Here is a 115,343-nt window from a genome sequence, read left to right on the forward strand (position 1 = left end):
AACGTGCGTGCCTGAACTGCACGTGCAGCGGCAGGGCGCACACCGGGTAATCCCGCGATGCGCAGTTTCATCTCGGCAGCTGCCTTGCTGGTGAAGGTCACCAGCAGAATGGACGATGCAGGAACATCCCGCATCGCCATCAGGTAGCCTGCGCGGGCAGCCAGCACTGTGGTTTTGCCGCAGCCAGCCCCTGCAAGGGTCAGTAGGGGGCCTTTGCCGTGGCGGACGGCCTGGATCTGCGGGCGGTTCAGGTGAATGCCGGCGTTCTCTAAAGCACGAAAATAGGCCGAGTCTTGGTCGGTATCGGGTACCAGCGTCATACTGGTATCCATGGAAGCACGACGTGCCTGAGGGCTCGACGTTGAATAAGGAACCCCGATGGGTCGAGGGTAAAAAGAAGGATTTGGGTCCATAATCCTGAAACCCCTTTCGTTCTTAAAATCTTCCATTTTCACAAATGGGGGTAGTTTTTGGTATGATAGAGTTCTAGTCAGCTTTAGCTGACGATAAGAACAAGGCGATGGACTAAAATAATGCTGAAATTCATGCGGATCTTGCCGAAGCGTCAGAACGTCAATACGTTGACGCCAATGCCTATAGCCTTCAAACAGGCGATATGACCGCATTCCATTATACAGGAGTTCGAGGTTTGCCAACAGAAAAAAACTTTGGGATATACGGACGGTACAGTGAAATCCGGCTGGATATGGGGAGGAAATAACGATGAAGCTGATTCAACGTATAAAGGAAGGCGCTAATCGCGCAACAGAAAAGGCGCAGCATGCTGTCGAGATTAGTAAGATCAATTCACAAATTACAACGATCCAGCAGGAAATGGATGTTCATTTCTTGCGAATGGGTCAAATCTTTTACGAAGGTTATCGCGCATCCGACATGTCGGTGGCAGAAACCGAGATGACACAGCTATCCACTGCTTGTGATGAGCTTCAGGATGAAATTGACGAGCTTCGCAGTAGAATTGCAGAATTGAAGAACGCTCATTTATGCATCTGTGGAGCGGTTGTGCCTCTGGATGCGAACTTTTGCCCTAAATGCGGACGCAAGCTCAATGAAGGACAGGCTGCTTCCAAACAAGTAGCTGCTGTGCGTGAAGAGGTGCCAACGGACGTCTATTCTTTTGATCTGCGCAAGCCAGAGGTAGCGAAGGATGCTGCGCCTGCTTACACGGAGTATGCAGAACATGAAGTAGTCGATCGACATGAACAGGAACAGGATGAGCGGTATGAAACACACGAACCAGCGGGACTAGACCGCGATTATACAGTGTCTGATTTTACACCGGAGGAAAAAGCGGCATTCGACGCTGAGTGGGAGCGCCGTCGTCAGGAAGATCTGGAAAAAGAACACCGTCGTCTTGAAGAACTGGCACGTGAGCGTGAGCGTCAGGAGGAGCTGGACGAGCGGATTCGATATTGGAAGGCCAACAACTCCGGGGCTGAGAAACCGGCAACGCCGTCTGCACAAGTACGTGAAAATGTAAAATGCCAAATCTGCACCGCAGAACTACCCAAAGGGTCCAAGTGGTGCCCGCGTTGCGGAGCTGAACAGATTTAACGCAGCCGAACAGGCTGCTGCAGGACACAGACATAACGCCGGGCAGCATAGGGGGAACAGAATATATGGAGCGTTTGCTGCATCATCTGCGGAATCTGGGTTTTACGGAAATGGAAGCCAAGGTTATGGTCGAGCTTTCGAGGCAAAATGCGGCTTCCGGCTATGAAGTGGCTAAGCGTCTGGGTGCATCACGCTCCAACGTGTACGCGGCTTTACAGCGTTTGGCCGGGCAGGGATACCTCAGAACCAGTGCGGGAGAGCCTGTACGTTACAGCATGCTGCCACCGGCTGAATTGACCCGGATGATCGAAGGACAAATGCAGGAGTCTCTACGTGCAGTGGAGAAAGAAATGCCACGAACAGAACCAACCAAGCCGACCTTTTATAATGCTGAAGGCGATCGGAAGGTACTGGAAAGTCTGACCCGTGAGTTGGAACGGGCAGAGCATGAGATTGTGTTGGACTTGTGGCGCGAGGAAGCCGAACTGCTGCGGACAGAGTTGGAGAAAGCCGAGAGTCGAGGTGTGCGTCTGCTCTGGTCCTGCGATAACGGGGAAAGCATGATGGGACCGTGGTTACCGCTTAGGTCTGGTACAGACGGACAGGAACCAGCAGGGCGCAAGTTTTCTTTTGTTATTGATCGGCGTTGGTGCATGTTGGGTATGCGGGGAGAGAATTGCCCGACACAGGCGCTTATTACCGAGCATCCGGTAATGACAGGCCTGCTGCTTAATCATTTTGCTCAGGATCTTATTCTGTATGAGCTGGAGCATGATATGGGCAGAGAGCTGTCGACCCGGTATGGCTGGCGGTATGAAGGCATTATCGGCAAATATATGTCAGCTGGAGAATAGCTAAAGATTACCGGGTAGGAAGTTCCATCAGTGCCCGGCATATAGATGTAATATAGCCCGCTTTATGAGGCACGAATTGATTCGATGTGATCAGGCGGCGAGTTTTTTCTGGGTTCGGCCCTGACGTAATGCCTTGGGCTTCGATAAAGGGAATATAGCCTTCAAAAAGGGCCAGTGCTTGGTCAAGATCTGCTTCGTACAGTCCGGCTACTTCTTCTTGCTGGAGATGATAAGCTTCCAATGGCTGGTTCGATAGCAGTCCAAACACCGAGCTAACCTCCCGATCCCAAAAAGAGGTGCCCTGGGCGGTACCTTTGCTTTCATACCGAACGGTCATCAGCGGTGTTAATGAGGTAAAGGGAACATGAATGCCCAGTTCTTCCTCCAGCTCGCGAGCCGCCTGAGACATATCTTCGCCTGCCGTCAAATGACCGGCTGCTGTAATATCGTAGCATCCGGGGAAGGTATCCTTCGTATCCTGACGCTGTTGGAATAGCAAGCGACGGCCTGTAGAAGTGTCTCGTGCTAGCCAGCAGTGAAAGGTATGGTGCCAGTATCCCTTGGCATGTGCGTCTCGTCGGGAGGCTGTGCCAAGGGGGTTGTCTTCATCGTCGTAGATATCCAGAAGCTCGCTATTCATCGTGGTTCCTCCTATAGTAAGCAGAAATCAAAGGTCTACTTTACAGTATAACGTGTTTTCTGTCCTAACGATATGAAGGCGGGTGTGGAATGTGGAGTGGCATTTGGGGTATGCTGGGAACATAAGGATTTGAAACATCACATAGATTTATGATTGAAAGGAGCGATTTTACATGGAATGTATAGTACATTTTCGAGTCATGCATCCGGAGGAACCCAAGGAACTTCGCGGGTTGATTATGCTGGAAAGCGGGGGCAAGCCGGGGATTGATCAAATCACGGATATGTTCAAAAATATGGGCTATGATGTCCGCCCAGACAATCCCGAGGAATTGATTTTTAAACCAGTCGATGTCAGAGCCAATTATACATATATCCGGGTTATTGAGCTGGATACGGGTGAGGAAGTCTACCAGGAAGATAGGGATTTACGCGCGATTTTGGAAACTTTGCTGAATAAACGTTAAACGTTAAAGACCAGGAGAACTAATCGATGAAATGAGATAAAGCGATCCTGTCGCCATTCATAGGAACGGAGAACAATGATGAGATTGTATATTATCCGACACGCAGACCCCGATTACCCCAACAACACCATCACGCCGGAGGGGCATTTGGAAGCCCAGGCACTAGCCAAGCGGCTTTCCAGTCACGGACTGGATCGAATTTATGCCTCTCCTTTGGGGAGGGCTTTGGATACGATGCGCTACACCGCCGACTCTCTGGGTATGACTCATGAAGTAGAACACTGGACGCAGGAGCTGGCTCTAAAGCTGGAGGAAACCCCATACGGCCGTCTTTCCCATTGGGATTTGCCTGGTGAAGTGATCCGTTCCGAGTTGCCCCTGCCGACTCATGACTCTTGGCAGGAGATTTCCTATTATCAGGGAACGAAAAGCCCTGAAACCTTCGAGCGGCTGAAGCTTCATTCCGATGAGTTCCTGAAACGGCAAGGCTTTGAGCGGGTGGAGGGCAGGTACCGGATTCTGAAGCACACTGAAGATCAGGTGGCGGTATTTTGTCATGGCGGCTTCGGGCTGACCTGGCTTGCTCATCTGTTGGAGTTGCCATTGTCCTTGGTCTGGTCCGGTTTTTGGATGCCGCCTAGCTCCGTAACCACGATCTTGTTTGATGAGCGCTCCCAAGAATGGGCAGTTCCCCGTTGCATCGGCTTCGGTGATGTTTCCCATCTGTACGCTGAGGGCTTGCCCGTCAGACCCCGTGGCATTATCACCAATTTCAACTAATTGAATTTTCTATACATGCCAAAACGGCTTAAGACGATAGACCGTCTTAAGCCGTTTATTGTAGTCATATAAGTGGGTTGAGTCAGCGTGCTTCCACGTACCCTTCCAGCTTGGAAGTGCAATGTGCGCAACGGGTAGCGGCTACAGGAATTTCGGATAGGCAATGTGGACATTCCTTGATCGTTTTTTCCTGAGGAGGTTTTTCTTCCTCTTTGCGTTTCAGCATGTTAATCCCTTTGACCAGCATGAACACACAAAAGGCCACGATCAGAAAGTCCAGCAGGACGTTAATGAACTGACCATAGGCGAGGACCGCGATCCCTGCTTCTTTGGCCTGTGCCAAAGTCTTGCGTGTACCGTCACCATTTAAAGGATCAGCAGCTTGTAAAGCTACATACAAATCTGGAAAATTCATACCTCCCAGAAGCTTACCAATCGGAGGCATAATAATATCGTTTACCACAGAAGTGACAATTTTGCCAAACGCTCCACCGATGATAACACCGACCGCAAGGTCAATCACGTTACCCCGTACAGCGAATTCCTTAAATTCTTTTATAATACCTTTTCCGCTCATGTGAGTGCTCACCTTCTTTGCATAAAATCATTTATCTATAATACATGCTATGTCAATTGAGGGCAATTCCAAATTGATGTATTGCACTTTGTCACAAAATCACATGTTCATTTGTCTTCTATATGTAAACCAATAATGGAGGCGATGTATCGTGAGTTTAAGATTCAATCACAGAACAGTGAGTCCTAGTACGTTCAAGGCGATGATGGAGATGGAGAAATATATTTCCGGTCGTTTTACAGACAAAGTATTGTACGAACTACTGAAAATTAGAGTATCCCAAATCAATGGATGTTCCTATTGTCTGGATATGCATGCGAAGGATCTACTCAAGCTGGGGGATTATGCTGACCACATTTTGCAGCTAGCCTTATGGCGGGAGGTTCCTTTGTTCACGGAAAAAGAACGTGTTATGCTTGAATTAGCTGAAGCAGTCACCCGTATCTCTGAACAAGGGGTACCTACAGATTTGTATAATCGGGTCAGAGAGCATTTTACCGAGGAAGAATACGTAGATTTGATTACCGCAGTTAACGTGATTAACAGTTGGAACCGGATTGCAATTGCAACGGGCATGTATCCGGGCATTCTTTAATGAACAGGGGGCTATGCTTTGTCTGGCAAAGAACATAGAATTGAACAAGAATCGGTGGATGTAAGTCTGGAAGAGCTGTATCAGAAATATCGCAAATATTCTTTTGCCATTGCTTATCGCATGCTTGGAACGGTTACAGATGCCGAGGATGTCGTTCAAGACTGCTTTGTCGAGCTGAAGGATAAGCCCCTGGATAATATACACAATCCCAAAGCCTATGTGGCCAAAATGACGATGAATCGGTGCCTGAATCTGTTGAACTCTGCACGCAAGCAAAGAGAGACATATGTAGGACAGTGGCTGCCGGAGCCGTTGGGTGAAAGCGCAGATCTCCCTGCGGATTGGTTAGAGCGTAAAGATATGATATCTTACGCTTTTCTGGTTTTGCTGGAGCAGCTAAAGCCGATAGAGCGGGCTGTTTTTGTACTGAGGGAAGCTTTTCAATATGATTACAAAGATATTGCGGAATTGCTGGGGAAGACGGAGAGCAACTGTCGTCAGTTGTTCAGTCGCTCCCGTCGTATTCTATCTTCCGGAGAATCTGCTCTTGAGGCTCAGTCCAGTCGCAATGTGAATAACTCATCCCGAATAAAACTACTAGAACGTTTTACAACAGCTTTTCTTGCCTACGATGTGACTGCTATGCTGGAACTACTGGCTGAACAACCTGTATTTGTGTCAGATGGCGGAGGTAATGTGCATACGGTGATGAGGCCGATGGTTGTACGCAAAGGTGTTCTTGCCCTGTTGACTTCTCGTCGGGTATTAACCGTTTTACGAGAAAGAGATGTGTGCCATACCGTCATCAATGGCGAGGTCCAGCTTGCATTTCTGGAAGACGGAAAAGTGAGAGAAACCTTATGTCTCATACTGACACCGGACGGGGAGCATATTCAGAATTTTTATTTAATGGTTAATCCAGATAAGCTGGGACACATCCATATAGGACAGAAGAAGCTAGTGTAAAAAAATGAACTGCCCAAACATAAAAAACCTTGATTCCTTGCTTAGGATCAAGGTTTTTTGCTGTTTTCATAACTGCCGGGATTGATGAAGAGCCAGATCGCCTATCCAGGGAAGCTTGAGCCACTTTCCTTGTCCCGCACGAATTAACAAGATAATCCACAAGGCAAGGCCTGCCAGCGTTAGCAGGGAAGCGAGGAAAGGACCGAGTAGGGGGATGAATCCTACCAGCACATGTCCGATCATGAGGGCTACAAAAAGAAGTATGGATTGCAGTGCGTGAAATAATACGAATCGGCTTTTCTTTTCCAGCATGACAAAGGCCAGCGCGCCAATAAAGGCGAACAAATAGCACAGGACAGCTGCTATATTTTCATCCAATCCTGTGGAAGACTTATAGACTGACATGTCAGGCATATCCTCCTTTATAAAAGATTCAAGCTAAGTCTCCGTACTATACAAGCTATGAGGACAGGATTGAAGGATATGCCCGATCTCGGTAAAAAATTGGCTCTACACAAAGGATAAGCGGTCAAGCGAATGGATATACTCGAATTTGGCGATAACCTTTGGACTGCGCTTCTGTCGCATCGCCCACAAGCTTCGCAGATTCGATGTTCGACTGCAGCCAGACGAGCTTGCAGACTCATTGAACCACTTCCACCTTACGAATTGCCTGATAGTCTTTCCCGAGAATCCGTTTCGGTTCCCGCCAAACGTTTTAGAAACGTATTTCTCCAGTTTAAGGACAATTCTTCAACTTCAAGAATTTGCTTAATACCCTCGATATGATTCTTCTCTTGATGCATAATTCGATTGGCAAATGAAACCGTAATTGCTTTCGGATGGCGATGAAGGAGGGATAGTCCGTCGGCTTTAGAGGCAACTCCCTCTTCCAGAACGCGGAAGTAGAATCCTGTGTGGCCTGTTTGCTGTACCTTCAAGGGCATGTCCGGTACGCCGTACTTGATGGACAACTTGTAGCAAGGCTGTCTCGGTTGGCTAACTTGAACGATAGCTTTGCCAAGCTTAAAGACGTCTCCAATGCAAACGTCGGATTCTAGCAAACCCTTTATCGTTAAATTTTCCCCGAACGCGCCGTAATCGAGCGGTCTCCGCAATTCATTTTCCCAGAACGGATAGTGCTCGTAGGGATAGACGCATACAGCTTTCTCTTTACCCCCGTGATGAACTAGATCGCCCTGCCCATCCCCTTCGAAGTTTAGATAAGATAAATACAAATATTCATCTGTGGCCGACTTGAATATCCCCGTAGAAACGTCCTTCTGATTAAACTGGATCTGCTTGGGCATGCCGACATTAAGTGAAAGGATTTTAATAGATGCCATTCGGATCACCCCTACTCCAAATTTTGGTCAACGAGTTTTGCTAGATGCTTCTATATACCGCGTTCCTGCATATGTTCGCCCGCCTGAAGCGAGAATTTCTATGATGACTACGCCTTATGACATTTCGGTAATTCCTCTTTTGACTCTGTTCGTCCCCGTTTCCATTTTACACTCCTCTATGCGCTATTTGCGAATTTTCGATGAGTCTCCGTTAATGGGATAGAGTCCTTTTTGGGCAACTCATCGTTCCGGGAGCGATTTCTCGTTCGAACATACCCGATCTCGGTAAAAAAATGAATTAGAGAATGTGTATAAAAATACGAAAAAGGCTGAACGAAAAGAATTCGTTCAGCCTTTTAAACGGTTATGCACATGTTTTGCACATGTTGTATACACTTTATCCACCGCATATTAATGTTTATCCACAGAAATAACATGATTTATACACAAATTGCGCACAATCTGTAGATAATATTACGATAATTCATACTTTGCACACAGTTTGTCCACAAACTATCAACATATTGGGTGTAATTGTGGATATACTTCCGTAATTATCGGTCACCAGTTTTTAAATGGCGGCGTGGGTGTGTGATTTTACCCATTTTATTCTTGTCATCCTCTTTGGGGATAAGTCGTTCATCGGTACGTCCTTCGTGATGGTTATCAAAGGCATATTCGGTCATTTTCCACTCGGAAGTACCCAAAACTACATCAGCGGGAAAATGCTGGCCTCTGTGCAAATGCTGCTCATGTCCATCCTCATCAATATAAACACCGTCCACTTCTACCTTATCACCCGTTAGTGGGAGTAAATCCTTTCCTTTGCGTTCCATTGGTATCCCTCCGTCTGGCTTATTCTCCGTTAATTTGTCCGGACGGAGGTTCTTTTATCCATAAGCTGATGCAAAATATCCTCGGCAATTTGGTCTGCGGGATGAGGTTTGCGAAGTAGCTTAATCGCCTGCGTCATCTCTTCAGCAAGAGAGGGGATGGAAATCAGGTCGAGACAATGCTGAATCAGCTCCTCCGTAGTGCGAGCAATCCGGGCAGCTCCTTTTTGCTGCAAATATAGAGCATTATTTAGCTCCTGACCGGGTACGGGCTTGAACACAAGAATAGGCAAACCGGATGCAATGCTTTCTGAGAGTGTAATGCCGCCCGGCTTCGTAATCACCAGATTGCTCGCACGCATAAGTGCTGGAACAAAGTCCACGAATCCATAGGTGTAAATGTCCGGGTAGTCTGCATACAGCGCATCCAATTCTGCCTTCAGTTGCTGGTTACGTCCGCAGACGATGAGTAGCCGCAACTGAGGAAGCTGGCTTAATTGCTGACAGATATCCAGTATGCCGGATAGCACACCATAGGCCCCAGCCATAATGAGTAGCGTAGTAGTCTCAGCCTGTAACGGTGGGATTAGCTGTTCTTGAACAGGCACTCCGTCGGCAGACATGTTATAAAAAGAAGCGTGGATCGGAATGCCCGTCGCGGCAATGCGTTCGATCGGTATTCCCCGCTGGGCAGCTTCCTGCTGCATATCCTCAGTGGCTACATAGTAGCGGTCAATATCGGGATGCAGCCAGCGCCCATGCAGATCGAAATCCGTAACCACGTTGACAATCGGCAAATGCATTCCCATTTTGCGACGTAACGCCGGAAGCGCGAGCTGCGGGAATGTATGTACTACGAGGTCGGGCAACTCCTTTTTCAGTGTGAGCGTAAGTTGACGCATTCCGAATGAATGCAACACATGGCCGAAGGCCGATGTAGCCTGCATACCGCGCGTGATGTTATAGACCCATCCGTAAAGCTGTGGAATGGTTTTGAAGCTTTGCATATATACAAATTTGGTCAGACTGTTCAACCAGGGATGAGATTCAGCCATTAGGTCAAGTAGTCGTACCTCGCAGTGTCCGAGTCTTCGCAAACTGTCCTTAATTGATCGGGCGGCCTGTACATGGCCTTCCCCGTAACTGGCGTACAATATTAGAATTTTTGGTGGTGAGACTTCCATGATTGTTTAGCCCCCTATATTCAATAAGCACATTGAAGCTCATTTCAGGAACGTTCCAAGTTGAGGGAGGATACGGCTGGCAAAACGTAACGCTCCAGTAGTGTTCGCGGATTTTTCCAACGGCTCACCTTGCTGTCTGCTGTAAATACCGCGACTGCGTTCGCTTCTGGCACAAGATAAATTTGCTGTCCTCCATGTCCGTGTGCACACGCGTAGTTGATGCCGTGGAGTCGTCCTGTCCACCATTGGAATCCGTAATCCCCGAATTCTGGATAGCCTTCGACCTGTCGCTGTGTCGCCTGATGCAGCCAATCGGCCGGTATCAATTCTTTTCCGTTCCAGCTGCCTTGATGAAGGCAGCAGTCGCCGAATTTAGCCATGTCACGCGATGTCAGATATAGCCCGATATGTCCCATGGTGTAGCCCTCTGGATCTTGTGCCCAACCACTTTTCCCAAAACCTAAGGGTTCGAACAGATGCTGGAGAGCGTACGTATAGGCGTCAATCCCACAACAATGGGTCAGTAGCACGGACAACAAGTGCGAATCAACACTGCGATATTGGAATACACCGAGTTGATCCTCCTGTACAGGTAAGCGCAGGGCAAAGGACGGCCAGCTTTTGCTGCGATGAAAACGGTGGATAAAAGCTTCTCCGAGCTTTTTGCCTGTCTGCCAATACAAGCCGGATGTCATGGTCAACAGATGGCGAATCGTAATCTGCTCTAGCAGTGTTTCCTTCCGCCTAGGCAAATACTCAGGCAACAGCTTATGCACAGCCGTCTCTGGCCCGGGCATATCACCGCGAGCCATAGCTATGCCGATGAGCGTGGAAGTGAAGCTTTTGGTCGCGGATCGCAAATCGTTCAGAGAGCTTGCTTCATGACCGTTGTAATAGCGTTCCCAGATCAGTTTACCGTGGCGCAGCAGCAGGAAGCTGTGCATTTTAGGAAACTTGGCTTGAACTTCACGGTCTGCCTGATCAAGTAAGGAGACATTGATGCCCTCCTCTTCACAAGTTCCTATGTTCAGGGCAGACATACGGGCAACAGGTGCAGTGAACAGCGGAGCATAGCGGCTCATCCTTTTCCCTCCTTGTTATGTTTATTTATTTTACCCCAAACACATACACTCCAAAAACCGATAAATAAGGTATACCCTCTGTGCAACAGCTGATGGAGTACCCCAAATGACATGATGCGTAAAAGATAGGTAAAATCAATGTAAATTTACTGGAAAGCTGAAAGCTGTATCTGAATATGTTATAATGGGGTAGTGATTCAGCCAAAAGAAAATCGGTTAATACAAGTGTCAGGTACATGCCTGCCTAAGGCGTTCCCGACCTAAGCTGCAATTAGACATACTACTTCACTGCATAAGGACATCAATACTTTTCGGCATTCTCTTCAACGGAGCACTTATTTTCAACGTTTTGGGAGGGAGTTACATGGCAACGAAAGGTCACAATGAAGTAAAGGAAAGTCTGCGGGAAATGACTCGAATTTTCCGGCCTAAGGATCCCAAAAAATTTGTAAAGGAATATGTGCGAAAATACCGGATTACAGGAGGGTATGAGGAAGAGTTGACCATGGTGGTGGAAAACGAACTCGGTCGCATAAATTCTTCAGTATCTTAAAGGGTTCGATTACCCGAAAAACTAGAAATACGACTTTTATAAACCGTCTATCCACAGAGGAGACGGTTTTTTTGTGTCTGCCCTGCATACAATGGGATAGGTTTAGTGTATTTGTATGCTCAAAGGAGGCGGATTCCAATAGAGATAGCGATACGAACACCGGAGGAAATCGGCTACATGAGGGAGGCCGGGCGTATTTTGGCAGATTGTCATCGTACGCTGGAAAGTCGTATTCTTCCGGGAATCACAACGCTTGAAATCGATGCTTGGGTGGAGCAGTTTTTAAACAAGCGCGGAGCTACGCCTGAACAAAAGGGCTATAAAGGTTTCCCTTATGCCACCTGCGCTTCGGTCAATGAGGTGGTGTGCCATGGTTTTCCCTCGGAGCGGGTGCTTCATGATGGGGATATTGTGACCATCGACATTGTGGTTAACAAGGACGGTTGGCTGGCTGACCGAGGATGGACCTATGCGGTAGGTAACATTAGCCGCCCGGTAGCGAGACTGTTGCGGCAGACCCATAAGGCACTGATGCGCGGTATAGAGGTTGCCCGCCCGGGGAGGACATTGGGGGATATCGGGCATGCTGTGGAAAAAGCGGCAGGCTGGCGGCGGTTCGGCAACGTCAAGCCTCTGATCGGGCATGGCATTGGCCGCCAAATGCATGAGCCGCCAGAGGTTCTGCACTACGGTCGTCCCAAAACGGGATTACCCCTGCGCGAAGGTATGGTGATTACCATTGAGCCGGTATTTACCCTCGGAACCGAGGGGGCCGTGCTCTGGGGGGACGATGGCTGGACCATCAGCACAGCAGACGGCAGTTGGGGAGCCCAATACGAGCACACGATTGCGATTACAAAGAACGGCCCTTATATTTTGACCTCGTAAAAGCGAGTTGTGCCATAGGGAGTCAATGTGCGGGTCCTTTGCATAAGGCTCTCTAGGTAAGTTTTTTTCAGGATGATGCATTCATCGGAAACAGCCATCACAATTCCCGCCACTTTGCCGTCTAGTCCTGGAAAAAAGCAGATACACAGAATAAGCGCGAGAATTGCAAAGCTACAGAAAACAGCCTACCGATAAAGATAGGTTTGGTAACATCACGATAATACGTATGGACGAGCTGAATGTCATCCATGCCGTTCGGTGCTTGTTAATAATAAGTCCCTGATATATGTTACGGACAGCTACCCATATGTATAGTAAAGTAAGAACCTGAAATACGTTCTTGGTAGGTTCGATCAATTCCGGGGACACACCAAATACATATTGAAAGACCAGATTGCCTACGGGCGTCAACCCGATACTCCAGCCTATGATCAATACAGCTACAGCCACGAACGTACATAAAATGAAACAATTTTATTCAAGTCGAATCCTCCAGGAATGAATAGCAATGAACATTCTTATTATAGATCTAGATTCGGATCGTCGGTATATATAAAGTATAATATTGGAAACTAGGAGTGGAACTCACATGATCATCAGGGAAGCAACGATATCAGATGCCGAGGGCATCGCCAAGGTGCACGTAGATTGCTGGAGGACGACGTACAAAGAAATAATGCCTGCCCAGGTTCTGGAACAGATTTCCTATGAGCAAAGAACAGAACTGTGGAATGTGAATCTATCCAGTGAAGACGGTCATCGGGTATATGTTGCTGAAAATGAGAAGGGGGAAATCATCGGATTTGTGAGTGGGGGTCCGGAAAAGTCAGGTGAATATCCCCCGTATGGGGGAGAAATAACGGCAATTTACGTTTTGAGTGAATACCATAGTTTAGGCTTGGGGAAGAGACTATATTTACGTCTGCTTCAACATTTCAATAGTATGGATATTCACTCTGTGATCGTATGGGTGCTAGCAGATAATCCAGCATGTACCTTTTATGAAAGGTTGGGAGCCAAACTTATAGTAGAACAACATATTATAAATATGGATGGCAAAAATCTGAACATGGTGGCTTACGGTTGGATACTATTCGGATAGAATACGCTTTTGTCCTTCCAAGGCACGAATGGGTGCGATATTTTGCGTAAATTCCAACGTTCCCAGATAGCGGCCCTCTGCATCACGGATGGCAAAATAACGGATGTAGACAAATTTATCCTTGATTGGAATCCAAAAATCTTCAACATCCTTGCGGCCTGCCTTAAAATCTTCCAGCAGCTTCTCAACAACATGCACGCTTTGGGGTGGGTGGCAATTCTGAACGGTACGACCAATGACGGCTTTCGTGCGCGCGAAGATTCGTTCCTTACCATGGGAAAAATAGCGAACAACATCATTTTCATCGATAAAGGTCAGGTCAACAGGTAGATGGTTCAACAGCAGTTCCAATTGTTGTACGGATACAATCCCTGTCTCGAATCGCACGAAGCCTTGCGGTGTTCCTGATGTGCCTTCCGTTTGCTCAAGGGCTTCTGCAGGCTCCTCTGCCCGTTCGGGTATCCATTCGCGCTCGGGGGCGGTCAGGCAGAATCCAATTTCCTCGCTTTCCCGGGCTATTTTCAGCCACTCATCCTCTGTCAGCTTACTGAGTGCCATCGGCAGCAAAATATTCTCTTCCTTGAATATCATTTCATTCACTTCGCTCATGATATGGGCAAGTGCCTTCCCAATCTGTTCACGATCTCCGTTATATTCGGTGAGCAGACTCTTCGCTTCCTTGATTGCGGCACGAATGCTGTCGTCCACACCCCACATGACTTTGGTTGGACCAAAAATTCCATAGCGTTCTAGATAAGGAAAGACCAGATTTTCTTTGCGGCTATAGTGCTTATCGAGATCGAGCAGCAGACTTAAATCTTCCAGTAGCTTGTAGATAATTTTGGGACTGTCGTCCTTTTGAAATTGGTCCGCATGCAATGCCAGCTTAAAATTGACCAGCCGTTCGATCTCTCGATTTTCCAGCTTGAAGGTATGAACAGGATGTCCCGGTTGTTCCTCTGGTCCTGAAGGACGATGAATATCCTCAATGGAACCCTTGAATATCGATGTATGCACAGAACAAAGACGCTGCACTTCCGATACGGGAATTCCCTCCTCAGTCATCAATGCATGCTCCATAGCTGAAATCTCCGCCACGCTTACTCCGCCAACAGCCTCTGCGAAACGTGCCTTGACTTCCTCCACGCTTTTCCCGGCATGTAATTCTTTTATAATTTCCTTTAGCGTTTGTTGGCGTTCCGTTAATTCCTGTGCTGTATGTTCACGGTTGTTAATTAGCTCGCTCATGATCGTTAGCTCCTTTATTTTTGAATGGTAAAACCATGTTGCAAAAACGTGCGTTCCACGGTTTCCATAGCTAATTTTTTCAATGCAATACCTTTGGACAATGTCATAAAACGACCTGCGGTTTGGAGCATACCGGGCTTGGCGATATCATGAAAACCCAGCTCTACCATAATGTCCTTCACTTCGGGATAACGGTTAACAAGGTTAAAAATCGGCTCATTCCAGTGCAGTATCTTATCCATTTGTTCATCCCCTTGATTGAGAACGTTTATCATTTACAGAGTAGCATAGGTCCTGACGAGCTATTGTGATTGTACGCACAATTTACATTCAGGTATTGACAGTTGTAATTCATGGTTTATATACTGTGTATAAAGATATATACAGTAATAACACTGATTACTTTAATAATAACTTCGTATGAAGAGAGAACGAGGTCGTCATTACAGGCAGTGCAGAAGGGATCAGGATAAGAAAATGACAATCATCAAGCAGGCATGGAAGATTACCCGGCAGGATTTTCGCAACAATCCATATGTTATGCTGTGGACATTGCTGTTTATTGCGTATTTGGGATTTACCATGAGTTTTGCTGTAAGTGTGCATTGGGATGAACGTGGAAACTTGAGTCCGGTAGCCGATTTTATCATGCTGGTGTTGATTCCGTTTCTCGGATACATTTATAACCGCCGTGCATTTAAATATCTTCAGGAAGATTCCTATACGCATATGCTAGCCTTTTTCCGCACCTTGCCTATACCGATGAATGCGGTGATTATGAGTCGAATTCAACAGGCGCTTTTGGCGTTTGTTGTGAATAGTGTGATATTTTTCACTCTCTTGTTTACGTTGTCAGCTACGTTTCGGGTATATGCCAGTACAGGTTTCTTTGTATCGTTTGCACTTACCTGGATAGGCTACGGAATGCTGATTCAAGCCATTTATATTCATTTGGAATTTCTTAAAAAAGGTAAATCCTACTTTTGGCTATCCATTGTCATCATGCTAATTTGTGGGATAGTTACGATTATAGTTCGAGTATGTGGGGCCAATCTGGTATCGATAACGGCATTTTACAGCAAGGAATGGCAGCTGTTGTCTCCGGTGATGTGGGGAGCGCTGCTGGCAGGAGCTCTGGGTATGTGGATGTCCTACAGGGTGACACAGCGTAAGCTTATGAAACGGGATTTAACTTAGCGGTATGTGTACAAAGATAGATAAAAAGGGGGGAGAAGCAGGTGAATATACCAGTGCAAATTGATGAGAATAGCGCGGAACCGCTGTATGCGCAGATTGAAAAGCAACTTCGTTCACTCATCGTAACCGGACAGATTGCAGCGGGAACGCTGCTTCCCTCCATTCGGGAGTTCGCAGGGACGCTCCGCTGCAGCGTCATCACCGTCCGGCGGGTCTATCAGGATTTGGAGAACGAAGGCTTGCTTCGTACCCGGCAGGGAACGGGCACCTTCGTAGCTCTGGTCGAAGACGATAAGCGCTCAGGTTACCGCCTTAAAGCAGTGACCGAGGCGTTGGAAACGGCGATTGACACAGGCATCGCTGTACAGATGACAGAACAGGAATTGTTGGAGCTTTTCGCAGAAATGGTGAAGAGAAGGTATGAAGTCCAAGTGAAGGAGTGACGCCCGTGAAGATACAGATAAAAACACCCATTATTGAGATGAGCCAAGTCTATAAAACTCGAGGTAACCGGGTAATTGGACCGATTAATCTGACCGTTGAACCGGGGTATGTGGTCGCTTTGACTGGACATAACGGATCAGGCAAAAGTACATTGATTCATCTGCTGACTCAGCTTATCCACCCGGATTCCGGTGAAATTCGTTGGTTCGGTCAAGCGTATCCAGACGGCATGCCGGCAGATACACGACAATGGGTTGGGTATCTGTCAGAGCAGCCGATCCGTGAGGAAGATCGGCTCACGGCAGAAGCAGCAGCGGCTTTTCGAGCCTTGTGGTATCCCGGCTGGGATGAAACACGTTTTCAGCGTCTGATGGAACGATTTCAGGTTCCTCAGCATACGAAATTATCCCGCATGTCCAAGGGAGAACGTCGTAAGTTTGAGTTAGCAGCTGCCTTGGCGCCTCATCCTCGATTGTTGTTGTTGGATGAACCTTCGTCGGGTTTGGACCCTTTTGCCTGGAAAATCATGCTGGAGGAACTGCGGGATTGTATGGAGAACGGCAAAACGACGGTCATTATTGCTACTCATATCATAGACGAGATCAAGCGTTTGGCGGATTATATTGTCCTGATGCATGATGGCAGGCTGCTCGGCAAGCTGGAAAAAGACCATTTGCTCGAAAATAGCAAAGAAATGTGGTTTGAAGGCACACCGGAGGAGGCATCGGAACTTCCGGGAGTGGTAGAGATGGAGAGCGAAGGCGGATTGCAGCGAATTGTAACGTTGGCAGCCGGAAAGACCAGCGCCATATTGGAACAAGCGGGCATTCGGCCCATCCGTGTGCGGCGTTTGGAACTGGATGATATTTTAGTATATTGGTCTGCGGGACAACTATCAGAAGATGCAGAGACATACACGCATAAAAAAGGAGCGGAGTAATCATGAGCATGCTGCAATTGAAAGAGGTCGTGAAGCAATATGGGAACCACACGGCAGTGAACGGAATTTCGCTGAATGTGAACGGTGGGGAGATTTACGGACTACTGGGAGGCAATGGAGCAGGCAAAACGACAACGATGCGCATGGTGCTCGGTCTGATTTACCCTGATGGAGGTAACATTCAATATGAGGGCAAGCCCTACAGCAAGGAGCTTCAGCGGACGATGGGCTATTTGCCCGAGGAGCGCGGGTTGTACCCCAAGGTGAAGGTGAGCGAGCAAATTAACTATTTGGGCAGGCTGCGCGGAATGTCGGCCAAGGAGGCGGACAAAAGTCTACGCTACTGGCTGGAGCGCTTTGGAGTGCCCGAATATTACGACAAGCGGATTGAGGAGCTATCCAAGGGGAATCAGCAGAAAATGGGCTTTATTGCCGCCGTTGTGCATCGCCCGACGCTGCTCATTTTGGATGAGGCCTTTAGTGGGCTTGATCCGGTAAACGTTGAATTGCTTAAGGATACGGTGAAAGAGCTGCGGGACGATGGGGCTGCGATTTTATTCTCGACCCACCGCATGGAGCATGTGGAGGAACTGTGCCGCCATATTACGATTTTGCATCGCTCCAATACAGTTGTGCAGGGAATTGTGCAGGAGATTAAGGGCCGTTACCCGCGTGAAAAAGTTCGTCTCATCACTACAGGTGAAGTGAACGGACTGGAACAGCTGCCCGGCGTGCACCGTGTAGAGCCTATGGATCGCGGCTGGATGCTGCATATTGAGCAGCCGAATGCGGCGAAGTTGGTATTACAAACGGCGTTGGAGCAAACGGATGTAGAGCATTTTGAGATCAAGGAACCTACGCTGAACGAGATTTTCATAAGAGAGGTGGGTGATTCCCATGAATAGACTGGGTACGGTAATCGGTTTTACGTTTCGTCAGAAGGCGAGAACCAAATCTTTTATCATTACAACGCTGGTACTGGCCTTGCTCATTACGCTTGGTATGAATCTGCCATATTTGATTTCTTTGTTTAAAGCAGATGGGACAGGAGGTTCGAGCACGACGGCAGCCGAGCATCATCGCTTGGGACTGATTGCCGGGAGCCGGATAGAAGTGGCGAATCAACTGGAGAAATTCACCAAGGAGCAATCCAACCCGGCAGCCGTCTGGGTGCGTTATGACAACGTACAAACACAGGCCATGCAGCAAGCCTTGAAAAACGGAGAGCTGCAAGGTTACGTGCAGTTCACGGAGTCTGCCAGTAAGGGAGACACGTTTCCTAAAGTAGAGTACGTCTCTGTAGAAAAAGAGCCATCTCCTGCTGTAATTACATTGTTGCAGACGGGACTTCAGGAAGCTAAAGTCAAAGCCATTATGGGCGGCAATGCATTGACCAGCGATCAAATTCGCGAAATTAGCACACCTGTAATGGTGGATAGCAGGGAAGTAGACGGTCCGTCTGAGGCAGGGGGAGCCGTGGGGACAGAGAAAAAAGAGACCTCTATGATTAACTATGGTTTGGTCTATGTACTGATGATCTTATTCTTCACCTCCTCCATGATGACGGGGAATATGATTGCTGCAGAGGTGACATCGGAAAAAAGCTCACGTATCATGGAGATTCTCATCACAAGCGTCTCACCGTTGACCCAGATGTTCGGAAAAATTATCGGCATTTTCCTGGTCGGCCTGCTGCAAATTGCTGTCTTTGCAGCCGTTGTATGTGCCAACCTTATGCTGCCGCATAATAATGTCATTCTTAGCTCAGCCGGGCTGGATCTGTCGCAACTGAATATCGCGGTGTTGGGTTATGGTCTGGTATTCTACATCCTCGGCTACTTTCTCTACGCAGTACTGTTCGCCGCGGTGGGCTCCATTGTTAGCCGTACCGAGGAGTTGGGACAGGCGATCATGCCGATTACCGTGCTGTCACTAGCAGCCTTTTATATCGGTATCTTCAATATCGCCGCATCTGATACGATTTTCGTAAAGGTTGCCGGGTACATCCCATTTTTCTCGCCAACCGTCATGCTGCTGCGGATTGGTCTGGAACGGGCGAGCCTGCTGGAAATCTGGCTGTCACTTGGTATTCTGGTCGCCTCCATTTTGCTGTTCGGTTGGCTGGCCGCCAAGATCTACCGTACGGGTGTCTTAATGTATGGTAAACGTCCTTCGTTCAAAGAGCTAAGAAAAGCTATGAAGGCTTACAAGATTTAAATTTTTAGCAATACATGTGATTAATGGTAATAATTGAGACTAATTTGGTTGATAACTGAGACATTTTTTGGTATATGTTTGAGACATTTTTAAACCAGTAGAAACAAAACCCCTTGTTTCTATTGGTTTTTTGTGTTTCTATTTACTATATCTATCCTATATATGAGAACATACGGTATTATTGATATCAAATTCGATTCAAATTACGGATCATAATTGATACTTTTCGTAAAGGTGGTTTGGTTATGGATTGGAGAAGTTGGACGTGGAGTTTGGAAGATGAGTTAATAAAATCCCCAAGTGCTGTACAAATCTCTTCAACTGCAATTTTGGAATACATAAGATGAAAACCTGCTTGTTCTCCATGGATTCTCAGGCTACTAAGCCTGCTGCTACGAAGCCTACAGGAAGTAGACGAAAGAGCGCTGCTGATGATAAGAAGACCGAATAAGGAGAGCGTCCCATGGAAGTCCGATCCGGACAATTCGTATAGCAGCCATTGGCAGAAAAAAAAGGGTTGTCCCATAAGTCATAAAAATGACTAGGGACGTCCTGTTCTCCAATTGTAAAATAATAAGAAACCGTTCCTGGGTAAAATGGAGGTACCACCCGACCATTTGAAAGGATATGGTTTCTTTGTACATTCAATATACCATTATGAGATAAAAAGAGGAGTTACGCAGGACTATCCCTCATCCATGTTATGTGGCTTTGTGGCCAGCCCCTCAATTAATGTCTATTAGCTCTTAAACCTTCAATAAATATGCGGTGTAATCCATCAAGAACTCGTTGGCTTGTAAAGCCTTCATCTTGGAGATGGTAATCGATATTGTGAAGCACGGCCAGCAGGGCTTCAATAGTATATGAAATGTCCACCCCGGATACGTCTCCCTGTTCAACGGCCTCATTTAGCATATTTCTGCTTATATTGCGCATCCATTGACATAACGGAGATTGTAACGGACGATGCCCGGTTGAGGCCCGGCTGACCTCACAGAGCCAAGGAACTTTCGCCTCTAAAAAAGAGACATATCTTACGATTACATGGTAAAGCCGGTCCAAGGCAGCGGTTTCTGGGGATTGATCAAGAAATGCTTGAACTTCATCAAACAAAGGTTGGTATTCTTCATACGCGATCTCCTGACATATGTCGCCCTTATCCGAGTAGCGGCGGTATAGGCTTGCTTGTCCTACTCCAGCAGTCTTCGCAATCTGATGCATATTGACATTGTCAACACCTTTTTTGATGAAAAGTTCTCTAGCCGCCGCCAAAATTCGTCTTCGGTTTAACTCCTCTCTGGGAATTTTCAGAGAGACAGATTGCGATTCTGAATTCACCATAAACATCTTCCTTCATCATTAATTTAACTGTTATTTAACACGAAAAACGGACATGTTGTCCGTCTTCATAATTATAATACATTTCGTGAAAAATTAAAAATACATTCATTTGGGTGACCGATGAGCTTTTTTTTATTTCTTGGTATAGTGCTTTTTGTAAATTGGAGGCAAATGCGGTTCAATGCCCGATAGGTCCAGTTCCTTTAAACTTGCGATCGTATGAATAAACTGCTCGTATGCTTTTTTCTTGTCGCTCGTCGTATCTGTTCCGGTTTCGGTTGATGCTTTCCTGCCAACTTCAGAGTTAAGTTGCTTTTGATCCATAGATTACCCTCCATCAAATATAGTCAGGCTTACAAATCCGGATGTCTCTTGTGCCAGTCTGTATTCATTTCATAAGTATTGCCGATACCTAGTACTGTCGCTTCTTCGAAGGGGCGGCCAATCAATTGCATATTAATCGGCAGACCGGAAGGTGAGAAGCCGCAAGGCATGCTCAGGCTAGGCAAGCCAGTCAAATTGGTCGGAACCGTAAATGAGTTCAATCTGAATACACTAGCATCATCATCTGCACGCGGCGCAGTGATCGGTGTTGCCGGCGTCAACAAGATGTCGATTCCGGACAATGCATTCAAAAAATCATTGACAATTAGTTGCCGGGCCCGCTGAGACTGAAGGTAAATGGAAGCCGGAATATCTCTACTGCTTTCAAGAAACATTCGGACGTCCGGTCCATACTGTTCCAATTCTGTCTCAAGCCACTTCTCGTGGTACGAGTACATTTCCGTCATCATAATGGCCATCGTCGCACTTCTAACATGTTTGATCAGGGGCAGGCTAACTTCGATGATTTCTGCTCCCAGTTCTCGGAATTTATTGATAGCGGCCTTCATCGCAGCTTCCACTTCCGGCATCAAATCCTCGTAATAGTAGCTTGTCGGCAATCCGATACGCACACCCCTGAGACCATTCGGATACATCTTGATACCTGGCGCAGGCAGATCGACAGTCGATTCATCCTTTGGATCGAAGCCAGACATCACATCCAAGCACAGGGACGCATCCATGACACAGCGGGTCAACGGACCCGAGTGGTCCAATGACCAAGCCATTGGAATGATACCATACCGACTGACCCGACCGTACGTCGGCTTCATCCCTACGACACCGCACAAAGCAGCGGGTATGCGGATCGAACCTCCGGTATCCGAGCCTGTGCCCAGATAAGTAAGTCCAGCTGCTAAAGCAGAAGCCGAGCCGCCGCTTGAACCTCCCGTTACAAGTTCAGTGTTCCACGGATTGAGGCAAGGACCGAAGTGCGGGCTAGTTGTTGTCAATCCCGCAGCGAACTCGTGAGTCTGTACTTTGCCTAGCAGAACTGTTCCAGCCTCATGTAGCTTAGCTGCAACCGTCGAATCGTAATCGGGGACGAAGCTGTTCAATATTTTTGAACCGGCAGTTGTTCGGATCCCTTTAGTGTAATATAGATCCTTATGAACGATGGGAATCCCGTGAAGGGGCCCTTTGTACCGACCATGCATAATATCGCGTTCCGATTGCTTCGCTTGTTCAATCGCCAGTTCGGACGTTTGGGTAACGAAAACGTTCAGTTTCGGATTCAAACGTTCGATGCGGTGAAGCGCATGTTCTGTAATCTCTACCGGGGATATTTTCCTTGTTCGGATCCCCTCGGCCAGCTCATGAATAGCAGCAAAGGACAGTTGGAAATTTAATTTACTCATCTATTCATCCTCCGTATCTTTCGGACATGTCGTAAGTCTACCAAACTAATTTCCATAGCTTCCGCTAGGATTTGCTTTTCTTGCGAATAAGTATGTCAGGATTGCCAACAGGGAAATGGTAAAATAAACAACAAAAAAAGGCATCTTTAGATCAATCAGTCGGCCGACCAGCGCAGGGCCGAATGCTCCGCCTAGGAGATAGGCCAGTGTGAAAATACCCATCCCCACACCCAGCTCAGCCGAACGGAGTGTCGTCGAAACTAAATTGCTGCTAGAGGTGAGGACACCGTTGAATCCAATCATAAGGATAATGATCAATAAAGCGTCGATCCATGGCGGCAAATGTACGGATACCCCCAGTAGTATAAATCCGCTGATGACGAGACTTTGCGATATGACAAGCACACGGGAGCTTCCGAAACGATCTGTCCAACTTCCGATCCGGGATCCGAGCAAGGCTGCACAGGCGGCACCGGGAAGCATCAGCAGACCGATTTTACTAGTTGGTAAATGAAAGGAATTCTTCATCATGACAGGAAGAGTAAAGGTTAACCCCGTGTTGCATACGAAGGTAAGGAATCCAATCCCTAGAATTCGTCGGTAAGGAGCATTTTTCATGAAAGATGCATCGATAAATGGATGTTCTTTTTTCTGAATATGAGTACCGAACCATAGAAGAACTGCTGCTCCTGCAATGAGCATAAACCAATAGTTCGTAACCCCTAGCAATACCAACGCCAGTCCCGCGGAGAACAAAACAGCTCCGAGAAAATCGAATGAACCGCGGTCGTGTTTCTTGTCAGGAACATACTTGAATATCAAAGGGATAACAAATAGGCTCAGACTGGACACGATGAACAAAGCACGCCAGCCAAAGTATTGCTCTACGAAACCGCCGAACACAGGCCCGAAGCCGGAAGCAAAGGCAATTGTGGCGGATAAGGTTCCCAGCACCCGTCCCTTGACTGTAGGCTTAAAATACAGGGTTACTGCCGCATAAGACAGGGGAGAGATGGATGAGGCCCCTGCTGCCTGCAGTAGTCTTCCAATGATGACTTGCAAGTATGAAGCTGCAAAAAAGCCGATCATAGAGCCGAAAGCTAAAAGGATTAAACCAATGACATACAGCTGGCGAAAGGAAAAGGACTCCGTTAACTTGCCGTAAGTACCGGCGCCGATAGCCATCAAAATGCTGTAACCGACCATAACCCAGCTCACCTGCGAGGAGGTCAGGGCAAAGTCAGCGGAAATCGAAGGTATAGACAAATTAAACATGGTCATATTGATGTTTCCGAAAATAATGAGCAAGCAAAGTGTCCCCATTAATTTCCGCTCATTGCCGGATAAAGCCATTGATTGAGTATCCATAGCCTGTCCCTCCATTACAGGAAGTCAGGAAAGGTGCGGCATTTTTGCGCCTGATCTCTATCGTGTCCCAAGAAAACATAGGACGGCCGAACATCCTGAATTAACTCCTGCATGCGAGTAATCGATTTGGCAGCCATCTCTTGATCGAATGTCAAGAACGGTACGCTATTCTCGAAGTTCTCCCGAGTATAAGCAACATCAATTGTCAGTAGCACTGGACCCGACTTTTCCGTTGTGACAAGGACTGATTGATGGCCAGGGGAATGACCCGGAGTGAATAAAATTTGAACCCCCGGAATCAATTCATGGTCACCCTCAATGATTTGATATTGTAAATCGGGCAGCCTGCACTCTAATGGAGAGTAATCCTCATTGTTTATGGCCGCATCATACTCTGCCCTTTGAATAAGGATCGGCGTATTGCGGAAATGCCCGTTTCCCCCAGAATGATCCAAGTGTAAATGGGAGCTAATGACCATTTGAATATCGTCAGGTCGATAACCGACACGCTTTAACACATTTACGATCGAGTCGCCGTCAGACATGTTGGGGACGACGCGCCCTTCACGTCTAGTCCCCTTGTAGTAATCGGGATTGTTGATAAAAGCATCGGGCATTCCCGTATCGATGAGTATCGGCCCGTTGGTCGTTTCCAATAGAAAAGACCACACAGGCATTCCGACTAATTTCCCGGGGGCAAGGGTTCGATTAACTGCCGATTGATCTAGGAAACATTCACCTACAGGTAAAAAATACAACTTTTTGATATGCATCCCAGTTTCACCTTTCATATTATAAATTCGGACAGTTTGTCCGTTTTGTTTTGATTGTATCGGACAAATTGTCCGATGTCAATTGTCATCGGCGGTTGGGTATCGGCAAAAGCCTTACACCTGCAACAATACGCCAAGCTAAAGAATGTCGCCTAGGTGGAGTCCAAAGAAACAACGGGGCTGCGTTTGTACCAAATGCTAACGAGAGCACGACAGGAGATTACTGTTGTAATCTATAAAAACAAGGATATGCTGAATGCCTGTTTGAAGATAATGGGCTTAAAATGATTGATTGTAGTCAGGAGATAACAATGTTTCGGTTCAGCCATCAATCCAGCGGGAGAAAATTTTTAGAGGTAAAGATTGATTGAATAACTGCTACGGGCTGTGGAGTCGATCAGTTGGACTTAATTAATAAGGAAAGGATGAGTTTTATGAAACTAAGCCTAAGTCGAAAAGCTAATCTTGAAGGTATGCTGATAGGAGATCAGGTTACAATTGGAGGGCCGGCGGTAGAGGAGAACATCCGGTTTGAAGTGTTGAGAAATGAATCGGGATTTGAAATTAAGGTTTTTGATCGATTGGTAAAGTTAGATAAAGAACCTTTTTCGACTGTAGATCAAGGGGACTGACCCCATAACGTGAGACAAATCAAAACACCTTCAAGAGAATCAAGCCATGTCGTAAGATATGGAGATAACCTTGGAGGTGTTTTTACGTTGGCAACGAGAGTGAGTTACCCCCTAGAAAAATGCAAGCGATTGAATTGAGATTGGCAAGAGTTCCGGTAAGAGAGGTTATGGAGCAACTGGGAATACGAATAAGACACAGCCAAATCACCAGCTTCACTGACAGCGACATCTGGATTGAGATATTCACTCCGAATAATATTAGGATTTTTAATAGTGTGACATTTTGACACTACCGTATGTGACAGAAAAATACTTAGAATCATAGAGGCAGTTTAACACATTAACAATAAACGAGGAGGGGAGATTTTCATTGTGTATGATAAAAAATAAAGAGGCGTGAAAGGGGAAACAGGTATGACCTATTTATGAAAAACAAACCAGTAACAAGAGTGTTTTAAGGAAAAGAAGTAATTTCTAGGGTTAACATACATGTGGAAAAAGAGGAATTACCGTTTGTTAGGACACAATAGCGTTTGTGAAAATAATAATGAGTAAGATAATTGTAAATCCACTCTTGCCCTAAAACAGCAAATAACTGCCTATACAATATGAATAGAGGAGAAGAATATCTTTATGAAAAAGCATTGTCAAATTGCATCTACAGGTTTAGTCCTTTTAATGGCTGGAAGTTCTCTGTTATACACAACACCAACCTCAATTGTAAAAGCGGAGTCCATTCAAAATGTATCTAGTCCGTTACAAACAAGCACTCAAAGTGAACGTAATTCCGTCAAAGAGGCAATGCGGGATACATTGCAACTTGGATATCCTGGGATACTTGCTAAAACTTCTGAGGGTGGAAAAACATGGAGTTATGCCGCTGGGTTAGCGGACCTGAGCACCAAGAAACCAATGAAAACAGATTTTCGCTTTCGCATTGGTAGTGTAACGAAGACATTCATTGCAACAGTTCTACTTCAATTATCTGAAGAGAACCGCTTGAATCTAGACGACTCCATTGAAAAATGGTTGCCTGGTGTCATTCAAGGAAACGGATATGATGGTAACCAAATTACTATCCGGCAGATATTGAATCATACAAGTGGTATCGCTGACTATGTAAATTCAAAAGACTTTGATTATACGGATACAAAAAAATCGTATACGGCTGAAGAATTCGTAAAGATGGGGATTTCTCTTCCCCCAGACTTTGCCCCAGGAAAGGGTTGGTCTTATTCAAACACAGGATACGTAATACTGGGGATCCTTATTGAAAAAGTAACTGGAAACAGCTATGCGGAAGAGGTTGAAAATCGGATTATTGAACCGCTTGATTTGTCAAATACATTCCTACCTGGCAATTCAAGCGTGATTCCAGGCACCAAGCATGCCCGTGGCTATTTCCAACTAGACGGAGCAAGTGAGCTAAAAGACGTTACTTATATTAACCCAGGTAGCTCGGATGGAGATATGATTTCTACTGCTGACGATTTAAACAAATTCTTCTCTTACTTACTCAGTGGTAAATTACTGAAGGAACAGCAACTAAAACAAATGCTTACTACAGTTCCTACAGATAGAGAAGGAACCGGATATGGTCTTGGGATCTTTGAAACTAAGCTTCCAAACGGTGTCTCGATATGGGGACACAAAGGTAGAGTTCTAGGGTTTACCACTTTTGCTGGTGGCACACTTGGAGGCAAGCATACATTGGCCGTCAATTTGAACAGCTTTAAAGCTGATAGTCCTGATCCATTTAAAAATATTTTACTTGCTGAATTTAGCAAGTAGGCAAAAAGGAAAACAATGGTTTAAACTGGGCTCCTTAGAGCATGTCAAAAAACTAACAAGTAAGTATTTTAGGAGGGTATTATGAAAAAGAAAATGATTATTGCACTTGGTGTTTTTGCTATAATACTGACTAATTTTGTAGGAAGTACTTATGCAGACTCGAAAACAGGAGTTTCTGTTACAGCTCCCTACAATACAAATCAAATAACGGAATGGTTAGAAATGCATGCAAAGCCTTTAAAAACAACTAATCCAACTGCATCTTTTAATGATTTAAAACCACTTAAGAATATGGTAGGTTCAGCTTCAATTGTAGGTTTAGGTGAAGCTACGCATGGGGCTCATGAAGTTTTTACAATGAAACAACGCATTGTTAATTATTTAGTATCTGAAAAGGGATTCATCAACTTAGTTTTAGAAGAGGGATGGGACAGAGCTCTGGAGCTTGATCGATATGTTCTTACTGGTAAGGGAAACCCAAGCCAACATCTATCACCTGTATTTAACACAAAAGAAATGTTAGATCTACTTAGTTGGATTCGACAATATAATGCTAATCCAGAACATAAATCTAAAGTGCGTATCATTGGGATGGACATTCAATCAGTAAACGAGAATGTTTATAATAATATAATAGAATATATAAAAAGAAACAATTCAGATCTTGTGCCTAGAGTAGAAGAGAAGATAAAAGGTCTCATTCCTGTAACAAAGGATATGACTACTTTTGAGGGCCTTACAAAAGAAGAAAAAGAAAAGTATATTTCAGATGCTAAACAAATCAGTGCTTTATTAGAACAAAATAAAAGTTATCTGAACGGAAAATCCAAAGAGTTCGCATGGATAAAACAAAATGCTCGTATTATTGAACAGTTTACTACAATGTTAGGAGGAACATCCCCTGATAAACCATCGGATTTTTATTTGAAACATGATATTGCAATGTATGAAAATGCGAAGTGGACTGAAGAACATTTAGGGAAAACCATAGTTTGGGGACATAATGGACACGTTTTGAAAACAAATATGATTCCATTTATATACCCTAAAGTAGCTGGGCAGCATTTAGCAGAATATTATGGAAAACGGTATGTATCTATTGGAACATCTGTTTATAAAGGACAATATAATGTCTATAATAATGATGGTGAATTTGGCCCATATGGAATATTAAAATTAGATGATCCAAACAGTTATAATTACATTTTTGGACAGGTCAAAAAAGATCAATTTTTTATTGATTTACGTAAGGCGAACGGAGTGACAAAAACTTGGTTAAACGAACAACATCAAATTTTCGCTGGAATAACTAAAGAAGGCCCTGCTATACCAAAAACTGTTGATATATCATTAGGTAAAACGTTTGATATACTTGTTCAAATTCAAAAAGTGAGTCCATCTCAACTACATCAATAAATTTGTAATAATGTGGCTTAACGAAGTGTTGTATTGATGATAGTGTTTAGTGTCAATAGAGGTGTTTAAAAATGTCAGCTAGGTTATTCCATTAAAAGATCATTAGATGGAATAAATGTTTTCGAATTAGAGACGATGTTGGGTAGAAGCACATTATCATCAAGTTAACAAAATAAATCCGAATTGAAACAGCCTCTATCCTGCAGGTTCAATCTGACTGAGCACAACTTGCACGAGTCTGTTCATTTGTATCGGGTCTGCCCAAGGGCAGACTCTTTTTTGTACAAGAAAAAGTCCATCTTATAATCGTAAGCTTGGTTTTTTTGTGAAAATAAGAGAAACAACTAGCAGCAATACAAAAAGCTCGAACTGTTCAGTTGGCCAAGCGAACATGTAAACGATGTGAAGAAACTGTTCCAAAACAGGAATTATTAAGACAAGGTTTATGCGAATTTTGCCGAGAACAGGTGTATCTTGACCAGTGTAGTGATACGGCCCTCACATTATTCAACAGCTGGATCGAGAGAAAATCGGAATATATCATTTTAGATGTGAAAACCACCGGTTTAGATGGCGACTCTGAGATCGTAGAGATTGGAATTATTGATCTGACGAAAATCCTCTTTTTGAAACGTTAATCAAGCCGGTATCCCTCATTCCAGAAGAAGCGACCGCCATCCACGGAATCACAAACGAAATGGTTAAAAATGCTCCAAGTTGGCCCGAGGCCTGGAACTTGATCCAAGATATCCTTTGTGCCTGCAAGATTGTTCTCATCTATAGCGCCGATTTCTAATCTCGAATGATCTATGGTAACTGTGAGCCCACCATCTGCCTTTCACCCCATTTAAAAGCTTTTGCGTTATGCAGACCTATGCCAAATATGTCCGCAGCTACTCCAGTTATCACCGAGATTTCACTTGGATCAGCCTCAGTGATGCCGTCTACGAGCAGGACACTCCAATGGCGGGTACTGGGAGTCATAGGGCTAAAGCAGATTGTATCGCATGCGCACGGCATATTCATCAGCTCATCGCTAAAAGAAGAGTTGTAAAAGAGGATGCTAAAAATATGGGTTGAAGGAATACCTGAAGAGATTGATCAGTTTTTGGAGCACTTCGAGGACTACTACAGAGTGCTGAAGCGTTCAAAGGCTTATCAGAACAGAAACAGTGAATATGTTCGTGTTTATGTTGATGTAAGCAGTCCAAACGATCAGCCTCTAAAAGCTTAGAGGAAACAAATAGCCACGCCTTAGAGAAAGACCATTATTACTCCACACACTTTGCGGTTTGTATCAATTTCGCTGGTATTACCCCATTTTAACGTACATATTTTTATATATTGATAAAAGAATCAAAATTACAAATATTGGATTTTTGTATACAACTTTATTGTCCGAAGAAAATAAAGTTTTAGACTGATCCGACAAATGCAACAGCGGCAGATAAGGACGCGAAAATAAATTCCTAGACTGGCCGCTGTTGTGGTCAACATTCAACTACCGTGTCCTGTTAGCCTAATAACTCTGCAGTTTGTAAGAAAGCGTCCAGTCGCTCCTTTTGAAGAAGATGATGACGGTAATGCATCTCCACCATCGTGAACCATTCGACCGCGTTTAACGCGCCGAAGGCTACAGCCGGATGAGTCGCCTTTCGCTGCAGCCGCTCTGGGTCTATGTTCTGTAGCGACGCCCCAATCTCATGCATGCGGCGCCTTGCTTCCTCCAGCTTGGCGACAAGCTGCTTCTTGCTTTCTGGCTGTGGGGGCGTATATTGCAAGTCGGCCGGTACCTGAATGCGAACCGGTGGGAAGCTCCCTTGCTCAAACACGGCATGGCCGGCCTCCGTCTTCCCGTCACCCTCCTCGTTGCCGCCACCCAGCGCCATGCACTGCTCCGCAAGACGGAGCTGCAAGTTCATCGTGGAATGGGGCAGATGCAGGTACATTTGCCCAAGCGACCATTCGTTCTCGCTTGGCTTGCGACACAGTTCCGCCAGATTATACTTGTCCAGCTCCCGAACATAATGCTTCGAAATCTCGTCGAACCTTACCAAAGTATCCTTAATCCCTATGTTCTTGTTCATCAAGATCATCTCCTCGAATACTGAATTACTCTCATCATATGAGAGGGTTCAAGAAAAAAGCATATTCGTAGTTTATACCTTTAATACTTTATTTTCCAGTCTAAGACTATATTTTCTAATTACACGGGCGCAGTCGCTAGCGCGCCGATCGCAAAGCTGGACTTCATTCCGGAAGAGATGGGGAGCGCAACTGCAGTCGCGCATGCGGGCCACGCGTCGCCAGTCTATAACTTATCTCAGTCTAGTTCTTTATTGTTTAGTCTAAAACATTATTATTCGCTAACAATTGACAATGAAGAAGTAGTATAACTTCGAGTCAATGAGTTCTCACTAATTATGAAGATGATCGTTGAATTATCATCTGACATGCATCTGAGGAAATGAGACTGCTTAGACTTTAGTTTACCATTATCATTAAAATTGAAATGAATTTACGACAGAGCCTATTAAGCAGTGGCACGATTCGACGAAATGGTTACAGCCGCAGGCAATACGGTGTAAGCTTCTTCAGGAGGATTTTTGCTCATTTCTATGATGTAATAATCAACAAATTCGCTATCATATCCTTGTTTTTTAGCGTCTTCTTTGACCAGTTCTTCTGTCGCCAAGGAGATTCTTAGAGGGAGACAAATCTGAAGAATAATCCATAAGAATGCTCAAGCATGTTTTTTAACATTTAACCATGTTAAAATGAAAAAAATTAGAGATATGGCATGGAGAGAAGGCAGGGAGAATCAATGAAACCAAAACTTAACGATGTTGCACAATTAGCTGGAGTTTCACCGACTACGGTTTCTCGCGTACTTAATAATCGTGGCTATATCAGTCAAGAAACGAAGGATCAAGTTCATAAAGCGATGCAAGAGCTAAATTACTTTCCAAATGATGTGGCTCGGTCATTATTTAGTAAACGAACAAATCTGATTGGATTAATCATTCCAACTACAAGCAACCCATTTTTCGGAGAGCTGACTTTTCATATAGAGAATATTTGTGCGTCATTAGGCTATAAGCTGTTGCTTTGTAACAGTTTGAATCAGCTGGATAAAGAGGAATCATATGTGGATATGCTTATGCGAAATCAAGTTGACGGTATTATCGTTGGTACACACAATCGGGGTATCGTAAATTATGAACAGAAGAACATTGCCGTCATTGCGATCGATCGCTTCCTATCCGATTCAATCCCAGTTGTAGGATCGGATAATTATATGGGTGGAAAACTGGCGTCAGAACTACTTATTGAAAAAGGGTGCAAGCATATCTTACACATAAATGGCCCTGTTGAATTGGAAACACCAGCAAGCTTAAGAAGAAAAGCATATGAAGATGTGATGGAGCAGTATGGTCGAAAGGCAATTACCTATGAAGTACATGATCCCTTCCACCAACAGAATCACGACGAACCGATTAAACGCTTGCTCGATGAACATCCTGAAGTAGATGGATTGTTTGCGAGTAATGACTTGGTGGCTGCGTCTTTTATTGCTAAAGCAAGAAGAAGAGGAAAACGTGTTCCTGAAGATATTCGCGTAATTGGATATGACGGAACAGAAACAACCCGCAATCTTCTTCCTGAATTAACGACAATTCAGCAACCAATACAGGAGATTGCGAGATCTTCCATAGAGTTACTTATTAAAGAAATTGAAGGTGGATTCAGTGATGTCCCGCGAGAAACCTATCTACCAGTGAAACTGATTGAAGCTAGTACGGCTTAATACAATTTCCATAGTTTTCAGCATTGTGATAGAAGGTGGAGCTATCCTTATTAGAGTAATTGAAATCAAAGAGGAAAGCTCTTTTTCTTTCGAAAATATGTCAAGCGGTTGACATATGAAAGCGGTTGACATATAATCGATCTGTAAATACGAAAGTGCTTTCATTTACATTAAATGTTCAACTTGAGGAGCGTTCGATATGAGAAAGTCAAAGAGCATGTACTGGAAACTAAGTGCCTATTTCTTCTTTTTCTTCTTTACTTGGTCAGCAAGTTATTCATTGTTCTCCATCTGGCTAGGGCAAGAAATCAGTCTGAATGGTGCTGAAACAGGTGTTATCTTTACTGTAAACGCTATCTTTGCGCTATGTATGCAACCGCTTTATGGCTATATATCTGATAAAATCGGATTAAAGAAGCATATTTTATTTCTAATCAGTTCTTTGCTCTTATTTGTTGGTCCTTTCTATATCTTTATCTATGGGCCGTTACTTCAATACAATGTATTTCTCGGTGCCATTGCAGGTGGATTATACTTGGGTATTTCTTTTTTGGCAGGGATTGGAGCCATCGAATCTTATGTCGAGAAAGTTAGCCGAAAATATGACTTTGAATACGGAAAATCTCGTATGTGGGGCTCGCTAGGTTGGGCAGCAGCAACGTTTTTCGCTGGTCAGCTCTTTAATATCAACCCTAACATTAACTTCTGGATTGCATCAGTATCTGCTGTCGTTCTGTTTATCATTATGATGACAATTAAAGTTGAAATGACAGATTCCGAGATGGAGCGAGCAGAATCCGTTAACTTTAAGCAAATCGGCCATTTGTTTGCAAATAAGCATTTGTGGTTCTTCATTTTATATGTTCTTGGTGTTACCTGTATTTACAATGTGTATGACCAGCAGTTCCCGAATTACTTTTCATCGACGTTCTCAACGGTTGCATTAGGCAATCAAGTTTACGGTTACTTAAATTCCCTACAAGTGTTCTTGGAAGCAGGCATGATGTTCTTAGCGCCTTTCATTGTCAACAAAATTGGAGCAAAAAAGGGTCTGATATTGGCAGGGTTCTTGATGGCGTTCCGGATCATGGGTTCAGGCTTAGTTATTGGACCTTATGGAATCTCAGCTATGAAATTGATTCACGCATTGGAACTGCCAATCATGCTGATCTCCGTATTTAAGTACTTGGCTGCTAATTTCGATACGCGTCTGTCTTCGATCTTGTATCTGGTGGGATTCCAGTTTATGAGTCAGGTAGGAGCTTCGATCTTCTCGCCAATCGCCGGTATGTCTTATGACATTAGAGGTTTTGCAAATACGTACGTGATTATGGGTGTTTTCGTATTTGCCTTTACAACAATCTCAATCTTTACCTTAAAGAAAGAACCGAAAAAGCTGGATCCCAAGCCTAACAAGCATATTGAAACAGCATAGGAGGAAGAAAGATGAACACATATAATAACAATACGAAGCAAGCTGAGGAAGCATTGAAACAGGCAGAAGCGAAAATGAACAAGCGGTACCGATTAGGTTATCATATTATGGCACCAGCAAACTGGATTAACGACCCAAATGGATTAATTCAATTCAAAGGTGAATATCACGCCTTCTATCAGCATCATCCTTATGATGAGAACTGGGGCCCAATGCATTGGGGCCACGTGAAGAGTAAAGACCTTGTACATTGGGAGCATTGTCCGATTGCATTAGCGCCTGGAGATGCGTGTGACCTTGATGGTTGCTTCTCAGGAAGCGCAGTAGATAATAACGGCGAACTGACATTGATCTATACTGGTCATCACTATATTGATCAACCCAACAATATCTTTTTCCAAAATCAAAATGTGGCAGTAAGCACAGATGGCATTCATTTTACAAAACTAAGGCAGAATCCCGTAATCGCTGAACCTCCGACTGATAGCTCACAGCATTTCCGTGATCCGAAGGTATGGAAGCATGAGGATACATGGTACATGATCCTAGGTAACAGCACGAAAGAAGATCTGCCGCGTGTTATTCTATATACATCTCCTGATCTTAGGACTTGGACCTATCATGGTGTGCTTCTGCAGGGAGATAAGAATATGGGCTTCATGTGGGAGTGCCCTGATTTCTTTGAACTGAACGGTAAGCATATATTTATGTTCTCCCCACAAGGTATTGATGCGCAAGGAGATAAGTACAATAACTTGTTCCAGACGGGATATTATGTTGGCGAATATAATTATGATAGTAATGAATATAAGCATGGAGAGTTCATCGAGTTGGATACTGGTCATGACTTCTATGCAGTTCAAACTTTTCTAGATGATCAAGGTCGCCGCATTGCGATTGGTTGGATGGATATGTGGGAATCGGATATGCCGACGAAAGCAGACGGCTGGTGTGGAGCAATGACGATCCCACGTTTAATTACGTTGGGTGACAATAATAGAGTACTGATGACTCCAGTTGAAGAAATGAAGTTACTTCGCCAAAGTAAACATGTTTTGTATCAATATGGCGCTATTTCTGGAAGTTACTTCAAGGAAGTTGAAGAAGACTTGCTTGAAGTTAAGGTAGTGTTCGACCTCACGAAGTCAAGTGCAGACCTGGTAGGCTTGAAGTTTCGTGGAACAGGTCGAGAAGAAACGGTTATCACATATTCTATTCTGGAGCAGAAACTAATGCTTAATTGTTCTAAATCAGGTAAAAAGACAGATGGAGTACGTCAAACAGCCTTCAATGCTGAGGGACAGCTGACATTGCATGTATATCTGGATCGTTCATCCATTGAAATGTTTGCGAATGAAGGGCAAGCTACGATGACAAGTCGCATCTATCCGAGTGAGAAATTGCTAGGCATAGAAATCATAACAGAGGGTGGAGAGGCGCTAGTAAATGGGCTGACATATTGGAAATTGAAAGATATATGGCAAGCTGAATAACTCAATGAAAAGATTTATACAGTAAAGGATATGGAATCTATATATATCTTGATCGATGCTGCAAAAGGAAAGATCATGGCCTTTTTTAATGCCGTGCCTGGCAAATCCTGAGTGAATTTTAATGATATTGAAAACAACTTTATTCCAGTGATCAACTGCGAATAAGGTTGTTTTTTTGTGATAAACCAGTTTCGTCCGTTGTGACATTTTGTTTGCAACTTGATCAAACTTTAGCGACAGCATAATTCAAGTAGTGAAGAGGTTATTGGTTGGTCAAATAATAATAATAATCTCAAAGTAAAAACACTTCCAAGGTTGTGTCCATATCTTACGACATGCCTTTCATGCCCCCGGAAAGTTAAGGATATCATCCGGTGGTTAAAGGGAATGATGCTCGAATATAAGTTGTCGGAGCTATTTTTTGATGAACAGGCAACAACCGGTCATGTATACTCTTCTGGGATAACGATTTATAAAGTATAGATATAGCTGCGGCGGCTATTTTCTCGGATGGTATATCAATGGCTGTAATGGGCGGTGTAGAATATTGGGTAGCATCCGGTCCAGTCATCCCGATCGATATAATAGCAACTTCCTCAGGAATTCTAATTTTCAGACGGTTAAATTCATGGATCATTCCCATAACGATGGTATCCGATTCACAAAATATAGTTTTAGGTCTATCCGTCATTTGGAGATATCTCCCGGCTGCGGTTACTCCACCGGCAAGCGAATTCGGTGCCGTTATAATGTGTGGATGATCAACTAAAATATGCTGCTTCCCGCACTCTTCAAGAAAAGCGTTTATACGCTGGTTGGAAGCAACATAAGGACTTTCTACTGCTACTACTCCGATTTTTTGTACCGATTGTTTGGTAAGCAAAGAAACCGCCTCTATTGCAACTTCGCCAGAGTCAACATAAACAGTAGAGAATTTTTTAGACTGGCGATTAATCAAAACGATTGGCATGCGGGGCGACAATGACTCCAAATACGCAAGATCCGCCTCGGAAGTAGCACCTATAATAATTCCATTATACATATTATTCATGATCTCTTTAGCATCTTTGGCGATTCGATCATTCGTATAAATACGTATAACAAGCTCAAAATCAAATTGTTTTTTTTCTATTTCGGATTGAATCCCCGCTAACAGTGCCGTCAACATGTTCGTCCGGGCATCTAATGTCCAATATAAGGCAATAATCGGCTTGGCCCGATCTAAATTGCGTAAACGTCTTGCACTGACATTCGGCTGATACCCCAATTCATCTATGGCCTTCATGACTTTATTGTAGGTTTTCGAGGGAATATTTCGTTCCTTAGTTTTACCGTTAATAACAATGGAAACCGTCGAAACAGATACCTCAGCTAATTTAGCAACATCCTTCAGTGTAACCATCTTAAGGTCTCCAGTCTAATAAATAATTGGTCATACTTTCCTTAAATATAATCCTAATCTAATTTTCTGTAAATGTGAACAATTGTGAAAAATAGAACATGTCCTTGATTTGTTCATTTTATTGATATAAAATGAGCTTGTCAATAAGTACAACGTTATACTAAAACGTTGTACTTAAACTTAATTCCAAAATGCGGCCGAAACTTTAAAAAGGAGGATAGTGTATGCCTTGTGTGCATTGGAGAGTTAATGATGTTGATTATTTTTAGTACAACGTTGTACTAAAGCGTAATCGTAATTATTTATATGTTTCGGCAAATCCATGGAATATAACGGTAATCTCCTTGGATGCTTAAAAATATTATTCCGTAATATTAAAAAGAGAAGATGAGGTAGATGGCATACAATATCTCGGTTATTTATGGAGATGGTATCGGTAAAGAAATCGTTGACCAAGCGATCAAAGTGATGAATGAAGTCGGCAACGTATTTCAACATACCTTTCATTTTGAAAGATGTGAAGCCGGAACTGAGGCCGTTCAAAAGTACGGCGAACCCCTTCCTGATAAGAGCCTACAGCAATGTCAAGAAAGCGACGCAATATTATTGGGAAGCCTCTGGCTCGATAAGTATCCGGAATTGCCACAAGAAAAGCGTCCAAGCTATGTTCTTTCTCTACTTAGGAAAAAGCTACAGCTTACGATAAACCTTCGGCCGATCTCCGTATATAAATCATTGGCAGATTTGAGCCCTCTGAAGAACGGTATCATTGGCGAGGGTTTTAATATTCTTTTGCTTCGTGATCTGGCCGGCGGCATGCTCATGTCCAAAAGATACCGGGGAATCGGGGATTATGGCAGAGAAGCACTTGATAAAGAATATTATAATGAAGAAATTATCAAAGCGAATGCATGTGCCGCGTTTGAAATTGCTCGTGGGCGTAGCAGGAAGGTCACAAGTTTGGATAAGGCGGTTATCTTGGAGAGTTCGAAATTGTGGCGTGAGGTTGTCCAAGAGGTTAGTGCAGATTATCGGGATGTAGCTCTGGTGAATCAGTACATTGATGATGCCGCTGCGCAGGTCATTACTAATCCTCATAACTATGACGTCATTCTAACGTCTGGTATGTTCGGAGATATCCTTTCGGATGAAATATCCGCATTGGCAGGAACACCGAATGTACTTCCGTCAGCGGAGCTCAATCGCCAAGGGAAAGGTTTGTTTACACCTAACCAAATACACAATAAGGATTATTCCATTGTAGGTAGAGATATCGCCAATCCCATCGGTTCTATTTTATCTGGTGCGATGATGTTGCGGTTTGCTTTCGGTTTGGAAAAAGAGAGCCAGACCATTGAGGAAGCAGTTAGACAGGTACTAAATGAAAAATACGCGACAATGGACATCTGCTTACCGGAAAGTAAACGGATTGGGACAAGCGAAATGGGGTCTATCATATCCGAAAAGATAAGAGAAATAGGGAAGGAGCTAGTTTGATATGACGATGATCGAATCTATTTTAAACGAAAAGTCTGGAGTAACTACAGTTATTGAACCGAACTACATCGTTTTAAGTGACAGTTTACCATTGGAAATTGTTAATGAATTAGAAAATATAAAGCGGCTTGAAGCGCCTGAGCGGGTGATCGTGATGCTATATTTCGATACTCCTGCTGGGAATTTCATATCGGCTGAAATACAGAAGAAGCTCATTCAGTTTGCTCGCAAGCACGAACTGAAATTTGTCCAATCCCAAGGCATTGGATATCACATTCTGCTGGATCAATATGTAAAACCTGGTGACATCATTGTTTCGCCAGGCAAGCACAACAGCATTTTCGGTGTAGAGCAGGCTCTTGGTTTACATGTGAATCCATCCGAATTGCTTCATGTGTGTGCCAGCGGCAAGATGAATCTAGTGGTTCCGGAAACTGTGCACATTGAACTTAAGGGTCAACTCAAACCAGAAGTGTCCATTAAAGATTTCTTAATCTCTTTTTTAGCATCAGAAGAGCTTAAATACGACGGCAAAGCCATCGAATTTTATGGTAAGGGCTTAAATTCCTTATCCCGGAAAGAAACAACAGATCTATGCCAATTGGCTTCGAGAAGCGGTGCTGTGACAGCTTTTCTTCATATGGATTATCAAGAACCGGGCCAAGAAAGCTATGATCTAGGAGATGTGCAACCAATGGTTGCTCTGCCGGGGTCGATCCATCAATCGCAACCTGCAGTTGAATTGGAAGGCACTCTGCTGTCGGCTTGTTTCATCGGCGGATGCACAGGAGGCAGTATTGAGGATTTAAGAACAGCTGCAGCGATTCTGAAAGAAAAACGGATTCCCATTACTATGCGGTTATCGATTGGACCACAAACTAATGAAGTTTACAAACAGGCTATTTCTGAAGGGCTAATTCAAACCTTTATCGATAGCGGTGCGCAAATCTTGAGCACAGGCTGTGCCAGCTGTGTGACAACTTCAAAAGGTGTTATCGCTGAAGGCGAAACGATGCTATCGGCTAGTTGCTGGAATTATAAGGGATGCAACGGCTCAAAGGACTCGCTGGTTTACCTGGCTTCCGCAGAATCCGTTGCCAACTCCGCGTTGAAGGGCTGTATTACATTAAATTCGAAGGGATGAGAAGATTTTTATGGAAAAGAAATTTAGCGGTAAGATATGGAAACTCCCGGACGATGTTGATACAGATACTATTATTGCAGGCCGACACGGAGTTATTCTCGATAAAAAGGAAATGGGCTCGCACTGTCTTGAAACACTTCGCCCCGAATTTGCATCCCAGGTACAACCGGGAGACATTATTGTAGCTGGTAAAAATTTTGGCTGCGGATCATCTCGGGAAATGGCCGCCGAAGCGATTAATGTACATGGTGTTTATTGCATCATCGCTAAATCTTTTGCCCGCATTTTCTTTAGAAATGCGATCAATAACGGGATGCTGCTGGTTGAAAATGCAGAAATACCTGAGCACTGTGAAGAAGGAGACATCCTGACTGTTGAAGTGAACCAGTCAGTTACAGTCAACGGCAAGAGCTTCAGCATTCCCAAGGTGCCCGATAACATGTTTGAAATTATTCAAGATGGTGGACTAATTCCTAATATCATTAAACGAATGGAAAAAGCTGAGGCAGAAGGGAGATAACAAAACAATGGGATATACACTGGCTGAAAAACTATTAATGAAAAATACGGGCGAACAAAGTCTGGCTCCTGGTGACATTGTAATCGCTCGGCCTGATCGATATATGATCCATGATATTTACACTTCGTTCCTAAAGCGCGCTTTAAAGGATATGCATGTGACCAAAGCGATCTATCCGGATCGCGGAGTAATCATCTTTGACCATCTGATGCCAACCAACCAAGCTGATACTGACCCTGCTCATTTTGTAGATGGACTTGAGTTGGCTGAAAAATTTCAAATTAAAAACGTTCATAAGGGCGAAGGAATTTGCCATTCTCTGATGCATGAACTGAGATACGCAAGACCAGGTGAAATCGTCGTAGCGACAGATAGCCATACAACGACCTATGGCGGGGCGGGCTGTTTCTGTACTGGCATTGGGCATACCGAAATGGCAGCAGTTGTGGCAACGGGCGAGATCTGGCTCAAGGTTCCCTCGGCCATCAAGATTGTGCTTGAAGGCGAATTTCCGAAAGGTGTCGGAGCAAAAGACATTATCTTAAGAATCCTTGGTGACATCAAATCGGACGGCGGTCAGTACAAGTCGATGGAATTCACAGGAACTGCTGTGCGCAGCATGAGTATGCAGTCACGATTCACCATAGCCAACATGGCTTTGGAAGCTGGTGCAAAGGTAGGATTATTCGAAGCAGATGAAAAAACAGCCGAGTATTATGACATGGATTATAATGATATTTCCTGGCTGAAAGTGGACGAAGACGCCGAGTATGAACAAGTTCTTCGTTACGATGTCAGCAAGCTCGAGCCCCAATTGTCATGTCCACAAGGGGTTGATAATGTCCATCCTATATCCGAAATCGAAGGAACAAAACTGAATCAGGTTTATATCGGTTCTTGCACCAACGGTAGTATTGAAGATATGGAGATGGCAGCGACAATTCTTGAAGGTAAAAAAATAGCTCCTTTCCTGAAAATGATCGTGATTCCGGCAACCATCAACGTTTACAAAGAAGCGATGGAACGCGGTTATATTCAAACCTTCATCGATGCTGGTGCCAGTGTCTCGCACCCTTGCTGCGGATTATGCTGCGGCCAACCATATGGTTTAATGAGTGACGACGAGGTGGTACTTGGCACTAACAATCGCAACTTTATCGGTAGAATGGGAACCAAGAAGTCGCTGATTTATTTGTCTTCCCCGGCAGTGGCCGCGGCATCCGCGTTAACGGGGGTCATCACTCATCCAGCTAAACAATTTGCGCTATAACAATAATCAGATGGGAGTTTACTATGGATAAGCAAATTGGGGTTACCGCTATTCCGCCGAAGCCAAATTTCATAACCCAATTAAAAAGAATAAAGATTTCAGGGTTGCCGTTAAAATACTATATTCCTTTCTCTATCATCATTTTGCTTGCGGTCTATACGGGGAATTTGAATAAAGATATTATCGGTTCGATTGCATTTCTCTTGATGGCTGGTGGTTTGTTCTCATATATTGGAGGCATCATCCCCATTTTTGGAAGTTGGATGGGAGGAGCAATCCTCCTGCCATTGTTCGCTGGCTCCGCACTCGTGTATTTTGGCCTGATCCCGGATTACGTGCAGACAAATGTTTCTGGTTTGATTGGATCGGGCTTTGTCAACTTATTTTTGGCGGCAATTATCATCGGTTCGATTCTCAGTATGGATCGGAAGGTGCTCGTCTCCATCACATTACGGCTATTACCGTGTATTATTGGTGCTCTGGTCTTTGTGTTCATCTTCTTATTTCTAGGATCTCTCCTAACAGGTTCGACGCTGCTGGAGGGTCTATTTATGATCGGTTTGCCGAATTATACCGGAGGCTCTTCTGGTGCAATCGCTGTTGTTCCGTCCATTTACAGCTCAATTTTTCACAAGCCGGCAGGAACTTTTTCTGGGCAATTCCTTGTATACATGAACATTTCGAACCTGATTTGCGTCATTTTCGCCGGCTTGCTGCATAAACTTGGAAAGCGTTATCCTTCGCTAACAGGTAATGGCGAATTACTGAAGAATGTGCGTAAAAATGCAGACCAACCCGCTGAAGAAAAAGCTAAAGTCTCGAGTGATTTGAAAAAAGATATTACGAAGTTAGGTACAGGCTTGTTTGTTTCGGTTGTTTTTATAATTGCCGGTAACATTTTGCAGAGTCTCATACCACAGCTTAACTTTATAGCTTGGGCTGTAATTTTGGTCATTATCGTGAAAGCAACTGGATTCTTGGATGATAGCTTGTGCCAATCTAGCGACTACTGGCAAGGGTTTATGGTTCGAAACTTTTTACCGTTCCTAATCACGGGGATTGGGATTGCATCACTTGATTTGAGCCAAGTGTCCTCCTATTTTTCAGTTTCGAATTTTATCATTATCATCTTTGGGGTTATCGGCTCTGTCATAGGTTCGTTAATTGTCGGCAAGCTTATGAAATTTCACCCTATTGATTCGATGATCGCCGTGGGTCTTAATTTAGGAAACCTGGGAGGAACCGGTGCTATCGGGGTATTGTCAACTTCGGAGCGGATGGGGATGATGCCATTTGCAACTATCGCCAACCGGATCGGCGGAGCCATAATGGTTGTTGTTATCAGCTTGCTGTTGCCATACTTCTTATAATACGACGATTTAAAATGTTTACACTATTCGGCCGACGATGGACGATATACGGGCAGCAAGATGTGAATATTTTCACATCTTGCTGCCCGGTAGCGTTTTTCCATTTTCCATGATGAAGCCATATCACCGAAAGGAGTTTTTTACCTTGAATAAAATCGTAGTTTATCAAGCACGTCCTGATGAAGCGGTATACTTTGAAAAATTTAGGAATGAGTTTGATTTGGATATCAAATACGTGGCTCACGAGTTAAATGCGGAGACTGCAAGCCAAGCGCAAGGCGCTGAGGCTGTAACGATACAAGGGAGCAATAAGGCGGACCGAGCAACTTTGCAAGCCTTAAGCAAGGTTGGGGTCAAGTATCTCGCACTAAGAAGCGCCGGATACAATTATGTAGATAGAGCTGCAGCTGAAGAGTATGGCATTCGCTTTTCCAATGTTACCTACTCGCCCAATAGTGTCGCGGATTTTACCACGATGTTAATTCTAATGTGTGAACGTAAAGCACAACAGATTTTAGCGCGAGGCACCGTACAGGATTACACTTTGGCAGGTATTCAAGGTAGAGAAATCAGAAACTTAACTGTGGGGATCATAGGTACCGGCCAGATCGGAGCTACTGTTGCCAAAAATCTTTCCGGATTCGGATGTAACCTTATAGGCTATGATATTTACGAAAATGATAATCTAAGGGATTTGCTAGAGTATGTTTCGCTGGAAAAGCTAATCTCTACCAGTGATGTGATCACCCTGCATGCACCCTTATTCGATAGCAACTACCATATGATTAATCGGGATAGCATCGCTAAAATGAAGGATGGCGTCTGCATCGTGAATTGTGGACGGGGAGCACTGATCGATACCGAAGCTCTGATTTATGGCATCGAGACGGGCAAGGTAGGGGCTGCAGGATTGGATGTACTTGAAGATGAACTGGGCATCTTTCATGAGGATCACCGTTTGAATGTTCTGAACAATCACCAACTGGCCATCTTAAAGGCATTTCCCAATGTCATTGTAACGCCACATACAGCATTTTATACTGATCAAGCGGTGAGTGATATGGTAGAAATTGCGCTAAAATCGCTCAAATCTTTTATGAATAATGGCACTAGTCAGTGGGAAATACAATCTTAGATAAACGTCGTATTTCCATTCCAACCGTAGTTATCAGACAAAATACTGGCGATGTGTAGCCGATTCGGGTGATCGGTGACGCCACTGGCTACTATGTTCAATGGGATCAGAAATCCCGCACTGTGCTTCTGTTCTCCCAAACAACCAACGAAAATGCTCGTGGTTTCATGTGGGGAGTGGGGGATAGTGGGAATACGGTTTATCTCGTAGGATTGATCCACCTTGCGGATGACAGTTTCTATCCACTGCGTTCAGAGTTTGAGGAGGTTTTTGCTGAAGCCGATTATCTGGGTGTAGAGATCGAAATCAGCAAAGCATCAGATGAAGAACAGCAGCAATTGATTATGAAAATGGGCATGTTCAATAACTTCTCCCCAGGAACTACAGGAGAAGAAGCTGAATGCTGCAATATCGGTATGGCCAATAAAATCGAGAGCTATCTTAACAGTGATGAGAAAGCAGAGTATTTCATCGTTGTTGGTGCAGGACACTATCTGGATTAGCATGGAGTCATCCAACTGCTGAAGGATAAGGCTACGACGTCGTACGTAAATAAGCAGTCGCAAAAAAGATGGGCCGATAGGCCCGTCTTTTTTTTGCTTAGAAGACGATCAATCAGTAGCTAGAATCCCTAAAAAAGAATTCAGAGATTGCTGAACTTTTCTTGTAACTCCCGTTCTGATTGGTTCCATTATCATCGTGGAAGATCAATTTTGAAGCACAAGATTGTAACGCCTTTACATTTAGGACTGGGACTTTGTTCAAGTTAATGCATTGTTATGGTTCTTTCCGTAAACAGAATCACTTTCATATTGTTATTATTGTATGGGTTTTGACCATTCCATTTAAGCTTGTTACAATAGGATAAACTTAGTGGAAATACTTCAATATAGAATGGTGTGGTCTAAACTTGCAACATGAAAATGAACTTTTGGATGTATGGTTGTCTTTGTCTCACATCCATTCCACTTTAAATGAAAAGTTAGAACAAGCTCTGCTACAAAATTATGATTTATCCTTGAAGGAGTTTTATGTTTTGGGTTTTATATCCAATTCTGAGGAAAAAAAATTACGACTGCAGCAACTTCAAGAATTGGTGGGATTAAGTCAAAGTGCGACATCGAGACTCGTAGTGAGAATGGAAGCCAAAAACTGCGGGGCTTTACAAAGACATACATGCGAGGATGATCGACGAGGTGTGTATACTCGGATTACGGAATTTGGTGAAAATAAATTCCAGCATGCACTTCAAACCTTTAATCAGGTGTTACAATCAGAACTTCAGAAAGATGGAGTGAAGTCACAATTTCAAAATCTTACGCAAAAGCTGTTTTAGACTTTGCGACCTGTGTATATCGTTCTTAGTTTCCTTAGGGTAATATATGGCTTGAACGTTGTGCCGCGAAAGGCTCTTTACGGAAGCTAAGTTTATTACCCTACACGATTCAATAGTAATGCTATGAAGTGGAAAATGACCATTTACATGATTGTGCATGCATATTTAAATTAGACTTTCAACCATGTACGTATAGAAACGCCCTTCCGAAACTCCTCCTCATAAGGAGGAGTTTTATCATCTGAAATCACCGACCGCTAGCTCCCTTTGCTTAGGAAACAGAGGCCGTATTGCGCTTTTCCTTGGCGTTGCCACGGTCGCGACGACTCAGCAGAAACCCGACCAGAGATGCTGTGGATTGTTGGAAAATCATCCCCAGTACAACGGGCAATGCTACCGGGGCCGGGAAATAGGTGATGGCAAGCACGGCTCCCGCGCTAATATTGCGCATGCCGCCGTTAAAGACAAGCGCCGTACGGTCTGCATTATTCCACCGCATCAGTCCTGATATCAGATAACCGATCGCATATCCAGTGGAAGCAAGGACGATTATGGATAGGCATACTCCGACAAGCTTAAGATTAAAATCGACCAGATAAGGCGCAATGACAGATCCGTTAATCATGACGACAAGAGCCATAGCCAGCTTGGAGAACGGTCCTAGCTGTGGTCCCCATACCTGCTTGATCTTCCCTTTGGTCCATTCGTTCAACACCATGCCGATTAGCGAAGGAACGACAATCATCCAGAATAGGCTCTGCATCATCGCCCAGGTATCGAGCTGCACATCCGCTCCGATCAGTAGGGACATGATGCCCGGCACGGCAAATGGGGCCAAAATCGTATCAATTAAAATGATCGCCAATGTCAGCGCTGTATTGCCTTTATAGATGTTGACCCACACGAAGCTGGAAATGCCCGTAGGGATAGCTGCACCAAGAATAAGTCCAGTAATCGTGTAAGGATCATCACTGAAGGCCAGATGTCCCAGCATCATGGCGAGAAGCGGCATGGCCAGGTGAAGAATAAACAGACAGGCGATCAGCGGACCAGGATGCTTGATCACATGGACAAAATCCTTAAACCCCATACTGATGCTGCCCGCGAAGGTCATGAATGCAAACAGCCAGGGAGAGAGTTCGGTATATTCTGACAACGGCGTACCGATTAGGACGCCAATTAGAATGCTGATTGGTGTAATTAGCGGCATAGCTGCATTTAGTCTACGATTCAACGTGAGGAGCATACAAAACTTCCTTTTTTAACCTTAAGTATAGACCTTGCACCCGTGATTCGTAAATGATCTGTGACCTTGCGGTAGCCCGATAGAAGCAAATTTGAACGCTCCTGATGAACATAGATTAACCCTTCAAATTATTTCGATATTCCAAAGGAGAGCAGCCCATTATTTTTTTGAATAGTCTGGAGAAGTAGTAAGGGTCCCTAAAACCGAGTTGTATGCTAACTTCTTTAATAGAGGCATTCGTCAAATCCAAAAGCTGACTGGCCCTCTGTATCTTCATTCTTAAATAGTAATCGACAGGAGAGTAGCCGGTGGATTGCTTGAATATCAGGTTCAGATGCTGCTTGGATACCTGAACATGCCGACTAAGCTGCTCAAGCGAAACGGTGGATTCCAATTGTTCACTCATATAGCGTGTTGCCTTATCCACATGACTCTGGTACGTACTGTCTTCCTTGCGAAATGCAACCGATACAACAAAACTCAGCAGATAACGGACAGTTTGCGATACTTGAACTAAATGTATAATGGAGTATGATTTATTCAATAAAAGGTCGTAACACTGATGAAATAGCTCCAGTAGTTTGACTCCATCACTGGCAGATATCGAAATATACGTTTTAAAAGGCTCAAACAATGCTATAAAATCATCCATTTGGTCCCCTTTAAGATGAAACCAGTAAATTGTCCAAGGATCTCTATCGTCAGCCCCATAAGCATGCGGCATGTTTCTGGGAATGTACGCAAAGCCTCGCTCTGTCATGTCAATCGTTAGGCCATCCTTTGTTCGTATCCAACCTTTTCCGCTGGTACAGTAGATGAATATATGAGAGTCACATCCGTGCATTCTTTCACGAAAATGATGGCGGGCATGGCTGAAGCAGCCTATATCCGTAATATATAGATTTTTTGTAAGCGGATTCATATTTAATTTATCCAGTATATAGGGTGGAACGATATATAACTTTTCACCCTCAAATCCATCAGCTTTCTTATTCATAATCTATCCATCTCCTAGCCTTAGGCGGCTCTAATGATGAAATACGTATATAGTCCATCATAAACAGTGGATTGTCAATTGTCTGTAATGTCGCTTACTTGTAAGCTCTGAATATAAGAGCGACTATGAGGGAGTGATGGAATTGAGCATTTTCGACGCTAGGGCACGCGTGTGGGAGCAAACCGTGCAGATCCCCACCTATGGAATTGGCAAACCCGACAAAAATCCAATGTTTCTGGAGAAACGTGTCTATCAGGGAAGTTCCGGTCGAGTGTATCCGCATCCGGTCATTGATAAAATTGAGGATGAGAAGAAACTTGAAAATTACCAAATGGTTTTTCTGGAAAATAAATATTTGCGCATTGAGATCATGCCAGAGCTGGGAGGCCGCATTTATCGTGCGGTCGACAAGACCAACGGTTATGATTTTGTTTATTATAACAGGGTCATCAAACCAGCGCTTGTGGGCTTATTGGGGCCGTGGATATCTGGAGGGATTGAGTTCAACTGGCCGCAGCATCACCGTCCCAACACTTACGGACCCGTTGAATACAAGTTGGAAGAACATGACGACGGAAGCGCAACGGTATGGGTGAGCGAAATTGATCGTATGTTCGGCACGAAAGTAACAGCTGGTTTTACACTTCAACCGGATAAAGCATACCTTAAAGTTGGGGCCCAGCTTTACAACCGAACTGCCGAGCCTCAAACATTTCTATGGTGGGCCAATCCAGCCATAGCGGTACATGATCACACGCAATCTGTTTTTCCTCCAGACGTATCAGCCGTGTTCGACCATGGAAAGCGAGATGTATCCCGTTTCCCGATTGCTACAGGCACTTATTATAAAATGGATTATTCTGAAGGCGTAGATATCTCCCGATACAAAAATATTCCTGTCCCCACTTCATATATGGCCTATAAATCGGATTACAATTTCATAGGTGGTTACGACCATATGAAACAAGCCGGGCTTTTGCATGTGGCCAACCATCACATCTCTCCCGGAAAAAAGCAATGGACATGGGGAAATGGCGAATTCGGCCAAGCATGGGACCGGAATCTAACAGACGAAGACGGCCCCTACATCGAGCTGATGACGGGGGTCTATAGCGATAACCAACCAGATTTCACTTGGCTTCAGCCGTATGAAGAAAAATCGTTTTCGCAGTATTTTATGCCTTACAAACATATTGGTATGGTCAAAAACGCTTCAATTGACGCAGCCGTTAATTTGGAATTAAATCGCAGCGAAGGGACAGCACAGATTGGAGTCTATGTGACTTCGTCATTTCGTGAGGCTGTTGTGGAATTAAGCAGCCAGCGGGAAGTTTATATTCAAGAAACCTTGGATCTGACACCTAATAAGGCCTTGATACAGAAGACAGTTATTTTGGCTGAGGATGAGGATTATGATCTATGCTTAAGCGTCAAAGACGCGACCGGAAGGGAGCTGATTAGCTACCAGCCTAAGCAAAAGGAAGTTGAGCAGATGCCGGCTGCTGCTGCCCCCTTGCCGGAACCGGAGGAATTAAGAACGAACGAAGAATTGTATTTAGCAGGACAACACTTGGAGCAATACCGTCATGCTACCTTTGAACCTGAGGCGTATTACCTTGAGGGCCTGAAAAGAGATAAAAATGACAGCCGCATAAATGTGGCATATGGTACGTTGCTTCTTCGTAGAGGATTGTATTCAGAAAGTGAAGAGTGCTTTCGTAAAGCCATCTCGCGGGTAACTTGGCGTAACTCTAATCCCTATGATGGTGAGGCCTACTACCAGCTTGGTTTGTCGCTAAAGCACCAAGAGCGGATGGATGAGGCGTTCGCTGCATTTTATAAATCAGTATGGAGTGCGGCATGGCAAGACAGCGGGTATTTCTCACTGGCACAGATTGCAACAGAACAAGGGAACTATGAAGAAGCCCTGGAACTCGTGGAGCGCTCAATAATCCGAAATGCTCGCAATTACAAGGCACGCAACCTGAAGTCGGCTATTCTTCGTAAGCTTGGCAGCTACGAAGCGGCAATAGCCTTTTCCAAGGAAACGATGAAGCTCGATATCGCCGATTTTGGAGCTTACCGTGAGCAAGCATTATCTTTAGAGGCTCTCGGGTTACGAGATGATGCTAAAACGGTCTTTGAAGAGCTGGAAAAATGGATGCGTGGAGATGTGCACAACTATATAGCGGTAGCATCGGACTATGCGGCGGCAGGACTCTATGAGGATGCAGCATGTGTGCTGGAAGAAGCTCCAGAGCAGGCAAAAACATACCCTATGCTGTATTACGTTCAGGCCTTCTGCTATGCTAAAATCGGCAAGCCTGAGCAGGTGAACAATGCTCTCGCTCAGGCCGCAGATGCAGTACCCGATTACTGCTTTCCTAACCGTCTGTTTGAGTTGGATGTGTTACAATTTGCAATTCGAACGAAACCGGGGGACGGAAAGGCGCATTATTACTTAGGTAATTTACTCTATGATAAGAAACGGCATCTGGATGCCATTTCCAGCTGGGAAATGTCTCGTTCCATTGACGATACTTACCCCGTTGTTCACCGTAATCTTGCTCTTGGATATTTTAACAAACAAGGCCAAGTAGAGAAGGCCCGCCAGTCGTTAGAGCAGGCCTTTGCGTGCAATACTTCAGACGCACGTATTCTTTGTGAGCTTGACCAGCTGTATAGGAAGCTGAACATCAAGCCCAACGACAGATTGAATCTAATGGAGAGTTATCCGGGAATCATAGAGCTTCGCGATGATCTGTTTTTGGAATATGTAACCGTTCACAATACGATGAAGCAGCATAAGATAGCGTTGTCCTTGCTGACAGGGAGAATATTTCATCCATGGGAAGGAGGAGAGGGGAAGGTGACTGGACAGTATAGGCTGGCCAAGGTAGAGCTTGCCAAGTCCGACCTGAGGTCTGGGCGGATTGAACAGGCTGTAAAAGAGCTACGGGAGGCTTTAGTTTATCCAGAGAATCTTGGCGAAGGTAAGCTAGAGGGTTCCCAAGATAACGATATCTACTATTATTTGGGTTGCGCTTATGAGCTATTGAAATTAACAGATGAGGCAAGACAGGCCTTTTCCACGGCCTCTCAAGGACTGGGGGAACCCATTAACGCCATGTATTATAACGATCAACAGCCGGATATGGTATTTTACCAAGGATTGGCCTGGCAGAAACTTGGTAATGTGAAGGAAGGCATGCGTCGATTCAACAAGCTTATTGATTACGCCGAAAGATACTTATTCGAACCCGTGAAAATGGATTATTTCGCGGTCTCGTTACCCGACTTTCTCATCTTTGAAGATGACCTGAATATTCGTAATCAGGTTCATTGTACTTATATGAAAGCACTTGGTTTGCTTGGATTAGGACGACAGGACGAAGCCATCTTGCATTTTGAATCGGTGCTTAAGCTGGAAGCTAACCATCAAGGAGCGTTGAACCATATGGACTGGAGCTGGGAGGGGGAAATCAATTGAGTAATCTCATGAGAAATGTACCGCGCAAATTGACGATCACCATGTGGGACTTTTCTTGGTATACCATGACACAGGAAGGTGAGCCCTACAGCGATCTGGAAGCCCGTTTTAAAGAAGCGGTCGAAAGAGGCTACAATACGATCCGAATATGTGCTATGCCATTCATGTTGTTTACAGCGGATGGCAAACGCCCCGGACCCTTGGAGTTTGCTAACCTTGGGGAAGTAGGCCAGCGTACGCGTTGGTATAACTGTCGTGGAGGCGCAGTACTGGACGGGCATGCTCATTTGCTCGAACTGTTCAAACAAGCAAAGGCTCATAACTGTTACATTATGTTATCCTCTTGGGAATATCAGCAGAGTCCCAGCTTTCTGGCTCATGCTGAGCTTAGAGATAAATTAGCTGCAATTCCTCCTAAGGAGAGATTCATGGCCATTGCAAAATCAATGGATCAGTTGATCCGTTTCGTCACAGCAGAAGGCTACAGGAGTCAGATCATCTATACAGAGCTGCATAATGAATTGGAATTTGGGCAGTTAAACGCCGTCGGAACGTCTGAAGGCATAGCCGAAACGAATGTGCCGGCGCTTATTGAAGCCATGCAGCCCTACGTAGAAGAAGCGATAGAATATCTTCGCCAATGTCATCCCGATATCATGATGACGGCCAGTTATACGTTAAATGAAGCCTACCCTAAAGCTTACGTCGCGCGCAATATGCAGGTGGCCCATTTTCACCTCTATATTAAAGGGGTGCTCAATGAGCTTATGGAAGCGGCAGCGCTTGATGATGAGTTGGCGCCGTTCCCCAATCCATTCGTACAATCCCTATTAAGAGAAGACGCTCCTCCATTTACAAAATGGACCCTGCCTCCGGGGCAGAATTGGCGGATGGAAGGCAATCCAGTCGGCATGAGACTTATTTATTTGCACGACTGGGTAGATCCCGATCAATGGGATTTATTTTTGTACGATCGGTATGGAGACCATAAAATGGCCATGTTGCAGAAGGCCGACACCCGATTAGAAGAGATTCATGAATGGACTCGTCATTCCGGCATTCCAATTGTCATAGGAGAAGGTTATGTAGGCTACACGCCGCTGCATGCCCAATTTGAAGAAGGTCCAGTCGGCAAATTTATCGCTGAATATGTGTTGCGAAAAGGAATGGCACTTGGGTTCTGGGGAATGACCCTCTGTTCTAACTGCGCTCCCCATCATCCATTCTGGAATGATATCGCTTGGCAGCGCAAGTGGAACCAATTTATCCTGAATTCAGATTAACGAGTGAGGGGAGTGAACTCCATGAGAAACTATCGGGTTGCGGTTAAAGACGATCAGAAGCATATTGTTAAAGGACATATTAAACTTGGCGGCACCAATCCAAAAGGAGAGGAGATCGGATTCACCAACTATTTTATGGAGAAGGACGGAGAGCCCTTTTTCGGTATTTGTGGTGAATTCCATTATGCCCGTTATGATGAACGCTATTGGGAAGACGAAATTATTAAAATAAAAATGGGCGGCGTAAACATCATTGCCACTTATATTTTTTGGAACCTACATGAAGAAGTTGAAGGTGTTTTTAATTGGAGTGGAAACAAGAATCTTCGTCGATTCATCGAGTTGTGCGGCAAACATCAGGTATACTCCATTATTCGAATCGGACCCTTTGATCATGGGGAAATTCGAAACGGCGGTATGCCAGATTGGTTATTCGGTCGACCATTTGAGGTTCGTTCTAATGATGAGGGGTATCTGTTCTATACAAGAAGATTGTATAACGAAATCGGTACCCAGGTTAAAGGGCTGTTATATAAGGAGGGGGGACCGATTATCGGCACCCAAATCGAAAACGAGCATCATCATTCATCTGCCCAGTGGGCATTGACTGTAGGAATTAATGATATGTGGCTAAACAGTGGAAGTGACGGTAACTCGCATATGTTAAAACTTAAAGAAATAGCTCTGGAAGCGGGGATTGATACTCCGATCTATACGTGCACAGGATGGGGAGGAGCAACAACTCCTGTACCTGATATGCTGCCGTTATGGGGCGGGTATGCCTATTGGCCATGGATCTACTACGAAGAGGGACGTTTGGAGGGGATGGATGAGCATCCTGCGACACCGGAATACATTTTCCGCGACAAGCATAATAACAAGATTCCAGTGAGCTACAATTTCGAGCCTCAATACGCGCCTGAAGACTATCCGTACGCTTGCTGTGAAATGGGTGGCGGCATGGTTCAGTTTTATAAATATCGGTTCGCATTTCCCTACCGCAGTGTTCCAGCAATGACTGTCATGAAGGTTGCAGAAGGCTGTAATCTGATCGGATATTACATGTATCATGGGGGTTCCAATCCTCGGGGTAAGGTTAACCCGTTCACCAATGATCTAGCCATACCTAAAATATCCTATGATTTCAACGCCATGATCGGCGAATTCGGTCAAGTAAGGGAATCGTACCATAGAACAAAGCTGCAGCATTACTTTTTTTCAACGTTCCAAAAGCAATTCTCAGTAACCAAGACTATTCTGCCAGGGGATACGTCCCAGATGGACCCTTATGATGTGGATACGTTACGATATGCAGTGCGATCCAGTAACGGATCGGGTTATCTGTTTCTTAATAATTTTCAAGACCATGTCGAAAATGACGACCTGTGCGATTTTAATGTGAGCATTGAGCTACCCGAGGAAACGATTGTAATTCCTAGTCAAGGTGAGCTGACGTTAGGACGTGAAAGTTTCGCTATATTGCCATTTAACTTTAATTTAGATGGAATGAAGCTCAAATATGCTACGGCACAGCTGATAACAAGGATAGAAGAAGATGGAGAAGCATATTATTTTTTCTTTGTACCAGAGGGCATGAGAGGAAGGTATGAAATTGAGTCAAAAGATATCATCAGTGCCACAATCGACAAAGGCTCGATAGAGCAATTGGATGGGAACACGATCATTAAGGTTGCTGAAGAGGACGATAGTCTTATCCATCTGGTATCAGAAAGTGGCAAAAAAGTTGCCATCTACACGATGACTGATGAGCAAAGTCTTACATTTTGGAAGGTAAACATGCAAGGCCGGGACAGAGTCATTTTGACCAATGCCAATGTACTTGTATCTGAGGGCGATCTAAGGCTGGAATCGACGGACCAAGAAATGGTAATCCTGAGTGTATTCCCTGATTTCGACGCCTCAATCACATCTATTTCCGGTGGAGAGCTGCTAGACATAACAGAAAACAATGTATTTAAAACGTATCGTTTAAAGGCTCCTAAGCGAGAAATTCATTTCAATTTGAAAAGAATAAATGACGATAAACTTACTATTGATTTTGAGATAGATGCCTTTCACGGAATTAAGGAAGCTCTGTTGCGTATCGATTATACTGGAGATATCGGTTATGCTTTTATGGATGGCGAGCTGATCAACGATAATTTTTGCAACCATACGACCTGGGAAATAGGCTTGAAAGCATTTGAGCATCGGCTCATCGAGCAAGGGTTGTACGTATATGTTTCCCCGATACGAAAAGGTAAGGTTCTCAACAGCAATACGACTATGGCTGGCTGGAAAGAGACGGCAAAGGAACGTATCGTAGATATCGGCGCAGTCAGCATCGTGCCTGTGTATGAAATCCGACTCACCGTATAACCCAGGAAGTATAAGTTCAGAGACGCACAGTGGGTACTTTTAGTATAAAGTATAAAAATGTAAAAGCTCATGGTCGTTCAACCATGAGCCTTTTTTACTTTCTGATAGTACGTTTAGTAGATACCAGCCTTTTTCGATGTTTCTTTGATCCCGTTGCTTCCGTTAACTACAGTTTTCCCCCAATCCGTCAGATTGCCATTAGGTCCTGTTACAAGATCAAGGTAGGAAAGATTGGAACTATTACCATACCAGGACCAGGCTAACCAGCCTACTCCTTTGGATTGACCGTATCTCATGATTTCTGTCTCGTCGACGTCTGCTCCCTGGTGGTAACCGCCAAATTCGCCAATAATCAGAGAGAGTCCTTGATTCAGAACGTTATCAATATTGGTTCGAACAGTTTGAACATCTTTACCAGCGAACTCATACATATGGATGGAGAATACCGTATTCTTCAAAGAATCAGCCGCAAATAGAGATTTACCAAAGTCATTGATAGATTGAGGATATTGTCCCCATCCGGCACAATCGACGATGAGCGTATTTTTAATACCTGCGTTTCTCAGCTTGGGAATCGCTTGCTTGTATCCATCAGCCCAACCACTTCCATTCCAAGAACCATACCATTCGTTCGCTATGTTTACGATAACCCGGTCTTCCTTGCCGATTAGAGCATCCTTTATGCTAATCCAGTAGTTCACAGCTGCATCCAAAGAAGCGTAATCGTCTTTGCCCGTAGCGTCATGAACTTCAAGTACAGCAATCATTTTATGGTTGGAGACGAGAGAAATAATATTTTTCACGGAATTAATATCATCCTTGGTGTACTGGTTTCCGTTAGAAAGGACAATTCGGACGGTATTAGCACCTGTCTGGGCAATTGCCGGGATCGCTGTATAAAGATCGTTTTTGTACCATGTGTGAGCATGATTGACGCCTCTCATAACAAATGGCTTGCCTGTAGAATCATACAATTTGGTACCGCTTACATAAAATCCTGAAGCAGCTTCTACCTTGGAGAAAACTCCTCCTAAACCAATCATGATGAGCAAGCCGACCATTCCAGACAATAGTGCCTTTCTTAACAATACCTTCATTTTTATTCCTCCCTAAATATATTATTCAACTTCCTGCTATACAGAGATGAAGTTAGGTATGTAAGTGTGTAGATAGCAGTAAGCTAAACACAAAATTAAGCGCTTTCAAATACGGAAAAAGTTATTTTTGTTATTCTATCATTTGTGTTTTTGTTATTCAATCGGTTATTTTAGTTATTTTTTTGTATTTTTGAAGTATAAACACATGTATTTATTATTTAAGTGCGATTTTCTGTGGTTTCATTGTATTTATTGTTTATGTTTGTTTGAAATTTAGTTTATATTGATAAAAATAACCTAACTATTTTTCTGTGATATTCCGGATTTGTGTAGTTTGACCTAACGTTTTGCTTGGTTAATTATTTTGAACAAAGGTGAGATCTATCGGACAGCAATACCTAAGCTTCACCGTGATATTAAATTATAGTATGATATTCTTGTGAAAAATTTTACCAGAGTGAATAGGGGCAAGCTGATGAGAAAACCAATCATTGCAGTCGATATGGACGATACCATCTGTCATCTCGTCAAACGAGCCATATACCATAACAATAGTGAATTTCCCACTCATCCGCTTCGTTATGAAGAAATGTTAGATTGGAACACCGATCATCTACGTCATCCGAAGAGCACGCTTGATGTATTTTATGGACGACCGGGTTTGTTTGAGGAACTTGAACTGTTTGACGAGTATGTTGTAGAAGAAATGGAGAAGCTTTGCAATGCTTTTGATGTCATTATTGTGACAGCGGCAGAGCCCAAGACCGTCGTAGAGAAATGGAACTGGCTTCAAAGACATATGCCATTCATTCCGATCGAGAACTTTTTCCCATGTAAACGAAAAAACCTGATTAACTATGATCTCCTGATTGATGATGGCCCTCATAATTTAGTACCTGCGCTAAAGGAGGGGAAAAAGGTGCTTTGTATTCCTCATCCATGGAATCTGAGAGCAAGAGAGCAATATGAGTTCCCCGTCATGACATCCTGGCAAGGAGCAAAAGAACGAATCGACTCCATTTTAGGAGTTCTGTATAAATAATAGAATTATTCGTAAAACAGCTGGCTCCTCTGGAACTGGCTGTTTTGCTAGAAAGAATAGCGCCTATGGCTGAAATAAAATGGTACAATTGCTATGCATTATCCATGAGGAGGGAACGTGTATGACCATGACTATGGGTCTGATTGTGAATCATCTGACCAAGGGAATAAGCCTACCCCACACCACCGTAGATCTGCTGGACCCAGGATCTGTAGATACTGAGGTGCAAGGAATTGTAACCGCTTTCTCCGCTTCACAGTACGTGATAGAACAAGCTATTTCTCTAGGTGCAAATTTTATCATTACGCATGAAGGCGTTTTTTATAGTCATCAGAGGATACATGAATGTTTACTACATGATCCTGTTTTTTCGCAGAAATCTCGCCTCATTGCCGATGCAGGTATAGGCATTTATCGGTTTCATGACGCCATACATCGTTATCAACCGGATGGAGTGATGGTTGGGCTTCTTCAGGCGCTTGGCTGGCACAACTACATGGTGAAACAGCAGCCGACGGCCGCCATTTTGACTATTCCAGCTATGAAAGTTAAGGAGATCGCTGAATATATCAAAGCCAAACTACGTATTCGTTATGTACGGGTGGCTGGCGAGGTTTCCATGCCATGTGAACGAGTGGGAATTTCAGTAGGATACAGGGGAGGTGGCGATCTAGCCATTCCATTATTTCTAAATGAAAATGTAGATGTAGTCATTGCCGGTGAAGGCCCAGAATGGGAAACACCAGAATATGTTAAAGATGCTGTCTATCAAGGGCACAGTAGAGCACTTATCATGCTGGGACATGCTGAAAGTGAAGCACCTGGGATGAAGTATCTCGCAGATGTACTTTCCGCCCAATTTCCGATGCTTCCCGTACACTTTATTGAAGATCGCCCGGTGTTTCAAATATTGTAATGAGAACACGTTTTTTGTGATGGTCATCCAGCACTGCTGTTATATCCGTTCATCCACTTTATGAAATGGAGGCGAGATCATGGGAAGCAGAGTGATTATGCCGTTCAAAAAAGACTGGAGATTTATAGAAGGGAATTACGCGGGTGCTGAGAAAATGGACTACAACGATGAGCATTGGCGGCTCCTTCATGTCCCTCATGATTGGAGCATTGAAAAGTCCTTTGATCCACATATGCTGTATGGTGGCAATCAGGCTTATTTGCCAAGATGGTCTGTCGGATGGTACAGAAAGCAATTTAATGTGAAGCCCTCCTCTCCAAAACAGCGCGTATACATACAATTTGATGGCATTCACAGTAACAGTGAGGTTTGGATCAATGGGCATTTTGTGGGCAAGCGACCCTATGGATATGTTAGCTTTCAATATGATTTGACTCCATATATTCGGTGGGATGAGGAAAATGTGATTGCCGTCAAAGTGGACAATACGATTCTTTCACCTGACAGATGGTATTCGGGGGCCGGTATTTATCGTAATGTTTGGCTGATTTGTACGGATTATATTCATATAACCGAATGGGGGACTTACATTACCACACCTGAAATTTCGCCAGATGAAGCCAAGGTGACTGTCAGAATCCAGGTCACTAATCAACACGCGCATGCCGTAGAGTGTACGATTATGACTGAAATGCTGGACCCACAGGGACAGATCCAAGGAAAAGTGGAAAACCGAGTCACTCTTTCGAGCTGTGAAACGGGGGAAATAGAGCAAAAAATGCGAGTTTTAGAGCCAGAACTATGGTCACCGGACAACCCAGTGCTCTACGAAGCCCAGACGACGATCTATTGCGACAATACAGAGGTGGATCGTTATTGTACCACTTTTGGCATAAGAGAAGTGAAGCTGGATACACAAAAAGGTTTATTGCTGAACGGGAGCAACTTAAAGCTAAAGGGAGTGTGCATTCACCATGATTTAGGCTGTCTGGGGGCTGCTTACCATGATACAGCTATGAAGAGAAGGTTGCAGAGGCTGAAAGAAATGGGCTGTAACTCAATTCGTTTTGCTCATAACCCGATGGCGCCCGAGTTATTAGATTTATGTGATCAGATGGGGTTCTTGGTGGTGGATGAGGCTTTTGACAAATGGAAATCTCTTTCCTATGAGTATCTATATGATGAATGGTGGGAAAAGGATCTGGAGGCGATGTTGGTCAGAGACAGGAACCATCCCAGCGTGTTCATGTGGAGCGTTGGGAATGAAGTGGAAAACCAAGGGCAGCCATCCATGCTAAAAATGTTGGAGCAGCTCGTGGGTTTCTGCCATGAAAAAGACCCAACCCGACCGGTTACATATGCGCTTGAGCCGCATAATACACCGATCAGCTTACGTGATGGTTCGATTGAGGCCAAAGTGGAGCATACCAAACAGCTGGCACAACGAGTGGATGTTCTGGGGTTAAACTATCAGGAACAGTGGTATGAGCACTATAGAGCGGCCATGCCGGATACGCTTATCCTTGGAACAGAAACGTTCCCATACTATCGGGGCAAGGATAACCGTGTTAAAGGTTATTTGCCTCTAAATCCCTGGTTTGATGTCGCTCATCATGATTATGTGATTGGTCAATTTGTTTGGAGTGGAATTGACTATTTGGGAGAAACAAGCTATCCCTCTAAAGGGTGGTCATCCGGCCTGATTGATACTTGCGGATTCCGCAAACCAGTATCTTATCTCCAACAAAGTTTATGGTCTAATCAGCCTGTTGTGCACATAGCCGCATTTAACGAACATATGAAATCGGAATTTAACCCGACATGGACGATGCACTGGAAATCTCCGGCCATGGAAGATCACTGGACATTTCCTGAATACGGTGGAAAATTGATACGGTTGGTTACCTTCACCAATTGTGAGAGCGTGGAATTGATCTTAAATGATGAATCATACGGTGAGAGGAAGCTGGTGGATTACCCTAATCATTTAATCCTATGGGAACTTCCCTATACACCGGGCAAAATCCGGGCTGTGGGTCGCAATGGAAACGAGAAGGTTTGTGAGCATGTATTGACTACTGCCGGGCTTCCTTATGCTCTAAAGTTGGAGGCTGATCGGCTAATTCTACCTGCTGATGGGCATGAGATATCTCATGTAGAAGTAACCGTCATAGACCAACATGGGATCATTGTACCTAACCAGGATTTTGAATTAACCTTTAAACTACATGGGAATGGTCGCATCCTTGGAGTAGACAACGGCGATCTCACCAGTGATGAACCTTACAAGGGGAATGAGAGACGAACACACAGAGGCAGGTGTCTTGTGATTGTACAATCCGGTTATGTGGCTGGTGAGCTGTTGCTTCAAGCATCGGCAGATGGGGAGTTACAGGGAGAAATCAGCCTGAAAGTGGAAGAAGAACGCAAATGATAATTCAAGGTTGAATCAGTATAGACCGTATTTCCGTGCAGTATTGAAAATAACTGAATAATTAAAATAAAAAAGGGCGTGATTCAGCGCCCTTTTTTGTTCGCAAGAACAGTCTTAACCTGTTGTTTGAAAGAGAGCACGTATTTCTTGAACATCCTTCGAGGGAGATGATTGATTTCTAAATCCAAGAGAACGGTTTTTGGGGACTTCTTGTAATTTTGCCCTGCTCCAATTCTTCAGCAATTCTTCGAATTCCTTCTTCGAATTCCTTCTTCGATATCCGTTTCATCTGTCCGTAGTTCGCATAGGTAATTTTCAGCTAAGTTTTTAAAGGGTTGAAAATTTATGCTTAATTTCTTTTAAAAACCTATCAGCAGCAGCGGAAAAAACCTGATGTTTTTTCCAAACAATATTTAAGCCAGCTTCAAGCCTTGGCTCTAACGGTCTAAAACAAAGATTACTATCACTAGATGTATCCACTATTTTATCAAGGGTTATGGCATACCCAATGCCCTCTTCAACCATAATAGCAGCATTATATGCGAGATTGAATGTTGTCACGACGTTTAATTTATCAAAATCTTCACCAAACCAATGCACAAATTCATTTTTAGACAATGTCTGTTTCATAGCCTGTCGTGAACAGATTAGCGGAACATTTAATAAATCCACTGCTTGAATGGTATCTTTGAAAGCAAGAGGACTGTCTTTTCTCATAACAACGCCCCACACATCTTTGGCTGGAATATTGATATAATTGTATTTTGATAAATCAGCTGGTTGAATTAGAATACCAAAGTCAAGCAAGCCCTTATCAAGCCGTTCAGTCACATCGTCTTCGTTTCCGCTAAAGAGGTGATACCGTATATTTGGATAACTTAACTGTAAATCTTTTACTACGCGTGCAATCTGTTTCATGGCATCTGTTTCCCCACCGCCAATGTATACATCACCACTTATTGTTTCTTCCATGGAACTGAATTCTGCCTCTAATTTATCGACCATATCAACTATTTCTTCTGCTCTCTTTCGCAGGAGCATTCCTTCATTTGTAAGAACGATACTATGACTACTTCGAATAAATAGCTTTTTCCCTAATTCTTGTTCAAGGTCTTTTAATTGTCTGGACAAGGTTGGCTGCGTAACATGCAAAAAATCAGCAGCGCCCGTAATGCTTCCTTCTCTTGCAACAGTAAGAAAATATCGTAAAACTCTAAATTCCATCTAATACTCCTCCACTCTTATGTTTTAGTATACCCACTTTAGAAATGCCTAATAAGCATATCATGATATGAGATATAAGTATTTGTTATATGCTACAGACATAAATAGAATAAATAACGAAAGGGAAAAACAACAATTAAGAAAGGATGTTATCTAGTATGTCAAACTATATTTTTGAGTTAAGCGATAATGTAACAAGAAAATCAGTATCATATAAAAACAGGTTTGGAATCAACATTGCGGCAGATCTTTACTTGCCAAAAGACTTTGATGAGTACCAAAAACACGCAGCCGTCATTATAGGTGCTCCTTATGGTGGTGTTAAAGAGCAGGGCTCTGGTATCTATGCTCAAAACTTGGCGGAGCGTGGTTTTGTGGCTCTTGCATTTGACCCATCGTTCAACGGATACAGCAGCGGAGAGCCGCGGCACCTTTCTTCGCCTGATCTGTTCGTGGAAGATTTCAGCGCAGCCGTTGATTATGTAGGAACACGTTCATTTGTAGATCGGAATCAAATGGGTGTAATCGGTATGTGTGGCAGTGGTGGTTTTGCGATCAGCGCAGCGCAGGTGGATAGACGCATTAAGGCGGTCGCTACGGTAAGCATGTACGATATATCCCGTGCGCAACGCAACGGTTTTAAGGACTCATTAACCGAAGAAGACCGCAACAAGACGCTCGACGCAATTGCTGAGCAGCGCTATGAGGAGTTTGAGGGCAGCCCTCCGGTACTGACCGATCGAGGTGCACCTATTGGATTTGATGAACATTCAGATCCTATCGGTCGCGAGTTTGGCGAGTTTTATTCTACACCTCGTGGGTACCACCATAACTCACTTACTCAATTTACCGTGACAAGCAGCATGTCATTTATGAACTTCCCTTTGCTTACTTATATTAAATCGATTTCGCCAAGACCAATTTTGTTTATCATGGGCGAGCATGCTCACTCACGATACTTTAGTGAAGATGCTTATGAATTGGCAGCAGATCCAAAAGAGCTGTACATCGTCCCAAATGCCGGACACGTTGATTTGTACGACAAAACGAATTTGATTCCATTCGATAAATTGGAATCATTTTTTAACGAGAATTTGAAGTAAGAAAGGCTTCAAAAGCTACAAGGTCTAACAGAAGGGAAACCCGACATGAAAGTGTCCGTTGTTACTTGTAAAGTCACGTTTATCGAACAAACTGAGGAACCGGGAAAATTTTTCTTTCGGGGGCAATTTATTAAAGATAGGAGTTGTTTTTTTGGCAAAACGAAATAATTTATTAATTTCCATATTAACCATAGGAGTTTTCGGCATCTTAAATACTGAAATGGGTGTTATTGGAATACTACCTGACATAGCTGAACACTTTCAGGTCAGCATATCAAAAGCAGGATGGTTGGTGAGCATTTTTGCCCTTGGTGTTGCAATATCTGGACCAACAATGCCGTTATTGTTTTCGAGTATAGACCGCAAGAAGGTTATGTTGCTTGTACTTGGTGTTTTCTTGATGGGGAACATTGTCTCCATATTCACATCTAGCTTTACTATTCTATTAATTTCTCGTGTAATACCAGCCTTTTTTCATCCTATTTATTGTTCATTGGCTTTTACAGTGGCTGCTGACTCGGTTAGCAAAGAAGAAGCTCCCAAAGCAGTTTCTAAAGTATTTATTGGTGTATCTGCGGGTATGGTAGTCGGTGTACCCATCGTAAGTTTTCTTAATAATGCTTTTTCGTTTGAAATGGCAATGGCATTTTTCGCTATTGTAAATGCTTTAGTATTTATTGCTACGTTACTATTTGTACCGTCTATGCCTGTTAAGGGAGTCCTTACTTACGGAGAACAATTATCCGTATTAAAGAAATTAAATACTTGGCTTTCCATTGCAGCTGTCATTTTCATAAATTCGGCTATATTTTCAATCTATAGTTATTTTGCCGAGTATCTTCAAACAGTTACGAAGATGTCTTCGAATACTATTAGTTTAATGTTATTCATCTACGGTGGGGCCAATATAATTGGGAACATTTTAGCAGGGAAATTACTTGTGAAAAGTGCCATAAGATCTGTAGTAACTTTTCCTTTTGTATTGGGGGCTGTTTACATCCTATTATTTTTCACTGGACAGTTTACCATACCTATGGCAATTACCACTTTAATTTGGGGAATATTAGCTGGAATAGGAGGTAACATTAATCAATATTGGATTACGTCTGCAGCACCTAAAGCCCCTGATTTCGCTAATGGCTTATTTTTATCATCCTGTAATATAGGTACCACAATTGGTGCGGCTGTAGGAGGGCTATTTATATCAGAAATGGGTACGCAATACGTAGTACTAGTAGGTTTATTATCGTTGATATTGACCACGGTGTTTATTTTACTAAGAAACTACATGTATAGTAACACAAAACAACTTTCCATATAAGGGATTCTTTTTCTAGCTTATGTCTTATTTATATATGTATCTTTATGGGTTAAAGATTATGGAAGGCGTTTCTGGGAAACCTGGGACGTCTTTTTTTATGTTACTCGCGCCTGGTATATTCCATCTCCCTATTAATCTTAAGGGTCATATATCTAAAATCTCCAGACAAGCTTCCAGTAATAATTAAAAGATGAGTGAATTTTTAGGGATAGCAAGTAAATTTGATAATAGTGCTGGATACGAATAGAATAACTTGTTATAATCCTACTTATTAAAAGAATTATAAAAAGTGTCGATAAGGAGCTAATCGATGACAGTATAATCATCCAAGAATCCCAGGGTCATTCGTAATATCTTGTTTTTGCTATTCGCTTTACCGGGTGTAGCCTTTGCTTCCTGGGTGTCTCGAACGCCCATTATACTGTATATTTTACATTTATTTACTACCAAAATGAGAATCATTATTTTTGAATTAGCTGCAGGTTCTTTAGTGGGACTACTCAGTGCAGGCAATATGATTTCTCGTATAGGTGGACGGACGGTCATTTTGGGAATTGCGATTTTGATTGTGAGCGGGGGTGGTTATGGGACAGCAGAAGTAGCTCTTAATGCCGAAGGTTCTGTGGTAGAAAATCAATTGCAAAAAATGCTTTTGCCGGCTTTCCACGGTTCATTTCGTATGGAGACACTTGTAGGTGCGGTCATTGACTATGTTGGCGTTATTGTTGCTGGTTTGATATCAGGTGCAGCCCAACCCATTGGGATGAAAGAAAAGAAATCAGATTAAAATATAAAGGGGATGGGCCCATGACTATGAAAACGGAAAAACAAAAGATGATAGATGGAGAACTGTATGTAGCTGCTGATCCTCAATTAACGAGTGAAAGAGAGTATGCGAGAAGATGTGTCCGTCTCTTTAATCAGACGACAGAGACGGATCGTGAGTACCGTGAAAAGTTACTTAAGGAGCTTTTCGGATCAACTGGTGAAAATATAGGCATGGAACCCAACATACGTTGTGACTACGGATACAACATCCATGTTGGAAATAATTTCTATGCCAACTTTGACTGTACCATTTTGGATGTTTGCGAAGTTCGCATTGGAGATAATTGTTTCCTGGCTCCAGGAGTTCATATTTACACAGCAACTCACCCCATAGATCCGTTTGAACGAATCGCTGGCCCAGAGTATGGAAAGCCTGTTAAGATTGGCAACAATGTATGGATCGGCGGGAGAGCAGTGATCAATCCTGGTGTTACGATAGGTAATAATGTCGTAGTGGCATCAGGAGCAGTAGTAACCAAGGATGTTCCAGATCATGTGGTTGTAGCTGGAAATCCAGCACGAATAATTAAGCAGATTGAAATCTCCTAAACAGCATACAGGCAAAGCACTTAATATTTGTTCCGATGATCCTATTAAAATAGCTCTTTATTTTAATAGGATCATTTAATTTAAAGACTAGTATGCTTATGGTCTTCAAGATTGAACTATACAGAGTAATAAATAATCATATTCATCCGAACTAGTGTTTCTCCTAGATTATAGTAAATGTGTGGACGGTCTGCTTTAAACCGGATTGAATCTCCAGCTTTAACTGTGTACATTTCTTCGCTGACTTTTACCACCATTTCACCCTCAAATACCGTAATAAATTCTTCTGTACCTTCACGGTGTGGCGCTGAACTCAGTTCCCCGCCTGCTTCAATCTCTACGGTGTAAACCTCAAAATTTCTACTTCCTTCATAGGGGAAAAACGGATACAACCGATAGTGATTATTTTCTTCAAGCACTTGCACCTTGCTTTTCGGAACGACTACTGCATCTGCAGGGGGTTCATTAATCAGGGCAGTGAAAGAGATTTTCAAACCGTTCGCAATTTTCCATACGGTTGTAATCGAAGGATTTGATTCTCCCCGCTCAATCTGACCAAGCATCGTTTTACTGATCCCCGTCAGATCGGCTAATTTATCTAAACTTAATTTTCGTTCATTTCTTAGATATTTCAAATTTTTACTTAAAATCAGATTAATATTCTCCATAATTATTCGCCCCTATTGTGCTTTATAAAGAACGTATTGTACAATCATAAAGTACAAACGTGCGTTTTAACGCACATTTTATACAATTATAACATACTGGAGTTGATTGTTGCATGCCGGTTATTCCTTTTCTTTCTTATGTGATTGTTACCAGCTTTACGCCCGGACCCAACAATATTATGTCATTAGACAGTGCCAGGCGGTTAGGTTTGAGAAAAGCATTTCCCTTTTTGCTGGGAGTAACAGCGGGCTGTTTCGCTATTATGCTGTTAGCCTGCTATTTTAATCTTGCTTTGTATCATTTTTTGCCACGGGTTAAAATTTGGATGAATGTACTCGGTAGTCTGTACATGCTTTATCTGGCGATAAAAATAGCGAAGAGCAAACCTTCTTCTAAAAATAATGATCACAATGAAGGATATTCCTTCAAATCAGGATTGCTGCTGCAATTTATCAATTTAAAAGTCATTTTGTATGGTATTACGGTCATTTCAACGTTTGTTATGCCTTATGATGTATCGTATATAGAGCTTATTACGATTTCATTACTTTTGACCTGTATTGGTTTTATAGCTGTAGTGTGCTGGGCGGTTTTTGGGGCTATGTTTCAGCGTTTCTTGAACAAGTATGAGCGCTCCTTCAATATCATAATGTCCTTATTGCTCCTTTATAGTGCACTATCGATATGGATGTAAATGAATACCGTTTCCATCATAGAAAAGAGAGGTTCCTGACTATAGGCAGGAGCCTTTTTTTTCGTGTGAATTGAGCTTATTTTACGAGTCATAACATACAATCGGACAGAATGGATGAGTCTCCTGATCATTTAGCTGCAAAACGGGTATTACCTTAATAAATAAAGCTGTTGACAACTTGTATATACATGACTTAATCTTGTATATACAAGAAGTTGAAAGCGCTATATTATTTTTACGCTACTTCATTTCGCAAGGAAGGAATGAGCATGAATGGAAGCAACGAATAGGACTTTGATTCCTCAAGATAAGGACTGGTGGCGCAAATCAGTAGTCTATCAGGTTTATCCCAAAAGTTTTAACGATACGACGGGTAAAGGAACCGGTGATATAAGAGGACTGACGCAAAAGCTGGATTATTTGCAAAAACTGGGTGTCGATATTGTCTGGTTGCAGCCTGTATATGTCTCACCACAACGTGATAACGGGTATGATGTAGCCGATTATTGCCGGATTAATCCTGACTATGGAACAATGCAGGATTTTGAAGAATTGAGCCGGGAAATTCGGGCGCGTGGGATGCACTTGATGATCGACATCGTGGTTAACCATTCTTCCACAGAGCATGTCTGGTTTCAGCAGGCGCGGCTTTCTAAGGATAGTGAGTACAGGGACTATTATATCTGGCGTGACCCAGCACCCGATGGAGGACCTCCGAACAACTGGATTTCCAAGTTTGGTGGACCAGCTTGGCAGTATGACGAGGCTACAAACCAATATTTCTTGACACTGTTTGATAAGACTCAGGCGGATTTAAACTGGGAAAATCCCAAAGTCCGTCAGGAAGTTGTCAATGTGCTGGAATTTTGGGCAGAGAAGGGAGTTAGTGGCTTCCGACTTGATGTCATTAATTTGATTTCCAAAGATCAGCAATTCTCGGACGACGATGGAAGCACGGCTCCTGGGGACGGGCGTAAGTATTATACGGACGGCCCAAGTGTGCATGAATACCTTCATGAATTACATGAGAAAGTATTCTCAGCGTATAACAGTGTCACTGTAGGGGAGATGTCCTCCACCTCACTGGATCACTGTATCCGTTATTCCAATCCAGAGAGAAAAGAATTGTCCATGACCTTTAATTTTCATCATTTGAAGGTAGATTATCCAAATGGACAAAAGTGGGAATTGATGCCATATGATTTTGAAATGTTGAAGAAGCTATTTTCGGATTGGCAAACGGGCATGCAACAAGGTGGCGGCTGGAGTGCATTGTTTTTTAACAATCATGATCAGTCAAGGGCGATCTCTCGCTTTTTGGATGATGGCGAATACCATGCGGAAAGCGCCAAGCTGCTGGCAACTACGTTACATGGTCTTCAAGGAACGCCCTATATATTTCAAGGTGAAGAGATTGGGATGGCCAACCCGCAGTGGGCAGATATTGAAGAGTTTCGGGATGTTGAATCTCTGAATATGTATCGTATCTTACAGGAACAAGGCAAAAGTGCAGGAGAAGCATTGAATATCATTCGAGAGCGGTCTCGTGATAATTCGAGGACACCGATGCAGTGGGATAACACTCGCAATGCGGGCTTCACTACAGGCACGCCTTGGATTAAGGTAGATGAACGATATCCACAGATCAACGTTCAGTCTCAGTTAGAGGACCCGAACTCGATCTACAATCATTACCGTCAGCTGATTTATCTGCGTAAGACGGTGCAGGTCCTTACTGATGGGAGTTATCAACGTTTGGACGAAGCTCATCCTCATGTCTACGCCTATCAACGCAGCAATGAAGAGGAGACTTTGATCGTCATCTCTAATTTTAGCGGACAGGATGCGCAATTCCGTATACCGGATTCATTTTATTCATCATTAAAAAATCAAGCGTTGGGTGCGGCTGAGCTTTTAATAGGTAATACCCAGCACGTCCCGGAGCTAAAACAAGAGATCACTTTGGCCCCATATGCTTCATATATGTGGATTGTCCGTAGTCTTAGTGAATAGTATGGAGATAACTAGTAGTACCCCGGGCATGTTATTTTTTATAACCGGGGTTGCTGCTAAAAAAGAGCAAACGTTAAGGGAGTGGGCTAGATGGCGATTGAAAGATCACAGGTAGAAGACATTATAAAAGCCGTTGGTGGCAAAGACAACATAGAGGCCTCTACGCATTGCGTAACTCGTCTGCGATTTGCCCTTTATGATGATAAGCTGGTAGATAAAGATGCACTTGAACAAAATGATTTGGTCAAAGGCCAATTTTCTTCACAAGGACAGTATCAGGTCGTGATTGGTCCAGGCCTGGTGGATAAGGTATATAACGAAATGATCTCCATTACAGGAGGTAGTCGGGCTTCTAAAGACGATGTCAAAAATGCAGCAAGCAAAAAACAAAATCCAATTCAGCGTGCCATCAAGACGCTGGCAGATATTTTTATCCCCATCTTGCCCGCAATCGTGACTGCAGGTTTATTACTTGGAATAAATAATATTTTGACAGGCAAGGGGATTTTCTTCGAAGGTATGGCTCTGGTTCAGGTCTATCCTCAATGGACTGACTTTGCTGCTATCATTAATACCATTGCCAGCACCGCTTTTACATTCCTACCTGCCTTAATTGGATGGTCAGCCGTTGTCCGGTTTGGCGGCAGTCCTTTACTCGGGATTGTACTGGGTCTGATTCTGGTTCACCCAGATCTATTAAGTGCATACGGTTATGCGGATGCCGTTACCAAAGGAACCGTTCCGGTTTGGAATTTGTTTGGGTGGGAAGTGAACAAGATTGGTTATCAAGGACAGGTTTTACCTGTTTTAGTATCCGCTTACGTACTTGCACAAATTGAAAAATTCCTAAATAAAAAGATAGCGGATTCATTTAAGCTGTTACTCGTGGCACCGATTACATTATTAATAACGGGATTTCTGGCTTTTACAGTGATCGGTCCGGTTACTTTTATGATTGGTAATGCTATTACGTCTGGTCTTGTATACGTTTTCGATTGGGCTCCTGCGGTGGGAGGCTTGATCTATGGAGGCTTGTACTCCTTGCTCGTGATTACGGGAATGCACCATACTTTCCTGGCGGTGGATGTGCAATTAATTGGTACGCAGGGTGGAACGTTCCTCTGGCCGATGCTGGCGCTGTCCAATATCGCTCAGGGGGCCGGAGCATTGGCCATGATGCTGGTATTGAAGGAGCAAAAGGGAAAAGGGTTGGCTCTTACCTCTTCTGTGTCTGCTTTTCTGGGTGTAACCGAGCCTGCCATATTCGGGGTGAATATCCGATATAAATATCCGTTCGTATTTGGAATGATCGGTTCGGGCGTCGCAGGTATACTGCTTACCCTAAATCATGTGATGGCTTCTTCCATTGGTGTGGGAGGGATTCCAGGCTTCTTGTCTATTTTCCCAAACAACTGGGGTGTATTCTTCATTGGGATGGCGATCGTATTGATTGTACCGTTCACTTTAACCTTTATGTATGGAAAACTGCTAAATAAGCGCCGTCAGACTCCAGCTACACCAGCTAACGACTCCGTACGGAAAGATTCGGGCCGTCAAAATTCTGCACTGGATGTGCTTGAAGTAAAGACTCCGGTACTGGGACGTGTTGTGCCATTGGAGCAGGTTCCTGATCCGGCTTTTGCCGAACGGCAGATGGGACATGGTATCGCAGTGGAACCGAAGGATGGCAAGATTCTTGCCCCTTTCAGCGGAAAAGTTATTCATATTATGATGAAAAGCAAGCATGCCTTGATTTTGGAGCATCCGACAGGGGTACAGATTCTGGTACATGTGGGGATCAATACGGTGTCACTGAAGGGTGAGGGATTCACCATACATGTGGAGACAGATCAAACTGTGAAGCAAGGACAACTATTGATGGAATTTGACCGTGATCTGATTCAGAAATCTGGATATCCCATCATTACACCTGTCATTGTCCCGGATGGCCAAAGTATGATTAAATCGGTTGAGGAACTGCCAGGTGAGGCAGACGATTTGCAGTATACCTTAATGAGAATTCATTTGAATTCTTCATCAGGTCATACGAATTAATTCAGTTTCAATTCGCACAGTCTATTATAGTGAACAGGGAAGTGAAAGAATGCTACAATGAACGTGGTGATGAAAATTGACAAAGAATATATTTTTGCAAATTTATCAGGATTATTCGGGACAGATCCAGACAGGCGAATTGGCTCCAGGTACGAAAATGCCTTCTGAAAATGAACTTGCCCGGGAGTATAACACTTCTCGCGAAACCGTACGTAAGGCACTCCATTTGCTTGCACAAAATGGGTATATCCATAAAATAAAAGCTAAAGGATCTTTTGTTCTGGATATGGGGCGGATGGATTTTCCTATAGGAGGACTGGTCAGTTTCAAGGAAATGTCCGAACGGATTGGGCGTACATCTCGAACCATTGTACATGAAAATCAACTACTTCCAGTTCCAGATGACATAGCCAATCATCTTGAGATTGACAAAGACAAATATTTGGTCTGGAAAGTCGTTCGTGCACGTGAAATTGAAGGTGAATGCGTCATACTGGATAAAGATTACTTTCGATCAGACATTGTACCTGTGCTTACTGAGGAAATTAGTCGTGGATCCATCTACGAATATTTGGAGGGAGAGCTCCATCTTCAAATCAGTTATGCCAAAAAAGTCGTTTCCGTAGAAAACGCAGACGAAGAAGATCATAGGCTGATGGACCTTCAGAATTACACTCATGTGGTTGTAGTACGTAACTATGTTTATCTGGAGGACACTACATTGTTCCAGTACACTGAATCAAGGCATCGGCTGGACAAATTCCAATTTGTCGACTTTGCCAGACGTTCCCACAGTGGAGACAAGAGAGCAGATTTTTTGAATAACGATCAATAATATAGTTAAGAAACCCCGTCTTTTAAGACGAGGGTTTCTTTTTTTACCTTGGATGCAACTGCTGAGCAGCTTCTATACTGGCATTTGAGGGATTTGAATTTGCGTTTTATCCAAAAGCTATTTATAGAATGTTAAAAGGTTATATACTATTTAAAATACAATTCCATGATCAACGCAATGGGAACGAGGTGTATGTTATTTATGTATAGAGTGGCTATCTGCGATGATGAGCATAAGCAGAGAGAGCTTGTTAAAAATATGCTGATTACTTTGTCGATAAAGACCAGTATAGAATTTAAAGTTGAATTATTCGACTCCGGAGAACAGCTGGTATCTCATTATCAAAACCATGAGTCTCCATTCCATATCTTAATATTGGATGTTGAAATGAATGGCATGAACGGAATTCAAACCGCCCAAAAAATAAGAAGTTTAAATCACCTGGATGAACAGATTGTTTTTTTAACGAGCTACCCTGAATATATGGTGGAAAGTTTTGACGTAGTCACATTTCAGTATTTAATAAAACCGATTGCTCCCCATATCTTTGAGGAAAAAATGATAAAGCTGTGTCAATATTTTCAATCTCTCGATAAAAAATTCGTTATCATCAAGTCAGCTTATGAGGAAGTGCTTTTAAAATATGATGATATCATTAGTATTGAAGTGGTCAAAAGCTTAACCATAAAAAACAAACTACATTTTGTAACCTCTACTCAAACCTATGATAGCAAAGGGATTCTTTCGGACTATGCTTCAGCATTAAAAGAACATAATTTTCTACAAATTCATCGTTCGATTATTATAAACTTAATTCATGTGAAAAAATTTGCTGGCGGTGATGTTTTGATGTCAAATGATGTGAAGTTACCTATTGGGCGTTCTAAAATAAAAGAAGTTAAAGATATATATACCAAATTTATGATCATGAAGATGCATTAATATGATGGAATATAACTCCCTGCTTCTTAATCTTTGCGTTGTCCTTGTTATGTGCTTCCAAGTGAATTTTTACTTTAACTCGGTTTTTGATAAGTCCAATCGAAAGCCGAACAGATTCGTGTACTTCATTATTTTTGGGTTGCTGGATTCCTTATATTTAAGTGTTTATTTGACTCCTACGATAGCTTCGATCTTAGCATTACTTGTCATATTTAGTTTAGCGCAATCGTATACAGTGGAAATAAAGACAAAGATCATTTTTTCTATTCTTTATGCTGTATTGATAACCAGCGTTAATTTTATATCTCTTTATATTTTATATGCTGTAGGCTCCGTTAAAATTGGCAACTTTATCTATTTGAGTGGACAAGATCACTTAATATTCTCAAAGGTTATGTTACTCAGCTGCATTATCATGTTTGCTGTCATTCAGATTATACGGCTATTTGCCAAACGCAGAACCTTCCCTTTGCAGCATCGTTACTATATTTTATTTTTAATCGTTCCCATCATAAGTTTATATCAGGTCAATGTTTTATCTGTTTATAGTGAAAAGAATATGTATTATTTTGGTTCTATTATTGGCTTTATTTCCTTAAATGTTTTTATCATATATATTTTTGATAATGTCATTGAAAAATTTCAATTAATGCATGAAAATGCTCAATTACAACATCAGATGGACTACCAAGATGCTAACTACGAAAAAACGGTTCACAGCTTCAAAAATATAAAAAGAATCATTCATGATACACACCAACAGTTTTTGTATATTGAAGAATGTATCAAGAGAAATGAATTGGCTGAGGCGAGTGAACATATTAAGGTTACCTTAGATAAAATCGAAGGAGCATATCAAAGGGTTAATACCGGTAATCTGGTTATAGATGCTCTTGTCACGAATAGTCTTAATATTGGGCAAGCCAATGGCATAAAGATAGATACCCAACTTAACTTATATTCACAGAAAGTAAATATTGAACGTTATGATTTATGTGTAGTTCTAGGGAATATGCTGGATAATGCCATAGAAGCATCTAAAAAGGTCAAGATTGCTGATGACAGGTACATTCTTATTAAAATACATTCCAATGAGTCCGCGCTTTTCATTCACATCCTTAATCATGTGGAGAATGAAGTGGCTCATTTGCATAGTCAAAAATCAAACCCAGATGTTCATGGCATTGGCTTAACCAATATATCTAGAATATGTGACAAATATGGTGGGAATATGACCATTGAAACGAAAAATAAAGTATTCAATAATATGGTTTTATTGCCATTTTATAAGGACATTCCTTAGACATCATGTTGTTTAGGGATTGTTTTTTTTCGTTTAAGGGTGTTTTTTTATATAGAATCCTCGTTCATTGTATGATCAGGTCAGTCATAAAATCTGGTGAAGCTATAAGAGGAGGAAATATGGAATGAAGAAAATAATAGCTGTGTTCGTTTCTGCTATGCTTTTTGTACTGCCGATGACGAATACTTTTGCTCAAGGCACTGTTGAACCTATCAAGGAAAAGGCTCGCAGTCTGGCCTCGGAGCTGGTATCCAAATACGGTGCTAGCGGTGTGCAGTATGCCATTATGGACCAAGGAAACATCGTATTATCGGATAGCGTGGGGGTAAAGAATAAAGCAACTAACGAGCAAATCACCAAAGATACGATGTTCGGTATAGGCTCTACAAGCAAAATGTATGTATCTGCTGCAACGATGATGCTGGTGGATGCCCATAAGGTAGATATTGATCAGCCGCTAACTACATACATTAAGGACTTTAAAATGTCTGATGAAAGATACAAACAAATTACACCGCGTATGCTGTTAAATCATTCATCAGGTCTTTATGGTACTCACTATAAAAATAGTATGTTATTTAATGACAATGATACAGAAAATCATGATGAGCTCTTGCTAAGGTTGCAATCAGAAACTTTAAAATCAAACCCTGGCGAATATTCCGTATATACCAATGATGGGTTTCAATTGCTTGAAATATTAGTTGAGCGGGTGAGCGGTCTAAGTTACACCGATTTCTTAGCAAAGCATATGAATACCCCTTTGGGTTTGAGATCTACCAAAACATCTCTCGATCAATTTGATAGACAACAGCTGTCCAAAACTTATTTTCCTGCGATTGAGGGGGCCTTACCGGTTGAAAATGCCAATGTCATCGGGACAGGTGGGTTATACTCCACCGCAGAAGAGGTGGCTATGTTTTCAGAAGTATTGACGGGGAACAGACCCGATATTTTATCTGTACAATCTGCGAAGTCCATGCAAAGTCATGAATATCGAAAAGGAATATGGGTACCTGAAGAGACAAACAGCTTTAATTATGGACTTGGTTGGGATGCGGTTCAGTTGGCACCGTTTAGTGATTACGGAATAACTGCGTTATCCAAGGGTGGGGATACTGTTTTGTATCACTCTACTTTGATCACCATACCAGAGCATCATATCTCTATGGCTGTGCTTTCATCTGGAGGGTCTTCCATCTTAGATAATATTTTTGCTTCTAACATTTTATTGGAACTTTTAAAAGATAAGGGCATCATTAAAGACATCGTACCGGAGAAAACATTTGAGCCTCCTGTAAAAGCAGAAATGCCGTCTGATTTACTTGCATATTCGGGATTATACGGTTCTGTCGGTACTACCATTAATGTAGACATTAAAAATGGTGAGTTTGATTTACCTGCTTTTTTTGGGGGATTCGTCCCAGCGCAAAAATATGTGTATATAGGCAATGGACAATTCAAAAGCAGTGATGGAAGTGTAGTTGTAAGCTTTGACAAACAAAAAAACGGGAAAACGTATATTAAGGCTAACCTATATTTAAACTTTCCGGGATTAGGTCAAATGGTTATGGCGACTTATGAATATCAAAAGCTAGATGCCAATCCTGTAAATCCCACAGTTAAAAAGGCATGGGAAAACAGAAACGGGAAAATTTATTATGCTTTGGATGAAAAGATATCTTCCATATTTTATCTGGCCCCCTCATTTATAACGAAAAAAATATCCGTTGATCATGATGGATACGCAAGTGGTACTAAAATTGTGGATGAGAATAAAGCAGTAAATGCCGTTGAGATTCCAGTTATGAGTGGAAGAGATGCATTTGATCTGAATTTTTATACCAAGGATGGTTCGGAGTATTTAACCATAGATGGACAATCCTATATCAGTGAAGATGCTGTTAAACCTATCTTGGGAGGAAAATCAGTGTACACCATACCATCTAATGGCCAAGCCACATGGTATAAAACAGATAAAAACTCAGCCAATAAAACGATGACTGTTGATTTTCCAACAAGCGGAGGGTTCGCTGTCTATGATGAAAACGGAGCAGTTGTACAATTTTCAACTGCTAGCAATAACAATTCGGTTGTACTGCCCAAAGGTGGCTTGATCGTTTTGGGTGGCAATGCAGGGGATGTATTTAAAATCAATTTGAATTAAGCATGTAGCCGCTCCTGGAAATCAGGAGCGACTATTTCATTCAGCAGATGAACCTAAATCCGTAATGGATAATTTTATATCGAAGGTTACGGGTATTTTGCCGAATTTATAATCCCAATCATCCTTTACTTTTTTCCACACCTGCGGTTTCTCAATATGCAAATGGTCACCAAAACCGGCAACATCGACTTTATATTCTGACTGTAATTTGTGCATAAGAGACTTAATCCTACGAGTCACTTGTTCTTCAAACTCTTTCTCAGCCTCTTTCATGTTTCGTGTCTCAGTCGGGTCCGCTTTATCATCCCAGTTTTCGATTAAACGTCCCTTGGATTCAATTTTCACGTGAAACGAGATATCGTTGCCCTCGGTCACCTTCGTTGTTATTTTGCTTTTTACTGATTTGATCTCGTAAGTTATGGCTTCATTTCGCTTGTTGTATGTTTTGACAGCTCCGCCCTTTACATCACCTGTAATCCATCCAATACTCTCCACGTCTTGTTGTCCCAAAGTACCCATCCAGTGCCCGGTATCTCCTTTAATAATGCCGGCACCTGAAAATTCTAATTCTCCATCTGATTCAGTGATGTTTTGCAATATATAGCTTTTTTTGGAATGCATCAATCCATCCAATTCAGACAAATTGACCCCCCTCATTATCTTGCTAGTTCTGAAATGGTTACGAACCATATACAGAATATGAATGGATGGGACTTCCTCCTTATATTTGGTAACTAAAGTATTAGCTGCTCGTCCCTTGCTTAAGAAGACCAAACAACTCGGACGAATATCATTATCACGAAGCACAAAATCCATTAATTGCTGCATCGTCTGTTGTTTTGCCAGCTCGGTGGAAACCACCATGACCTTTAGATGGTGACCAATAACCGGACGATCCAAACGGAGAGAGAGCTGCCGGAAGATTTCAAGCAAGGAATCCCCGGTGCTAGCTACATTGACATAGTTTGGTCCTTGTCCACCGGCGCCTTGTTGATTGGGGCTTCCGGAAGATTTTTGGGGAACGATTTGTACGTTGGCGGTAATTTTATTTTTCTTGAAGTAACGGCTGCCTTTCTTCTCCAGATCCTGTTCCAATGGACTGAGCTCCCCCTGATCCAGAGAAAGTCCTGTATATATGCTAAGTTCCTCTACTTCTTTGCTGCTCCAGCAGCCGACTTGAGTCACCAGAAGAATGAAGGCAAGCAGTAAAGATAGGATGGGTCGTCTACACATTTTGCTTCATTCCCTTCTTCCTAATCATGAACACGATGGAGAGAAATACCGGAATCAAAATAAATAATAGGATTCCCATGTATCCGATTGCGTCGCCCAGGCTAAACACTTCCATCATACGAACAGGAGTCATTGTGGAGATAAAGATTAGCGGGATTAAGCCGAAAATCGCATAACGATATTTAAGGCCAAACACCTGGGAAACACCTAAGGATGCATTGAAGAAAAAACTGCAGAAATTACAAAACATTTGCATCATCCAGATCACTAGCAGCGGAAACTCTAGCCGTTCAAAAAGAAATCCGGGGATTTCAAAACTGCGCATCAAATTAATGGTAGGCCAAGTACTTGTCACAGTGGAATCTACCGATAGCCCGCCGACCACCATAACTACGGTCAAAAAGTACAAAACCAAAGGGATACTGATCCCCACCGCCATGGCCTTAAATGCCTTTTCGGGATGCTGCATAAAAGCGACCAGTGTCATGACAACTTCACATCCACTGAAAACAAGGATAGTTGATTTCAATCCCTTGATGACGGGTAAAACCCCTTCACTCAATACGGGACGAAGATGATCAATTTCAAAAATCCTTAAGCTAAAGAGAAAACAGAGAAGCAGAAAGAAGAGACTGATCGGAAGTACAATCTGGTACAGTCGCGCGATGGGATTAATGCCTCCAAAAACCAAATAACTCCCTACCCAGATAAATGGAATCACAATCGCCCAGATGGGTGTGCCTTCGAGTAGAAAAAACATGGTCACTTCGGCTAAAACACGGATTTCAAAGCCGGCGATGATTAAAAAGTATATAATTAATAAAACGCTTAAAAATCCTCCCGGAATAGTGCCCGCGATTCTTTTGGAATATTGATACACGGTGTTTCCAGGAAACTGTCGACTTAATTTCACCATGATCCAGACGACGAATATGACAATCCCCCCACCGATAAGGACAGAAAGCCATGCATCAGGAGTCTGTACCTGTTCAGTTACACCCCTCGGCAGTGTCAAAATCCCTGCGCCCAATACGGTATTGGTCAGGAATACAGCCGCCTGATTCGTTGTGATCTTGTCATCAGAGCGTCTAAACACAGTAGCTCCTCCTTCGTCTTGGCATCATGGTCTACGTTTGCGTTGCTGTGTTTTCATCATAACAGGTCTTCGTTTCATCAGAGATATAGGAGCCCGGATGTACAAATCCTTCCAATCGCTTGGTCGCATGGGAGAAAAGGGAGTTACATACGGTACGCCAAAGCTTTTCAACTTCGTCAGATGGATACAAATTAACAGAAAGAACAATATGGTTCCGAGCATGCCCAGAAGTGCTGCAAAGAGCATTCCAACAAAACGCAAAAGACGCAAGGTAATGCCCGCACTGTATGTCGGTATCGAAAACGAAGAAATGGCAGTAACCGCAACCACAATCACCAGGAAGGGGCTGACGATGCCCGCATTTACAGCAGCGTCGCCGATGACCAAGCCTCCCACAATGCCCATTGCAGGACCAATGGGTTTGGGCAATCGGATGCCGGCTTCCCGCAGGATTTCGATCGAAATTTCCAGAATCATGACTTCAATGACGGAAGGAAAAGGGACGCCTTGACGGGTCTGAATGATGCTAATGACCAGCTTGGTCGGAATCAAACCGGGATGAAACGAAATAAAAGAGATATACAAAGCAGGGCCCATCAGCGCTATGAAAGCTCCAAAAAATCTCAGCAAACGTAAAAGTGAACCTGGAATCCAGCGTTCATAATAATCCTCGGGAGATTGAAGCAGCATACTGAAGGTCACCGGGACAATAAGTGCAAAGGGAGTCCCGTCCAGAAGAATGGCTATTCTTCCTTCCAGTAATGCATTAATGACACGGTCGGGTCGCTCTGTGTTGTGAACCTGCTGGAACGGACTTAAGTAATTGTCTTCAATGAGTTGCTCCACATAACCGGATTCAGCCAAAAAATCCATATCTATTTTTGATATTCTGCGGTTTACTTCTTCAAGAAGATCCGGATTCACAATATCCTTGATGTACGCGACAACCAGATCCTTTTTGATTCGGCTTCCCACTTGAAATTTCTTCATTTCCAGACTTTTATTTAAGCCCTGGCGTCGAAGCATCGAAGTATTTTCACTTAATACTTCCGTAAAACCGATTCTGGGACCCCGAAGTAGTGCTTCAGAGGTTGGCTCATTAACGGAGCGAATGGCGCCATTAGGCGAGCCTACCAGTAGTGCTTCCTTCATTCCTTCAATTAATAAGGCGGTATGACCTAAAAGGATGAACTCGTGCAGTTCCTCCATACTGGTAACTTCACTAATTTGCGTAAGTGGCATCAAGCTATCTTTTATAAAAGAGTTACTTATACTTTCCGGCTGTTCCTGTTGGTCCTGCTGGCCCTCAAACATCAAGACCTCCAATACCTGATTGCTCATAAGCTTTTCATCCTGCATACCTTCTATGAAGACTAATACGGACCGAGCATGAAATTTTTTTAACATAAACTCACGAAAATGCACATCACTATTTCCGCCTATAGACTCTCGGATCGAATTTAAATCGGAATCGTAATTCCCTGTAATTTCAGAGTTTGGTTTATTCTGTTGATCAATGTGCCCTTCGTTATTTTCATCGGAGAGCGGCCGACCGGAAGAATATTTGGATTTCGCTCCCTTACTACCGACAAACGAATAAATTGAGGTGTTTATATAATAAATCCCTAAAGGAATAATCAACGCGAGGCCTGCTTGAAAGAGTATACTCCAGCTCGGAATATAAGAAATTATTTTAGACCACAAGATGACCACCTCCAAACGATTCAATTCTAAGATACAAGTTGTCCCTAAAGTATTCCTTATAAAGGTTGTATTTACACATGAACTGGAAAGATTCGTTCGATGACCAGAGCAAATGAACTACACTATTTTTAAATCTAATCATTACGGCAGATCTCACACCAAACACTTCTGTTTTTGTTTTAGGGCTATCTAGCACTGAGAGTCAGCGTGGAGAATGGTGCAAAACCCCTTGAAACGGAATAGGGAAATCCCTAAACATTCTTAATGCGAACCACATTGTGATTATAATCACATATAGCTCTATCTGCTATATTAAAATAGAAGCATAAACAATATTCATTAGAAACGTAGAGATGTCGTCGGATAGGAAGTAGCGTCGAATGAATGGAGGAACCGGTATATGATAAACAGTAAAAAGAAGCTTGTGGTTATAGGGAACGGGATGGCTGGTATCAATACGGTCGAACAAATTTTAAAATTAACAGATAAATATGAAATTACAGTCCTAGGAAGTGAGCCGCATCCGAACTATAACAGGATCATGCTCTCTTATGTGTTGGAAGGTAGTAAAACAATAGATGATATCATACTGAACGATTTGCAATGGTATGCGGATCAAGGGATTACTTTATATACAGGAAAAATGGTGAAAAGCATCGACGGTGAGAACAAGAAGATTCTCACCGAAGACGGACTGGAAATTGATTACGATGTGGCTTTGGTGGCTACTGGTTCACAATCGTTTATTCTGCCTATTCCGGGTAAAGAATTACCGGGAGTTATTGGTTTCCGAGATATCGCCGATTGCTCGGCAATGCTGGAAGCGGCGAAGACCTATAAAAAGGCCGCTGTCATTGGTGGAGGTCTGTTGGGGCTGGAGGCAGCTAAAGGCCTGGTCAATCTGGGGATGGATGTTACGGTCGTTCATTTAATGGAAGATTTGATGGAACGTCAGCTAGACCGGGAAGCCTCTGCGATGCTAAAAGCAGAACTGGAACGCCAGGGAATCAAGTTTGCTATGCAAATGCAAACTTCGGAGGTGTACGGTCAAGATCGGGTACAAGGACTGCGGTTTTCAGACGGAAGCGAGCTGGAAGCGGATTTGGTCGTTATGGCGGTTGGGATCAAGCCTAATATTCAGGTAGCTGTGCAAAGTGGTATGGAAACGAACCGTGGTATTGTAGTCGATGATTTGATGAGAACCTCTGTGCCGAATGTATATGCTGTAGGGGAATGTGTTGAACACCGCGGAATCTGTTATGGTCTGGTAGCTCCGCTGTTTGAGCAGGGAAGTGTCATTGCCAAACATTTGGCAGGCGCGGAAACTGAAGGTTATATGGGATCGGTGGTCTCCACCAAGCTCAAAATTTCAGGGGTGGATGTTTTCTCAGCTGGCGAATTCATCACCCAGCCTGAACATACGGTGATTGTGGCGAAGGATGAGTGGAAGCGCACCTACAAAAAAGTGCTGCTTCGTGAAAATAAGATTGTTGGAACTGTACTGTTTGGCGATGTGAGTGAATCTGCTAGCCTGCAGAAATATGTGCGTCAGCAAACGTTGATGACAGATGAAATATATGGACAGCTCATGGGTACTGGATGCAGCAATCACGGGGCGAAAACATCATCCGCTGAAACGATGGCCGATGATGAAATTGTGTGTGGCTGTAACGGTGTAACTAAAAAGGCGATTGTGGATGCAATTAATGACAATGGATTGACTACAGTCGATGAAATTAAAGCATGTACCGGAGCAACGCGCTCCTGTGGAGGATGTAAGCCGGTAGTGGAGCAGATTCTACAATATGTTCTTGGAGACAGCTTCAAGACGTCAGCCAAGCAAGGAATATGCGGCTGCACAACATTGAGCCGGGACGAGATTGTGGAAGCGATCAAAACCAAAGGGCTGACAACTACGCGTGAAGTGATGAATGTACTCGGTTGGCATAATGATGAAGGATGCTCCAAATGCCGTCCGGCGCTGAATTACTATCTGGGAATGATTAACCCGGATACCTATGAAAATGAGGGAGATTCCCGGTTTGTAAATGAGCGATTGCACGCGAACATTCAAAAGGATGGAACGTTTACAGTTGTTCCTAGAATGTACGGCGGTGTAACGACCCCAGAAGATTTGAAGAAGATAGCTGATGTTTCTCTTAAATACAACGTTAAGGTCGTTAAAGTAACAGGAGGGCAGCGGCTTGATTTGATCGGTGTCCGTAAAGAGGATCTGCCTAAAGTATGGGAAGAACTCGATATGCCGTCGGGATATGCCTACGCAAAGTCACTTCGTACGGTTAAAACCTGTGTTGGATCGCAATTTTGTCGGTTTGGCACACAGGACTCGATGGGAATGGGAGAAGTGTTGGAACGGAAATTCGAACGACTGGATTTCCCGGCAAAATTCAAATTAGCGGTTAATGGATGTCCACGCAACTGTGCAGAATCATGTACCAAAGATATCGGAATCGTAGGTAATGATGGAGGCTGGGAGATCTTTATCGGTGGTAATGGCGGTATTAAAGCACGGTTGGCTGATTCACTCTGTAAAGTGAAAACCGACGCCGAGCTGATTGATATTGTAGGCAGCGTAATGCAATTCTACCGGGAAACAGGGCAATACCTGGAACGTACTTCGGAGTGGGTGGAACGGATCGGTCTGGAAGAGATTCAGAAAGCAGTCGTTCATGATACAGCTAATCGCCAAGCTTTAGTAGAACGTATCGAATTTGCACTGCAACAGGTCGAAGACCCTTGGAAAAAGATCATCAATGATGAGGATTCACGCAAGAATTTATTCGAGGTTGTCACCCCGTCTATTGTGTAATTGTATCTAAAATGCCTGAGGAAGGGAGCAATCAAGCAAATGATCAAAAATGCCGAATGGCTTGTCGTCGGTCACAGTAAGGATTTCCCGATCAGAATAGGACGTACCATCCACATCAAAGGTGTCGAAATTGCTGTTTTTCGCACTTCGGAGAATGAGCTTTATGCCGTTGAAAATATCAATCCTCATCCCAAAAGAGGTCCTCTTACAGAGGCGATAGTATCTGGTCATTATATTTATGATCCTTTATATGACTGGAAAATTGACCTGCAGACAGGCATCGTTCAAGAGCCTGATCACGGACAAGTTAAAACGTTCGCTGTTTGTGAAGAGGGAGAAGAAGTAAAAATATCGCTCGAAACGGTTTAGTTCATCTGATGGAATACAAATAAAAAGGGCCCAACAGGACAATCCTGTTGGGCCCTTTTCGGCTTGGATCAGGTAATGGTAATGCCTGCACTCGCATAACCCACCACGGTGTTGAGGAGGGAGGCTCCTGTAGCCGTTGCTGAGAAGACCATAAGTAGACGGGTCTGCGCGGTTACGGGTATAGCCAATTCGGTAGTAATACCACTAGAGATCGTTCCCAAAGCAACAATGTCAGTCAGTGGGGGAGTCAATATAACGGTAGCTCCGGGAATCGCTGTGAAGGAATTATTAGGTGTTGGGGAACTAAACAACTGGGCAGTAATGCTAACGGATGATGCTAAGAGGGTCAGAGCAGCCGTTGTACTGAAGTAACCAGCAATAGAGGTAATTACGCCATCCCGTGGTACGGAAAAAGCAAAGTTAATAAGCGGTCCTACAAGCGTACCTGTGAGGTCAATGGTATCGCCTACGAGGTCAATACCTGTAGCTGAGCTTCCGAAGCCGATCAAACTTGTGGTTCCTACCAGTCCACCAAGAACAGTTGTCAGTGTAGCAGGCCCTCCGGAAGCAAACGGGATGATGGCTCCCGAGCCGGTGGCTCCCGAGCCGGTGGCTCCGGTAATCCCTGTAACGCCCGTAACACCCGTGGCCCCAGCGGGTCCGACAGCGCCAACTGCGCCCGGTAGACCATCGGGCCCCGTAGCACCCGTAGCGCCGACAGGTCCGGCAGGGCCTTCCGGTCCAGCGGCCCCGATAGGCCCAGCGGGCCCAGCGGCGCCCACAGGTCCAGTCGCTCCAACAGGTCCCGCAGGCCCGTCAAGGCCCACAGGTCCGGCCGCTCCGATAGGTCCGGGAGGCCCTTGTGGCCCTGGTCCACCTGCTGGTCCAGGCGCACCGCCGGGTCCCACCGGTCCTGGAGGTCCTGGAACCCCTGGAAGCCCTGAAAGCCCTTGAGGCCCTGGGGCTCCTTGTGCACCGGGCTCCCCTGACAAGTATGTTTCACCTAATACGTTGCTAACCATCGTTCCAGCGATTCTGATCGCGTTGATTAAGCTGTCTTTAAGAGCAGGATCGAGGGATTCTTGTAAAACGATGGATAATAAGGCATCCAGTAATTGTTGCAGTGCAGTACCTACGCCGATCGGCGAGAAAGGTGTAGCTTCTAACGCAACAATAGCAAGCTCCAGCGCTGCCAGTATGTCTGCCTTGGCCCCGCCGCGAAGCCTTAAGCTTTTCGCCAGAGACAACAGACGTCTTAAAACCTGTTGCAAGGAAGATACATTAGCCGCAGAAGGGTTTGCGAACACGATGGGGATAATCGCGGTCATTTCATTAATCAGCCTGAGAAGATCTTCGATACTTCTATTTACTCTTGTTGGTTTACAGTCTTCATCTTTTTTTGATGCACCACTGAACCTGAACGGTTTTTTATGTTTCATGCTCAAATATCTCCTCCTGATCGTTCTTCCTACAGTAGAGGTGACAGGTGGTTCATCGCCCCGTTTCGCAGATACTCATAATATATTTTCTGAAGCGAAAAGGGTGAATAACCAAGCAAAAATGATTGTTGAAGGCTCGTACGTAAAATACACATAAAAAATACGGCCCCCGAAAAGCTTGGAGGCCGCGTTGTATTGGCTATACTCATCTGATCTATGAAACTTGAAAATTCTTATTTAAGCATACGTACTAACAGTTCAGCCATCTCACCTCTGCTGATAGCCGCTTTTGGCTTGAGCGTTCCATCTGGATAACCGCTGATCCAGCTGGAGGATACTGCATTTTGGAATGCTGCGGAGGCCCACGCTGAAATCTGCTGCTCATCCTTGTAGGATTGCAGTGCAGTAGTGCTGGAAATGGATGTCTGATTCTGAATCGCGTGTGACAGGATCACCATCGCCTGTTCACGGGTAAGGCTCTCATCAGGTCCGAAAGTTTGAGCGGTTAGCCCTTGAATCCATCCCTGACGGTAAGCAGAATCCACAGCTGATCCAGCCCAGTGTCCCTTCATATCTGTAAATGAGGTAGAAGGGCTCTCATCTCCAGCAGTTCCCAATGCTCTGGTCAGTATGGCTACAAATTCTGCACGGCTTACAGCGCGCTCAGGACGTATGTTGCCGTCTTTATAGCCTTGTATCCAGCCTTTGTCTGCAAGAGATTGCAAGGACTTCGCAGCCCAATGGCCTTGTACATCTGGCCATACTTGAGCTAGCTCTTGCGAATCTGACGAATTGATTGGGGCATTTTGCACACGGGTATGATCGGTTTGAGGCTTTGCATCTGTGGCGATGGCAAAGGTACCTAACCCGGTCGTATTCAGACTCACACCCGACAAAATCCCGTTTGAATCCATTACAGCAGTACCTTTTAGAATCTCACGCTCGCCATTCTCATGAATAACAAGAATGGAGAACTGGGGCTCTGCATTGTGTAACTCACCTAAGGATTCGTTATCCAGCGGTAGAATGATGGTCGATGTCCCTATCACATTGGCTTTGATGTCTGTAACCGGACCCATCAGCGTCAGGCTGGATTGTTGCTCAGCCCAATCACGGATCTGCTGTGCACGCTGTACATCTACCTGCTGGAATGACAATGTAACGTCCTGCTGACCTGAGGCCATGCTGGTTAAGGTGTCACTGGATATCCTCAGTGTTCCATATCGGGATATTACCGATGCACCAATCTTATCCCACTTATTCAGTAAAGAATGAGGAAGGAGAACACGACTCATTTGTTTTTCCTGCTCCAAACGAATGTCTGCGTATGCTTTGCCCTCACGAAGTGCTTGCTGTATCTGCTCATCCAGAAATGCCGGCGAAGGAACAAAGAGGGAGAACTCTTTCCCTTGTTCGGAAAATCCGATCTGTGGCACGAAAGCAGATAGATCCTCAGTCTTATCTTTGTTAGATTTGCCTGTATTCGCAATTTCCTTGGCAGGAACGGTGACTTCTATGGCTTGCGTCAAAGCATGAGAACCATCACTTACCCTCATAACATCCAGCATGATAGTTACAACGGAAGGAGTACCTGTTTGAACAATAGTTCCGTCTGTACGCACGATGTCTGGCTGGCTACTGCTGCTGATAGTCACACGGAAACCATCAGGTACAACAGGCAACCTGAGCAGTGTATCACTTGTTGTAGGAGCGGGTATGTTTGTGATGGAATCGGCAACGCGCTGCGCAGTTAACCCTTGTGGATACACCAGCCCTGACGGAGCGCTCTTCATGCCATTTATGTTCTGTAGCACATAGTAGCTGGCTCCTTCAGGAACGGGTATAAATGTATATCTACCCTCTCCGGAAGCAATTCCTTCCGCTATAAGCTCCTGCTGAGCATTGTACAGCTCAAGCCGTGCGTTCGGTAAGGCGCCTGTAACGATCACAGAGGCTATATCCTCATTGCCTGCTGCGGCTGTAACAGCACGAGGCAGCACGTTTATATGGCGTTCTGCAGGCTCTGCCGTCCAACCCCCGTTGTCGCTATAAGCATAGTTCAATACATATACACCAGGTACATTTGTATCAACATTCCCGCTACCTGAAAGCTCAGGGAGCAGGATATTGCCGTAAACACTGTCCAGTACGCTGGCTCCTGGATCAGTGAAGCTGTCGCCGGTTTCCAGAACAATTGGATTACTGCCGTTCAATCGTACGTAAGGTGTATTCGGCAATGCCTTCAGCACTGTGATCGTGAATGTTCTTTGTACAGAAGCTGCACCTTTAGAAATAATGGCAATTAATTGTACATTCGCATCACCGTCTGTATATTTAGGCCGATTCACCTGACCGCTGTTGCTGAGGATATCTGGTTGATCCGAAGACCAGTCAATCTGGGTGTCAAATGCTCCTGTACGAGGCAGAGCAATGGAATCCTTAATCCCTTGCGAATAATCCAAATTTAGTGTATTTGCTGCCAAATTTACGGCTTCATCAGCACTTACGGGCAGTGCGGGCACGAGCAGGCTGAATGTTTTTCGCAGCTCAACCCCGCCTCGTGACACAACTGCTTCCAGCGTGATGGTCTGATCGCCTTGCACATAGCTTGGGAATGTTACATGCCCCGTATGATCCAGGAACTGGGGCTGAGTCGATGACCATGACACCTGAACACCATTCAATGCGTTTTTTGGCAAATATACGTCTCCGGTTACTGTAGTCATTGGCAACTCAAGCGTCCTGTATGCTGCGTCAACGGCTTCTGTATCGCTCATGGGCAGACGGAATACATGCGCAGTAAAATTCTTTGTTTTCGTTAAGCCTGCAAGTTGCAGGGTAGCCGTTAGGATAACGTCAGTATCTCCACTACTATAAGAGGGTCTGGTGAGTGTTCCATCTGCTGCAATGACAAGAGGTTTGGACGAGGACCATTCGATCTGCGTACCACCATAACCGGATAATGGGAGAGATATATTTTCTGTCAGCGCAGACAAATCGCCAAGCGAGAGGGCGTCTGCTGCTTGATCCAATGTATCTTGTGCAGTTTTCTTCGGTACGGTAACTTCGAAAGTTTGAGTATCCGAGGCGGTTCCTTTTGCAATCGTAGCTGTCAGTTTTACTTTTCGGTCACCCAGATCGTACCGCGGGCGTGTGACAGCCCCCTCATTCGTAATGACGTCAGGAGTATCCGAACTCCAGCTCACCGTCGTATCATTCAATCCAGTGAGGGGTAGTGTAAGATTTTGAGATACCGAATCAGCTGTATCTCCAGATGCGAAGCCTAAAGCAAGAGTGGCTTTTGTCTGTGCAACTCTCTCGGCATCGGTAAGTATAATCACTTTAACCTCTGAGGGAGTGCTCTCCCCTTTAGCATTCACAGCCTGAACCGTATAAATTGCTTCACCTGGCGGCAATGCTGAAGTGTCTATGAATTGGGTTAAGCTGCCTGTATAGAGCGTTACGCTATCTCGTATGACTTTGTATGATGTTGCATAAGGAACAGCATCCCAGCTTAACTCCACTGTATTTGCATTTTTGGTTCCTGCAAAATGGCCCGGAGCCTGTGGAATAGGCAATCGCTCCCCATAAGCTGCGAATTCCATGATGGAAGCCCATTGATTGTTTCTTGCATTTCCTTGATCAATAGTTAATCGCAAGTATCGTGTAGTTACAGGGGCAATGCTCTTTTCAACATTAGAGCTTCCATTATTCTGGACGGTATCAACAGTCACCCAATTAATTCCGTTGCTGCTTGTCTGCAATCGGAAACTGTATGGATCACGTTGATCGTTCCACCCATAATGGACACCCATACCTGTAACAACATATCGATCTACGATATACCAGTCTCTCAGATCTACCTGAATCCATTTTTCACCGTTGCTCGCTTGATACCAGCGGCTTGTCGGTTCGATTGACCCATCCACAGCCTTGGAGGGATCATAGGGCTGGGTGTAGCCACTTGACGTTGTTGGTTTGTTAAACACTACATTTTCCCAACCAGCAGCATGGGCTTCATTCGTCCCTATGAGCAGGAACGCACCACCGATCAATGGCATGAGTGGAACCAGCACACGGTAGGGTTTTAACTTATTGCGTGTGAAGCTATTGCCTTCAAGCACGCCATCACCTCTTCTTTATTAAATAGCACACATATTGATGTATTTATATTATGGGCGGGAAGGGTATGGCCCCTCGGTAGCGATGTAGTAGTTTACATTCGGCAACGGGGAAGCTCCGCGCAAGTCAGGCAATGCAAATGTACGCACTCCATCACCGCCAAAATTAGTGCCCAGCAGGCTGAATAATACTGAATTCTGAGAAATATCCAGGAGCTGACCCTCGCATTTTATCCAGCCCTTAGGAGCGTACGTATACGGGTACATCGTAATTTCCCCAATATAAGGCTCGGGCGATGCTTGAGCCTGTTTGGGACTGATCGCCGTTCCCCCTAACAAAATGACCGCTAACAAACTCAACACAGCGGTTTTCTTCCAATAATGATTCTTCATACCTACAACTCCTTTTAGATTTCGAATAATGGCCCACGAATTCAACAAATTTGTGACATTAGTCATAGAATGAATAGATATTATCATGGATTTCCACTTTTGCAATACAGTTCATCTATCAAATTCACCTTTTTATTCCTTTTGTGAGTAAAGAAATTTATTCCATCTGGTCCATCTTTCATGCATCTTTTTTCTAATCCAGGTAAATCTATATACAAATCCTATGGAAGTGAGGGAGGAAAGAACGTGTGGCAGGTCATCGGAACTCATGCGCCCAAATGGAATGTGTGGGTGGAAGCCATCTTTTTGTTCATCATACCTTTGGTTATTTTTATGACAGTACGACAACTCAAAGCGCTGGATGGTCGAGAGAGCAGACGTATGGAACGATTAAAGCTTTTAGAAGAAGAAGATCGTTCGGAGCAGGCAGATCGTAATCCGTCTGTCAGTGAGGCTGAGAAGGAAAAGGGAACCTTTACCGAAGATTATGAGGCGAATATAGAAAAAGTCAGACAAGCTGTCTCGGATATGTCGGATGTAAACGAACGATCTATTTTTCTGGAAAAACTGAACGCTGTAGGTACACTTTTTTTTGTGGATGGATTAACAGATAAGGTTGGCATGGATCAGAACATTTTAAAGCCACTGATGGATTGGGGGAGTTCCGGGCAAGGGGGGGAAGATCTTCCGAGAGGAGAAGAGCTTCGGGATATGTTTATTCGTCAGGTCATGCTGGTATCGGAGACAGAGTATACGTTAGAGGTGCAGTTCTCCTTGCAAAAAGTGCTGTTTGGTTCTGTCATACTCATAATTCAGGGCATACCAGGGGCTTTTGTGTTGGGTACACCCAAAGGGAATACACGAGGGGTGGAAGACCCTATATCGGAATCGGTGCTGCGAGGACCGCGAGTAGGTTTTACCGAGACCCTCAGCGATAATACGGCAATGCTGCGCAGACATGGAGAAAGTACGGAACTGGCTATGTCGTCCTTCAAAGTTGGAAAAAGAGTGGAAAAACAGCTAATGGTGGTGTATTTCAGAGATATTGCCGACCCGGAGCTTGTAGATGAGGTGAAGCGGCGGGTCCAAACCATTGATATGGATGAGGTGCTGGAGTCGGGCTATGTGGAGCAGCTTATTGAGGATAATTTTCTTAGCCCCTTTCTGCAAATTCAAAATACGGAGAGACCGGATCGGGTCATGGCTGCATTACTGGAGGGACGTGTGGCGATTCTGCTGGACGGTACACCTTTTGCGCTTCTTATGCCAGTAACGTACGGGATGATGCTTCAGTCTCCAGAAGATTATTATGAACGATGGATACCGGGGTCGCTTATTCGGTTCCTCCGTTTTATGGCAACCTTCATATCGCTGTTTGCCCCGGCGCTCTATATCTCCTTTATCTCGTTTCATCCCGGATTGATTCCAACCAAGCTGGTCATTTCGATTATCAGTGCGAGACAGGGGGTCCCATTTTCGACACTGATTGAGGCCCTGATTATGGAAATCTCCATCGAAATTTTACGCGAGGCAGGACTTCGGCTCCCCAAACCCATCGGTCCAGCGATGGGCATCGTTGGCGGTTTGATTATTGGACAGGCCGCTGTTGACGCTGGGATTGTAAGCCCGATTCTCGTTATTGTGGTGGCTGTTACGGCGATTTCTTCCTTTTCAGCCCCTGTATACAGCGCTGGGATTTCCATGCGTGTCATGCGCTTTGGAGCCATGTTTACGGCGGCCACCTTCGGGTTGTATGGCGTAATCATGTTTTTCCTAATGCTAAGTATTCATATGGTTAAATTACACAGCTTCGGTGTGCCGTTCCTTAGTCTAACGACCCCCCGTTCGTTGAAAGACTGGAAAGATTACTTCATACGAGCACCGCTGCAATTTATGAAAAATAGACCCATTCTATTGAAGCATAAAGACCCTAAGCGACAAGGATGAGCTCAACACAGGAGGGAGCAAGATGGCCCGTGGGAAAAAAGCAGATAAGATTACAACGTTACAGACAACGGCAATTGTGGTTTCCTTTATGCTGGCTGCCGGGTTGCTTACCCTTCCCAGAGTAGCAACTGAAGTTGCAAAAACACCGGACGCGTGGATATCTGTCATTTTAGCAGGGGCGGCCACTTTCTTGGTTGGATGGATTATCATCAAACTAAGTTCACGGTTTCCAGAAAGTACCTTTTATCAGTATGTTCAGCGGATAACAGGCAAAGTCATTGGCAAAGGAATTGGCATGCTGATTGTTATTTATTTTGTTTGTATAGCCGCATTTGAAATCCGATCTGTGGAGGAAGTAACGTCGTTCTTTCTGCTTGAAGGCACTCCGGCGTGGGCGATTTCAGCACCTTTTATGTGGCTCTCTCTGTACCTATGCATGGGAGGGGTGGGATCGTTAGGTAAAATGTGTCAATTAATATTCCCCATTACGGCAGCTATCTTTTTGTTGATATGCTTGCTGAGTTTAAATATTTTTGAAGTAAATAATTTGCGTCCTGTTTTGTCGGAGGGGGTAATGCCAGTGCTTAAAACTCTCAAGACTACAATCCTGACATTAACGGGGACAGAGTCCTTGCTGATTATTTTTTGTCGGATGGAAAAACCCGAGAAAGCAACCAAGGCAATCGGACTGGCGATCGGGATCGCGGTCGCTTTTTATACAGCAACGCTGATCCTGTGCATTGGCGCTTTTTCGTTCGAAGGAGTCTTGAGCAGAACCTGGCCATTTTTAGATTTGGCTCGTAGTTTTGAAGTGGAGTACCTGTTATTGGAACGGTTCGAATCCTTATTGTTGACCATTTGGATCATGCAAATTTTTTCCACATTTAGTATTGCTTTTTATTGCGCTTCGCTCGGAGTTTCTCAAATTTTGAATAGCTCTTATTCCAAGACACTGTTCATTTTGCTTCCGATCATCTACTTCCTGTCCCAAATTCCCAAAAATCTGAATGAGTTATTTTCTTTTGGAACGATCCTGGGGAATGCAGCTTTCATTTTATTCGCTCTGCTTCCACTGCCACTGCTGCTTATTTCTCGCTGGAGGAGGGTGCGGTCATGACGAGGGCACGGTCAGCATTACTCGGAATGGCTGCTCTCCTGATATGCAGTATACTTTCAGGCTGCTGGAGCAGTTCTCCGGTGGAGGATCTGAATCTGGTGACAGGCATTGCTATGGATATAGCGGAAGAATCTTTGCAAGAAGAACAAATTAATCGAAAAGGAGGAGATTATCCAAAGAAGGAGTTAATTACAGGAACCTTTCAATTTATCATTCCAGAAGAAAGCGGTGGCTCCAACACTTCTTCTCCACAAGCTAAAAAATTTTTTAATATTACGGAAACGGGAGATTCCATTTTTGAAATGATCAGAGAAATTTCATTGCGGACTAATCGTCCTCCCATCGGGCAACATTTGAAAACGATTATTATCAGCTCAAGTCTGCTTCGCAAGATTCCCTTGTATGAGTTACTGGACTTTTCCTTGGGGGATAATGATATTCGGCTCAGCGTACAGTTGCTGATTAGTACAGACAAGGCGGGGAATACGCTTCAGGAGAAAATTCCTGGTCAGATTCCTGCTTATATTTTAAAGGATATATTCCAAAACCGTAAACGGAACGCACGGTTGATAAAGCCCGTGGCTTTGGCTAAAGTGATCGGACCCATGAAGGGTGAAAGAAGCTTTATATTACCTAATGTCATTACGGCGGAGAATGAAATCAAGCTCGCAGGTGCGGGAATCATTAAGGGAAAGACGCAAACCTACGGTGGTTATCTGAATGAGTCAGAGGTTGAGGGTCTTATGTGGATCAAAGGCGATCTGAAGGGAGGCGTGCTGAAAAGCAGCGATCCGAAGACTGGAAAAAATATAGCATATGAGATCAAAGCGGTGAAAAGCAAGATTAAGGCCATCGTTCAGGGGGATGACATTTTCTTTCAGGTAAAAATGACCTCAGAGGGACGCATTTCGGAGGTGCACATAAAGAATGAAAATTTGCGCAACAACAAAGTGCTTGGACAAGAAGAGAGTCTTTTTCAGGAGAAAGTGAATTCATTAGCTGAACAAACGTTAGCTAAAATGCAAAAGCTGAAGGTTGACGTCGGAGGTTTCGGAGAAGCCTTGAGGATTCAGCATCCTAAAGTTTGGCGTAAGGTCAAAAAGGATTGGGATACCACTTTTAGCACCATTCCTGTACGGTTTAGCACAGATATCCATATTGAGGATTACGGCTCTTCGATTACGACGGCAGACTAGCCTGCACGTATTTTAGAAAAAACTTCAATACCACGAATCTACGTGGCGTTGAAGTTTTTTTAGGCTATTCAAACAGGAACAGTGTTTCTTCCAGCCACGTAATATAGCTTTCTTCCCGATTAATGGCACGGCTCAGCACCAGATAATGCCCGAATTGGTTAGAGCCGGGGGATTGAATGTTGTCGTCCAGCTGTTGGAGGGATTTTTTACTTTCGTACAGATACTCCAGTTTTTCTTTACGTTTGGCAATCTGGTCCTCGAACAATTGCTTGTTCTCTTCCTTGGGGATGGCCGCTGAGAAATACAGCATAAGCATAAACTCATCTTTTTCCGTTTCCGGTAACTCCTTGGGGCTTAGCAGCCATTCGGTCAGCTCTTGGGTTCCTTTGGGGGTAATGCAGTACAATTTTTTTTCCAGCTTGGCTCCTGTAATGGAGGTGCGATATTCAATGAGTCCCTCTTCAGTCAGCCTTTTTAACTCGGGATAAATCTGACTGTGTTTGGCGCTCCAAAATTGTCCGATTTCCTGCTTGAATTGGCTCGTAATATCGTAGCCGCTCATTTCCTCTTTGTGAACTAGGCCCAAAATGGCATATTTTAAAGTGCGTTTCAACGTAGCTCTCCTCGTAAAACGGTATTTGACACTAGTATACCACAGTGCTACAATTTATATGTAGTTAAGAACATGTTTATATTTACATGTTTTGAATTGAATATTTATTATCTTTGGTATCCTATTCAATTCATGAAAAATTATAATTTAGGAAAGAAGGATGCAAGATGGACAAGTTTATCGGCAGCCACATGATTTACACCTATGAGAATGGTTGGGAGTATGAAATATATATTAAAAATGAAGATACGATCGATTATCGCATTCATAGTGGTATGGTAGGTGGCCGCTGGGTACGTGATCAGAAGGTCAATCTGGCGAAACTGGTGGAAAACGTGTATAAAGTATCGTGGACCGAACCGACAGGCACTGACGTGTCTCTGAATTTTATGCCTGAGGAAAAACGTATGCACGGCATTATTTTCTTCCCTAAATGGGTTCATGAGCATCCGGAAATCACTGTGCGCTACCAAAACGATTTTATTCCGCTAATGGAAGAATCGCGTGAAAAGTATGAAACGTATCCAAAGTATGTGGTGCCTGAATTTGCAGATATTACATTCATCGAAAATGCGGGTGTGAACAACGAACAATTAATTTCCCAAGCACCTTATGAAGGAATGACAGACGATATTCGTGCAGGTAAACTGCAAGTGTGATCAACTCTGTGCTGAAAGTGTAAAAGCCTGGCCTGTGATAAACAGTCTCAGGCTTTTTTGCGTGAACTGAAAAGTGGATTGCTAATGGAGTGGTGGACGATATTTAGAATGAATAGTAGACCAGACCATGCTCGATAAGATACGAACGACTAATTCGAGAGGGGAGGATGGTCGCTGATGGAGAGAAGATGTGCAGGTTCGCATGGGTAGTCAGATCGGATAAGGCAGATAGAGCCAGCTCTGTTTTATCAGGCCCCCAGTGATCAGCGTGGTGCTGAATATATTGCTCAGCCTCGGTTAAGGACAGACCCTTGAGTGAGGTAAACACGGAAGCCCAGCGGACGAGGTCAAAGGCGCCTTTAATTTCAGGCAGCTCATATTCTGCCAGACCTTGAGCGCCGTTACACGACATAGTAAGCAAGCCACAGCAATGGTGTTGATAGGGTTTCGAGTCAGGAAATTGACGATAATCGTATTGAATCATTTCCATGGAACCAATGCGTAATTGGGTCGCTTGGGACGTTGTGGGCTGGGCAAGCGTCATGCTCATGCTAGAATGGCCTCCTTCTCGAGTTCACTGTAAATAGGGATGGAAGAATCATACGTCACAGCGGATGTAATGTAAATCACGAATACAAGTGTAAAATGAGGATATGTAGCGGAAAACGAGCTTTAATGCCAATGGAAACGGATACTTGCATCCATATCTTTTATTATCTTGGGGAACGTCTTTATATCACAAAAAAACAACCCCAGATCTCCCGAGGCTGTTTCTACGTGAAATATAGTTCAGCATTTCGCAAAATGCTTGTTTGCTGGTCACACGGGTGTGACGTCTTGAACCGCTTCTTCTTCTTTCCAAATCACGTTCTCGCGATAGTTTGATCCCCAATCGTACATTGCTCTCAGTACCGGAATCAGGCTTTCGCCATGCTCTGTCAGTGAATATTCCACATGCGGAGGGACGACAGGATAGACTTTACGTAGAATGAGTTTATCTTCTTCCAGCTCGCGCAATTGGTTAGTCAGCATTTTTTGCGTAATATGGGGGATCAGCTTCTTCAATTCACCAAACCGCTTGGTGCCTTCCATACCGAGATGCCACAAAATAATCAGCTTCCATTTTCCACCGATGACCGCGAGAGTCAATTCCTTATCACAATTAATCAGCTTCAAATCAATCCGGTCTTTTACAGTAGTGATATTCATCGACCTCCTTTCCGTAGTTATTCCAAGTATACTATTTATAGTTACTATACGCAAAAGGATATACATCCATTTTGGAAACTATGCATACGTATATGGATACAGATCGACTGGACAGTGAAGCATGATGATTACGCAGGACCGGAAAACAGGAACGTAATATTCCTAATATATGCATAATTCCAGAAAACTGCGGCGTTAAGAAGGAATCACGATCGTATTAAAGGACTCTGGCTCCAGTTCCAAACGGTGTGTTGTTTCTCCGATAGACAGGTTCAGTACCCGAGATTCCCTGAAGGGGTTGGCGATGACTAGCACCTTTTGCCCGTCTGTATTTTGAAAAGCAACTGCATCTCCAGTCCATGAGCCGCGAAGTCCGATGCGTCGGGCACCCGGTAATACAAAATGAGAAAAATGCTTCATGACATAATACTCTGGATTCAGGATAGGTTTTTGATCCGCTGGATCAACGGTAATCATCGAATTTTGCTCCCAGCCCCATGTGCTCTTGCCTTTCGGTTCCAAAACCATATTCCAGTAAATATAAGCATTCACACCATTGGTGAAGTAGTGCTGGTACAGATTATATACATATTTGGCGTAGTCCCATGAGTTCTCTCCGTTACCGCATTCATTTTCGGTTTGCATGTAACGAAGCTCAGGATAACTGGCAACGGTGCGCTGAATGGCATTTTTGCCTGCCCACTGGTAGCCTACACCTTTAATATATTTGTAGGCCTCGGGGTCACTTAACACGGTATGGGCATACTCATCGAATCCGGTCGAAGTCTTTTTCATTAATTCCTCCCACGGATCGGGTGCGTTAATGGTGCCCAGCCAAATTTCCGTATCCAGTCCGTGTTCCTCAAAAGCAGGACCCAAATAGTCGCGAATAAATTCACGCAGTTGCTCTCCGGTCCATACACAGGAAGGAAACTTCTGATCGGCAATGACCTCATTTTGAACATGAATCTGATGGATCGTAATACCTGCCTCCCGGTAAGCCTGAACAAATTTGACAAAATACAATGCATACGCTTTCAAAATATCCTTTTCCCAGCGCAGCGTGCCGTAATTGTAGGCTTTCGGTGATTTCATCCATGTCGGCGGGCTCCAAGGTGAAGCGAACAGCTTTAAGTCCGGATTGCGTTGTAATGCTTCCCGAATAAAAGGAATGAGATATTGCTGATCACGCTCAATGGAAAAATGCTTCATCTCCACGTCGCCGTCTGTTTCATTGTGGCTATACCATTCCAGCGCGTAGTCACTCGCTCCAATAGGAAGTCGGCATATCGTGAATTTGTGCTCGCCCTCTGGGTGAAAGAGAGAATGAAGCACCCGATCTCGGTCGTCCTTTTTCAAATGATTCAGGGCCACATAACCTAATTCATTAAAACAGCCGCCGAAGCCTTCTACAAGCTGATATGTTTCTCCTGTAAGGATTAGGTTGGCACTCTCTTGGGTATCGGTCAAATGGTGAGCTTGGGATTGCCAAGCTTTAGCTTTGGAAGTGGAAAACCACTGAATGGTTTGATTGCTCATGTGTTACCCTCCTGTCAGGCTTTTTGTATCTCAACTTATTATAGGGTAGGATCTTAGAGGAAGAGATGGTCTGAGCGATGACAAATTTGCCCTAATCCAAGGTTGAATTTGCGGATGGGAAGTTTCAGTAAATAAGAAGTGGTGAGAACACATAAAGTACACATGTCTTTGATATACTGGTGTCCTAGAATGACCGAAAGAGGGAAGTCGATTGAAGAAAAGAGTTCTTCTTGTCGAGGATGAAATACGTATTCGTGAAGTGATTGCGGATTATTTTAAACAAAATAATTGGGAAGTCTATGAAGCAGGCAATGGAAAAGATGCACTTATCTGGTTTGATTCGGTGCAGCCTGACCTGATTATACTCGATATTATGATGCCGGAACTGGATGGTTGGGAGGTGTGCCGCCAGGTGCGCAGCCGTTCAGGTGTGCCGATCATTTTGTTGACAGCCAAATCCGGTGATGATGATAAAATATTAGGCTTTGAACTAGGAGCCGATGATTACGTGACCAAACCATTCAGCCCCAAGGTGCTGATTGCTCGCGCGAACGCGCTGATGAAACGGGTGGAAGGACATGTGCAGCCAGAGTCGCATATCTTGCGGTTCGGTAGTGCCATTCTCAACACGATGGCTCATCGGCTTGAGGTGGATCAGGCAGAAGTCGAACTGACGCCCAAGGAGTATGAGCTGCTGCGGCTGCTTATACATAATAAAGGCATCGTTATTTCACGGGATGCGATACTGAACCGAGTGTGGGGTATCGACTTTGAAGGAGATACACGAGTTGTCGATACGCATATCAAAAAGCTGAGAAGTAAGCTGGGCCGTGAATCACGCCATATCCGCACTATTTTTGGTACTGGCTACAGGTTTGAGGAGGAAGAATGAACAAACGGGGAGTTACCTTTAAGTTGTTCATTATGACGGTTGTGTTTTTCCTGTGTTTTTACGGTATGGTGATTTTAAGTCAATTGTTGTTTTTTGAAAATTTTTATCAGAAACAGAAGATTGGGCGTGTGGAAAGTCGTTTGCAAAGCTTCGGTCAAAGTTATGTCCAGGAGGCCTGGGGATCGGGCAGGGTTTCGCGTGAGGCAGCTCGTTTTATGCTTCAGAATAAAAACCAGTTGGCGATTGTAACGCTGGACGGCAAAGTAAAGCTGGATGATGCGTTTCATATCAATGTAAGAAAAGCAGATGGTAAAATCGTTAAAATATCGCTGTCTCTGTTTATGAGTGAGTATGGAGATGAGCTGAGAGCTGCCCGGATTCAGCCTGGCGATACGGTAACGGTTGAAGGTGAGGGATTGGGAACGGAAGGCATATCCTCCGCCAATTTAATTTATCCAACCGGCATACAGAAGCTTGGCTTCAAAAGTATAGGATCAACTTTGGAAGAGGCAAGCACAGGTGGCAGTGTAAGGTTTTCCGGTACGGTGACAGAGATTGTACTGCCGGATCTGAAAACATGGAGTCAGCGACAAGGTTTACTGTTTAGTGCGCTGGAGGAATGGTTCCCTTTATCACAGTCGCATCTGGAGAAGCTTAAGAATTTCGAAGTGTTGGAGGAAGATTGGACGGAACCTTGGACAGGGGTACGCAATGCAGTTATAGTCCATCCTGTTCGTCAGAGCACAGGCGAGATCGACCTCCTGTTCACTGTGACATCGTTGCAGGAAATCAGTGAGACGAATGAGGCTTTGCGCTGGTTTTATCTGTATCTGGGGATCAGCGGATTTGCACTCATTCTGATTTTGTCCCTGTTCTATTCCCGAATGGTAACCCGTCCGCTCATTGCTTTGAATAATACCGCCAAGCGGATGGCTAAGCTCGATTTTACAGCCCATACACCAATCCGGCAGAATGATGAACTGGGCAGCTTGTCCTACAGCATGTATACCCTGTCCCAGAACCTGGACACCGCTTTGCGCGAGCTTCAGGAGGCCAATCAGCAATTAGTGGAGGATATGGAACAGAAGCAGAGGATGGAGGCTGTGCAACAAGACTTTTTTGCCAACGCTTCTCATGAACTGAAAACTCCGCTGAGTATCATTAAAGGCTTCGCAGAAGGATTACAAGATGGGGTTAGCGCCGGGAAGCAGGATCATTATATGAAAGTCATTGTAGAGGAAGCGGACAAAATGGAGCGATTGGTCAAAGATATGCTGGACCTCGCCAAATTGGAATCGGGTACTCTCAAGCTTCGCAAGACGACCTTTATCTTGAGTGAGCTGGTGGAGGAGGTCGTGGACAAGCTATTCCACTTGTTGAAGGAGAAAAAGCTGGAAGTAGTCATTATCCCCGCCAATGAGATGCCGATCCATGCCGATGTAGGATGGATGGAACAGGTGATTATCAACTTTGTTGTCAATGCCATACGACATGCTGAGGAAGGAAGCTCAATCACGATTCGTATCGAAGGTGATGGGGAAATCAGTTCCTTTTCCATTGAAAATAAAGGTGAGACCATTCCTGATGATCAACTGGAGCAGATATGGGATCGCTTTTACCGGGCTGAGCTGTCCCGAAGCCGCCAGACAGGTGGGACAGGGCTCGGGCTGTCGATCGTCAAACGAATTTTGGATTTGCACGAATTCCACTTTAAGGTGGAGAATACCAAGGACGGCGTCCGTTTTGTTGTTATATTCGGAGGCTAAGCTATGGCAAAGGAGTTAAGAGTATGAAATGGAATTGGTTGCCCTCACTATGCACGATTGCAAACCTGGGGGCAGGGGTCTTATCCCTGTATTTCACGATTCATGAGCAATACATGACCGCCTTTATTCTCGTGGTGGTGGCTGCTTTATGGGATGTATTAGACGGTTTACTGGCAAGGCTGCTGCATTGTTCCAGTGATTTTGGCAAACAGCTCGATTCGCTGGCGGATGTGGTCTCATTTGGGGTTGCCCCTGCTTTCTTGATCTTGTTATACAAGCTGGGAGATACCCATTGGGTAGGACCACTTGTGGCTGTTTTGTTTGTCATATGTGGTGCGGTAAGATTGGCAAGATTCAACCTAATGGCTTTTAGTAAAGGCTTTGTGGGTATGCCGATTACGGCGGCGGGAGTGATTTTGTCCTTTATGTTTTTATGGAGTGAGCATTTGAAGCCGGGGTTGTTGCTTGCGTTAATGGTAGTGCTGTCGTTCCTGATGGTTAGCCGTATTCCCTTCCCGTCCTTCAAAAAATAATCGGTCAGGAGGTGGCGCTCCTATGGAATGGGCCATCAGCATGATTACACAATACGGATATATCGCTATTTTTGCTCTTCTTGCTCTTGGGATTATTGGCCTACCGGTTCCAGATGAAATTATTATGGTGTTTGTCGGCTATTTATCTTCTATTATGGTACTGAATTATTCGGTGTCTATCTTAGTCAGCTTCATCGGTGCAATGACAGGGATGATGATCAGCTACACACTAGGCAAAAAGCTGGGTCAGCCTTTGGTGGATAAGCACGGCAAGTGGGTTGGATTGACACCGAAGCGATTTGCAAGAGTTAAGGGGTGGTTTGCGCGCTTTGGGTTGTGGACCATTTTGTTTGGTTATTTTATCCCAGGAGTCAGACATGCAACAAGCTATTTGTCAGGGCTTAGTGCGATGCCTGTCCGAAAATATATGCTGGTGGCAAGCGCAGGTTCTCTGATATGGACGCTTATTTTTATCTCCATTGGTTATATTGCAGGGGCGAATATAAACTTTCATTAAGGTGACCCCAAAAGTAATGTAGCATTTTTCACGTATACCACCGATAATATAAATAAAGATGATATTGTACAACCAGTGAGGGGATCTGTATTGAATGCATTAATGAAGTATATTGAGAAGTTACCTGGTTTTCTGCAAATGATCTTAAATATCTCGCTATTTCTGGTCGGGCTGATTTTAAGCTTCTTACTTCTAAAAGAAACATGGTCCATTTTTTCTTATGTTTTTTTGTACACAGAGGCCGACAAAAATTACTATGAATTCACGGAAGAGTTGCTTGTATTTTTCTTATATTTTGAATTCATAGCATTAATAGTTAAGTACTTTAAAACCAATTTTCATTTTCCATTACGTTATTTCATCTATATTGGGATTACGGCCGTCATCAGGCTCATTATTGTGGACCATGATGATGCTAAAAATACATTCTGGTGGTCCATTGCTATTCTAGTCATGGTAGGTTCTCTATTGATCGCTAACAGTAAATTGTTAAAAAGAGAAAGTTAATGCCGGGAAAGATTGCAAAGGGTGACAGTCAAGTGGGAGAGAGGGAATAAAGACGAATGGTAAGAAACTGGATGAATCATGCGGGCGTCAGGCGGATAGCCGTCCTTGCGATAATCGTTTTGCTGTTGTTTATGTTAAGAAGCATGATGAATATTATGTTGTTAACACTGCTGCTTACGATCTTGATTGGCAGTATATATAACGGAGTGAATAAGCTGGTCAAGCGGTTCGTCAATGTACCGTCAATGGTCGTGCTGCTACTGGTGTATGGTCTGCTGATCCTGATTATGGTGTGGGGCGTTTACCGAATGGTGCCGCTAATCATTGTACAGGTCAAGCAGGTGTATCTCATGATTCAGCAAGCGTATATGTATCCTGATCGTAATCAATGGAACGAAACGATTATCGAATTTATGGACACACTGAATGTTCAGCGGCTATTTGAGCCTGGCCTGAGTGCAGTGATGAAGGTCAGTCAATTGGGAACACAGCTTCTGGTGTCAATTATTTTGAGCTTGTTCTTCCTGATGGAAAAATCCTATATTACACGCTTTACAGCTACGTTTGTAGATAGCAAGCTGGGCTGGTTTTTCAAGGAAGTGGGTCATTTTGGCCGTATGTTTCTGGGTACGTTCGGGAAGGTATTGGAGGCTCAACTGCTGATTTCACTTATTAACTGTATATTGACCACGATTGCGCTCTGGATTATGGGCTTCCCTAATCTGCTCGGTCTTGCGCTCATCATTTTCGTACTGGGATTGGTTCCGGTGGCAGGTGTGTTTATCTCACTGGCACCGCTCGGCCTGATCGCTTTCAGTGTCGGTGGCATTCAATATGTAATTTATCTGGTTATATTGATCGTGGTGATTCATGCGATTGAGGCCTATTTCTTAAATCCGAAGCTGATGTCATCCAAAACGAATTTACCGATCTTCTTTACCTTTGTCGTACTTATTTTCTCTGAGCATCTGATTGGAATTTGGGGCTTGATTGTAGGTATTCCGTTGTTTGTTTTCTTCCTTGATCTGATTGGGATAAAACGCAAGCAAGAGAAGGATACTTGATTCAGCAATACAGACTCCACCCTAGTATAGTGACTATTGATATATCACAAATGCCTGCGAAACCGCAGGTATTTTTTTATTGCCCTTTTGTTCACAGGAAAAATCGCTGACGCTCATCCACTTTTTAATTCTCTTGTTAGCTATAGTACACTGAATATGCAAGATCAAATCAAGTTCGGAGAAATGAGATGATACGGTTGGAACAGAAAATTAAGGTATTGGCTATATCGGGTAGCCTTCGTCAAAAGTCCTCCAATACAGCACTTATGAAGGCTACTATGGGGCTGGCTTCTGAAAATATGATGTTCACAGTCTATGATGGGTTGGAAGATCTCCCGCATTTTAACCCTGACTTGGATGTAGATGAGGGGCCAGCTTCCGTAAGAGGGCTACGGGAACAATTGAAACAAGTGGATGGAGTGCTGATCTGTACACCGGAATATGGAAATGGGGTACCGGGTGCTTTGAAAAATGCCTTGGATTGGCTTGTATCTTCAGGTGAATTTGTAAATAAACCAACAGCGGTCATTAGCGCGTCACCGTCTCCTATGGGCGGCCATCTGGCGCATGCCTCGCTGCTGCTCACATTGCAAATGATCAACGCAGAGATTGTGGAGAATGGAAAGGTCATTATTCCGCATATCACATTAAAGCTGAACTCAGAAGGCATCATTACAAACGCTGAAACTAGACAGGAAATGGAGGCATTACTTCAAGGGCTTGAGCAAGCATGCAGAGGACAGGTATAGGAAAATCCAAAGCAGATCCTTCATCATAGAAGGATCTGCTTATTTGAATGGCCACCTACTACATATTCAACGGCAGGAATTCACCAGTTATCTAATATTAGTTGTGTCCAGCAAACGCTCATAGACCTTTAATCGGGCATACACCGTTTCAAGTATCGGATATGACATATTACGATTAGCCAATGCCAGAAGTGTTCCGCTCATGCTGGCAACAAATATATACTTTTGCCAAATTTCACGCTGAATGTCATGGCTGTGTGTAACCGTGAAACCTGCTAGCACTTTTTCAGCTGTAAGAAAAAGTCATTTCGGCCACGACCTTTTTGATACCCGCAGCATTACGGGTAAACGTACCTAAAAGCGATACTCATATCGCTACTTCGGAAGCATAAGCTCTAATAAGACGCCGTCAGACGTTTCTTCTTATTGCAGACCCAAGCATTAATGCGGCGCGAGAGCAAGATAATAGCGCATATCCTTATTCTCACAAGTTATCTTAAGATAAAAAGAACTGGTATCTAATTATAGGGAGATGAGGGAACGGAAATGATTAATGTAACGAAACTACTTACCGGTATGAAGGGAGAAGGCGATGACCTTCGTTATACCATTAAGCCGGGCTACAAACCTCATGGCGTTTCCGCGGGCAGAGGGCCTGTCGTCGTATGGAATTCGACACGGGCTTGCAACTTAACCTGTAAACATTGTTATGCGAATGCCTGTCCTGCCCATGATCCCGATGAAATGTCGACGGAGGAAGCTAAGGTATTTATTGATAATCTGGCCGCCTTCCAGGTGCCGGTACTGCTTTTTTCCGGTGGAGAGCCTCTGATCCGCAAAGATATTTATGAGCTGATTTCTTATGCGTCAAGCAAAGGGCTTCGGCCGGTAGTATCGACCAATGGCACATTGATTACCATGGACAGAGCGAAGATGCTAAAAGAAGCAGGGGTTAAATATGTCGGTGTAAGCCTGGATGGGCTGGAAGAGCGCCATGATGAATTTCGCGGGCGAAAAGGAGCCTTTAAGCAGGCGCTTCAGGGTATCCGAAACTGCTTGGTCATCGGCCAGAAGGTAGGGGTCCGGTTCACGATCAGCAGACATACATATGAAGACTTGGATGGTGTCCTTGATTTGATCGAGCGGGAAAATATTCCTCGGGCCTGCTTCTACCATCTCGTCTATTCCGGCCGCGGGAGCGCCCTGCAGCAAGAGGATGTTACCCATGAACAATCCCGGCATGCTCTTGACCGGATTATGGCTAAAACGATGGACCTGCATGGCAAAGGCAAACCGGTGGAATTGCTCACCGTTGATAACCATGCGGATGGCGTTTACTTATACCAGCGGATGATGGAGCGCGACCCGGAGCGCGCAGCTGAACTGCTTGGCTTGCTTCAGAGAAACGGCGGCAACCGTTCCGGAATAGCCATCGGCTGCGTGGATTGGCACGGCAACGTCTATCCCGATCAGTTCACGAGAGATATCGAAATCGGTAATATCCGCAAGCAGAAATTCAGCGAGATTTGGCGTGATGCCGCTCATCCGCTAATGGTCGGCCTGCGCGACCGTAAACCGCTGCTAAAGGGACGCTGCAGAGAATGCAATTGGCTGGATATCTGTAACGGGAATTTCCGGGCCCGGGCTTCGGTAAGCGGTGATTTCTGGGCGGAGGACCCATCCTGTTATTTAAGTGACCGTGAAATTGGAATCGTATAACACTGGAAAGGAAGGCTGAATACGCATGCTCGTTTCCTGGAATGTGACCAAGAAATGCAATTTATACTGCGAACACTGCTATCGCGACTCGGGGCCGACATCGTCTGTAGAAGACCAGCTAACCACGGAGGAAGGCATCCGGCTCATTGATCAGATCAAGCAGGCTGGATTCAAGCTTCTCATATTCAGCGGCGGCGAGCCCTTGATCCGTGAAGATCTCTGCGAATTGATCGCGTATGCCTCGTCTATCGGCCTTCGTCCCGCACTTGGCAGCAACGGCACGCTTCTGACCGCCGCCAAAGCTGCGGAGCTGAAAAAAGCAGGGCTGGGGGGCATTGCGATCAGCATAGACAGCGCCACGCCTGAGTATCACAACCGGTTCAGGAATGCGCCAGAAGGCTGGCAGCAAGCATTGGAGGGCATTCGTTATGCCCGGGAAGCCGGGCTGAGAGTGCAGATTAACATGACGCTGACCGAGGGAAATATGGATGACTTCGTGCAGGTTGCCCAGCTTGCCGAGGAGCTTCATGTGTCCTCTCTGCACCCGTTCTTTCTCGTCCCGACCGGACGGGCCGTCCATATCGAAGAAGACGGGCTGAAGCGGGAACGGTATTACTCGGTTCTGCGCAGTGTTCTGTCCAAACAGAAATCAACATCCCTTGAAATCAAACCGACATGCGCTCCCCAGTTCATGCCGCTTGCCAAGAGCATGGGGCTGGAAATGCGGTACACGCGCGGTTGTCTGGCCGGGGTCTCCTATTGTTCTGTGCTGCCGAGTGGCGAGGTGCATATTTGTCCGTACCTGCCGGTCAAGGTGGGGAATGTTCGCGAGCAGCCTTTTGATGAAATATGGCGGGATAATCCGGTGTTTCGGGATTTAAGGGACTTCAAGAAATATGAAGGAGAATGCGGCTCCTGCCCCGATGTGGGCATTTGTGGCGGCTGCCGGGCGAGATCGTACTATTACAGCGGCGGCAATTTCATGGCCGAAGAGCCGTGGTGTTACAAAAGATCGGCGGCGCTGTAAGCTGGGGAGGTGGGAATAGTGGACCTGGATTCGAACGACCGGAAGCTGCTGAATCGGCTGCAAATCGGGCTTCCTCTGGTCAGACGCCCTTGGAATGCCATTGCGGAGGAACTGGAATTACGCCAGGAAGATGTGCTTCAAAGGCTTGAAAGGCTGAAGAAAGAGGGATTCATCCGGCGGATCGGCGGGGTGTTTAATCCGGCGGGACTGGGATTTAGAGGCTGTTTGTATGCGATGGCAGTCAGGGAGGAGCTTTTTTACCAGACCGCTGCTGTCGTCAACAGGTATAGAGGCGTAACCCATAACTACCGCCGGCGCAGCAGGCTCAATATGTGGTTCACGCTGACTTCCCGGACCGAGGAAGAACGGGGGGCTATTCTTGAAACGATCCGTGAAGCGGCGGGAGGGCCGCTGCTATATGAGTTTCCCTCCGAGCAATTATTCAAACTAAAGGTCTTTCTGAATATGGAAGAAACGGCTGATGCATCAGCCATTACACCCAGCCCGAACTTGAATGGAGTCGCAACTTCCAAACAGGAACCATGCAAAATAGAAATAACGGATTTGCAGCTGATCCGCGAACTGCAGGGAGATCTTCCGTTGTCAACTGAACCGTATACCGAGATTGCCAATAAGACAGGTTGCAGCTTGGAAGAGGTGTTTCTGCGCTTGCAGGCACTGCAGGCAGGAGGAGCACTCAAACGAATCGGAGCCGTTCTAAAGCATAGGGAAGCGGGATTTTCAGCAAATGGCCTGTTCATCTGCGTACTTCCTGAGGAGCATATACCTGAGGCAGGAAAAAGGCTGGCCGCTTATTCGGAAGTCAGCCACTGCTACAAGCGCCGGACGCACCCCGATTGGCCGTATAATTTATACGCCATGATTCATGGACCCGATGAAGCGTCTGTTCGGAAAGTTGCGGAGCAATTTGTTCGGCGGGAAGACATCAAGGATTACGATATTCTGTTCAGCACGGAAGAATTGAAGAAAACGAGCTTTTCGATCTAAAGCGCTTCTTATATTCACACGGATGCCGTCTCTTCAAGGACAGCGTCCGTTTTTCGTGTTGACAGGTTAACGCTCTTTGACTATATTGAGTTTATTCGTAATGCTTACAATTTTACATAGATCGGAAGTACCGAGCGTGCAGTCTGAAAGCATCGGCAAAGGCCCCGCTAATCTTAATGAACTGACCCCTAGATCCTGTGCAATTTGTGGCAGTAATCCAGCAGGCAGGCTTTCTGTAAGAATGCAGATGAATCCCGCCATGGCTAAAGCCAGCAACCCGACCCACGGGAGACGTTTGGAAGACGACACATTTGCACCGCCTTTTCTTATAAGAGCAGTGTTTGAGTTCACGAAAAAAATCTCCTTTATTTATTTTTTGCCGCTTAAAAAAGCTTTCGCTTCCGTATAAGCTTATATAAATAAAACACTTTTTTACATGGATGATTAAAGGGGGATGAAGTGAATTAAGAGGAAAATAGGCGCTACCTTAAGCCAATCCGAACAGTGTGTGCGACGGTATCCGTAGTGGTTCACCTTTAGCACAGTTCCCCTAAATGTAGCACGGACTTAGTGTATATGTAGCGTATGAAGGTGATATAATAGGGCGCAAATAGGTAGGTTCGTAGAACAAATAACTCGGAACAGAGGAGAGAAGGCTGGTGTTTGAGCAAATTGTAGCATATGGTTTGAGCCAAAAAGAGGCCGTTAAGGATTACCCGTTTGGTGCTGATCCCCTGGTACTCAAAGTAGGGGGCAAGATGTTTGCTCTCCTGACTGAAAAGGATGGTATTAGCCATGTATCCTTGAAATGTGATCCAGTCATTGCGGTAAATTTGCGTGAACAAAACAAGGCGATTAAGCCAGGCTATCATTTAAATAAAAAGCATTGGAATACGATTGAGGTTGATGCTACCTTTCCACTGGAGGATTTGTACAGCATGATCGACCATTCGTATGAGCTGGTCTTCAAGAGCTTAACCAAAGCGCAACGTGAAGCGATTACGATGAGAATACGGGCAACGGATCTGTAAAGGGCTGAGTGAAGCCCTTTTTTTGTATCCAAAAATACTTATAGTTTTACTTGACATAAATCACAAATGGTTATATTCTCAATTTAAAGATAATTCATTTGAAAATAATATCAAGGAGTGGAACTTAACATGAGCGAACTGGTGAATATTATTCAAGAGAGAAGATCAGCTTCTAAATTTATTCCTGATGTTACTATAGATGCAAAAGAACTAGAAGAAATATTTCAGTTGGTGAAGTTTGCTCCATCGGCTTTTAATTTACAGCATGCGCGTTATATCGTAGTGCAAGATGCGGATACCAAACAAAGACTGCATGATGAGGCAAGTAAGCAGTATAAAATATTAACGGCTTCGGCGACCATTGTAGTGTTGGGGGATACAGAAGCTTATACCAAAGTAGCTGACCTCAACGAAGGATTCCTGAACTTAGGTGTCCTGAGCAAGCAGGAATATGATAGTACAGTGGAATCGGTAACTCAGTTTTATCGCGAACGGGGGCCTGTCTTCCAGAGAGAAGAAGCGATCCGTAATGCCAGCCTGTCGGCTATGCAATTTATGCTGATTGCCAAGGACAAAGGCTGGGATACTTGCCCGATGATCGGTTTTGATCCGGCGAAGGTGCAGGAAGTATTGAATATTCCAGAGCAATTTGTACCCGTGATGATGATTACCTTGGGTAAAGAGGACGAATCGGGTCAGCGGGCACGGGGATACCGCAAGCCGGTTGGACAATTTGTCAGCTACAATGGATTTTGAAATTTGTAAATCATTTGTGTAAATAAATCAACATGTTAATGAAGGAGTGATAAAGATGTCATTGAAAACCGCTGGAATTCACCATATCACGTCCTTTGCAGGCGACCCGCAGGGCAACGTTGATTTTTACGCAGGTGTACTTGGTCTGCGATTGATTAAAAAGACGATCAACTTTGATGCTCCAGAAGTATACCATTTGTACTTTGGTAATGAAGAGGGCAGCCCGGGAACGATCATTACTTTTTTTCCAGCTCCGGGTACACGCAAGGGTAAGATTGGAGGCGGACAGGTTGGGATTACGACGTATGTCGTGCCATCCGGTGCTTTGGAATACTGGGAAAACCGTCTGCACAGCTTGAAGGTATCTTTCACGAAGGCTAATCGTTTTGGCGAGTCATTCATCCAGTTCCGAGACAACGAGGGCTTACATCTGGAGTTGGTGGAGCGGGAAGGTGGCCCGTTGAACACGTGGACAGCCGGGGGTGTGCCTACGGATAAAGCGATCAAGGGCTTTGGCGGGGCGGTACTGTACAGTGCGGATTCCAAACATACGCAAGGGGTGTTGGAGAACGTCCTGGGGATGACTCTCATCGGAGAAGACGCAAATGCAGGCTACATCCGCTATCAGACGACAGGTGATCTGGGCAACCTGATCGATATTCCGGTCAAAGATGTCCCGTGGGGGAATGGCGGTGCCGGTACGGTTCACCATATTGCCTGGCGCGCGCAGGATGATACGGAGCATCAAGCGTGGAACGAATGGGTTCACCAGCAGGGTTTTGGGACTAGTGGCATTGTAGATCGCCAATACTTCAATGCCGTATACTTCCGCGAGCAAGGCGGTATTCTATTCGAGATCGCAACCGATCCGCCCGGATTTACGGTGGATGAGGAATTGAATGAGTTGGGGCACAAGCTGATGCTGCCTGAATGGTATGAGCCTCAGCGCACCCAGATTGAGTCTAACCTGGTTCCCATTGAACCTAGAGTATTAAAACAGGATTAATCTGCTCGATCCAAACAATCATATTAGAAGCAAAAAGGTCCAATACGGGAAGATTTCTACCGTGATTGGACCTTTTTGTGCATGTGGAATTAGCTAGATCATGAGCAGTTCGCGAATCTCCAGCTCGGTCAGTGCCGAAAGGGTTTCTTGCCCCGGCTGAATGACCTGGTCGATCATGTTTTTCTTTTTTTGTTGCAGTTCATACATTTTATCCTCTACTGTGCCTTGGGCGACGAGACGAATAACCTGCACGACTTTTTTCTGGCCCATTCGGTGTGCACGGTTGGTAGCCTGCTCCTCTACAGCGGGATTCCACCATAGATCATACAGTATGACTGTATCTGCGCCGGTGAGGTTCAGGCCAGTACCTCCTGCCTTTAGGGAAATCAAGAACAGCTCGCGTTCTCCTTCGTTGAAGCGATTGCACAGTTCGACTCGTTCCAGAGCGGGAGTCTGCCCATCCAGGTAAAAGTAGGATACCCCTTCTCGAGCAAGCTCGCGTCCGATCATTTGAAGCATCGTGGTGAACTGTGAAAAAATGAGCATCCGTTTCCCGGAGCTGAGACATTCCGTAATGATCTCCAACAGCTGTTCAAATTTGGCGGAGCTTCCCATATATCCTTCGATGAACAAGCCAGGATGACAGCAGAGCTGACGAAGCCGGGTTAGACCTGCGAGAATTTTGATCCGATTTTTCTGAAATCCTTCCTCGTTGAGATGCTTTAACGTTTCATGCTGGAGCTTGGCCAGATAGGCCGTATACAGCTTTTTCTGATCTGGCAGAAGCCGGGATACCTGCACAGATTCGATTTTTTCCGGCAGCTCCTTGAGGACATCACTCTTAAGACGGCGCAGCAAAAACGGACGAACCCGCTTGGCAATCACATTTCGAGGCAGGTTGTGAAACGCTCTTTTCCCGCCGGGAAATAACGCAGGAAATACAACGTCAAAGATGGACCACAGCTCTTCCAACGTATTTTCTACTGGCGTTCCTGTCAGGGCAAAACGGTAACGAGCTTTTACATCCTTAACAGCCTGTGCCGTCTGGGTGGCATGATTTTTGAAAGCCTGTGCCTCGTCCAGAATGAGCGTATGAAACGATGGCTTGCTGTACACATCTGCATCGCGTCGTAGCAGCGGGTAGGACGTAATGACGACGTCATAACTGGCGGCATCCCGTATGATCCGGCCGCGTTCTTCCGGGCTGCCATCTGCGATAGTAACGCGGATATGTGGAGCAAACTTCTCCAGCTCATTCCGCCAGTTGTACACCAGTGATGCAGGGGACACGATCATGGCTGGAAGCTGCTGGTTGCGGATTTCCGGCAATACTGAGACAAGGAAGGCGATACTTTGCAGCGTTTTACCCAGCCCCATATCATCTGCCAAAATGCCCCCAAAACGGTAATGCGCCAATGTCTTAAGCCATTGAAAGCCGTAAACCTGATAATCTCTTAAGATTGGGGCAAGCATGTCTGGAACTGGAAAGTCGAGATGGTCTGGGTTGCGTATATTTTCCAGTAGCTGGCGAAAGGTTTTACCCAAAGTCAGGTTTTTCCCATGATCGTGAGGATCAATTAAGTACAGTCCTTGCGTGACGGGAACACGAATTTGGGCTGAATCCAGATCACTTTTGCGGATACCTGTTTCATTCATGAACCGAATCAATTCCTTGTACTCCTCTGTTTCCAGCGGCAGCAAGGCACCATTCGGCAGACGGTGATATCTCTGTTTTTCCTCTAACGATTTGAGCAGTTTGCGAATTTCCGGTTCCGGTATGTCCTCCATATCAAATTTAAATTCAAGCCAATCCGTACGTTCATCCCACTCCGCGCGTATCCTTGGGGTAGGCAGAGTATTGTTTATTTTTGCTTTGACTGCACCTGTGGCATAGACGTCCAGCAGCTTTTCCAGTTGCGGAACCGTATGGTACAAAAAATCATACTCTGCATCTTCATCTTCCATAAAATATCCGCTGTCTGTTCTGGCAAAGGAGCTATGCTCCATCAGCTCCAAAATCCGTTGCTCCTGTTCCCCATCACGTATCAGAATTCGGTCGTTACCAGGCGTTCGTGCATCTGTTTCCAGCGGGTTGATGATGATATCCCCATATTGGAACTCCAGCCCTGCCAGCAGCTTGTCTCTTACTCGGTCCAGATACAGCTTGGCCTTCAATGGCTGCTGTGTGACCCGATCTGAGACGGAACGTGTCATATGAACACGTCCGAGCTTCATTAACCCGGGTACAACCTTGTCCATAAAAGATTCCATCTGCTCTGGCGCGATCTGAACTTTTCGCCTGTGGTGTACTTCTACCATTCGTTTTAGCTCGGACAAACGCCGTAAGGGGTCGGCTTTCTGTTTGACAAGCTTGCCATCGGCAATGACGACACCATAGTCTTCCATGATGGTCAAGTCATCCAATCCTTGTATGCTTAGCTGGTAGCCTTCGGTTTCGGCCTCAGCCTCATCAAATTCAAATTGCAGCGGAAGCATCAGGTCGGACTGGGGAATACCCTCGTTCATGTTTCCGTGAATTTCAAAGTAGACGCCCTGTGCTGCTGTCAGCAAGGGGAGCAGCTTTTCCCAAGCCGCAGGCGGGATGAGGAGCATTCGCTCGCCGCTCATATGACTACTGGAAGATGAATACGTGCCTGAGGTTTCCCGAATCATACGCTCATGGTGGCACACCTGGGATAATTGCTGGAGAATAGCGTCATGTTCAGGTCGGAAGCGGTACAGCTCAGGCTCGTATGAGAAGCTTTTCGTGAACATGTAGCTATCCCCACGGTCGATACTGTCCAGAAACGGACGGATTTTCTGGACGATATATAATCGTTTGGGACCGGCCTTCATTTCCACACCAAACATATATTTTTGGTAACCGTAGGCAAAAGGTCGGATCACGAACTGAAAATCCAAGACCGCGCGAGTATCCAGTAGGGTTGGTGTGCTGCGAAGCGGTCGCTTGCGGCCAAATAGCTTTAACATGCTGTCGGTCAGCTGGAGATCGCCTTGTGTGATGTCAGAGGATCGTGCTGTTCTAGCAGTGTGATCATATGAAGCATCTGTAGATGTGTACATCCCGTCTGAATCCATGCTTCCTGCTGTATCTGGGGCAGTACCGGGATGAAGTCTGGAGGCGTAGGAGCGCACAGACAGACTCTTTCCACGGCGTATATCATGGGCGTTAAGGAGAACAGCTGCGATATGTTTACAATATCGACCGGTGTTCTGAAATGTGCTACAGGTGCATTCTGCCCGGATACTTCCATTGGATCGGATCATCGCCGCAACAGCATAAAAGCTGCTTCCTTTGACCGTAGCTTCGTATACCCCTTCATCATGATCTATTTGTGTAAAGGCCACTCTTTTGGCCCGATAATAGGCATCCCCGTCGTCATAAGCGGCTTGACTGCATAGTTGTCTGATGGCTCGTCGGGTAAGTTCAAAACTCATGGTTCGTAATCCTTTCCTGGGTTATTCCGTTTTCTTACATGATAACAGAACAGACAGGAGGATGGACATGTGGGGAATGTAACTTTACGAAAAAGGAGAACAGAAAAAAAAGCAGGCCTTGGTCCGTCATTGAACCAAAGCCTGCCAGGTGGCTACAGTTATATTATATGTTGGGCAACCCTTCTCCTTGCTCATGAACTCCCAGCGCATTACGTGCCATATCCATATACTCTTCCAGACCAGACTTAAGGGCGAATTCGGCGATAAGCACAGGGTAAGCTGAAGTTAATTCGACGATATGATCGCTCATACGCGGCCATACACGTCCGCCTGCTGTCTCATAAAACTTCAGTAAACGAGCAAGCTCTACTTCTCCGAATAAAGTATAGTAACTCGTAAAATCAATTGCCGGATCAGCTACTTCAGCCTCGGTCCAGTCCAGCATTCCAGTCACCTCTGTATTCGAAGAGACTAGAATATGACCTGGGTGCAGATCGCCGTGCACAAGTGCGGAATATTCCGGCCAGTAGCTATCGTCGGCCAGCCAGGCCAGCCATCGTTGCCACAGTTCCTCGGATACACCAAAGACGCGCCGTGTTTCTTCCATTCGCTGAGCCATTAATTGCCGAACTTCGTCGTGCTGCTTTACGCGAACACCAAAATCAGCTGCCCGTCGGTGATCCGTCTGGTGCAACGCAGCTAAGGCTTTAGCGAGCGAAGCAACGAATCTATCCGTTAGAGCGTCAGGGTTGATGAACCATACATAGCTTTTTGTTTCCATATCAATAGTAGCGGCAGGAGTATCCTCCAGCTGAAGATAGGCGATGAGCTCTGGACTATATACCTGCCAATCCGGTACCGCTATAGGAAGAGTACCACGAATCATCCGAAGCACCTTATGCTCGTAAGCGGCAGATTGAACCACATCTGCTCGTCGCGGTGTACGTAGAACCCAAGGGGTATCGTGGATGTCTTTGGCGAATACGGCTCGGAAATCCAGCCCGGATTCATTGAGCTTCAATCCTTCATGTTGTATGTGGAGCCCATTGCTTTGGGCAAGGGTCAATATATCGCTAACGTCATTCCGGTTAGTCAAGGAACGCTTTTCAGTCATATGAAACACACCTCATTGTTCAGATTTAGTTTAAAAAAAGATAACTTAAACAAGCCTCAGCCCTTCATATGAAAAAACGGGTTGAGCTTCATTGAAAAGCCGATCTTTTTATCTGAGACGCATGTAGTGAGTACACATGAAAGTGCAAACCCCCTTTTACAAAATAGGGCATCTAACCCAGCACTAATATACCATTCGACATTGGAGGCTGTCTAACAATATGCGGAATAATGTACATAGCTACCCCAGTTCGCTTATCTGTGGGTTAGAGAAGTTTTTACAAGCTGCACATTGCAGGATACAATGGAAGTGTTAAAGAAAGGAGGCGGATACTTTTGCAAAATGAAGAGAAAAAGACCGATTCCAAATCCGGCTCATCCAAATGGTATCTTGGTAGTGCAGCAGCATTGTTTCTTCTGAAAGGTAAGTCGTTACTTGCCCTTTTAAAATTCAGTAAATTTGGCGGTGCGCTGATATCTATGGCGATAACGATTAGCGCATATGCGATCATTTACCCGTGGGGATTTGCGGTCGGATTTGTGTTGCTGTTGTTTGTGCATGAGCTGGGACATGTATTGGCCGCCAAGCGCAAGGGGCTTCCCGTGTCGGCACCGTTGTTTATTCCTTTTCTCGGTGCGTTGATCACCATGAAACGTCAACCTTTGGATGCGCAGACAGAGGCTTATGTAGCCATGGGCGGCCCGTTACTCGGGACGGTTGGGGCTATGGCGGTATACGCAGGAGCCTATGCAACAGACAGTCCTCTGTTGTATGCGCTGGCGTATGTCGGCTTTTTTCTAAACCTGATCAACCTGCTGCCGATTCATCCGCTCGACGGAGGACGGATTTCCACGGCAGTGACGCGTTGGCTGTGGCTGGTGGGCCTATTGGGTGGAATTGTAGTCGTAGTATATTTAAAATCCTTTTTATTTTTCTTGATATGGGCGTTCTTTGCCTACGATTTGTACAGAAAATATGTGAAGCGCAATAAAGAAGAGGTTAAGGTCCAATCCTTTTTACAAAAACCGCTGGTAAACGTACAGCATCTGTATGAGCTAGGATATCCGCTGCCCGGACCGGAGCACACGCGCAGATTATCTTTTAATACCTACTCGGATTTGGAGGGGCAGCAATATGTGACGGTGTATATGGAAAGTCTGGATGTGGAGCAGACGCTTCTGCT

Annotated in this window: 102 protein-coding genes and 1 pseudogene (2 of these 103 cut by a window edge); 66 read left to right on the forward strand and 37 right to left on the reverse strand. The window is 44.4% G+C overall.

Features of this window, described 5'->3' with window-relative positions; genetic code table 11:
* A protein-coding gene (locus tag MKY35_RS02805; RefSeq protein ID WP_342445523.1) for a UvrD-helicase domain-containing protein crosses the window boundary here: on the reverse strand, positions 1 to 413 show its start. Its footprint begins 2,017 nt before the window's first position; only the first 413 of its 2,430 coding nucleotides appear in the window; its start codon is at positions 411 to 413; its stop codon lies beyond the left edge, outside the window.
* Between the two features lie 310 nt (positions 414 to 723).
* On the opposite strand from MKY35_RS02805, the gene MKY35_RS02810 reads away from it, so the two are divergent.
* Positions 724 to 1,575, forward strand: a complete 852-nt coding sequence (locus tag MKY35_RS02810) for a zinc ribbon domain-containing protein (protein WP_342445524.1) — start codon at positions 724 to 726, stop codon at positions 1,573 to 1,575.
* Between the two features lie 65 nt (positions 1,576 to 1,640).
* The gene (locus MKY35_RS02815) at positions 1,641 to 2,429 is read left to right on the forward strand and encodes a TrmB family transcriptional regulator (protein WP_029515951.1); all 789 of its coding nucleotides are present in this window, start codon (positions 1,641 to 1,643) and stop codon (positions 2,427 to 2,429) included.
* A 7-nt stretch (positions 2,430 to 2,436) separates the two neighbouring features.
* Here MKY35_RS02815 and MKY35_RS02820 read toward each other — a convergent pair whose 3' ends face one another.
* Positions 2,437 to 3,069 (reverse strand): NUDIX domain-containing protein, encoded by a 633-nt coding sequence (locus MKY35_RS02820; protein WP_342445525.1) that lies wholly within the window; start codon positions 3,067 to 3,069, stop codon positions 2,437 to 2,439.
* Positions 3,070 to 3,241: 172 nt separating this feature from the next.
* On the opposite strand from MKY35_RS02820, the gene MKY35_RS02825 reads away from it, so the two are divergent.
* Both MKY35_RS02825 and MKY35_RS02830 read left to right on the forward strand, forming a co-directional pair.
* The gene (locus tag MKY35_RS02825) at positions 3,242 to 3,535 is read left to right on the forward strand and encodes a hypothetical protein (RefSeq protein ID WP_029515949.1); all 294 of its coding nucleotides are present in this window, start codon (positions 3,242 to 3,244) and stop codon (positions 3,533 to 3,535) included.
* 78 nt (positions 3,536 to 3,613) lie between these two features.
* The gene (locus MKY35_RS02830) at positions 3,614 to 4,315 is read left to right on the forward strand and encodes a histidine phosphatase family protein (protein WP_342446589.1); all 702 of its coding nucleotides are present in this window, start codon (positions 3,614 to 3,616) and stop codon (positions 4,313 to 4,315) included.
* A gap of 82 nt (positions 4,316 to 4,397) precedes the next feature.
* Here MKY35_RS02830 and mscL read toward each other — a convergent pair whose 3' ends face one another.
* Entirely contained in the window at positions 4,398 to 4,892 is a 495-nt protein-coding gene (gene mscL / locus MKY35_RS02835; protein ID WP_029515947.1) for a large conductance mechanosensitive channel protein MscL, read from the reverse strand.
* Positions 4,893 to 5,043: 151 nt separating this feature from the next.
* Here mscL and MKY35_RS02840 point away from each other — a divergent pair, with 151 nt between their 5' ends.
* Together MKY35_RS02840 and MKY35_RS02845 are read left to right on the forward strand one after the other, a co-directional pair.
* Entirely contained in the window at positions 5,044 to 5,487 is a 444-nt protein-coding gene (locus MKY35_RS02840; RefSeq protein ID WP_039270408.1) for a carboxymuconolactone decarboxylase family protein, read from the forward strand.
* Between the two features lie 18 nt (positions 5,488 to 5,505).
* Positions 5,506 to 6,453 (forward strand): sigma-70 family RNA polymerase sigma factor, encoded by a 948-nt coding sequence (locus MKY35_RS02845; protein ID WP_039270411.1) that lies wholly within the window; start codon positions 5,506 to 5,508, stop codon positions 6,451 to 6,453.
* A 66-nt stretch (positions 6,454 to 6,519) separates the two neighbouring features.
* Here the strand turns inward: MKY35_RS02845 and MKY35_RS02850 are convergent, their stop codons facing one another.
* The 5 genes from MKY35_RS02850 to MKY35_RS02870 form a co-directional block, all read right to left on the reverse strand.
* Positions 6,520 to 6,858 (reverse strand): DUF4870 domain-containing protein, encoded by a 339-nt coding sequence (locus MKY35_RS02850; RefSeq protein ID WP_342445526.1) that lies wholly within the window; start codon positions 6,856 to 6,858, stop codon positions 6,520 to 6,522.
* Between the two features lie 257 nt (positions 6,859 to 7,115).
* Entirely contained in the window at positions 7,116 to 7,799 is a 684-nt protein-coding gene (locus tag MKY35_RS02855; RefSeq protein ID WP_039270413.1) for an MOSC domain-containing protein, read from the reverse strand.
* A gap of 554 nt (positions 7,800 to 8,353) precedes the next feature.
* Entirely contained in the window at positions 8,354 to 8,635 is a 282-nt protein-coding gene (locus tag MKY35_RS02860) for a hypothetical protein (protein ID WP_029515942.1), read from the reverse strand.
* A 29-nt stretch (positions 8,636 to 8,664) separates the two neighbouring features.
* The gene (locus MKY35_RS02865) at positions 8,665 to 9,816 is read right to left on the reverse strand and encodes a glycosyltransferase (RefSeq protein WP_342445527.1); all 1,152 of its coding nucleotides are present in this window, start codon (positions 9,814 to 9,816) and stop codon (positions 8,665 to 8,667) included.
* 44 nt (positions 9,817 to 9,860) lie between these two features.
* The gene (locus MKY35_RS02870) at positions 9,861 to 10,898 is read right to left on the reverse strand and encodes a serine hydrolase (RefSeq protein WP_342445528.1); all 1,038 of its coding nucleotides are present in this window, start codon (positions 10,896 to 10,898) and stop codon (positions 9,861 to 9,863) included.
* A gap of 364 nt (positions 10,899 to 11,262) precedes the next feature.
* Between MKY35_RS02870 and MKY35_RS02875 the strand changes: the two genes are divergently transcribed.
* Positions 11,263 to 11,451: a hypothetical protein gene (locus MKY35_RS02875; RefSeq protein ID WP_007428354.1), complete on the forward strand. Its 189-nt coding sequence runs from the start codon at positions 11,263 to 11,265 to the stop codon at positions 11,449 to 11,451.
* 105 nt (positions 11,452 to 11,556) lie between these two features.
* Positions 11,557 to 12,339: a type I methionyl aminopeptidase gene (gene map, locus MKY35_RS02880; RefSeq protein ID WP_080658580.1), complete on the forward strand. Its 783-nt coding sequence runs from the start codon at positions 11,557 to 11,559 to the stop codon at positions 12,337 to 12,339.
* A gap of 171 nt (positions 12,340 to 12,510) precedes the next feature.
* Here the strand turns inward: map and MKY35_RS02885 are convergent, their stop codons facing one another.
* Positions 12,511 to 12,789: a hypothetical protein gene (locus MKY35_RS02885; RefSeq protein WP_342445529.1), complete on the reverse strand. Its 279-nt coding sequence runs from the start codon at positions 12,787 to 12,789 to the stop codon at positions 12,511 to 12,513.
* 139 nt (positions 12,790 to 12,928) lie between these two features.
* Between MKY35_RS02885 and MKY35_RS02890 the strand changes: the two genes are divergently transcribed.
* On the forward strand, positions 12,929 to 13,441 hold the full coding sequence (locus tag MKY35_RS02890) for a GNAT family N-acetyltransferase (protein ID WP_342445530.1): 513 nt from the start codon (positions 12,929 to 12,931) through the stop codon (positions 13,439 to 13,441).
* Here the strand turns inward: MKY35_RS02890 and MKY35_RS02895 are convergent.
* Together MKY35_RS02895 and MKY35_RS02900 are read right to left on the reverse strand one after the other, a co-directional pair.
* Positions 13,430 to 14,689 carry a DUF438 domain-containing protein gene (locus tag MKY35_RS02895; protein WP_342445531.1) on the reverse strand — a complete coding sequence of 420 codons (1,260 nt, stop codon included), beginning with the start codon at positions 14,687 to 14,689 and terminating at the stop codon, positions 13,430 to 13,432. The genes MKY35_RS02890 and MKY35_RS02895 overlap by 12 nt on opposite strands.
* 14 nt (positions 14,690 to 14,703) lie before the next feature.
* Positions 14,704 to 14,931, reverse strand: coding sequence for a DUF1858 domain-containing protein (locus MKY35_RS02900; RefSeq protein WP_342445532.1), 228 nt, complete (start codon positions 14,929 to 14,931; stop codon positions 14,704 to 14,706).
* Positions 14,932 to 15,166: 235 nt separating this feature from the next.
* On the opposite strand from MKY35_RS02900, the gene MKY35_RS02905 reads away from it, so the two are divergent.
* Genes MKY35_RS02905 through MKY35_RS02925 form a run of 5 tightly spaced genes read left to right on the forward strand, consistent with a single transcriptional unit; the run spans position 15,167 to position 19,487 of the window.
* Positions 15,167 to 15,886, forward strand: coding sequence for a hypothetical protein (locus MKY35_RS02905; RefSeq protein ID WP_029515935.1), 720 nt, complete (start codon positions 15,167 to 15,169; stop codon positions 15,884 to 15,886).
* Positions 15,887 to 15,927: 41 nt separating this feature from the next.
* Complete coding sequence (locus MKY35_RS02910) at positions 15,928 to 16,329, forward strand: GntR family transcriptional regulator (RefSeq protein WP_039270421.1); 402 nt, start codon at positions 15,928 to 15,930, stop codon at positions 16,327 to 16,329.
* Positions 16,330 to 16,367: 38 nt separating this feature from the next.
* Entirely contained in the window at positions 16,368 to 17,270 is a 903-nt protein-coding gene (locus tag MKY35_RS02915; protein ID WP_342446590.1) for an ABC transporter ATP-binding protein, read from the forward strand.
* Between the two features lie 2 nt (positions 17,271 to 17,272).
* Positions 17,273 to 18,175 carry an ATP-binding cassette domain-containing protein gene (locus MKY35_RS02920; protein WP_342445533.1) on the forward strand — a complete coding sequence of 301 codons (903 nt, stop codon included), beginning with the start codon at positions 17,273 to 17,275 and terminating at the stop codon, positions 18,173 to 18,175.
* Positions 18,168 to 19,487, forward strand: a complete 1,320-nt coding sequence (locus tag MKY35_RS02925) for an ABC transporter permease (protein WP_342445534.1) — start codon at positions 18,168 to 18,170, stop codon at positions 19,485 to 19,487. Before MKY35_RS02920 ends, MKY35_RS02925 begins: the two co-directional genes overlap by 8 nt.
* Positions 19,488 to 20,216: 729 nt before the next feature.
* Here MKY35_RS02925 and MKY35_RS02930 read toward each other — a convergent pair.
* The 5 genes from MKY35_RS02930 to aiiA all read right to left on the reverse strand — a co-directional run bounded on the left by MKY35_RS02930 (position 20,217) and on the right by aiiA (position 24,711).
* Positions 20,217 to 20,828 (reverse strand): TetR/AcrR family transcriptional regulator, encoded by a 612-nt coding sequence (locus MKY35_RS02930; protein ID WP_342445535.1) that lies wholly within the window; start codon positions 20,826 to 20,828, stop codon positions 20,217 to 20,219.
* Between the two features lie 132 nt (positions 20,829 to 20,960).
* Entirely contained in the window at positions 20,961 to 21,152 is a 192-nt protein-coding gene (locus tag MKY35_RS02935) for a hypothetical protein (protein WP_342445536.1), read from the reverse strand.
* 29 nt (positions 21,153 to 21,181) lie between these two features.
* Positions 21,182 to 22,570, reverse strand: coding sequence for an amidase (locus MKY35_RS02940; protein WP_342445537.1), 1,389 nt, complete (start codon positions 22,568 to 22,570; stop codon positions 21,182 to 21,184).
* A gap of 45 nt (positions 22,571 to 22,615) precedes the next feature.
* Entirely contained in the window at positions 22,616 to 23,938 is a 1,323-nt protein-coding gene (locus MKY35_RS02945; protein WP_039270445.1) for an MFS transporter, read from the reverse strand.
* Between the two features lie 14 nt (positions 23,939 to 23,952).
* Positions 23,953 to 24,711, reverse strand: coding sequence for an N-acyl homoserine lactonase AiiA (aiiA, locus tag MKY35_RS02950; RefSeq protein WP_342445538.1), 759 nt, complete (start codon positions 24,709 to 24,711; stop codon positions 23,953 to 23,955).
* 425 nt (positions 24,712 to 25,136) lie between these two features.
* Here aiiA and MKY35_RS02955 point away from each other — a divergent pair, with 425 nt between their 5' ends.
* The 4 genes from MKY35_RS02955 to MKY35_RS02970 all read left to right on the forward strand — a co-directional run bounded on the left by MKY35_RS02955 (position 25,137) and on the right by MKY35_RS02970 (position 29,630).
* Positions 25,137 to 25,343 (forward strand): hypothetical protein, encoded by a 207-nt coding sequence (locus tag MKY35_RS02955; RefSeq protein WP_342445539.1) that lies wholly within the window; start codon positions 25,137 to 25,139, stop codon positions 25,341 to 25,343.
* A 633-nt stretch (positions 25,344 to 25,976) separates the two neighbouring features.
* Positions 25,977 to 27,134 carry a serine hydrolase domain-containing protein gene (locus MKY35_RS02960; RefSeq protein ID WP_342445540.1) on the forward strand — a complete coding sequence of 386 codons (1,158 nt, stop codon included), beginning with the start codon at positions 25,977 to 25,979 and terminating at the stop codon, positions 27,132 to 27,134.
* Positions 27,135 to 27,215: 81 nt separating this feature from the next.
* Positions 27,216 to 28,550, forward strand: coding sequence for an erythromycin esterase family protein (locus MKY35_RS02965; RefSeq protein ID WP_342445541.1), 1,335 nt, complete (start codon positions 27,216 to 27,218; stop codon positions 28,548 to 28,550).
* 864 nt (positions 28,551 to 29,414) lie between these two features.
* Positions 29,415 to 29,630 (forward strand): hypothetical protein, encoded by a 216-nt coding sequence (locus MKY35_RS02970; RefSeq protein WP_342445542.1) that lies wholly within the window; start codon positions 29,415 to 29,417, stop codon positions 29,628 to 29,630.
* A gap of 434 nt (positions 29,631 to 30,064) precedes the next feature.
* Here the strand turns inward: MKY35_RS02970 and MKY35_RS02975 are convergent, their stop codons facing one another.
* Together MKY35_RS02975 and MKY35_RS02980 are read right to left on the reverse strand one after the other, a co-directional pair.
* Positions 30,065 to 30,637 carry a DinB family protein gene (locus MKY35_RS02975; protein ID WP_342445543.1) on the reverse strand — a complete coding sequence of 191 codons (573 nt, stop codon included), beginning with the start codon at positions 30,635 to 30,637 and terminating at the stop codon, positions 30,065 to 30,067.
* A 446-nt stretch (positions 30,638 to 31,083) separates the two neighbouring features.
* Complete coding sequence (locus tag MKY35_RS02980; RefSeq protein ID WP_250273189.1) at positions 31,084 to 31,245, reverse strand: hypothetical protein; 162 nt, start codon at positions 31,243 to 31,245, stop codon at positions 31,084 to 31,086.
* Positions 31,246 to 31,374: 129 nt separating this feature from the next.
* Here MKY35_RS02980 and MKY35_RS02985 point away from each other — a divergent pair, with 129 nt between their 5' ends.
* From MKY35_RS02985 to MKY35_RS02995, 3 genes are all read left to right on the forward strand, one after another.
* Complete coding sequence (locus tag MKY35_RS02985) at positions 31,375 to 32,358, forward strand: LacI family DNA-binding transcriptional regulator (RefSeq protein ID WP_029515909.1); 984 nt, start codon at positions 31,375 to 31,377, stop codon at positions 32,356 to 32,358.
* A 199-nt stretch (positions 32,359 to 32,557) separates the two neighbouring features.
* Entirely contained in the window at positions 32,558 to 33,793 is a 1,236-nt protein-coding gene (locus MKY35_RS02990) for an MFS transporter (RefSeq protein ID WP_039270452.1), read from the forward strand.
* A gap of 11 nt (positions 33,794 to 33,804) precedes the next feature.
* A complete protein-coding gene (locus tag MKY35_RS02995) occupies positions 33,805 to 35,286 on the forward strand; it encodes a sucrose-6-phosphate hydrolase (RefSeq protein WP_342445544.1) in 1,482 nt (493 codons plus the stop codon).
* Between the two features lie 367 nt (positions 35,287 to 35,653).
* Here the strand turns inward: MKY35_RS02995 and MKY35_RS03000 are convergent, their stop codons facing one another.
* Positions 35,654 to 36,688, reverse strand: coding sequence for a LacI family DNA-binding transcriptional regulator (locus MKY35_RS03000; RefSeq protein ID WP_342445545.1), 1,035 nt, complete (start codon positions 36,686 to 36,688; stop codon positions 35,654 to 35,656).
* Positions 36,689 to 37,084: 396 nt separating this feature from the next.
* Here MKY35_RS03000 and leuB point away from each other — a divergent pair, with 396 nt between their 5' ends.
* From leuB to MKY35_RS03040, 8 genes are all read left to right on the forward strand, one after another.
* Positions 37,085 to 38,185, forward strand: a complete 1,101-nt coding sequence (leuB, locus tag MKY35_RS03005; protein WP_342445546.1) for a 3-isopropylmalate dehydrogenase — start codon at positions 37,085 to 37,087, stop codon at positions 38,183 to 38,185.
* A gap of 1 nt (position 38,186) precedes the next feature.
* Positions 38,187 to 39,329 (forward strand): aconitase family protein, encoded by a 1,143-nt coding sequence (locus MKY35_RS03010; protein WP_342445547.1) that lies wholly within the window; start codon positions 38,187 to 38,189, stop codon positions 39,327 to 39,329.
* A gap of 10 nt (positions 39,330 to 39,339) precedes the next feature.
* Positions 39,340 to 39,849 (forward strand): 3-isopropylmalate dehydratase, encoded by a 510-nt coding sequence (locus MKY35_RS03015; protein WP_342445548.1) that lies wholly within the window; start codon positions 39,340 to 39,342, stop codon positions 39,847 to 39,849.
* Positions 39,850 to 39,856: 7 nt separating this feature from the next.
* A complete protein-coding gene (locus MKY35_RS03020) occupies positions 39,857 to 41,119 on the forward strand; it encodes an aconitase/3-isopropylmalate dehydratase large subunit family protein (protein WP_342445549.1) in 1,263 nt (420 codons plus the stop codon).
* 23 nt (positions 41,120 to 41,142) lie between these two features.
* Entirely contained in the window at positions 41,143 to 42,489 is a 1,347-nt protein-coding gene (locus tag MKY35_RS03025) for a 2-hydroxycarboxylate transporter family protein (RefSeq protein ID WP_342445550.1), read from the forward strand.
* A 145-nt stretch (positions 42,490 to 42,634) separates the two neighbouring features.
* Complete coding sequence (locus tag MKY35_RS03030) at positions 42,635 to 43,624, forward strand: D-isomer specific 2-hydroxyacid dehydrogenase family protein (RefSeq protein WP_342445551.1); 990 nt, start codon at positions 42,635 to 42,637, stop codon at positions 43,622 to 43,624.
* 68 nt (positions 43,625 to 43,692) lie between these two features.
* Positions 43,693 to 44,127 carry a TraB/GumN family protein gene (locus tag MKY35_RS03035; protein WP_342445552.1) on the forward strand — a complete coding sequence of 145 codons (435 nt, stop codon included), beginning with the start codon at positions 43,693 to 43,695 and terminating at the stop codon, positions 44,125 to 44,127.
* Between the two features lie 407 nt (positions 44,128 to 44,534).
* On the forward strand, positions 44,535 to 44,960 hold the full coding sequence (locus tag MKY35_RS03040) for a MarR family transcriptional regulator (protein ID WP_342445553.1): 426 nt from the start codon (positions 44,535 to 44,537) through the stop codon (positions 44,958 to 44,960).
* A gap of 271 nt (positions 44,961 to 45,231) precedes the next feature.
* Here the strand turns inward: MKY35_RS03040 and MKY35_RS03045 are convergent, their stop codons facing one another.
* Complete coding sequence (locus MKY35_RS03045) at positions 45,232 to 46,206, reverse strand: bile acid:sodium symporter family protein (protein WP_342445554.1); 975 nt, start codon at positions 46,204 to 46,206, stop codon at positions 45,232 to 45,234.
* 115 nt (positions 46,207 to 46,321) lie between these two features.
* Entirely contained in the window at positions 46,322 to 47,203 is an 882-nt protein-coding gene (locus MKY35_RS03050) for a helix-turn-helix domain-containing protein (protein ID WP_342445555.1), read from the reverse strand.
* A 136-nt stretch (positions 47,204 to 47,339) separates the two neighbouring features.
* Here MKY35_RS03050 and MKY35_RS03055 point away from each other — a divergent pair, with 136 nt between their 5' ends.
* Genes MKY35_RS03055 through MKY35_RS03065 form a run of 3 tightly spaced genes read left to right on the forward strand, consistent with a single transcriptional unit; the run spans position 47,340 to position 54,355 of the window.
* A complete protein-coding gene (locus MKY35_RS03055) occupies positions 47,340 to 50,693 on the forward strand; it encodes a DUF5107 domain-containing protein (protein WP_342445556.1) in 3,354 nt (1,117 codons plus the stop codon).
* Positions 50,690 to 51,976, forward strand: a complete 1,287-nt coding sequence (locus MKY35_RS03060; protein WP_342445557.1) for a cellulase-like family protein — start codon at positions 50,690 to 50,692, stop codon at positions 51,974 to 51,976. The genes MKY35_RS03055 and MKY35_RS03060 overlap by 4 nt, the downstream gene beginning before the upstream one ends.
* Positions 51,977 to 51,997: 21 nt before the next feature.
* Positions 51,998 to 54,355, forward strand: a complete 2,358-nt coding sequence (locus MKY35_RS03065; protein WP_342445558.1) for a beta-galactosidase — start codon at positions 51,998 to 52,000, stop codon at positions 54,353 to 54,355.
* A gap of 113 nt (positions 54,356 to 54,468) precedes the next feature.
* Here the strand turns inward: MKY35_RS03065 and MKY35_RS03070 are convergent, their stop codons facing one another.
* Positions 54,469 to 55,452, reverse strand: a complete 984-nt coding sequence (locus MKY35_RS03070; RefSeq protein ID WP_342445559.1) for a glycoside hydrolase family 5 protein — start codon at positions 55,450 to 55,452, stop codon at positions 54,469 to 54,471.
* 475 nt (positions 55,453 to 55,927) lie between these two features.
* Between MKY35_RS03070 and MKY35_RS03075 the strand changes: the two genes are divergently transcribed.
* From MKY35_RS03075 to MKY35_RS03085, 3 genes are all read left to right on the forward strand, one after another.
* A complete protein-coding gene (locus tag MKY35_RS03075; RefSeq protein ID WP_342445560.1) occupies positions 55,928 to 56,494 on the forward strand; it encodes a hypothetical protein in 567 nt (188 codons plus the stop codon).
* Between the two features lie 121 nt (positions 56,495 to 56,615).
* A complete protein-coding gene (locus tag MKY35_RS03080; protein ID WP_342445561.1) occupies positions 56,616 to 57,410 on the forward strand; it encodes a Nif3-like dinuclear metal center hexameric protein in 795 nt (264 codons plus the stop codon).
* Positions 57,411 to 57,489: 79 nt separating this feature from the next.
* On the forward strand, positions 57,490 to 59,844 hold the full coding sequence (locus MKY35_RS03085; protein ID WP_342445562.1) for a glycoside hydrolase family 2 TIM barrel-domain containing protein: 2,355 nt from the start codon (positions 57,490 to 57,492) through the stop codon (positions 59,842 to 59,844).
* Positions 59,845 to 60,171: 327 nt separating this feature from the next.
* Here MKY35_RS03085 and MKY35_RS03090 read toward each other — a convergent pair whose 3' ends face one another.
* The gene (locus MKY35_RS03090) at positions 60,172 to 61,068 is read right to left on the reverse strand and encodes a LysR family transcriptional regulator (protein WP_322251904.1); all 897 of its coding nucleotides are present in this window, start codon (positions 61,066 to 61,068) and stop codon (positions 60,172 to 60,174) included.
* Between the two features lie 254 nt (positions 61,069 to 61,322).
* Here MKY35_RS03090 and MKY35_RS03095 point away from each other — a divergent pair, with 254 nt between their 5' ends.
* From MKY35_RS03095 to MKY35_RS03110, 4 genes are all read left to right on the forward strand, one after another.
* Entirely contained in the window at positions 61,323 to 62,171 is an 849-nt protein-coding gene (locus MKY35_RS03095; RefSeq protein WP_342445563.1) for an alpha/beta hydrolase, read from the forward strand.
* A gap of 151 nt (positions 62,172 to 62,322) precedes the next feature.
* Positions 62,323 to 63,492: an MFS transporter gene (locus tag MKY35_RS03100; RefSeq protein WP_342445564.1), complete on the forward strand. Its 1,170-nt coding sequence runs from the start codon at positions 62,323 to 62,325 to the stop codon at positions 63,490 to 63,492.
* 451 nt (positions 63,493 to 63,943) lie between these two features.
* The gene (locus tag MKY35_RS03105; protein ID WP_342445565.1) at positions 63,944 to 64,279 is read left to right on the forward strand and encodes a hypothetical protein; all 336 of its coding nucleotides are present in this window, start codon (positions 63,944 to 63,946) and stop codon (positions 64,277 to 64,279) included.
* A gap of 20 nt (positions 64,280 to 64,299) precedes the next feature.
* Positions 64,300 to 64,869, forward strand: a complete 570-nt coding sequence (locus MKY35_RS03110; RefSeq protein ID WP_029515893.1) for a sugar O-acetyltransferase — start codon at positions 64,300 to 64,302, stop codon at positions 64,867 to 64,869.
* A gap of 116 nt (positions 64,870 to 64,985) precedes the next feature.
* Here the strand turns inward: MKY35_RS03110 and MKY35_RS03115 are convergent, their stop codons facing one another.
* The gene (locus MKY35_RS03115) at positions 64,986 to 65,540 is read right to left on the reverse strand and encodes an XRE family transcriptional regulator (protein ID WP_318627685.1); all 555 of its coding nucleotides are present in this window, start codon (positions 65,538 to 65,540) and stop codon (positions 64,986 to 64,988) included.
* Between the two features lie 110 nt (positions 65,541 to 65,650).
* On the opposite strand from MKY35_RS03115, the gene MKY35_RS03120 reads away from it, so the two are divergent.
* The 7 genes from MKY35_RS03120 to MKY35_RS03150 all read left to right on the forward strand — a co-directional run bounded on the left by MKY35_RS03120 (position 65,651) and on the right by MKY35_RS03150 (position 75,547).
* The gene (locus tag MKY35_RS03120; RefSeq protein ID WP_342445566.1) at positions 65,651 to 66,232 is read left to right on the forward strand and encodes a LysE family transporter; all 582 of its coding nucleotides are present in this window, start codon (positions 65,651 to 65,653) and stop codon (positions 66,230 to 66,232) included.
* A 273-nt stretch (positions 66,233 to 66,505) separates the two neighbouring features.
* A complete protein-coding gene (gene treC / locus MKY35_RS03125) occupies positions 66,506 to 68,245 on the forward strand; it encodes an alpha,alpha-phosphotrehalase (RefSeq protein WP_342445567.1) in 1,740 nt (579 codons plus the stop codon).
* A gap of 90 nt (positions 68,246 to 68,335) precedes the next feature.
* Complete coding sequence (gene treP / locus MKY35_RS03130; protein ID WP_342445568.1) at positions 68,336 to 70,300, forward strand: PTS system trehalose-specific EIIBC component; 1,965 nt, start codon at positions 68,336 to 68,338, stop codon at positions 70,298 to 70,300.
* 76 nt (positions 70,301 to 70,376) lie between these two features.
* Positions 70,377 to 71,135 carry a trehalose operon repressor gene (gene treR, locus MKY35_RS03135; RefSeq protein ID WP_342445569.1) on the forward strand — a complete coding sequence of 253 codons (759 nt, stop codon included), beginning with the start codon at positions 70,377 to 70,379 and terminating at the stop codon, positions 71,133 to 71,135.
* Positions 71,136 to 71,336: 201 nt separating this feature from the next.
* The gene (locus MKY35_RS03140; RefSeq protein WP_342445570.1) at positions 71,337 to 72,077 is read left to right on the forward strand and encodes a LytTR family DNA-binding domain-containing protein; all 741 of its coding nucleotides are present in this window, start codon (positions 71,337 to 71,339) and stop codon (positions 72,075 to 72,077) included.
* A gap of 1 nt (position 72,078) precedes the next feature.
* Complete coding sequence (locus tag MKY35_RS03145) at positions 72,079 to 73,380, forward strand: ATP-binding protein (protein WP_322251896.1); 1,302 nt, start codon at positions 72,079 to 72,081, stop codon at positions 73,378 to 73,380.
* Between the two features lie 124 nt (positions 73,381 to 73,504).
* On the forward strand, positions 73,505 to 75,547 hold the full coding sequence (locus MKY35_RS03150; protein ID WP_342445571.1) for a serine hydrolase domain-containing protein: 2,043 nt from the start codon (positions 73,505 to 73,507) through the stop codon (positions 75,545 to 75,547).
* Between the two features lie 36 nt (positions 75,548 to 75,583).
* Here MKY35_RS03150 and MKY35_RS03155 read toward each other — a convergent pair whose 3' ends face one another.
* Genes MKY35_RS03155 through MKY35_RS03165 form a run of 3 tightly spaced genes read right to left on the reverse strand, consistent with a single transcriptional unit; the run spans position 75,584 to position 79,580 of the window.
* Positions 75,584 to 76,780: a Ger(x)C family spore germination protein gene (locus MKY35_RS03155; protein ID WP_342445572.1), complete on the reverse strand. Its 1,197-nt coding sequence runs from the start codon at positions 76,778 to 76,780 to the stop codon at positions 75,584 to 75,586.
* Positions 76,773 to 77,876 (reverse strand): GerAB/ArcD/ProY family transporter, encoded by a 1,104-nt coding sequence (locus MKY35_RS03160; RefSeq protein ID WP_342445573.1) that lies wholly within the window; start codon positions 77,874 to 77,876, stop codon positions 76,773 to 76,775. Before MKY35_RS03160 ends, MKY35_RS03155 begins: the two co-directional genes overlap by 8 nt.
* Positions 77,877 to 77,900: 24 nt before the next feature.
* Positions 77,901 to 79,580, reverse strand: coding sequence for a spore germination protein (locus MKY35_RS03165; RefSeq protein WP_342445574.1), 1,680 nt, complete (start codon positions 79,578 to 79,580; stop codon positions 77,901 to 77,903).
* A gap of 400 nt (positions 79,581 to 79,980) precedes the next feature.
* Here MKY35_RS03165 and nirB point away from each other — a divergent pair, with 400 nt between their 5' ends.
* Positions 79,981 to 82,410 carry a nitrite reductase large subunit NirB gene (gene nirB / locus MKY35_RS03170; protein ID WP_342445575.1) on the forward strand — a complete coding sequence of 810 codons (2,430 nt, stop codon included), beginning with the start codon at positions 79,981 to 79,983 and terminating at the stop codon, positions 82,408 to 82,410.
* 39 nt (positions 82,411 to 82,449) lie between these two features.
* Positions 82,450 to 82,779, forward strand: coding sequence for a nitrite reductase small subunit NirD (gene nirD, locus MKY35_RS03175; protein WP_029515880.1), 330 nt, complete (start codon positions 82,450 to 82,452; stop codon positions 82,777 to 82,779).
* Between the two features lie 68 nt (positions 82,780 to 82,847).
* On the opposite strand, the gene MKY35_RS03180 is transcribed toward nirD, so the two are convergent.
* The 3 genes from MKY35_RS03180 to MKY35_RS03190 all read right to left on the reverse strand — a co-directional run bounded on the left by MKY35_RS03180 (position 82,848) and on the right by MKY35_RS03190 (position 88,732).
* Positions 82,848 to 84,218 carry an exosporium glycoprotein BclB-related protein gene (locus MKY35_RS03180; protein WP_342445576.1) on the reverse strand — a complete coding sequence of 457 codons (1,371 nt, stop codon included), beginning with the start codon at positions 84,216 to 84,218 and terminating at the stop codon, positions 82,848 to 82,850.
* A 233-nt stretch (positions 84,219 to 84,451) separates the two neighbouring features.
* Positions 84,452 to 88,342, reverse strand: coding sequence for an immunoglobulin-like domain-containing protein (locus MKY35_RS03185; RefSeq protein WP_342445577.1), 3,891 nt, complete (start codon positions 88,340 to 88,342; stop codon positions 84,452 to 84,454).
* Positions 88,343 to 88,390: 48 nt separating this feature from the next.
* Positions 88,391 to 88,732 carry a tail fiber protein gene (locus MKY35_RS03190; protein ID WP_342445578.1) on the reverse strand — a complete coding sequence of 114 codons (342 nt, stop codon included), beginning with the start codon at positions 88,730 to 88,732 and terminating at the stop codon, positions 88,391 to 88,393.
* A gap of 246 nt (positions 88,733 to 88,978) precedes the next feature.
* On the opposite strand from MKY35_RS03190, the gene MKY35_RS03195 reads away from it, so the two are divergent.
* Genes MKY35_RS03195 through MKY35_RS03205 form a run of 3 tightly spaced genes read left to right on the forward strand, consistent with a single transcriptional unit; the run spans position 88,979 to position 92,992 of the window.
* The gene (locus MKY35_RS03195; RefSeq protein WP_342445579.1) at positions 88,979 to 90,679 is read left to right on the forward strand and encodes a spore germination protein; all 1,701 of its coding nucleotides are present in this window, start codon (positions 88,979 to 88,981) and stop codon (positions 90,677 to 90,679) included.
* Positions 90,680 to 90,701: 22 nt separating this feature from the next.
* Complete coding sequence (locus tag MKY35_RS03200) at positions 90,702 to 91,796, forward strand: GerAB/ArcD/ProY family transporter (protein WP_342445580.1); 1,095 nt, start codon at positions 90,702 to 90,704, stop codon at positions 91,794 to 91,796.
* The gene (locus MKY35_RS03205; RefSeq protein WP_342445581.1) at positions 91,793 to 92,992 is read left to right on the forward strand and encodes a Ger(x)C family spore germination protein; all 1,200 of its coding nucleotides are present in this window, start codon (positions 91,793 to 91,795) and stop codon (positions 92,990 to 92,992) included. The genes MKY35_RS03200 and MKY35_RS03205 overlap by 4 nt, the downstream gene beginning before the upstream one ends.
* 64 nt (positions 92,993 to 93,056) lie before the next feature.
* On the opposite strand, the gene MKY35_RS03210 is transcribed toward MKY35_RS03205, so the two are convergent.
* Positions 93,057 to 93,605 carry a PadR family transcriptional regulator gene (locus MKY35_RS03210; RefSeq protein ID WP_342445582.1) on the reverse strand — a complete coding sequence of 183 codons (549 nt, stop codon included), beginning with the start codon at positions 93,603 to 93,605 and terminating at the stop codon, positions 93,057 to 93,059.
* 167 nt (positions 93,606 to 93,772) lie between these two features.
* Here MKY35_RS03210 and MKY35_RS03215 point away from each other — a divergent pair, with 167 nt between their 5' ends.
* Positions 93,773 to 94,264, forward strand: a complete 492-nt coding sequence (locus tag MKY35_RS03215) for a phenolic acid decarboxylase (protein ID WP_029515872.1) — start codon at positions 93,773 to 93,775, stop codon at positions 94,262 to 94,264.
* Positions 94,265 to 94,367: 103 nt separating this feature from the next.
* On the opposite strand, the gene MKY35_RS03220 is transcribed toward MKY35_RS03215, so the two are convergent.
* From MKY35_RS03220 to MKY35_RS03230, 3 genes are all read right to left on the reverse strand, one after another.
* On the reverse strand, positions 94,368 to 94,814 hold the full coding sequence (locus MKY35_RS03220) for a hypothetical protein (RefSeq protein WP_322251882.1): 447 nt from the start codon (positions 94,812 to 94,814) through the stop codon (positions 94,368 to 94,370).
* 269 nt (positions 94,815 to 95,083) lie between these two features.
* The gene (locus MKY35_RS03225) at positions 95,084 to 95,473 is read right to left on the reverse strand and encodes a winged helix-turn-helix transcriptional regulator (protein ID WP_029515870.1); all 390 of its coding nucleotides are present in this window, start codon (positions 95,471 to 95,473) and stop codon (positions 95,084 to 95,086) included.
* Between the two features lie 195 nt (positions 95,474 to 95,668).
* Positions 95,669 to 97,012 carry a glycoside hydrolase family 30 protein gene (locus tag MKY35_RS03230; RefSeq protein ID WP_342445583.1) on the reverse strand — a complete coding sequence of 448 codons (1,344 nt, stop codon included), beginning with the start codon at positions 97,010 to 97,012 and terminating at the stop codon, positions 95,669 to 95,671.
* 211 nt (positions 97,013 to 97,223) lie between these two features.
* On the opposite strand from MKY35_RS03230, the gene MKY35_RS03235 reads away from it, so the two are divergent.
* The 10 genes from MKY35_RS03235 to MKY35_RS03280 all read left to right on the forward strand — a co-directional run bounded on the left by MKY35_RS03235 (position 97,224) and on the right by MKY35_RS03280 (position 106,794).
* The gene (locus MKY35_RS03235; protein ID WP_029515868.1) at positions 97,224 to 97,904 is read left to right on the forward strand and encodes a response regulator transcription factor; all 681 of its coding nucleotides are present in this window, start codon (positions 97,224 to 97,226) and stop codon (positions 97,902 to 97,904) included.
* A complete protein-coding gene (locus MKY35_RS03240) occupies positions 97,901 to 99,670 on the forward strand; it encodes a HAMP domain-containing sensor histidine kinase (protein ID WP_342445584.1) in 1,770 nt (589 codons plus the stop codon). Before MKY35_RS03235 ends, MKY35_RS03240 begins: the two co-directional genes overlap by 4 nt.
* 23 nt (positions 99,671 to 99,693) lie before the next feature.
* Entirely contained in the window at positions 99,694 to 100,203 is a 510-nt protein-coding gene (gene pssA / locus MKY35_RS03245) for a CDP-diacylglycerol--serine O-phosphatidyltransferase (protein WP_029515866.1), read from the forward strand.
* A 22-nt stretch (positions 100,204 to 100,225) separates the two neighbouring features.
* Positions 100,226 to 100,720 carry a DedA family protein gene (locus MKY35_RS03250; RefSeq protein ID WP_029515865.1) on the forward strand — a complete coding sequence of 165 codons (495 nt, stop codon included), beginning with the start codon at positions 100,226 to 100,228 and terminating at the stop codon, positions 100,718 to 100,720.
* 90 nt (positions 100,721 to 100,810) lie between these two features.
* Positions 100,811 to 101,227, forward strand: coding sequence for a phosphate-starvation-inducible protein PsiE (gene psiE, locus MKY35_RS03255; RefSeq protein ID WP_029515864.1), 417 nt, complete (start codon positions 100,811 to 100,813; stop codon positions 101,225 to 101,227).
* A 56-nt stretch (positions 101,228 to 101,283) separates the two neighbouring features.
* Complete coding sequence (locus tag MKY35_RS03260) at positions 101,284 to 102,291, forward strand: AI-2E family transporter (RefSeq protein ID WP_029515863.1); 1,008 nt, start codon at positions 101,284 to 101,286, stop codon at positions 102,289 to 102,291.
* A 188-nt stretch (positions 102,292 to 102,479) separates the two neighbouring features.
* Positions 102,480 to 103,040: an NADPH-dependent FMN reductase gene (locus MKY35_RS03265; RefSeq protein ID WP_029515862.1), complete on the forward strand. Its 561-nt coding sequence runs from the start codon at positions 102,480 to 102,482 to the stop codon at positions 103,038 to 103,040.
* Positions 103,041 to 103,586: 546 nt separating this feature from the next.
* A complete protein-coding gene (locus MKY35_RS03270) occupies positions 103,587 to 104,759 on the forward strand; it encodes a radical SAM protein (protein ID WP_342445585.1) in 1,173 nt (390 codons plus the stop codon).
* A gap of 25 nt (positions 104,760 to 104,784) precedes the next feature.
* The gene (locus MKY35_RS03275) at positions 104,785 to 105,786 is read left to right on the forward strand and encodes a radical SAM protein (protein WP_039270523.1); all 1,002 of its coding nucleotides are present in this window, start codon (positions 104,785 to 104,787) and stop codon (positions 105,784 to 105,786) included.
* Between the two features lie 18 nt (positions 105,787 to 105,804).
* Positions 105,805 to 106,794, forward strand: coding sequence for an AsnC family transcriptional regulator (locus MKY35_RS03280; RefSeq protein ID WP_039270524.1), 990 nt, complete (start codon positions 105,805 to 105,807; stop codon positions 106,792 to 106,794).
* A gap of 180 nt (positions 106,795 to 106,974) precedes the next feature.
* Here the strand turns inward: MKY35_RS03280 and MKY35_RS03285 are convergent.
* A pseudogene (locus tag MKY35_RS03285) lies at positions 106,975 to 107,145 on the reverse strand (MFS transporter); the annotation flags it as partial.
* Positions 107,146 to 107,453: 308 nt separating this feature from the next.
* On the opposite strand from MKY35_RS03285, the gene MKY35_RS03290 reads away from it, so the two are divergent.
* The 3 genes from MKY35_RS03290 (at position 107,454) to MKY35_RS03300 (ending at position 109,587) form a co-directional block, all read left to right on the forward strand.
* The gene (locus MKY35_RS03290) at positions 107,454 to 107,825 is read left to right on the forward strand and encodes an MmcQ/YjbR family DNA-binding protein (protein WP_029515857.1); all 372 of its coding nucleotides are present in this window, start codon (positions 107,454 to 107,456) and stop codon (positions 107,823 to 107,825) included.
* Between the two features lie 129 nt (positions 107,826 to 107,954).
* The gene (locus tag MKY35_RS03295; RefSeq protein WP_029515856.1) at positions 107,955 to 108,581 is read left to right on the forward strand and encodes a nitroreductase family protein; all 627 of its coding nucleotides are present in this window, start codon (positions 107,955 to 107,957) and stop codon (positions 108,579 to 108,581) included.
* A 55-nt stretch (positions 108,582 to 108,636) separates the two neighbouring features.
* Positions 108,637 to 109,587, forward strand: a complete 951-nt coding sequence (locus MKY35_RS03300) for a ring-cleaving dioxygenase (RefSeq protein WP_318627595.1) — start codon at positions 108,637 to 108,639, stop codon at positions 109,585 to 109,587.
* Between the two features lie 93 nt (positions 109,588 to 109,680).
* Here the strand turns inward: MKY35_RS03300 and MKY35_RS03305 are convergent, their stop codons facing one another.
* Positions 109,681 to 113,046 (reverse strand): SNF2 helicase associated domain-containing protein, encoded by a 3,366-nt coding sequence (locus MKY35_RS03305; protein ID WP_342445586.1) that lies wholly within the window; start codon positions 113,044 to 113,046, stop codon positions 109,681 to 109,683.
* Positions 113,047 to 113,209: 163 nt separating this feature from the next.
* Positions 113,210 to 114,160: a macrolide 2'-phosphotransferase gene (locus MKY35_RS03310; protein ID WP_342445587.1), complete on the reverse strand. Its 951-nt coding sequence runs from the start codon at positions 114,158 to 114,160 to the stop codon at positions 113,210 to 113,212.
* A gap of 335 nt (positions 114,161 to 114,495) precedes the next feature.
* Between MKY35_RS03310 and MKY35_RS03315 the strand changes: the two genes are divergently transcribed.
* On the forward strand, positions 114,496 to 115,343 hold the 5' portion of the coding sequence (locus MKY35_RS03315) for a site-2 protease family protein (RefSeq protein ID WP_342445588.1). 241 nt of this gene lie beyond the right edge of the window; only the first 848 of its 1,089 coding nucleotides appear in the window; its start codon is at positions 114,496 to 114,498; its stop codon lies beyond the right edge, outside the window.

It is taken from the genome of Paenibacillus sp. FSL L8-0638, assembly GCF_038593075.1.
Taxonomy (GTDB): Bacteria; Bacillota; Bacilli; order Paenibacillales; family Paenibacillaceae; genus Paenibacillus; species Paenibacillus polymyxa_D.

What these genes read in the sequence shown, in the direction of transcription:
- MKY35_RS03240 (WP_342445584.1), top strand. Translation starts at nt 97,901, where the DNA reads ATGAACAAACGGGGAGTTACCTTTAAGTTGTTCATTATGACGGTTGTG.
- MKY35_RS02865 (WP_342445527.1), bottom strand. Translation starts at nt 9,816, where the DNA reads ATGGAAGTCTCACCACCAAAAATTCTAATATTGTACGCCAGTTACGGG.
- MKY35_RS02995 (WP_342445544.1), top strand. Translation starts at nt 33,805, where the DNA reads ATGAACACATATAATAACAATACGAAGCAAGCTGAGGAAGCATTGAAA.
- MKY35_RS02985 (WP_029515909.1), top strand. Translation starts at nt 31,375, where the DNA reads ATGAAACCAAAACTTAACGATGTTGCACAATTAGCTGGAGTTTCACCG.
- MKY35_RS03270 (WP_342445585.1), top strand. Translation starts at nt 103,587, where the DNA reads ATGATTAATGTAACGAAACTACTTACCGGTATGAAGGGAGAAGGCGAT.
- MKY35_RS02970 (WP_342445542.1), top strand. Translation starts at nt 29,415, where the DNA reads ATGCAGACCTATGCCAAATATGTCCGCAGCTACTCCAGTTATCACCGA.
- MKY35_RS02975 (WP_342445543.1), bottom strand. Translation starts at nt 30,637, where the DNA reads ATGAACAAGAACATAGGGATTAAGGATACTTTGGTAAGGTTCGACGAG.
- MKY35_RS02870 (WP_342445528.1), bottom strand. Translation starts at nt 10,898, where the DNA reads ATGAGCCGCTATGCTCCGCTGTTCACTGCACCTGTTGCCCGTATGTCT.
- MKY35_RS03050 (WP_342445555.1), bottom strand. Translation starts at nt 47,203, where the DNA reads ATGAATAAGAAAGCTGATGGATTTGAGGGTGAAAAGTTATATATCGTT.
- MKY35_RS03225 (WP_029515870.1), bottom strand. Translation starts at nt 95,473, where the DNA reads ATGAATATCACTACTGTAAAAGACCGGATTGATTTGAAGCTGATTAAT.
- MKY35_RS03105 (WP_342445565.1), top strand. Translation starts at nt 63,944, where the DNA reads ATGAGAATCATTATTTTTGAATTAGCTGCAGGTTCTTTAGTGGGACTA.
- MKY35_RS03180 (WP_342445576.1), bottom strand. Translation starts at nt 84,218, where the DNA reads ATGAAACATAAAAAACCGTTCAGGTTCAGTGGTGCATCAAAAAAAGAT.
- MKY35_RS02850 (WP_342445526.1), bottom strand. Translation starts at nt 6,858, where the DNA reads ATGTCAGTCTATAAGTCTTCCACAGGATTGGATGAAAATATAGCAGCT.
- MKY35_RS03305 (WP_342445586.1), bottom strand. Translation starts at nt 113,046, where the DNA reads ATGAGTTTTGAACTTACCCGACGAGCCATCAGACAACTATGCAGTCAA.
- MKY35_RS02905 (WP_029515935.1), top strand. Translation starts at nt 15,167, where the DNA reads ATGACAATCATCAAGCAGGCATGGAAGATTACCCGGCAGGATTTTCGC.
- nirB (WP_342445575.1), top strand. Translation starts at nt 79,981, where the DNA reads ATGATAAACAGTAAAAAGAAGCTTGTGGTTATAGGGAACGGGATGGCT.
- MKY35_RS03275 (WP_039270523.1), top strand. Translation starts at nt 104,785, where the DNA reads ATGCTCGTTTCCTGGAATGTGACCAAGAAATGCAATTTATACTGCGAA.
- MKY35_RS02965 (WP_342445541.1), top strand. Translation starts at nt 27,216, where the DNA reads ATGAAAAAGAAAATGATTATTGCACTTGGTGTTTTTGCTATAATACTG.
- MKY35_RS02810 (WP_342445524.1), top strand. Translation starts at nt 724, where the DNA reads ATGAAGCTGATTCAACGTATAAAGGAAGGCGCTAATCGCGCAACAGAA.
- MKY35_RS03300 (WP_318627595.1), top strand. Translation starts at nt 108,637, where the DNA reads ATGTCATTGAAAACCGCTGGAATTCACCATATCACGTCCTTTGCAGGC.
- MKY35_RS03190 (WP_342445578.1), bottom strand. Translation starts at nt 88,732, where the DNA reads ATGAAGAATCATTATTGGAAGAAAACCGCTGTGTTGAGTTTGTTAGCG.
- MKY35_RS02825 (WP_029515949.1), top strand. Translation starts at nt 3,242, where the DNA reads ATGGAATGTATAGTACATTTTCGAGTCATGCATCCGGAGGAACCCAAG.
- MKY35_RS03310 (WP_342445587.1), bottom strand. Translation starts at nt 114,160, where the DNA reads ATGACTGAAAAGCGTTCCTTGACTAACCGGAATGACGTTAGCGATATA.
- MKY35_RS03075 (WP_342445560.1), top strand. Translation starts at nt 55,928, where the DNA reads ATGAGAAAACCAATCATTGCAGTCGATATGGACGATACCATCTGTCAT.
- MKY35_RS03070 (WP_342445559.1), bottom strand. Translation starts at nt 55,452, where the DNA reads ATGAAGGTATTGTTAAGAAAGGCACTATTGTCTGGAATGGTCGGCTTG.
- MKY35_RS03000 (WP_342445545.1), bottom strand. Translation starts at nt 36,688, where the DNA reads ATGGTTACACTGAAGGATGTTGCTAAATTAGCTGAGGTATCTGTTTCG.
- MKY35_RS03055 (WP_342445556.1), top strand. Translation starts at nt 47,340, where the DNA reads ATGGAATTGAGCATTTTCGACGCTAGGGCACGCGTGTGGGAGCAAACC.
- aiiA (WP_342445538.1), bottom strand. Translation starts at nt 24,711, where the DNA reads ATGCATATCAAAAAGTTGTATTTTTTACCTGTAGGTGAATGTTTCCTA.
- MKY35_RS03230 (WP_342445583.1), bottom strand. Translation starts at nt 97,012, where the DNA reads ATGAGCAATCAAACCATTCAGTGGTTTTCCACTTCCAAAGCTAAAGCT.
- MKY35_RS03090 (WP_322251904.1), bottom strand. Translation starts at nt 61,068, where the DNA reads ATGGAATTTAGAGTTTTACGATATTTTCTTACTGTTGCAAGAGAAGGA.
- MKY35_RS02875 (WP_007428354.1), top strand. Translation starts at nt 11,263, where the DNA reads ATGGCAACGAAAGGTCACAATGAAGTAAAGGAAAGTCTGCGGGAAATG.
- MKY35_RS03045 (WP_342445554.1), bottom strand. Translation starts at nt 46,206, where the DNA reads ATGCTCCTCACGTTGAATCGTAGACTAAATGCAGCTATGCCGCTAATT.
- MKY35_RS02900 (WP_342445532.1), bottom strand. Translation starts at nt 14,931, where the DNA reads ATGGATAAGATACTGCACTGGAATGAGCCGATTTTTAACCTTGTTAAC.
- MKY35_RS03260 (WP_029515863.1), top strand. Translation starts at nt 101,284, where the DNA reads ATGGTAAGAAACTGGATGAATCATGCGGGCGTCAGGCGGATAGCCGTC.
- MKY35_RS03140 (WP_342445570.1), top strand. Translation starts at nt 71,337, where the DNA reads ATGTATAGAGTGGCTATCTGCGATGATGAGCATAAGCAGAGAGAGCTT.
- MKY35_RS03215 (WP_029515872.1), top strand. Translation starts at nt 93,773, where the DNA reads ATGGACAAGTTTATCGGCAGCCACATGATTTACACCTATGAGAATGGT.
- nirD (WP_029515880.1), top strand. Translation starts at nt 82,450, where the DNA reads ATGATCAAAAATGCCGAATGGCTTGTCGTCGGTCACAGTAAGGATTTC.
- MKY35_RS03120 (WP_342445566.1), top strand. Translation starts at nt 65,651, where the DNA reads ATGCCGGTTATTCCTTTTCTTTCTTATGTGATTGTTACCAGCTTTACG.
- MKY35_RS03295 (WP_029515856.1), top strand. Translation starts at nt 107,955, where the DNA reads ATGAGCGAACTGGTGAATATTATTCAAGAGAGAAGATCAGCTTCTAAA.
- MKY35_RS02915 (WP_342446590.1), top strand. Translation starts at nt 16,368, where the DNA reads ATGAGCCAAGTCTATAAAACTCGAGGTAACCGGGTAATTGGACCGATT.
- MKY35_RS03250 (WP_029515865.1), top strand. Translation starts at nt 100,226, where the DNA reads ATGGAATGGGCCATCAGCATGATTACACAATACGGATATATCGCTATT.
- MKY35_RS03110 (WP_029515893.1), top strand. Translation starts at nt 64,300, where the DNA reads ATGACTATGAAAACGGAAAAACAAAAGATGATAGATGGAGAACTGTAT.
- MKY35_RS02855 (WP_039270413.1), bottom strand. Translation starts at nt 7,799, where the DNA reads ATGGCATCTATTAAAATCCTTTCACTTAATGTCGGCATGCCCAAGCAG.
- MKY35_RS02815 (WP_029515951.1), top strand. Translation starts at nt 1,641, where the DNA reads ATGGAGCGTTTGCTGCATCATCTGCGGAATCTGGGTTTTACGGAAATG.
- MKY35_RS03145 (WP_322251896.1), top strand. Translation starts at nt 72,079, where the DNA reads ATGATGGAATATAACTCCCTGCTTCTTAATCTTTGCGTTGTCCTTGTT.
- MKY35_RS03265 (WP_029515862.1), top strand. Translation starts at nt 102,480, where the DNA reads ATGATACGGTTGGAACAGAAAATTAAGGTATTGGCTATATCGGGTAGC.
- MKY35_RS03010 (WP_342445547.1), top strand. Translation starts at nt 38,187, where the DNA reads ATGACGATGATCGAATCTATTTTAAACGAAAAGTCTGGAGTAACTACA.
- MKY35_RS03220 (WP_322251882.1), bottom strand. Translation starts at nt 94,814, where the DNA reads ATGAGCATGACGCTTGCCCAGCCCACAACGTCCCAAGCGACCCAATTA.
- MKY35_RS02920 (WP_342445533.1), top strand. Translation starts at nt 17,273, where the DNA reads ATGAGCATGCTGCAATTGAAAGAGGTCGTGAAGCAATATGGGAACCAC.
- MKY35_RS02830 (WP_342446589.1), top strand. Translation starts at nt 3,614, where the DNA reads ATGAGATTGTATATTATCCGACACGCAGACCCCGATTACCCCAACAAC.
- MKY35_RS03200 (WP_342445580.1), top strand. Translation starts at nt 90,702, where the DNA reads ATGGCCCGTGGGAAAAAAGCAGATAAGATTACAACGTTACAGACAACG.
- MKY35_RS02990 (WP_039270452.1), top strand. Translation starts at nt 32,558, where the DNA reads ATGAGAAAGTCAAAGAGCATGTACTGGAAACTAAGTGCCTATTTCTTC.
- MKY35_RS03020 (WP_342445549.1), top strand. Translation starts at nt 39,857, where the DNA reads ATGGGATATACACTGGCTGAAAAACTATTAATGAAAAATACGGGCGAA.
- pssA (WP_029515866.1), top strand. Translation starts at nt 99,694, where the DNA reads ATGAAATGGAATTGGTTGCCCTCACTATGCACGATTGCAAACCTGGGG.
- leuB (WP_342445546.1), top strand. Translation starts at nt 37,085, where the DNA reads ATGGCATACAATATCTCGGTTATTTATGGAGATGGTATCGGTAAAGAA.
- MKY35_RS02945 (WP_039270445.1), bottom strand. Translation starts at nt 23,938, where the DNA reads ATGGATACTCAATCAATGGCTTTATCCGGCAATGAGCGGAAATTAATG.
- MKY35_RS02895 (WP_342445531.1), bottom strand. Translation starts at nt 14,689, where the DNA reads ATGAGCGAGCTAATTAACAACCGTGAACATACAGCACAGGAATTAACG.
- MKY35_RS02930 (WP_342445535.1), bottom strand. Translation starts at nt 20,828, where the DNA reads ATGGTGAATTCAGAATCGCAATCTGTCTCTCTGAAAATTCCCAGAGAG.
- mscL (WP_029515947.1), bottom strand. Translation starts at nt 4,892, where the DNA reads ATGAGCGGAAAAGGTATTATAAAAGAATTTAAGGAATTCGCTGTACGG.
- MKY35_RS02960 (WP_342445540.1), top strand. Translation starts at nt 25,977, where the DNA reads ATGAAAAAGCATTGTCAAATTGCATCTACAGGTTTAGTCCTTTTAATG.
- MKY35_RS02935 (WP_342445536.1), bottom strand. Translation starts at nt 21,152, where the DNA reads ATGGATCAAAAGCAACTTAACTCTGAAGTTGGCAGGAAAGCATCAACC.
- MKY35_RS03205 (WP_342445581.1), top strand. Translation starts at nt 91,793, where the DNA reads ATGACGAGGGCACGGTCAGCATTACTCGGAATGGCTGCTCTCCTGATA.
- MKY35_RS03025 (WP_342445550.1), top strand. Translation starts at nt 41,143, where the DNA reads ATGGATAAGCAAATTGGGGTTACCGCTATTCCGCCGAAGCCAAATTTC.
- treP (WP_342445568.1), top strand. Translation starts at nt 68,336, where the DNA reads ATGGCGATTGAAAGATCACAGGTAGAAGACATTATAAAAGCCGTTGGT.
- MKY35_RS03150 (WP_342445571.1), top strand. Translation starts at nt 73,505, where the DNA reads ATGAAGAAAATAATAGCTGTGTTCGTTTCTGCTATGCTTTTTGTACTG.
- treC (WP_342445567.1), top strand. Translation starts at nt 66,506, where the DNA reads ATGGAAGCAACGAATAGGACTTTGATTCCTCAAGATAAGGACTGGTGG.
- MKY35_RS02940 (WP_342445537.1), bottom strand. Translation starts at nt 22,570, where the DNA reads ATGAGTAAATTAAATTTCCAACTGTCCTTTGCTGCTATTCATGAGCTG.
- MKY35_RS02955 (WP_342445539.1), top strand. Translation starts at nt 25,137, where the DNA reads ATGAGTTTTATGAAACTAAGCCTAAGTCGAAAAGCTAATCTTGAAGGT.
- MKY35_RS03085 (WP_342445562.1), top strand. Translation starts at nt 57,490, where the DNA reads ATGGGAAGCAGAGTGATTATGCCGTTCAAAAAAGACTGGAGATTTATA.
- MKY35_RS03015 (WP_342445548.1), top strand. Translation starts at nt 39,340, where the DNA reads ATGGAAAAGAAATTTAGCGGTAAGATATGGAAACTCCCGGACGATGTT.
- MKY35_RS02860 (WP_029515942.1), bottom strand. Translation starts at nt 8,635, where the DNA reads ATGGAACGCAAAGGAAAGGATTTACTCCCACTAACGGGTGATAAGGTA.
- MKY35_RS02890 (WP_342445530.1), top strand. Translation starts at nt 12,929, where the DNA reads ATGATCATCAGGGAAGCAACGATATCAGATGCCGAGGGCATCGCCAAG.
- MKY35_RS03155 (WP_342445572.1), bottom strand. Translation starts at nt 76,780, where the DNA reads ATGTGTAGACGACCCATCCTATCTTTACTGCTTGCCTTCATTCTTCTG.
- MKY35_RS03080 (WP_342445561.1), top strand. Translation starts at nt 56,616, where the DNA reads ATGACCATGACTATGGGTCTGATTGTGAATCATCTGACCAAGGGAATA.
- MKY35_RS02820 (WP_342445525.1), bottom strand. Translation starts at nt 3,069, where the DNA reads ATGAATAGCGAGCTTCTGGATATCTACGACGATGAAGACAACCCCCTT.
- MKY35_RS03065 (WP_342445558.1), top strand. Translation starts at nt 51,998, where the DNA reads ATGAGAAACTATCGGGTTGCGGTTAAAGACGATCAGAAGCATATTGTT.
- MKY35_RS02925 (WP_342445534.1), top strand. Translation starts at nt 18,168, where the DNA reads ATGAATAGACTGGGTACGGTAATCGGTTTTACGTTTCGTCAGAAGGCG.